General features: G+C 73.1%; 113 protein-coding genes and 1 pseudogene (2 of these 114 cut by a window edge). 92 read left to right on the top strand and 22 right to left on the bottom strand.

Annotation, left to right across the window (positions count from 1 at the left end; genetic code table 11):
* The 7 genes from IE98_RS0103120 to IE98_RS0103090 all read left to right on the top strand — a co-directional run.
* Positions 1-1480: the 3' end of an AAA domain-containing protein gene (locus IE98_RS0103120; protein WP_030263603.1), read on the top strand. It extends 3629 nt beyond the left edge of the window; 1480 of the gene's 5109 nt are visible here — the last part of the coding sequence; the start codon falls outside the window, past its left edge; it ends in the stop codon at positions 1478-1480.
* Positions 1481-1696: 216 nt separating this feature from the next.
* Entirely contained in the window at positions 1697-3112 is a 1416-nt protein-coding gene (locus tag IE98_RS0103115; protein ID WP_052390055.1) for a hypothetical protein, read from the top strand.
* Positions 3109-3618 carry a hypothetical protein gene (locus tag IE98_RS0103110; protein ID WP_234443384.1) on the top strand — a complete coding sequence of 170 codons (510 nt, stop codon included), beginning with the start codon at positions 3109-3111 and terminating at the stop codon, positions 3616-3618. The genes IE98_RS0103115 and IE98_RS0103110 overlap by 4 nt, the downstream gene beginning before the upstream one ends.
* 46 nt (positions 3619-3664) lie before the next feature.
* A complete protein-coding gene (locus IE98_RS0103105; RefSeq protein ID WP_030263596.1) occupies positions 3665-4321 on the top strand; it encodes a vWA domain-containing protein in 657 nt (218 codons plus the stop codon).
* 17 nt (positions 4322-4338) lie between these two features.
* Positions 4339-5622 (top strand): PP2C family serine/threonine-protein phosphatase, encoded by a 1284-nt coding sequence (locus tag IE98_RS0103100; RefSeq protein WP_052390054.1) that lies wholly within the window; start codon positions 4339-4341, stop codon positions 5620-5622.
* On the top strand, positions 5619-6596 hold the full coding sequence (locus IE98_RS0103095) for a hypothetical protein (protein ID WP_234443383.1): 978 nt from the start codon (positions 5619-5621) through the stop codon (positions 6594-6596). Before IE98_RS0103100 ends, IE98_RS0103095 begins: the two co-directional genes overlap by 4 nt.
* Before the next feature lie 76 nt (positions 6597-6672).
* Positions 6673-7416: an SIR2 family NAD-dependent protein deacylase gene (locus IE98_RS0103090; protein ID WP_030263578.1), complete on the top strand. Its 744-nt coding sequence runs from the start codon at positions 6673-6675 to the stop codon at positions 7414-7416.
* A gap of 11 nt (positions 7417-7427) precedes the next feature.
* On the opposite strand, the gene IE98_RS0103085 is transcribed toward IE98_RS0103090, so the two are convergent.
* Positions 7428-8642 (bottom strand): hypothetical protein, encoded by a 1215-nt coding sequence (locus IE98_RS0103085; protein WP_030263575.1) that lies wholly within the window; start codon positions 8640-8642, stop codon positions 7428-7430.
* 184 nt (positions 8643-8826) lie between these two features.
* On the opposite strand from IE98_RS0103085, the gene IE98_RS0103080 reads away from it, so the two are divergent.
* On the top strand, positions 8827-10038 hold the full coding sequence (locus IE98_RS0103080) for a cytochrome P450 (RefSeq protein ID WP_030263573.1): 1212 nt from the start codon (positions 8827-8829) through the stop codon (positions 10036-10038).
* A complete protein-coding gene (locus tag IE98_RS0103075) occupies positions 10035-11054 on the top strand; it encodes an ADP-ribosylglycohydrolase family protein (protein WP_030263570.1) in 1020 nt (339 codons plus the stop codon). The genes IE98_RS0103080 and IE98_RS0103075 overlap by 4 nt, the downstream gene beginning before the upstream one ends.
* A gap of 7 nt (positions 11055-11061) precedes the next feature.
* On the opposite strand, the gene IE98_RS0103070 is transcribed toward IE98_RS0103075, so the two are convergent.
* Genes IE98_RS0103070 through IE98_RS0103060 form a run of 3 tightly spaced genes read right to left on the bottom strand, consistent with a single transcriptional unit; the run spans position 11062 to position 14295 of the window.
* Positions 11062-11781 carry a VWA domain-containing protein gene (locus IE98_RS0103070; protein ID WP_030263567.1) on the bottom strand — a complete coding sequence of 240 codons (720 nt, stop codon included), beginning with the start codon at positions 11779-11781 and terminating at the stop codon, positions 11062-11064.
* A 4-nt stretch (positions 11782-11785) separates the two neighbouring features.
* Positions 11786-12955 carry an ADP-ribosylglycohydrolase family protein gene (locus IE98_RS41935; protein WP_043173341.1) on the bottom strand — a complete coding sequence of 390 codons (1170 nt, stop codon included), beginning with the start codon at positions 12953-12955 and terminating at the stop codon, positions 11786-11788.
* 29 nt (positions 12956-12984) lie between these two features.
* The gene (locus tag IE98_RS0103060; protein WP_420706158.1) at positions 12985-14295 is read right to left on the bottom strand and encodes a DUF2786 domain-containing protein; all 1311 of its coding nucleotides are present in this window, start codon (positions 14293-14295) and stop codon (positions 12985-12987) included.
* Between the two features lie 222 nt (positions 14296-14517).
* Between IE98_RS0103060 and IE98_RS0103055 the strand changes: the two genes are divergently transcribed.
* The 7 genes from IE98_RS0103055 to IE98_RS0103025 all read left to right on the top strand — a co-directional run bounded on the left by IE98_RS0103055 (position 14518) and on the right by IE98_RS0103025 (position 23921).
* On the top strand, positions 14518-15078 hold the full coding sequence (locus IE98_RS0103055; protein ID WP_234443382.1) for a DUF1707 and DUF4190 domain-containing protein: 561 nt from the start codon (positions 14518-14520) through the stop codon (positions 15076-15078).
* Between the two features lie 410 nt (positions 15079-15488).
* A complete protein-coding gene (gene rpsL, locus IE98_RS0103050; protein ID WP_014144289.1) occupies positions 15489-15860 on the top strand; it encodes a 30S ribosomal protein S12 in 372 nt (123 codons plus the stop codon).
* 2 nt (positions 15861-15862) lie between these two features.
* Complete coding sequence (rpsG, locus tag IE98_RS0103045; protein WP_030263556.1) at positions 15863-16333, top strand: 30S ribosomal protein S7; 471 nt, start codon at positions 15863-15865, stop codon at positions 16331-16333.
* Positions 16334-16372: 39 nt separating this feature from the next.
* Entirely contained in the window at positions 16373-18478 is a 2106-nt protein-coding gene (gene fusA, locus IE98_RS0103040; protein WP_030263554.1) for an elongation factor G, read from the top strand.
* 223 nt (positions 18479-18701) lie between these two features.
* The gene (gene tuf, locus IE98_RS0103035) at positions 18702-19895 is read left to right on the top strand and encodes an elongation factor Tu (RefSeq protein ID WP_030263551.1); all 1194 of its coding nucleotides are present in this window, start codon (positions 18702-18704) and stop codon (positions 19893-19895) included.
* 340 nt (positions 19896-20235) lie between these two features.
* Positions 20236-22233 carry a hypothetical protein gene (locus IE98_RS0103030; protein ID WP_030263549.1) on the top strand — a complete coding sequence of 666 codons (1998 nt, stop codon included), beginning with the start codon at positions 20236-20238 and terminating at the stop codon, positions 22231-22233.
* A gap of 488 nt (positions 22234-22721) precedes the next feature.
* Positions 22722-23921, top strand: a complete 1200-nt coding sequence (locus tag IE98_RS0103025; protein ID WP_052390053.1) for an acyltransferase family protein — start codon at positions 22722-22724, stop codon at positions 23919-23921.
* 65 nt (positions 23922-23986) lie between these two features.
* On the opposite strand, the gene IE98_RS0103020 is transcribed toward IE98_RS0103025, so the two are convergent.
* The 4 genes from IE98_RS0103020 to rfbA all read right to left on the bottom strand — a co-directional run bounded on the left by IE98_RS0103020 (position 23987) and on the right by rfbA (position 27479).
* Positions 23987-24934, bottom strand: a complete 948-nt coding sequence (locus IE98_RS0103020; RefSeq protein WP_030263544.1) for an NAD-dependent epimerase/dehydratase family protein — start codon at positions 24932-24934, stop codon at positions 23987-23989.
* Positions 24935-24977: 43 nt separating this feature from the next.
* A complete protein-coding gene (locus tag IE98_RS0103015) occupies positions 24978-25877 on the bottom strand; it encodes a glycosyltransferase family 2 protein (RefSeq protein WP_030263542.1) in 900 nt (299 codons plus the stop codon).
* Positions 25878-26007: 130 nt separating this feature from the next.
* Positions 26008-26607: a dTDP-4-dehydrorhamnose 3,5-epimerase gene (rfbC, locus tag IE98_RS0103010; RefSeq protein WP_030263540.1), complete on the bottom strand. Its 600-nt coding sequence runs from the start codon at positions 26605-26607 to the stop codon at positions 26008-26010.
* A complete protein-coding gene (gene rfbA / locus IE98_RS0103005) occupies positions 26604-27479 on the bottom strand; it encodes a glucose-1-phosphate thymidylyltransferase RfbA (protein ID WP_030263538.1) in 876 nt (291 codons plus the stop codon). The genes rfbC and rfbA overlap by 4 nt, the downstream gene beginning before the upstream one ends.
* 83 nt (positions 27480-27562) lie before the next feature.
* On the opposite strand from rfbA, the gene rfbB reads away from it, so the two are divergent.
* Both rfbB and IE98_RS0102995 read left to right on the top strand, forming a co-directional pair.
* Complete coding sequence (gene rfbB / locus IE98_RS0103000; RefSeq protein WP_030263537.1) at positions 27563-28540, top strand: dTDP-glucose 4,6-dehydratase; 978 nt, start codon at positions 27563-27565, stop codon at positions 28538-28540.
* Positions 28533-29885 carry a lipopolysaccharide biosynthesis protein gene (locus IE98_RS0102995; protein ID WP_052390052.1) on the top strand — a complete coding sequence of 451 codons (1353 nt, stop codon included), beginning with the start codon at positions 28533-28535 and terminating at the stop codon, positions 29883-29885. Before rfbB ends, IE98_RS0102995 begins: the two co-directional genes overlap by 8 nt.
* Positions 29886-29987: 102 nt before the next feature.
* Here IE98_RS0102995 and IE98_RS0102990 read toward each other — a convergent pair whose 3' ends face one another.
* On the bottom strand, positions 29988-31298 hold the full coding sequence (locus IE98_RS0102990) for an acyltransferase family protein (RefSeq protein WP_052390051.1): 1311 nt from the start codon (positions 31296-31298) through the stop codon (positions 29988-29990).
* A gap of 184 nt (positions 31299-31482) precedes the next feature.
* Between IE98_RS0102990 and IE98_RS0102985 the strand changes: the two genes are divergently transcribed.
* From IE98_RS0102985 to truA, 34 genes are all read left to right on the top strand, one after another.
* Positions 31483-31884, top strand: coding sequence for a DUF2304 domain-containing protein (locus IE98_RS0102985; protein ID WP_078660735.1), 402 nt, complete (start codon positions 31483-31485; stop codon positions 31882-31884).
* Complete coding sequence (locus tag IE98_RS0102980; protein ID WP_052390050.1) at positions 31881-32657, top strand: glycosyltransferase family 2 protein; 777 nt, start codon at positions 31881-31883, stop codon at positions 32655-32657. Before IE98_RS0102985 ends, IE98_RS0102980 begins: the two co-directional genes overlap by 4 nt.
* Positions 32658-33198: 541 nt before the next feature.
* Positions 33199-33507: a 30S ribosomal protein S10 gene (gene rpsJ, locus IE98_RS0102975; protein ID WP_012785157.1), complete on the top strand. Its 309-nt coding sequence runs from the start codon at positions 33199-33201 to the stop codon at positions 33505-33507.
* A 14-nt stretch (positions 33508-33521) separates the two neighbouring features.
* Positions 33522-34169 carry a 50S ribosomal protein L3 gene (rplC, locus tag IE98_RS0102970; RefSeq protein WP_030263524.1) on the top strand — a complete coding sequence of 216 codons (648 nt, stop codon included), beginning with the start codon at positions 33522-33524 and terminating at the stop codon, positions 34167-34169.
* A gap of 5 nt (positions 34170-34174) precedes the next feature.
* Positions 34175-34852 (top strand): 50S ribosomal protein L4, encoded by a 678-nt coding sequence (gene rplD, locus IE98_RS0102965; RefSeq protein ID WP_030263521.1) that lies wholly within the window; start codon positions 34175-34177, stop codon positions 34850-34852.
* Complete coding sequence (rplW, locus tag IE98_RS0102960; protein WP_030263514.1) at positions 34852-35175, top strand: 50S ribosomal protein L23; 324 nt, start codon at positions 34852-34854, stop codon at positions 35173-35175. The genes rplD and rplW overlap by 1 nt, the downstream gene beginning before the upstream one ends.
* Positions 35176-35211: 36 nt before the next feature.
* Entirely contained in the window at positions 35212-36048 is an 837-nt protein-coding gene (gene rplB, locus IE98_RS0102955) for a 50S ribosomal protein L2 (RefSeq protein WP_030263511.1), read from the top strand.
* A gap of 11 nt (positions 36049-36059) precedes the next feature.
* Positions 36060-36341, top strand: coding sequence for a 30S ribosomal protein S19 (gene rpsS, locus IE98_RS0102950; RefSeq protein ID WP_014136283.1), 282 nt, complete (start codon positions 36060-36062; stop codon positions 36339-36341).
* Between the two features lie 66 nt (positions 36342-36407).
* Positions 36408-36755: a 50S ribosomal protein L22 gene (gene rplV / locus IE98_RS0102945; RefSeq protein ID WP_030263499.1), complete on the top strand. Its 348-nt coding sequence runs from the start codon at positions 36408-36410 to the stop codon at positions 36753-36755.
* Positions 36755-37579: a 30S ribosomal protein S3 gene (gene rpsC / locus IE98_RS0102940; protein WP_030263494.1), complete on the top strand. Its 825-nt coding sequence runs from the start codon at positions 36755-36757 to the stop codon at positions 37577-37579. Before rplV ends, rpsC begins: the two co-directional genes overlap by 1 nt.
* Before the next feature lie 4 nt (positions 37580-37583).
* Entirely contained in the window at positions 37584-38003 is a 420-nt protein-coding gene (gene rplP / locus IE98_RS0102935; protein ID WP_030232476.1) for a 50S ribosomal protein L16, read from the top strand.
* Entirely contained in the window at positions 38003-38227 is a 225-nt protein-coding gene (gene rpmC, locus IE98_RS0102930; protein ID WP_030263491.1) for a 50S ribosomal protein L29, read from the top strand. Before rplP ends, rpmC begins: the two co-directional genes overlap by 1 nt.
* Positions 38227-38499 (top strand): 30S ribosomal protein S17, encoded by a 273-nt coding sequence (gene rpsQ / locus IE98_RS0102925; protein ID WP_014136278.1) that lies wholly within the window; start codon positions 38227-38229, stop codon positions 38497-38499. Before rpmC ends, rpsQ begins: the two co-directional genes overlap by 1 nt.
* A gap of 114 nt (positions 38500-38613) precedes the next feature.
* Complete coding sequence (rplN, locus tag IE98_RS0102920) at positions 38614-38985, top strand: 50S ribosomal protein L14 (protein ID WP_030263487.1); 372 nt, start codon at positions 38614-38616, stop codon at positions 38983-38985.
* A gap of 16 nt (positions 38986-39001) precedes the next feature.
* On the top strand, positions 39002-39313 hold the full coding sequence (gene rplX, locus IE98_RS0102915) for a 50S ribosomal protein L24 (RefSeq protein ID WP_030263484.1): 312 nt from the start codon (positions 39002-39004) through the stop codon (positions 39311-39313).
* Positions 39313-39882: a 50S ribosomal protein L5 gene (rplE, locus tag IE98_RS0102910; RefSeq protein ID WP_030263480.1), complete on the top strand. Its 570-nt coding sequence runs from the start codon at positions 39313-39315 to the stop codon at positions 39880-39882. The genes rplX and rplE overlap by 1 nt, the downstream gene beginning before the upstream one ends.
* Before the next feature lie 3 nt (positions 39883-39885).
* Positions 39886-40071 (top strand): type Z 30S ribosomal protein S14, encoded by a 186-nt coding sequence (locus IE98_RS0102905; protein ID WP_030263476.1) that lies wholly within the window; start codon positions 39886-39888, stop codon positions 40069-40071.
* A 263-nt stretch (positions 40072-40334) separates the two neighbouring features.
* Entirely contained in the window at positions 40335-40742 is a 408-nt protein-coding gene (rpsH, locus tag IE98_RS0102900) for a 30S ribosomal protein S8 (protein WP_030263474.1), read from the top strand.
* 22 nt (positions 40743-40764) lie between these two features.
* The gene (rplF, locus tag IE98_RS0102895; RefSeq protein ID WP_030263472.1) at positions 40765-41304 is read left to right on the top strand and encodes a 50S ribosomal protein L6; all 540 of its coding nucleotides are present in this window, start codon (positions 40765-40767) and stop codon (positions 41302-41304) included.
* A 3-nt stretch (positions 41305-41307) separates the two neighbouring features.
* A complete protein-coding gene (gene rplR / locus IE98_RS0102890) occupies positions 41308-41691 on the top strand; it encodes a 50S ribosomal protein L18 (protein WP_030263465.1) in 384 nt (127 codons plus the stop codon).
* Positions 41692-41739: 48 nt separating this feature from the next.
* Positions 41740-42360: a 30S ribosomal protein S5 gene (gene rpsE, locus IE98_RS0102885; RefSeq protein ID WP_030263463.1), complete on the top strand. Its 621-nt coding sequence runs from the start codon at positions 41740-41742 to the stop codon at positions 42358-42360.
* A complete protein-coding gene (gene rpmD, locus IE98_RS0102880; protein ID WP_014136270.1) occupies positions 42360-42542 on the top strand; it encodes a 50S ribosomal protein L30 in 183 nt (60 codons plus the stop codon). The genes rpsE and rpmD overlap by 1 nt, the downstream gene beginning before the upstream one ends.
* 1 nt (position 42543) lies before the next feature.
* The gene (rplO, locus tag IE98_RS0102875) at positions 42544-42996 is read left to right on the top strand and encodes a 50S ribosomal protein L15 (RefSeq protein ID WP_030263460.1); all 453 of its coding nucleotides are present in this window, start codon (positions 42544-42546) and stop codon (positions 42994-42996) included.
* Between the two features lie 327 nt (positions 42997-43323).
* Positions 43324-44634, top strand: coding sequence for a preprotein translocase subunit SecY (gene secY, locus IE98_RS0102870; protein ID WP_030263457.1), 1311 nt, complete (start codon positions 43324-43326; stop codon positions 44632-44634).
* On the top strand, positions 44634-45293 hold the full coding sequence (locus IE98_RS0102865; RefSeq protein WP_030263454.1) for an adenylate kinase: 660 nt from the start codon (positions 44634-44636) through the stop codon (positions 45291-45293). Before secY ends, IE98_RS0102865 begins: the two co-directional genes overlap by 1 nt.
* Positions 45294-45420: 127 nt before the next feature.
* The gene (gene map / locus IE98_RS0102860; RefSeq protein WP_030263452.1) at positions 45421-46257 is read left to right on the top strand and encodes a type I methionyl aminopeptidase; all 837 of its coding nucleotides are present in this window, start codon (positions 45421-45423) and stop codon (positions 46255-46257) included.
* 97 nt (positions 46258-46354) lie between these two features.
* On the top strand, positions 46355-46783 hold the full coding sequence (gene mscL, locus IE98_RS0102855) for a large conductance mechanosensitive channel protein MscL (protein ID WP_030263450.1): 429 nt from the start codon (positions 46355-46357) through the stop codon (positions 46781-46783).
* Between the two features lie 244 nt (positions 46784-47027).
* Positions 47028-47249 carry a translation initiation factor IF-1 gene (gene infA, locus IE98_RS0102850; protein ID WP_003956442.1) on the top strand — a complete coding sequence of 74 codons (222 nt, stop codon included), beginning with the start codon at positions 47028-47030 and terminating at the stop codon, positions 47247-47249.
* Between the two features lie 36 nt (positions 47250-47285).
* Positions 47286-47399: a 50S ribosomal protein L36 gene (gene rpmJ / locus IE98_RS0102845; RefSeq protein ID WP_003956441.1), complete on the top strand. Its 114-nt coding sequence runs from the start codon at positions 47286-47288 to the stop codon at positions 47397-47399.
* Between the two features lie 176 nt (positions 47400-47575).
* Positions 47576-47956: a 30S ribosomal protein S13 gene (rpsM, locus tag IE98_RS0102840; protein WP_030263448.1), complete on the top strand. Its 381-nt coding sequence runs from the start codon at positions 47576-47578 to the stop codon at positions 47954-47956.
* Positions 47957-48028: 72 nt separating this feature from the next.
* Complete coding sequence (gene rpsK / locus IE98_RS0102835; RefSeq protein WP_014136257.1) at positions 48029-48436, top strand: 30S ribosomal protein S11; 408 nt, start codon at positions 48029-48031, stop codon at positions 48434-48436.
* 144 nt (positions 48437-48580) lie between these two features.
* Entirely contained in the window at positions 48581-49603 is a 1023-nt protein-coding gene (locus IE98_RS0102830; RefSeq protein WP_030263446.1) for a DNA-directed RNA polymerase subunit alpha, read from the top strand.
* 126 nt (positions 49604-49729) lie between these two features.
* Positions 49730-50215 (top strand): 50S ribosomal protein L17, encoded by a 486-nt coding sequence (gene rplQ, locus IE98_RS0102825; RefSeq protein WP_030263442.1) that lies wholly within the window; start codon positions 49730-49732, stop codon positions 50213-50215.
* Positions 50216-50307: 92 nt separating this feature from the next.
* Positions 50308-51207 carry a tRNA pseudouridine(38-40) synthase TruA gene (gene truA / locus IE98_RS0102820; protein WP_052390049.1) on the top strand — a complete coding sequence of 300 codons (900 nt, stop codon included), beginning with the start codon at positions 50308-50310 and terminating at the stop codon, positions 51205-51207.
* Between the two features lie 22 nt (positions 51208-51229).
* Here the strand turns inward: truA and IE98_RS0102815 are convergent, their stop codons facing one another.
* On the bottom strand, positions 51230-52225 hold the full coding sequence (locus IE98_RS0102815; protein WP_052390048.1) for a hypothetical protein: 996 nt from the start codon (positions 52223-52225) through the stop codon (positions 51230-51232).
* Positions 52226-52331: 106 nt separating this feature from the next.
* Here IE98_RS0102815 and IE98_RS0102810 point away from each other — a divergent pair, with 106 nt between their 5' ends.
* The 4 genes from IE98_RS0102810 to glmM all read left to right on the top strand — a co-directional run bounded on the left by IE98_RS0102810 (position 52332) and on the right by glmM (position 56722).
* A complete protein-coding gene (locus IE98_RS0102810) occupies positions 52332-53990 on the top strand; it encodes an ABC-F family ATP-binding cassette domain-containing protein (RefSeq protein WP_030263434.1) in 1659 nt (552 codons plus the stop codon).
* 209 nt (positions 53991-54199) lie between these two features.
* A complete protein-coding gene (gene rplM, locus IE98_RS0102805; RefSeq protein ID WP_030263432.1) occupies positions 54200-54643 on the top strand; it encodes a 50S ribosomal protein L13 in 444 nt (147 codons plus the stop codon).
* Positions 54644-54691: 48 nt separating this feature from the next.
* Positions 54692-55195: a 30S ribosomal protein S9 gene (gene rpsI / locus IE98_RS0102800; RefSeq protein ID WP_030263428.1), complete on the top strand. Its 504-nt coding sequence runs from the start codon at positions 54692-54694 to the stop codon at positions 55193-55195.
* A gap of 159 nt (positions 55196-55354) precedes the next feature.
* Entirely contained in the window at positions 55355-56722 is a 1368-nt protein-coding gene (gene glmM, locus IE98_RS0102795) for a phosphoglucosamine mutase (protein WP_030263425.1), read from the top strand.
* Between the two features lie 49 nt (positions 56723-56771).
* Here glmM and coaA read toward each other — a convergent pair whose 3' ends face one another.
* Positions 56772-57764: a type I pantothenate kinase gene (gene coaA, locus IE98_RS0102790; RefSeq protein WP_030263424.1), complete on the bottom strand. Its 993-nt coding sequence runs from the start codon at positions 57762-57764 to the stop codon at positions 56772-56774.
* A 122-nt stretch (positions 57765-57886) separates the two neighbouring features.
* Here coaA and glmS point away from each other — a divergent pair, with 122 nt between their 5' ends.
* Entirely contained in the window at positions 57887-59743 is a 1857-nt protein-coding gene (glmS, locus tag IE98_RS0102785) for a glutamine--fructose-6-phosphate transaminase (isomerizing) (RefSeq protein WP_078660741.1), read from the top strand.
* A 39-nt stretch (positions 59744-59782) separates the two neighbouring features.
* On the opposite strand, the gene IE98_RS0102780 is transcribed toward glmS, so the two are convergent.
* Positions 59783-60331 carry a Uma2 family endonuclease gene (locus IE98_RS0102780; RefSeq protein ID WP_030263421.1) on the bottom strand — a complete coding sequence of 183 codons (549 nt, stop codon included), beginning with the start codon at positions 60329-60331 and terminating at the stop codon, positions 59783-59785.
* A 151-nt stretch (positions 60332-60482) separates the two neighbouring features.
* Here IE98_RS0102780 and IE98_RS0102775 point away from each other — a divergent pair, with 151 nt between their 5' ends.
* From IE98_RS0102775 to IE98_RS48860, 6 genes are all read left to right on the top strand, one after another.
* Complete coding sequence (locus IE98_RS0102775; RefSeq protein WP_030263419.1) at positions 60483-60851, top strand: holo-ACP synthase; 369 nt, start codon at positions 60483-60485, stop codon at positions 60849-60851.
* A 43-nt stretch (positions 60852-60894) separates the two neighbouring features.
* Positions 60895-62352 (top strand): bifunctional ADP-dependent NAD(P)H-hydrate dehydratase/NAD(P)H-hydrate epimerase, encoded by a 1458-nt coding sequence (locus tag IE98_RS0102770; protein WP_030263416.1) that lies wholly within the window; start codon positions 60895-60897, stop codon positions 62350-62352.
* Between the two features lie 143 nt (positions 62353-62495).
* A complete protein-coding gene (gene alr / locus IE98_RS0102765; protein WP_030263413.1) occupies positions 62496-63686 on the top strand; it encodes an alanine racemase in 1191 nt (396 codons plus the stop codon).
* On the top strand, positions 63686-65044 hold the full coding sequence (locus IE98_RS41930) for an alpha/beta fold hydrolase (protein ID WP_043173301.1): 1359 nt from the start codon (positions 63686-63688) through the stop codon (positions 65042-65044). Before alr ends, IE98_RS41930 begins: the two co-directional genes overlap by 1 nt.
* A 41-nt stretch (positions 65045-65085) precedes the next feature.
* Positions 65086-65592, top strand: coding sequence for a tRNA (adenosine(37)-N6)-threonylcarbamoyltransferase complex ATPase subunit type 1 TsaE (gene tsaE / locus IE98_RS0102755; RefSeq protein WP_030263408.1), 507 nt, complete (start codon positions 65086-65088; stop codon positions 65590-65592).
* A gap of 269 nt (positions 65593-65861) precedes the next feature.
* The gene (locus IE98_RS48860; protein ID WP_030263397.1) at positions 65862-66059 is read left to right on the top strand and encodes a hypothetical protein; all 198 of its coding nucleotides are present in this window, start codon (positions 65862-65864) and stop codon (positions 66057-66059) included.
* Positions 66060-66114: 55 nt separating this feature from the next.
* Here IE98_RS48860 and IE98_RS0102745 read toward each other — a convergent pair whose 3' ends face one another.
* Positions 66115-66675, bottom strand: coding sequence for a hypothetical protein (locus IE98_RS0102745; RefSeq protein WP_043173299.1), 561 nt, complete (start codon positions 66673-66675; stop codon positions 66115-66117).
* Between the two features lie 179 nt (positions 66676-66854).
* Between IE98_RS0102745 and tsaB the strand changes: the two genes are divergently transcribed.
* The 5 genes from tsaB (at position 66855) to IE98_RS0102720 (ending at position 70284) form a co-directional block, all read left to right on the top strand.
* Entirely contained in the window at positions 66855-67508 is a 654-nt protein-coding gene (gene tsaB, locus IE98_RS0102740) for a tRNA (adenosine(37)-N6)-threonylcarbamoyltransferase complex dimerization subunit type 1 TsaB (protein WP_030263391.1), read from the top strand.
* 31 nt (positions 67509-67539) lie between these two features.
* Positions 67540-68031: a ribosomal protein S18-alanine N-acetyltransferase gene (rimI, locus tag IE98_RS0102735; RefSeq protein WP_043173298.1), complete on the top strand. Its 492-nt coding sequence runs from the start codon at positions 67540-67542 to the stop codon at positions 68029-68031.
* Complete coding sequence (gene tsaD, locus IE98_RS0102730; protein ID WP_030263385.1) at positions 68024-69103, top strand: tRNA (adenosine(37)-N6)-threonylcarbamoyltransferase complex transferase subunit TsaD; 1080 nt, start codon at positions 68024-68026, stop codon at positions 69101-69103. Before rimI ends, tsaD begins: the two co-directional genes overlap by 8 nt.
* Positions 69100-69357 carry a hypothetical protein gene (locus IE98_RS0102725; RefSeq protein ID WP_030263382.1) on the top strand — a complete coding sequence of 86 codons (258 nt, stop codon included), beginning with the start codon at positions 69100-69102 and terminating at the stop codon, positions 69355-69357. Before tsaD ends, IE98_RS0102725 begins: the two co-directional genes overlap by 4 nt.
* Before the next feature lie 63 nt (positions 69358-69420).
* The gene (locus IE98_RS0102720) at positions 69421-70284 is read left to right on the top strand and encodes a polysaccharide deacetylase family protein (protein WP_234443381.1); all 864 of its coding nucleotides are present in this window, start codon (positions 69421-69423) and stop codon (positions 70282-70284) included.
* Here IE98_RS0102720 and IE98_RS0102715 read toward each other — a convergent pair.
* A complete protein-coding gene (locus IE98_RS0102715; RefSeq protein ID WP_030263377.1) occupies positions 70266-71435 on the bottom strand; it encodes a class I SAM-dependent methyltransferase in 1170 nt (389 codons plus the stop codon). The genes IE98_RS0102720 and IE98_RS0102715 overlap by 19 nt on opposite strands.
* Positions 71436-71503: 68 nt before the next feature.
* Entirely contained in the window at positions 71504-71806 is a 303-nt protein-coding gene (locus IE98_RS0102710; protein WP_030263375.1) for a hypothetical protein, read from the bottom strand.
* A gap of 248 nt (positions 71807-72054) precedes the next feature.
* Between IE98_RS0102710 and groES the strand changes: the two genes are divergently transcribed.
* The 3 genes from groES to IE98_RS0102695 all read left to right on the top strand — a co-directional run bounded on the left by groES (position 72055) and on the right by IE98_RS0102695 (position 75205).
* A complete protein-coding gene (gene groES / locus IE98_RS0102705) occupies positions 72055-72360 on the top strand; it encodes a co-chaperone GroES (protein ID WP_014136232.1) in 306 nt (101 codons plus the stop codon).
* Positions 72361-72452: 92 nt separating this feature from the next.
* On the top strand, positions 72453-74084 hold the full coding sequence (gene groL, locus IE98_RS0102700) for a chaperonin GroEL (protein ID WP_030263373.1): 1632 nt from the start codon (positions 72453-72455) through the stop codon (positions 74082-74084).
* Positions 74085-74203: 119 nt separating this feature from the next.
* Entirely contained in the window at positions 74204-75205 is a 1002-nt protein-coding gene (locus IE98_RS0102695; RefSeq protein ID WP_030263369.1) for a LysR family transcriptional regulator, read from the top strand.
* 109 nt (positions 75206-75314) lie between these two features.
* Here the strand turns inward: IE98_RS0102695 and IE98_RS0102685 are convergent, their stop codons facing one another.
* Positions 75315-75644, bottom strand: a complete 330-nt coding sequence (locus tag IE98_RS0102685; protein WP_030263366.1) for a WhiB family transcriptional regulator — start codon at positions 75642-75644, stop codon at positions 75315-75317.
* Positions 75645-76223: 579 nt separating this feature from the next.
* On the opposite strand from IE98_RS0102685, the gene IE98_RS0102680 reads away from it, so the two are divergent.
* From IE98_RS0102680 to IE98_RS52470, 12 genes and pseudogenes are all read left to right on the top strand, one after another.
* Positions 76224-76835 carry a response regulator transcription factor gene (locus IE98_RS0102680; protein WP_014136228.1) on the top strand — a complete coding sequence of 204 codons (612 nt, stop codon included), beginning with the start codon at positions 76224-76226 and terminating at the stop codon, positions 76833-76835.
* A gap of 249 nt (positions 76836-77084) precedes the next feature.
* Positions 77085-77777 carry an RNA polymerase sigma factor ShbA gene (gene shbA / locus IE98_RS0102675; protein WP_078660734.1) on the top strand — a complete coding sequence of 231 codons (693 nt, stop codon included), beginning with the start codon at positions 77085-77087 and terminating at the stop codon, positions 77775-77777.
* A 280-nt stretch (positions 77778-78057) separates the two neighbouring features.
* A complete protein-coding gene (gene guaB / locus IE98_RS0102670; protein ID WP_030263361.1) occupies positions 78058-79560 on the top strand; it encodes an IMP dehydrogenase in 1503 nt (500 codons plus the stop codon).
* Between the two features lie 170 nt (positions 79561-79730).
* Positions 79731-80855 carry a GuaB3 family IMP dehydrogenase-related protein gene (locus IE98_RS0102665; protein ID WP_030263359.1) on the top strand — a complete coding sequence of 375 codons (1125 nt, stop codon included), beginning with the start codon at positions 79731-79733 and terminating at the stop codon, positions 80853-80855.
* A 360-nt stretch (positions 80856-81215) separates the two neighbouring features.
* Positions 81216-83165 carry a serine/threonine-protein kinase gene (locus IE98_RS0102660; RefSeq protein WP_030263356.1) on the top strand — a complete coding sequence of 650 codons (1950 nt, stop codon included), beginning with the start codon at positions 81216-81218 and terminating at the stop codon, positions 83163-83165.
* Positions 83166-83514: 349 nt separating this feature from the next.
* Positions 83515-84600, top strand: coding sequence for a hypothetical protein (locus IE98_RS0102650; protein ID WP_030263350.1), 1086 nt, complete (start codon positions 83515-83517; stop codon positions 84598-84600).
* Between the two features lie 143 nt (positions 84601-84743).
* Complete coding sequence (locus tag IE98_RS47665) at positions 84744-86489, top strand: serine/threonine-protein kinase (protein WP_052390047.1); 1746 nt, start codon at positions 84744-84746, stop codon at positions 86487-86489.
* Between the two features lie 88 nt (positions 86490-86577).
* Positions 86578-88212, top strand: a complete 1635-nt coding sequence (locus IE98_RS0102640) for a succinic semialdehyde dehydrogenase (protein WP_030263345.1) — start codon at positions 86578-86580, stop codon at positions 88210-88212.
* Positions 88213-88269: 57 nt separating this feature from the next.
* Positions 88270-90054 (top strand): GMC oxidoreductase, encoded by a 1785-nt coding sequence (locus tag IE98_RS0102635; RefSeq protein WP_030263339.1) that lies wholly within the window; start codon positions 88270-88272, stop codon positions 90052-90054.
* Positions 90055-91034: 980 nt separating this feature from the next.
* Positions 91035-92630: a glutamine-hydrolyzing GMP synthase gene (guaA, locus tag IE98_RS0102630; protein ID WP_030263337.1), complete on the top strand. Its 1596-nt coding sequence runs from the start codon at positions 91035-91037 to the stop codon at positions 92628-92630.
* A gap of 171 nt (positions 92631-92801) precedes the next feature.
* Positions 92802-93302: pseudogene (locus tag IE98_RS52475) on the top strand (DoxX family protein); the annotation flags it as partial.
* A 228-nt stretch (positions 93303-93530) separates the two neighbouring features.
* Positions 93531-93836: a Rieske (2Fe-2S) protein gene (locus IE98_RS52470; protein ID WP_234443391.1), complete on the top strand. Its 306-nt coding sequence runs from the start codon at positions 93531-93533 to the stop codon at positions 93834-93836.
* Positions 93837-93866: 30 nt separating this feature from the next.
* Here the strand turns inward: IE98_RS52470 and IE98_RS0102620 are convergent, their stop codons facing one another.
* A complete protein-coding gene (locus IE98_RS0102620) occupies positions 93867-94091 on the bottom strand; it encodes a hypothetical protein (RefSeq protein WP_030263332.1) in 225 nt (74 codons plus the stop codon).
* A complete protein-coding gene (locus tag IE98_RS41925; RefSeq protein ID WP_043173295.1) occupies positions 94088-95623 on the bottom strand; it encodes a PspC domain-containing protein in 1536 nt (511 codons plus the stop codon). Before IE98_RS41925 ends, IE98_RS0102620 begins: the two co-directional genes overlap by 4 nt.
* Positions 95624-95755: 132 nt before the next feature.
* Here IE98_RS41925 and IE98_RS0102610 point away from each other — a divergent pair, with 132 nt between their 5' ends.
* The 5 genes from IE98_RS0102610 to pcrA all read left to right on the top strand — a co-directional run bounded on the left by IE98_RS0102610 (position 95756) and on the right by pcrA (position 103915).
* A complete protein-coding gene (locus IE98_RS0102610; RefSeq protein ID WP_030263326.1) occupies positions 95756-97204 on the top strand; it encodes an ATP-binding protein in 1449 nt (482 codons plus the stop codon).
* Positions 97197-97883, top strand: a complete 687-nt coding sequence (locus IE98_RS0102605; RefSeq protein ID WP_030263323.1) for a LuxR C-terminal-related transcriptional regulator — start codon at positions 97197-97199, stop codon at positions 97881-97883. The genes IE98_RS0102610 and IE98_RS0102605 overlap by 8 nt, the downstream gene beginning before the upstream one ends.
* A 497-nt stretch (positions 97884-98380) precedes the next feature.
* Positions 98381-99898, top strand: coding sequence for a glycosyltransferase family 39 protein (locus IE98_RS0102600; RefSeq protein WP_052390046.1), 1518 nt, complete (start codon positions 98381-98383; stop codon positions 99896-99898).
* A gap of 144 nt (positions 99899-100042) precedes the next feature.
* A complete protein-coding gene (locus IE98_RS0102595; RefSeq protein ID WP_030263317.1) occupies positions 100043-101221 on the top strand; it encodes a glycosyltransferase family 39 protein in 1179 nt (392 codons plus the stop codon).
* Between the two features lie 105 nt (positions 101222-101326).
* Complete coding sequence (gene pcrA, locus IE98_RS0102590) at positions 101327-103915, top strand: DNA helicase PcrA (protein ID WP_030263314.1); 2589 nt, start codon at positions 101327-101329, stop codon at positions 103913-103915.
* Between the two features lie 43 nt (positions 103916-103958).
* On the opposite strand, the gene IE98_RS0102585 is transcribed toward pcrA, so the two are convergent.
* Both IE98_RS0102585 and IE98_RS0102575 read right to left on the bottom strand, forming a co-directional pair.
* Positions 103959-104753 (bottom strand): M23 family metallopeptidase, encoded by a 795-nt coding sequence (locus tag IE98_RS0102585; RefSeq protein ID WP_052390044.1) that lies wholly within the window; start codon positions 104751-104753, stop codon positions 103959-103961.
* An 87-nt stretch (positions 104754-104840) separates the two neighbouring features.
* Complete coding sequence (locus IE98_RS0102575) at positions 104841-105629, bottom strand: esterase/lipase family protein (RefSeq protein WP_043173294.1); 789 nt, start codon at positions 105627-105629, stop codon at positions 104841-104843.
* Between the two features lie 243 nt (positions 105630-105872).
* On the opposite strand from IE98_RS0102575, the gene IE98_RS0102570 reads away from it, so the two are divergent.
* Entirely contained in the window at positions 105873-106280 is a 408-nt protein-coding gene (locus IE98_RS0102570) for a cobalamin B12-binding domain-containing protein (protein WP_030263306.1), read from the top strand.
* A gap of 70 nt (positions 106281-106350) precedes the next feature.
* On the opposite strand, the gene IE98_RS0102565 is transcribed toward IE98_RS0102570, so the two are convergent.
* Together IE98_RS0102565 and IE98_RS0102560 are read right to left on the bottom strand one after the other, a co-directional pair.
* On the bottom strand, positions 106351-107955 hold the full coding sequence (locus IE98_RS0102565; protein WP_030263303.1) for a DUF5691 domain-containing protein: 1605 nt from the start codon (positions 107953-107955) through the stop codon (positions 106351-106353).
* A 61-nt stretch (positions 107956-108016) separates the two neighbouring features.
* On the bottom strand, positions 108017-109336 hold the full coding sequence (locus IE98_RS0102560) for an SWIM zinc finger family protein (protein WP_030263300.1): 1320 nt from the start codon (positions 109334-109336) through the stop codon (positions 108017-108019).
* A 280-nt stretch (positions 109337-109616) separates the two neighbouring features.
* Between IE98_RS0102560 and IE98_RS0102555 the strand changes: the two genes are divergently transcribed.
* The 3 genes from IE98_RS0102555 to IE98_RS0102545 all read left to right on the top strand — a co-directional run.
* On the top strand, positions 109617-110723 hold the full coding sequence (locus IE98_RS0102555) for an ATP-binding protein (RefSeq protein WP_030263297.1): 1107 nt from the start codon (positions 109617-109619) through the stop codon (positions 110721-110723).
* A gap of 56 nt (positions 110724-110779) precedes the next feature.
* Positions 110780-113128: a DUF5682 family protein gene (locus tag IE98_RS0102550; RefSeq protein WP_030263295.1), complete on the top strand. Its 2349-nt coding sequence runs from the start codon at positions 110780-110782 to the stop codon at positions 113126-113128.
* A 209-nt stretch (positions 113129-113337) separates the two neighbouring features.
* On the top strand, positions 113338-113830 hold the beginning of the coding sequence (locus tag IE98_RS0102545) for a VWA domain-containing protein (protein WP_030263293.1). Its footprint extends 692 nt past the window's final position; 493 of the gene's 1185 nt are visible here — the first part of the coding sequence; it begins with the start codon at positions 113338-113340; its stop codon lies off the right edge, out of view.

The raw sequence follows: 113830 nt of genomic DNA, 5'->3' as shown, positions 1-113830 counted from the left end.
GGCCGAGCGGCTGGTGGCCGAGGTCGTCCGCTGCTGCGCCGACCCCGCCTACCAGGGGCGCAGCATGGGCGTCATCACCATGCTCGGCAGCGGCCAGCAGCACCTCATCGAGGACCTGCTCACCGAACGGCTGCCGTTGGAGGAGCGCCAGCAGCGCCGGATCCGGGTCGGCGACGCGGAGGACTTCCAGGGCGACGAGCGCGACGTGGTGTTCATCGGGCTGGTGGTCAGCCTGGCCGGCGAGGACGGCCCGCGCCGCCCGGGGCCGTTCTCCAGCGAGGCGATGCAGCAGCGGCTGAACGTCGCCGCCTCCCGCGCCCGCGACCAGGTGTGGCTGTTCCACAGCGTGGCCGCCACCGACCTCGGCGCGAACGACCTGCGCCGCCGCTACCTGGAGTACTGCACCCGGCCGGTCGAGGAACAGGACGGCACGGGACCGGACGACGTCCTGCCCGACGTCCGGCACGAGGCCTTCGACAGCCTCTTCGAGCAGCGGGTCTACCTCGCGCTGCGGGGCCGCCGCTACCGCGTCCGCCCGCAGTACCCGGTCGGCCGCTACCGGATCGACCTGGTGGTGGAGGGCGGCACCCGCCGGCTCGCGGTGGAGTGCGACGGCGACGCGTTCCACAACGAGGAGAACGCGGACGCCGACGCCGCCCGGCAGCGCGAACTCGAACGCGTGGGCTGGACGTTCGTCCGGATCCGGGGCAGCCGCTTCTTCCTCGACCCGGAGCGGGCGCTGCTCCCGCTGTGGGAGGAGCTCGACCGGCTCGGCATCACCCCGGGCCCGGACGCCGCGGCGCAGACGCCCGCCGACGCCGTCCCCGACACCGACCCCGCCGCTGCGGCGTCCGCTTCGGCCGTTCCCGCGGTGCGGGCTGCCGCGGTCCGGGCTCCCGCGCCGGAGCCCGCCACGAGGCCTGCGGCGCCTGCGGCGCTGCCCACGGCGGTGCCCGTCGCACCGACCGTCGCACCGCCCGTGCCGGTGCCCGCTCCGCGGCGGGGCGAGGCCGGCGGGCGGCCGTCCTTCCCCGTCACCGCGGTCTCGGTCAACTCCTACCGCCGGGCGCAGCGCGAGCTGAACTTCCTGCAGGACCGGCTCGGTGCGCCGGACGACGCCGGGCCCGCGGTGGACGCGGCCGCGCTCGCCGCCCGCCGGGCCGGCCGGGAGCAGGCCCGGCGGCGGGACGAGGCCCGGCGGGACTTCCTGAGGGCCTACCTGGACGAGGTCACGCCCGACCCGCGGCTGTCCGGGGTCGGCCTGGTCGTGCCCGGCTCCCTGGTCGGCGTCGAGCACGAGGGCAGCCCGGAGACCGTCCTCTACACCGTCTCGGCGATGCCGAGTGCGGAGGCGCAGCAGGTGTCGCCGGGGACGGACCTCGCCCGGATGCTGCTCTGGAGCGAGGTGGGCGAGCACTTCGCGTACACCCTCGGGCGCGACGGGCAGGAGCAGGCGGTGGTGCGGTTCATCGAGGATTGACCGGGCCGTGTCAGGCTGCATATCGAACTGCATTGCAATTGCCCGGAGTTGGGCGTGCCGCCGGAGCGGCTGCGCTACGCTCGCGGCGCGAGGTGGGGGCGCCGAATCGACGAGCGGTCCAGTGCGTGTCTCCCTGCCGCCATGACTCCTGCCGCAGCCGGCCCGGGCGATGCCCCGGGCTGCGCGCACGACGGCAGCAGCGAGAGGAACCGTGCCATGGCCCCGCGTGGGCTCCTTGATCACGTCGCGATCGCGGCCGAACTGCGCGTGCTCGCCGGACAGCCGCAACTGGCGGGCCGAAGGGCCGAGTTGGACGAACTGGCGGCGGCGCTCGACGGCCGCGGCGATCCCGGGCCGTGGGCCGAACTGGACCTGCTGCACACCTTCGTCCGGCCGGAGAGCGTGCTGCCCGACGGCCGCCCGGAGGCCAGGTTCTGGTCACTGGTCGAGGTCGGCATCGGTGCGCTGGTGTTCGTGCCGCTGCTGGTGACCTGGTTCGGCCTGATGCGCGCCACCAGCGCGTACCAGGCGCTGATCGGCAGCGACCCGCGGCAGGCCGGCCGGCCCTTCCTCCAGCTGTGGCAGACCGGCTTCGACGGGCGGCTCGGCTCCTGGGCCACCTTCGGGCACGTCGCGGCCGGCGCCAGCGCGGTCATCGGCCTGCTGCTGGTGCTCTCGGTGGTGCACGGCCTCAAGCGCAGCGGCGCCGAACGCCGCGAGGCCGAGTCCGCCCGCGCGGCGGACGCTGTCCTCGGCGGCCTCACCCCGCTGCTGACCCGCGCCCAGGTCGCCCTCCACGAGTACCGGCGGGCCTCGCCGCAGCGCTTCGCCGCCGAACTCACCGGTGCCGCACAGACCCTGGAACGCCTCGGCGAGCAGGCGGTGCGGGCCCAGCGGGAGCTCGGCAGCGCGACGGAGACCGCACGGGACGCCGTCGCGGCCGCCCGGGAACAGCTCGCCGACGTCGGCGCGGCGGTGTCCCCGCTGCAGGCCGCGGTCGGCGGGGTGGAGCGGGCGGCCGGCCGGGTCGAGCAGGCGGTGGCCGCGGGGGCGGAGCGGGTGGCGGAGACCGTCCGCGACGGCGCGGCCGCCACCGACGGGCAGGTCGACCGCAGCGGCCGGCGGATGGCCGAGGCGGCCGACGCCGTCCGCGACTCCGCCGATGCCGTCGGCGCCGAACTGGCCGACGCGGGCAGCCGGGTCGAGGAGGCCGTCCGCGACCTGGTGGCGGCGCAGCGGGGCTTCGCCACGGGCGCCGAGATCGCCGCCGACGTGAGCGGCCGGGTGCTGGAACGCCTCGACGACCTCACCCGCCGCGTCGCCGACCTGGGCGAACAGGTCGCCCGGGCGTCCTCGGCGGCCCTCGCGGCCGCCCGGCACGCCGACGACACCGCCCGCCGTGCGGAAGACGCCGCCCGACAGGCGGACGACAGCGCCAGACAGGCGGACGACACCACCCGCCGGGCGGCCGAGCGGCTCCGGGAGCAGGCGTCCGCCGCAGCCTCAGCCGCGGCCCCGCCGTCCGCCGAGCCCTCCGCCGGTGGCGCCAGGGAGCACCCCGCCGCCCCCGCCGGGGCCAGCACCTCCCTGCTCGACGCGGAACCGCTGACGCTCCGCAAGGGCGCGCGGTGACCCGCCGGCCCCGTCCCGCGCGGGTCCGCGCCGGCCTGGGCATGGCGGGCTGGCTGTTCGCCGACATGCTCCTGGTCCTGGCCCTGGTGGCGATGGGCGACCAGGGCGATCCGGTCGCCGCCGAGCGGGCCGTCCACCCGTCCCTCCCGGCGAGCCCGCACCCCGGTGCGAGCACGGGCGGCCCGGCGAGCCCGTCCCCGACCGGCAACGGACCGCGCGGGGTCGAGCACGACCCGGTGACCGTCCGGGTGTCCGGCGACGAGGCGGCGGCCACCGAGCAGATCCGGGCGGCCACCGAGGCGTACCGCGGCCGGCAGGCCGCCGTCGTGCTCACCTTCGGCAGCAACCGCGACCCCGGGCTCGGCCAGGCGTACGCGCACACCGTCAACGGACTGCTGCCGCAGGCGCGTCCGGAGATGTTCGCGGCGACCACCACCAGGGACTTCATCTCGCTGGAGGACAACCCCCGGCACGCGTCCCTGGAGATCTACTTCTACACCCGGTGAGCCCTCCGGCTCCCGCTCCCTCCCTCGACCCTGGAGACACAGCGCAGTGCAGATCCTGCCCTTCTACCTGGTGTGCGACGAGTCCGGCTCGATGGCCGGCAGCATCGACGTGCTGAACGAGGCGCTCGTCGCGCTGCACCACGAGATCAGCACCAACCCGACGATCTCCGACAAGACCCGCTTCGCGCTGATCGGCTTCTCCGACGACGCCTCCGAGCTGCAGCAGCTGGTCGACCTCGGGGACGTCAGCGACCTGCCGAAGCTGGCGGCGGGCGGATTCACCTCGTTCGGCAGCGCCTTCCGGACGCTCCGGTCGGCGATCGAGCGGGACGTCCCCGCGCTCAAGGCCGAGGGCCACGACGTGTACCGCCCGGTGGTGTTCTTCCTCTCCGACGGCGTCCCCACCGACGGCGACTGGGAGACCGCCCACGAGGCACTGCTCGCCTCCGCGTACCGGCCGCACGTCATCGCGTTCGGCATCGGCACGGCGGACCGGGGCGTGATCGGCCACGTCGCCACCTTCAAGGCCTTCATGCAGCAGGACGACAGCGTGAAGCCCGCCGAGGCGCTCAAGGAGTTCGCCGGCAGCCTCACCCGCTCGATCGTCCGCTCCGCGAGCGGTGCCCGGGCGGGCGAGGCCATGAGCCTGCAGGTCGACGACCACGTGCCCGGCTTCACCAGCGTCTCCCTCGACAAGCTGTGAACGGGGACGGGCAGCCGATGAACGAGGAGCACGCCGGCCCGGCCGACTCCGTCCACCTGGCCGAGCACGGCGCCGTCCCCGCGGGGGAGTGGCACTTCGTGCAGCCGCGCGCGGTGCAGTGGACCGATTCGCCGGAGCAGCCCGCGACGGGCGCACCGTCCTGGCAGCAGCAGCAGCAGCAACAGCAGCAGCAACAGCAGGGCCGGCAGTACGCGGACTACGGGACCTACGCGGACTACACGGCCGGGTACCCGGCCGAATCCCCGGTGCCGTTCTGGGAGCCGACCGGGGCCCCGGCGGCGCCCGAGGCCGGGTTCCCGCCGCCGGTGTCCGGCCGGCGGCAGTCCGCGGCGGTGGAGGAGACCGTGCCCATCGCCGTCCTGCCGCCGGAGGCGGACCTCCCCGCACGGCGGCCCGCGCCCGGCCCCGCCGCGCACACCGGTGCCCGGCCGCCCGCCTACCTGGCGGAGCCGGGCGAACTGACCGAGGTGGGCTCGGACCTGTTCGCCGCGATGGTCCCGGACACCGTCGTCGACGGCGGCACCGTCGGCGCCGCCGTCGTCCGGGCGGCCTCCGTCCGCGGGGACGCCCACCGCTACGCGAAGGAGTGCCGGCAGGACTCGGTGCTGCTCGTCCGGGTGGGCGGGCTCGCCGTGCTGGCGGTCGCCGACGGCGTCGGATCGGCCCGGTACTCGCACCGCGGTTCGGCCGGCGCGTGCCGGCTGCTCGTCAGCTGCCTGATCACCCAGGCCGAACGGCTGACCGCGGCGCTGCTCGCCGGCGACCGCCACGCCTTCACCAGCTGCGCCGGCGTCGTCATGGGCCGGGTGGCCGCACGGCTGCAGGAGGAGGCCGACAAGCAGGACCACGCCCCGGCCGACTACGCCACCACGCTCCGGGCGCTGCTGGTGCCCACCGACCCGCAGCACCCCGTCCGCGGCTACCTCGGCGTCGGCGACGGCGGACTGTTCCGGCTGCGCGGCGGCCAGTGGGCCCCGCTGGAGCGGTCCGCCGACGAGAGCGCCGTGTTCGACACCGGCACCGACGCGCTTCCGGTGAACTTCGGGGCCCCGGCCGCCGAGCTGATCACCGACGGACTGCCGGGCGACCTGCTGGTGATGTGCACCGACGGCCTCTCCAACCCGCTCGTCAAGGAGCCGGGCGTGGCGGACTTCCTGGCCCGGCAGTGGGGCGCCGGCCAGGCGCCCGGACTCGCCGACTTCCTCTGGCAGACCCAGATCAGGGCCCGCAGCTACGACGACGACCGCACCGTGGTCTGCCTCTGGGAGGGCACCCGGTGAGCGGAGCACTGGCCGCCGCCGTCGCCGACGGCCACGACGTCGACCTGGCCGACCTCCCGCTCGACGGGATCGTCGGCTCCGGCGGCCAGGGCCGGATCCACCGGCTCGGCGGCGGCTCCGACCTGCTGTACAAGGAGTACCTCGAACCGGCCCGGGTGCAGGCGGCCGCCCTGGCCGAGCTGGTGCGACTGCGCCACGGGCTCGACGGGACGGACCGCGGGACACTGGACGCCCGCTCGGCCTGGCCGCTCGCCCGCGTACTGACGGGCGGCCGGTGCACCGGATTCCTGATGCGCACCGCCCCGGACAGCATGCGCTGGCGGACGGGGGCGGGCAGCCGCAAGCTGATCGAGCTGCAGTACCTGCTGCACGCCGAGCGGCCCGCGACCGCCGGCGTGGTGCGACCGACGCCGGGCCAGCGGCTGGTCCTCCTCCGGGCGGTCGTGGACCTGCTCGCCGGCCTCCACCGGCACGGCCTGGTCGTCGGGGACCTCTCGCAGGCCAACGTCCTGTGGACGGTGGTGCCCGAACCCGCGGTCTTCCTGATCGACTGCGACGGCATCCGGCGGGCCGGCGCCCGGCCGGTGCTGGAACAGGCCGAGACCCCGGACTGGGGCGACCCGCTCTCCCCGTTCGGCAGCGACGCCACGGTGGACAGCGACCGCTACAAGGCGGCGCTGGTGGTCGGCCGGGTCCTGGCGCAGCAGGCCTACCTCGCCCCGGGGAGCCCGCTGGTGCCGCTGCCCGGCGTGCTGGACGACCGGCAGGACACCGCCGTGCGGCGGCTCTGGGGCGAGGCCGCCGGGCCGTACGGCACCCGGCCCGACCTGCGCGCCTGGGCGGCGGCGCTGGGCGATCGGGACGTCATCCCGGTGCCCCGGCTGCGTCCGCCGCCACCGCGGCCCGTCGACCCCTCGCTGTTCGGCAACCGGCGCGCGCCCCGCGACACCGTCCGCCTCCCGCCCACGAACTGACGCACCCGCACGGCACGGCCGGGCCCGACCGCTAATCGGTGGCGGCCGAGCCCGGCCGCCGCGTACCGTCCCGGCCATGAACGCCAAGCGGCCCCTGATCGCCGTCCTCACCGGCGCGGGCATCTCCACCGACTCCGGCATCCCCGACTACCGCGGCCCGAACGGCCTGTGGCAGCGGGACCCGAAGGCGCAGGAGCTGGTCACCATCGGCCCGTACCTCGCGGACCCGGACGTCCGCCGGCGTTCCTGGCAGCTGCGGCGGGAGGTCGGCGCCGTCGCCGCCGAACCCAACGCCGGCCACCTCGCCCTCGTCGAACTGGAGCGCTCCGGGCTGCCGATGCGTGTCCTCACGCAGAACGTCGACGGCCTGCACCGGCGCTCGGGACTGCCCGAGCGCAAGGTGCTCGAACTCCACGGCACCGCGGAGCGGGTGCAGTGCGTCCGCTGCCGGGTGCGCACCCCGATGGCCGAGGCGCTCGCCCGGGTCGAGGCCGGCGAGCCCGACCCCGCCTGCCTCGCCTGCGGCGGGGTGCTCAAGCCGTGCACCGTGATGTTCGGCGAGACCCTCGACGAGCAGGTGCTCGCCGACGCCGCGGCGATCGCCAAGGCCTGCGACCTGTTCCTGGCCGTCGGCACCCTGCTGCAGGTCCACCCGGCGGCCGGGCTCGCCCGGATCGCGGTCGAGCACGGCGCCGAGCTGATCGTCGTCAACGCCGACCCGACCCCCTACGACGACGAGGCCGCCGAAGTGATCCGCGAACCCATCTCGCAGGCCCTCCCGCAGCTCGTCCGCCGGATCGTCGCCGACAGCCGGGCCTGACCGGCGGCCCGTCAGAGCCAGGCGACCAGCACGGGCGCACCCCGGTCCGTCCCCGGCAGCACCGTGCGGCCGGTCTCCGGGCGGACCGGCGCCCGGGTCGGCAGCGCGGCGACCGCGACGGGACGGGCACCCGGAGCGAGGTCCAGCCGGTACAGCACCGTCTCCTCGTACCGGCCGCCCAGGTAGGCGAGGGACCGCCCGTCGGGCGAGAGGACGGCCCCGGTCGGCCGGGAACCGCCGGCGGGCAGCAGCTGCTCCGCCCGCTCGACGGCGGTGAAGTCCGCGCTGAGGACCACCTGCTGGAGGTTGTCCTCGGTGGCGCAGAGCAGGGTGCGCCCGTCCAGCCAGAGCCGCGGGGTGCACCACGGCACCTGCTCGGAACCGGGCAGGGCGGCCCCGCGGTCGCCCCCGCCGATCCGCACGGGCTCGACGTACCGGGCCCCGTACGGGGAGGCGGGCGCGTCCCGCCGCCAGAGCACCGCACCGCCGTCGGCGAACCCGGCGGCGACCGCACCGCCCGGTGCGACGACGACCTCGTCCGCCTTGGTCTCCAACGGCCGGGCGGGCCAGAGCCGGTCGCCGTCCAGCGCGAAGTCGGGCCCGGGCACGGCGCCCCGGTCGGCCGGCCGGGCGGCGCCCGCCGCCAGGTCGTGCGAGGCGGCCCGGCCGTCGGCCGTCGCGTACCAGAGCGCGGAGCCGCCGGCGCCGAAGAACGCCCCGCGCCCGTCCGGCACGGTGCCCGGCTCGGCGGACGTGGTCCGGCCGTCCAGCACGGCGAACGCGGCCGCCGCCCGCCCCGAACCGCCCGGCCCCGGCACCGTCCCCGCCAGCAGGGTGAAGTCCGCGTTGAACAGCTGCCGGTCCGCTGCGGCCGCGGTGTAGCGCTGCGGCCGACACAGACCCGGCGCGGTCGCACCGTCGGGCAGCACGGCGGCCCGCTCGTCGGCCACCCTGCCGTCGGCCGCACCCACGGCCTGCACGGTCACCAGGTCCGCCTTGGCATCGGCCGCGGTCGGCGACGCGACGCCCCACCGGTCGCACCACGCGACCACCAGCCGCCCCGGCGCGGCGATCGAACCGCCGATGCCCGGCGCCACCGGCGCCGGCGCACTGCTCGCGGCGGCGGACGGCGCCGCCCCATCGTCCGCGCGGCAGCCCGGAACGGCCGCCAGCAGGACGGCGACCGGCAGGACGGCAAGCCCCCGGCGCCGGAATCGACGGTGCATCAAATCCCCTCCGCCACGCTCCGGGCCGTCCGAGGACCCCCACCCGCGCGTGATCGTTCCGTGTGCGGCGGCACGCTACCAGCCCCGCCCCGGCGGCCGGCCCGCACACCCCGCAGCGCCGCCCCGGCCCCGGCCCGACGGCGCCCGTAGCATGGGCCGTCCCCGAGGAAGAGGGAGACGGACGATGGCAAGCGGTGGCTTCGACCCCTGGTCGGCGGAATTCGTCGCGCATCCCTACGACGCGTACGCCGAACTCCGCGCCGAGGCACCGGTCAGCCGGTACGAACCCAGCGACCAGTGGCTGGTCGCCCGGTACGCCGACGTCTCCGCCCTGCTGCGCGACCGCCGGCTCGGCCGCACCTACACCCACCGCTACACCCACGCCGAGTTCGGCCGGCCCGAGCCCGACCCCGCGCACGAGCCCTTCCACACCCTCAACGACAACGGCCTGCTCGACCTGGAGGCCCCCGACCACACCCGCATCCGCCGCCTGGTCGCCAAGGCCTTCACCCCGCGCCGGGTCGAGTCGCTGCGCCCCACCGTCGCCCGGCTCGCCGACGGGCTCGTCACCGGCCTGCTCGCCGACGGCGGCGGCGACCTGATCGCGAAGGTCGCCGAGCCGCTGCCGGTCGCCGTCATCGCCGAGATGCTCGGCGTCCCGGAGGGCGACCGGCACCTGCTGCGGCCGTGGTCCGCCGACATCACCGGCATGTTCGAGCTCAACCCGGACGAGGGGACCGCGCGGCGAGCCGTCCGCGCCAGCACCGAGTTCTCCGACTACCTGCGCGACCTGATCCGCCGGCGCCGCACCGCCCCCGGCGACGACCTGATCAGCGCCCTCGCCCTGGTCGCCGACGAGGGGGAGGTGCTCAGCGAGCAGGAGGTCGTCTCCACCTGCGTGCTGCTGCTCAACGCCGGGCACGAGGCCACCGTCAACACCACCGGCAACGGCTGGTGGGCGCTCTTCCGCAACCCCGGCGAACTCGCCCGGCTCCGTGCCTCGGTGGACGAACTGCTGCCCACCGCCGTCGAGGAACTGATGCGCTGGGACACCCCGCTGCAGATGTTCGAACGCTGGGTGCTGGAGGACATCGAGGTCGGCGGGGTGTGGATCCCGCGCGGCTCCGAGGTCGCCCTGCTCTTCGGCTCCGCCAACCGCGACCCCGAGCGCTTCGCCGACCCCGACCGGCTCGACCTCGGCCGCACCGACAACCCGCACATCACCTTCGGCGCCGGAATCCATTTCTGTCTCGGCGCCCCGCTCGCCAGACTGGAGCTCAACGAGTCCTTCGGCGCACTGCTCCGCCGGGCACCCGGCCTGCGCCTCGTCCGCGAGCCCGCCTGGCGGCCCGGCTACGTGATCCGCGGACTCGAAGAACTGCTGGTCGAGGTCTGACACCACTGGAGGGGGCCGTGGGAGCGGCGACGGGGGCACTGCTGGGGCTGGCGATCGGCGACGCCATGGGACACCCCACCGAGTTCGACACCATGGCGGGCATCACCGCCGGCTGCCCCGACTGGCGCCGGCTCCCGCTGCCCGACCCGGCCCGGGTCACCGACGACACCCAGATGACCCTCGCCCTCGGCCGCGCCCTGCGCACCGCCCTGGAGCGCGGACCGCTCACCCCGCTGCGCCTGGAGCGGCCGCTGCGCGAGGAGTTCGTCGACTGGTGGCGCTCCCCGGAGAACACCCGCGCGCCCGGCCGCACCTGCATGCGCTCCTGCTGGCGGCTCAGCCAGGACGGCCGCCGCTGGCAGGAGGCGAGCGACGTCGGCTCCAAGGGCTGCGGCGCCAACATGAGGGTCGCCCCGCTCGGCCTCGTCCGCGAGCTGACGCCGGCCCAGCTCTCCGGCGCCGCCCAGCTGCAGTCCGGCCTCACCCACGGCCACCCCACCGCGCTCGCCGCCAGCGTGCTCACCGCGCACACCGTGCGGCTGCTCGCCGACGGCACCGCCCCCGCCGACCTCCCGGGACTGCTGCGCGCGTACGCCACCGGGCAGCGCGGCCGCTACGACGCGTTCTGGCTCGGCGACCTCGTCGCCCACTCCCAGGACCCGTCGGCGGAGGCCTTCGCCACCCGCGGCTGGGACGAGTGCCTGTTCGTCCTCGACCGGCTGGACGCCGCGCTCGCCCGGCCCTCCCTCGACACCGACCCGTGCGATATCACCGGCGCGGGCTGGATCGCCGAGGAGGCCTTCGCCACCGGCCTGCTGTGCTTCCTGCTGCTGCCCGACGAACCGGTCGCCGCCGTCCGCCGGGCCGCCTTCTCCTCCGGCGACTCCGACTCCATCGCCTGCCTCACCGGCGCCTTCGCCGGCGCCCGGCACGGCAGCGCCGCCTGGCCCGCCGAGTGGGCCGAGCGCATCGAGTACCGCGATGAACTCCTCGCGCTCGGCGCGCTCTGGGACTGACGCCCGCTCAGCCGGCCGTGATCCCCGCGGCCCGGGCCGCCGCCAGCCACTCCGGGAAGCCGTCCAGCAACCGGTCGTAGAGCTCGGCGTCGGAGACGGCGCCGGGATCACGGCCGGCCGGGAAGAAGCCCGCGTTGTCGACCGGCCGCGCCGCGGGCACCGGGAGCTCGTCCAGCCGGTGCAGGAAGGCGAACTCCCGGTCGGCCGGGTCGCCGAAGCCCACGAACTGCCAGTACATCGGCAGTTCGGCGGCCAGGCAGAGCAGCTCCCGGGCAGCGCCGCGGGAGGTCGGGCCGCCGTCCGTCTGGAACACCACCAGGGCCGGCGCGTCCGCCCCGGACAGCTGGTGGTGCCGGATCACCGCCTTCATCGCCAGGTGGTAGTTGGTGCGGCCCATGTGCCCGAGCCCGTCGTGCAGGGCGTCGATCCGGCCGCGGTGGTCGTCGAGCGTGAGCTCGGCGACCCCGTCCACCTCGGTGGAGAAGAACACCACCGGCACCCGCCCGTCGTCGTCCAGGTGCGCGGAGAGCGCCAGCACCTGCTCGGCGAAGCGCTGCACGGCACCGGACCGGTAGAACGGCCGCATCGACCCGGACCGGTCCAGCACCAGGTACACCGCGGCCCGCGCCCCGCGCAGCCCGGACTTCTCCAGGCTGACCCGCGCCGACGCGTAGTGGCCGACCAGCCCCGGCGCGGCCGCCGCCACCTTCTCCAGGCTCAGGCCCACCGGCTCAGTCCCTGGTCCGGAAGCGCTGCCGGCCCGCCGGCGGCGCCGGAGGAGCAGCAGCCGGGGGAGTGACAGCCGGGGGAGCAACAGGAGCGGAGAAGGCGGGAGCGGCCGGAGCCGGGGGAGCGGCCGGCGCCTCCTCCGGCGGCAGCAGCGGGTACCGGTCCGCCAGCCCCGCCCGGTCGCCGTCCGCGAAGGCCGCCACCAGGTCGTCCGCGACCTGCAGCACCACGTCCAGGCCCTCCACCTCGGCCGTCCAGTCCGCCGGCAGCCCGGCCGTCCCGTACACCGCGCCGACCAGGTTGCCGCAGACCGCACCGGTGGAGTCGCTGTCCCCGGAGTGGTTCGCCGCCAGCACCAGCGCCTCCCGGGCGTCCGCCCCCGCCAGTGCCGCGTACACCGCGATCGCCAGGCACTCCTCGGCGATCCAGCCGAGCCCGACCTGCTCCACCCGCTCCGGGCACGCCGGGCCGAGTCCGGCCACCCGCACCGCGCGCCGCAGCGCGGCCACCGTCTCCTCGCCGCCCGGGTACACCGCGGTCTGCTCGACCACCTCCTCGACCGCCCGCCGCAGCTCCGTCCCGTGCACCAGCCGCTCGACCAGCGCCGCGAAGGCCCCCGCGGCCAGGTACCCCGTCGGGTGTCCGTGCGTCAGCTGCGCGCAGTCCGCCGCCAGTTCGAAGGCCCGCCGGACACCCAGCCCGGCCAGCCCGAACGGCGCCGAGCGCATCACCGTGCCGCAGCCCTTCGACTGCGCGTTCACCTCGCCGTGCAGCCCGTACGCCACCGGCGGCAGGTAGCCGTACCCGGCGATCCCGCTGGTGCAGGCCGTCCCCGGCGCCCGCGAGGCGTACAGGAACTCCTGGGCGAGCAGCCAGCCGTCCGGGCGGCGCTCCGGACGGGGCAGCCGCTGGGTCAGCATCCAGCGCCGGTAAGCCCGGTGGACGTCCTCGCGGGTGCCGCCGCGCAGCAGGCCCTCGGCGGTGAACAGCGTCATCTGGGTGTCGTCGGTCACCTCGCCGTGCCGGCCGCCCGCCGCCGGCGAACGCAGCCCGTCCGGGCCGAAACGGTCCCGGATGTCGTCCAGCCGCTGGAACTCCACCGGCCAGCCCAGCGCGTCGCCGAGCGCCCCGCCCACCAGCGAGCCGCGCACCCGGTCCCGGTACTCCACCATCGTCTCCCCCTCCGCGGCCGCTCCGGCCGTCAGTCCTCGATCGCCCCGGCGCGCCCGTGCAGTGCCGCCCGGTCCGCGGCGGCCCGGCCGGCCGCCCACCCCTCGCCGTCGCTGACCCGCACCCGCTGCGAGACCAGCTTCGGGAACATCCGCCCCACCGTGTCGTCCACCGCCTGCTCGCGCGCCGCCAGCACCGGCAGCAGCCGCTCGTCCGGCGCCAGCTGCTCCGAGGTGCCGTCCTCGCGCAGGTGCCGGCCGGCCGCCGCGTCCGCGGTCGCCCGCTCGGTCGCCTCGGTGAGCCGCTCCCGGATCCGCGCAGCATAGGAGATCAGGAAGGACTGCCGGAACGCCTTCGTCCGCGGCGCGCCGTCCTGGTGCCGGCGGCTGCCCGCCCGGTGCATCGCCGCGGTGCCCTGCACCAGCAGCGAGGTGTACAGCAGCTCCACCGCGTCCAGGTCCGCGTCGAACCCGATCACCGTGCAGAAGCCGAACTCCTTCGCCCACACCACCCGGCACCGGTTCGCCGCCGCCACCGCGTCCAGCAGCATCGCCTTCGGACTCTCGTACGGCTGGTCGACCCCGATCCGCAGCGCCGCCGGCGCGTTGCCCGCCGGGCCGCCCGCCGACAGCAGCGCCTCGTCGATCGAGTGCTGCGCCATCAGCTGCTGCGCCTTGGCGGTCAGCGCCTCCGCCTCCTCGGGGAACTCCGTCGACTCGGCCTTCGCCAGCAGCGCCCGGATCCGCCCGAGCATCCGCGGCTCGCCCGCCGCCGGCCGCACCGCCGCCGGGTCGAAGGCCCGACCGCCGCCGTGCTGCCCGGGCACCGGCCCGACCGGCGCGATCGGCGGCAGCAGCGACCAGGCCCGCAGCAGCTCCAGCGCGGCCGTCGCCAGCGCGAACCGGTCCAGCCGGTGCCGGCCGGCGAACTCCGGCAGGTACGCCTCGTCCGACCCCCACCACACCTCGGCCGGCAGCTCGCGCAGCTGCTCCTGCCAGCGCCGGTCCAGCGCGGCCGCCGGGTGCCGCCGGCCCTCCGCCGCGATCAGGTCGACCGCCAGCGCCAAGTGCACCGGCCCCAGCTCGCGCCGCACCACCCGCACCAGGTCGGCGGGCCGCCACCCGGCCGTCCAGCACCGGCCGACCGCGCGCTCGGCGAACGCCAGCAGCGCCCGCCCCACCTCCGGCCACTGCTCCGCGGAGGCGGCCAGCAGCGAGGCGCCGCCGTCCAGCGCGTGCTCCAGGGTCTCCGGCGGCGCCGCCACGACCTGCTGCACCGCCGAGGCCAGCAGCCCCTCGACGGCGGAGTCCTGCCCGGCCCTGCCGCTGCGCCTGCCCACGATGCCTCTTCCGTCCGCGTCCGCCGTTCCGGCCACGACCGGCCGGCCCCGTCCATGATGCAGGAGCGGATCCGGCGGCGGACCCGGCCGCCGGCGGGGGCGCCCGCCGCCGCGACGTGATTCGGTCCGAGCGGTGGGCAACTACTCGGGGCCGCCGCTCGTCCTGCATTCTGTAGGGGCAGCACGCGCATCCGACGCGCGACGGGGTGTCAGGGAGGTGGCCGCATGGCCGTTGAGCCGTGGAGGCATCCGCAGCAGCCGTACGGCCCGCCGCCGCAGCCCTGGCAGCCGGCGGCCACCCCGCAGGCGGCGATGCGGGCCGCCCACGCGGACCGCGAGCGGACGGTCGACGTGCTGAAGGCCGCCTACGCCGAGGGCCGGCTGACGGCGGAGGAGTACTCGCAGCGCTTCGACCACGTGCACCGCGCACAGACGTACGGTCAGCTCGCGCACCTGGTCGCCGACCTGCCGTCCGGGCCGATGGTGGCGCCGATGGGCGCGGCCGTGCCGGTCGTCCCGCCGACCTTCATGCCGCCGCCGGTGCCGTACGCGCCGCCGCGCACCAACGGCATGGCGATCGCCTCGATGGTGCTCGGCCTGCTCTGCCTGCCGACCTTCGGCGCGCTGGGCATCCCGGCCGTGGTGACCGGGCACATCGCGAAGTCGCAGCTGCGCGCGGGCCGCGAGGAGGGCGACGGCATGGCGACCGCCGGCCTGGTGATCGGCTGGTTGTCGGTGGCGGGCTGGGCGATGATGATGCTGCTGGCCGTGGTGTCCTCGGGCTGACCCGGCACCCCCCGTTCCGTCCCGCCGGTCGGGACGGCGGCCGAGCCGGGTGGCGACCCCGGCGGATGTGTGGTAGGACGGCGGGACCGTTCCCGCACCGTTCCGGTTGTCCCAGGCTCGCCCGGGTGAGCAGCGGCGTTGCATTTGTTTTGACCGCCGCCGATGCGCTAGGTACGCTCTGTTTCGTGCCTGGGGTGTCCCCGGGTCCTTGTGCGTGCCAGTTGACCGGCAGCCGTAGCAGAGCGCTGATCCCGCTCTCGCCGTGCGAGCGCCGTCGCTGTCCATCAGCTCATGGGATTCCGCGATTCCTCCGCCGGGAGACTCGACACACCCGACCGCGTGGGTCGGTGGGTCGAGGGGCGCCGCAGGTTAGTTTTACGCAGCCTTGGCACACAGAAAACGGAGAAACGGTGCCTACGATCCAGCAGCTGGTCCGAAAGGGCCGGCAGGACAAGGTCGAGAAGAACAAGACGCCCGCCCTGAAGGGTTCGCCCCAGCGTCGCGGCGTCTGCACGCGTGTGTACACGACCACCCCGAAGAAGCCGAACTCGGCTCTGCGTAAGGTCGCCCGTGTGCGCCTCACCAGCGGGATCGAGGTCACCGCCTACATCCCGGGCGAGGGCCACAACCTGCAGGAGCACTCCATCGTGCTGGTCCGCGGTGGCCGTGTGAAGGACCTTCCTGGTGTCCGCTACAAGATCATCCGCGGCTCCCTCGACACCCAGGGTGTCAAGAACCGCAAGCAGGCTCGCAGCCGCTACGGCGCCAAGAAGGAGAAGTAAGAATGCCTCGTAAGGGCCCCGCCCCGAAGCGCCCGGTCATCATCGACCCGGTTTACGGCTCCCCGCTGGTGACCTCGCTGGTCAACAAGATCCTGCTGCACGGCAAGCGCTCCACCGCCGAGCGGATCGTGTACGGCGCCCTCGAGGGTGTCCGCGAGAAGACCGGCGCCGACCCGGTGGTCGCGCTCAAGCGCGCCCTGGAGAACGTCAAGCCGACCCTCGAGGTCAAGTCCCGCCGTGTCGGTGGCGCGACCTACCAGGTGCCGGTCGAGGTCAAGCCGGGCCGTGCCAACACCCTGGCGCTGCGCTGGCTCGTCGGTTACTCCCGCGCCCGCCGCGAGAAGACCATGACCGAGCGTCTGCTCAACGAGATCCTCGACGCCAGCAACGGCCTCGGCGCGTCCGTGAAGCGTCGCGAGGACACCCACAAGATGGCCGAGTCCAACAAGGCCTTCGCGCACTACCGCTGGTAGTCCGAACCCCGTCACTAGACAGAGAGAGAACGAGCCACCATGGCTGCAACCTCCCTTGACCTCGCCAAGGTCCGCAACATCGGGATCATGGCGCACATCGACGCGGGCAAGACCACCACCACCGAGCGGATCCTGTTCTACACCGGTGTCTCGTACAAGATCGGTGAGGTCCACGACGGCGCTGCCACGATGGACTGGATGGAGCAGGAGCAGGAGCGCGGCATCACCATCACGTCGGCCGCGACGACCTGTCACTGGACGCTCGACGGCGTCGACAACACCATCAACATCATCGACACCCCGGGCCACGTCGACTTCACCGTCGAGGTGGAGCGTTCGCTGCGCGTGCTCGACGGTGGCGTGACGGTGTTCGACGGCGTCGCCGGCGTCGAGCCCCAGTCCGAGACCGTGTGGCGGCAGGCTGACCGCTACGGCGTCCCGCGCATCTGCTTCATCAACAAGCTGGACCGCACGGGTGCCGACTTCTACTTCTGCGTGCAGACCATCGTGGACCGCCTCGGCGCGACCCCGCTGGTCATGCAGCTGCCGATCGGCGCCGAGTCCGACTTCGTCGGTGTCGTCGACCTGGTGAAGATGAAGGCCCTGGTCTGGTCGCCGGACGCCCCCAAGGGCGAGATGTACGAGACCGTCGACATCCCGGCCGACCTCGCCGACAAGGCCGAGGAGTACCGCGAGGCCCTGCTCGACACCGTGTCGAACGTCAGCGACGAGGTGATGGAGCTCGCCCTGGAGGGCGAGGACATCCCCGAGGAGCTGCTGATCGCCGCGATCCGCAAGGGCACGCTGAACTCGGACTTCACCCCGATCTTCTGCGGCTCGGCGTTCAAGAACAAGGGCGTTCAGCCCCTGCTCGACGCGGTTGTGAAGTACCTGCCGTCGCCCCTCGACATCGAGGGCATCGAGGGCACCAAGCCGAACAACCCCGAAGAGAAGATCGTCCGCCAGGCCTCGGACGACGAGCCGCTGGCCGCCCTGGCGTTCAAGATCATGTCTGACCCGCACCTGGGCAAGCTCACCTTCGTCCGCGTGTACTCCGGCCGCCTGGAGTCCGGCACCTCGGTGCTGAACTCCGTCAAGGGCAAGAAGGAGCGCATCGGCAAGATCTACCGCATGCACGCGAACAAGCGTGAGGAGATCGACTCGGTGGGCGCCGGCGACATCATCGCCGTCATGGGCCTCAAGCAGACCACCACCGGTGAGACGCTGTCCGACGAGAAGCAGCCGGTCATCCTGGAGTCCATGGACTTCCCGGCCCCGGTCATCCGCGTCGCGATCGAGCCCAAGTCCAAGGGTGACCAGGAGAAGCTGGGTGTCGCCATCCAGCGTCTCGCCGAGGAGGACCCGTCCTTCCAGGTCAACACGGACGAGGAGACCGGCCAGACCATCATCGCGGGCATGGGCGAGCTGCACCTCGAGGTGCTCGTCGACCGCATGCGCCGTGAGTTCAAGGTCGAGGCCAACGTCGGCAAGCCGCAGGTCGCGTACCGCGAGACGATCCGCAAGGCCGTCGAGCGCATCGACTACACGCACAAGAAGCAGACCGGTGGTTCGGGTCAGTTCGCGAAGATCCAGATCGCGATCGAGCCGCTGGAGTCGGGCGAGGGCTACGAGTTCGTCAACAAGGTCACCGGTGGCCGCGTGCCGAAGGAGTACATCCCCTCGGTCGACGCCGGTTGCCAGGAGGCCATGGAGTTCGGTGTCCTCGCCGGCTACCCGCTCCAGGGCGTTCGCGTGACCCTGCTCGACGGTGCGTCGCACGACGTCGACTCGTCCGAGCTCGCGTTCAAGATCGCCGGTTCGATGGCCTTCAAGGAAGGCGCCAGGAAGGCCGGTCCGGCCCTCCTGGAGCCGATGATGGCCGTCGAGGTCACCACGCCCGAGGACTACATGGGCGACGTGATCGGCGACATCAACTCCCGCCGTGGCCAGATCCGGGCCATGGAGGAGCGTCACGGTGCGCGCGTCGTCAAGGCGCTCGTGCCGCTCTCCGAGATGTTCGGCTACGTCGGTGACCTGCGCAGCAAGACCTCTGGTCGCGCAAGCTACTCGATGCAGTTCGACTCGTACGCCGAGGTTCCGCGGAACGTGGCGGACGACATCATCGCCAAGGCCAAGGGCGAGTAAGGCCGGCTCCGCCGGTCGAGGGTTCGGCCCGTTATTCGGGACGAATCAGACCCCTTAGGCTAGAAGGAGGTAACCCGGGGCGAATCCCCACGGATTCCCCCGGGCCCTCCCGGCACCCCACCCCGCGGGACGGCATGGAGCGCTACCAGCGCCCCGTTCCCAATCCCGATCAAAGACCAACTGACGTCGTACGGCGTACAGAACTGTCCTCAGGAGGACTGCAGTGGCGAAGGCGAAGTTCGAGCGGACGAAGCCCCACGTCAACATCGGCACCATCGGTCACATCGACCACGGTAAGACCACGCTGACCGCGGCGATCACCAAGGTGCTGCACGACGCGTACCCGGACATCAACCCCTTCACGCCGTTCGACCAGATCGACAAGGCGCCGGAGGAGCGGCAGCGCGGTATCACCATCTCGATCGCGCACGTCGAGTACCAGACCGAGGCGCGTCACTACGCCCACGTTGACTGCCCGGGTCACGCTGACTACATCAAGAACATGATCACCGGTGCGGCCCAGATGGACGGTGCGATCCTCGTCGTCGCCGCCACCGACGGCCCGATGCCGCAGACCAAGGAGCACGTCCTCCTGGCCCGCCAGGTCGGCGTCCCCTACATCGTCGTCGCCCTGAACAAGGCCGACATGGTGGACGACGAGGAGATCCTGGAGCTCGTCGAGCTCGAGGTCCGTGAGCTCCTCTCCGAGTACGAGTTCCCGGGCGACGACCTGCCGGTCGTGCGCGTCTCGGCGCTCAAGGCGCTCGAGGGCGACAAGGAGTGGGGCGAGAAGCTCCTCGGCCTCATGCACGCCGTCGACGAGTCGATCCCGACCCCGGCCCGTGCCACCGAGCTGCCGTTCCTGATGCCGATCGAGGACGTCTTCACGATCACCGGTCGTGGCACCGTCGTCACCGGCCGCATCGAGCGCGGTGTCCTCAAGGTCAACGAGACCGTCGACATCATCGGCATCAAGACCACCAAGACCACCACCACGGTCACCGGTATCGAGATGTTCCGCAAGCTGCTCGACGAGGGCCAGGCCGGTGAGAACGTCGGTCTGCTCCTCCGTGGCATCAAGCGCGAGGACGTCGAGCGCGGCCAGGTCATCATCAAGCCGGGTTCGGTCACGCCGCACACCGACTTCGAGGCCCAGGCCTACATCCTGTCGAAGGACGAGGGTGGCCGTCACACCCCGTTCTTCAACAACTACCGCCCGCAGTTCTACTTCCGTACCACGGACGTGACCGGCGTCGTGACCCTCCCCGAGGGCACCGAGATGGTCATGCCGGGCGACAACACCGCCATGACCGTCGCGCTGATCCAGCCCGTCGCCATGGAGGAGGGCCTCAAGTTCGCCATCCGTGAGGGTGGCCGCACCGTCGGCGCCGGCCAGGTCACCAAGATCGTCAAGTGACGATCCGACCCCTGGTCTGCCGTAGGCAGGCATAGCTCCACGAGCTGAACCCCGTACCTTCGTCTCCGGAGGAAGGTACGGGGTTTTCGTGTCTCCGGAGGCATCGCGTACTCTGTTGCCCCGGAATCCCGCATTGTGTGATCAGCCCAATATCGTGCGGGTCGCCGTGCGGCGAGGGGACCGCATTCGCGCGAGGACGACCCGTGCAGAGCTCCGGGTCGGTCCCGCGCGTTCCCGGTCCGCAGGGTGCGGGCCCACGTGTCCGACCTGAAGAGGGGAAGCGGAAGGAATGACTGCTCAGCTCGCGGAGCCGAGGGAGAGGTCGGGCGGACCGAACCCGGTGAGCCCCGAGCAGCCGCGCAGGTCGATCCGCTGGGGACTGCCGGCCGGACTGCTGGCCGCCTCGTGGTTGCTTCCCGTGCTCCTCCACGCCGTCCGGCTGGACGTCGTGCTGCTGCCGGTGATCGTCCTGGCCATCGCCTCCGTCCTCAGGGTCGGCGGCGGACTGCTCGACCGGCTCGTCGTCGCCGGACTGCTGTTCGCCGGGTCGCTGATGACGCTCGGCCTGGTGGCCTCCTTCTCGCCCTGGGGTCTCCACCCGGTACCGGCGGCCGGGGTGCTGCTGACCGCGGTGTCCCTGGCGACCGTGCTCGGGCGGCGGCGCCCGTCGCTTCCCCTGAGGGGCCGGCCGACCGACCTGGTGATCCTCGGCGCGGGTGCCGTGATGTGGCATTACGTCCACCGTCCGGTGGCCGGGAAGTCGGCATTCGAGCGCCTTTCGGAAATCCTCACGGCCGAGGACCGAATCGCCCATTTCTCGATTTTCGACACGCTCCACCGGGTGGGCGGCTACGCGTTCATCAACCAGTCGCAGGCGCGCCCGTCGCTCTCCCCGCCCACCGAGGTGGCGTATCCGCAGGGCTCGCACTTCCTGTGGACGTGGATCGACGTCTTCCGCCGGTCGTCGGTCGAACTCGGCTCGCCCGCCGAGGCGTACAGCCGCTACTTCACCTACATCCTGCTGTCCTACGTCCTGCTCTGCATGGCCCTGGTCTGGGCCGCCCGCTGGGTGGGCGGCCCGCGGCTGCGGGGCTGGCGCGCCGCCGCGGTGTGCGGCAGCGTGGCGGCGTTCCTGGTGACCAGCACCCTCGCCTGGCTGATCCCCGCCGGCTTCGACTCGGAGATCATCGGCCTCCTCTTCCTGGTGCTGATCGCGGCGCTGGTCATCCGCCCGGCCATGGGCACCGCCGAGTACGCCCTGGTGTCGGTGGCCGGCCTCGTCACCGTCGCCTACTGCTACAACCCCTACGCCGGATTCGTCGGCCTCTTCCTGATCGCCGGCGCGATCGTGCACCGCCGCCGGCAGCGGAAGTCGCGGAGGTTCCTGTACGCCGTCCAGATCCTCGGCGGCGCGATCGCGGTGATCCCCAGCGCCGTCACCGTGCTGTCGCACTTCGACGTGGGCAACCAGGCGATGGCCGGCGGCGCGAAGATCCCGCTGGACCGCTCCACGATCATCGGCCTCGGCGCACTCGTCGTGGTGGCCGCCCTGTACGCGCGCAACCGCAGGGTCGGCGCGGTGCAGATGGTCCTCGCGGTCGTCCTGGGCAGCGGACTGGTGATCGGCCTCTTCGGCGCCTGGCAGAAGCTGACCATCGGGGCGCCGTCCTACTACTTCGAGAAGATGGTCACCGCCGGCCTGTGCCTCGCGCTGATCTCGGTCGGCTCGATCGCCCTGCTCTTCCGCCCGGTGGCCGGGCGCTCCGCCCGCCGGTTCGGGCTGGGCAGCGAGGCCCTGATGTCCGTGACCGCCGTGGTGGCGGCGCTGAGCCTGTTCGGCGGCGTCCAGTGGGGGGCGCCCGCGGCCGAGGGTCAGACCTCCGGCTTCCAGAAGAGCGATCTGCTCAACTGGGCCAAGGGCAAGATGAGCGGCACGATCGGCCCCGGCCCGGCCGTCTTCGCCGAGCGCGACATCCACCGCGTCCAGGCACCGGTCATCACCCTGTACTCCAACAACGCCTACGCGAACTGGCGCACGTCGTTCTTCGCCGAGAGCCTGCTCCACGACTCCCACGTGATGCCGGCGTACGCGAACCTCCTGAAGGTGCAGATCGGGGGCTCGCTCCGGGCGGAGCACCCGGAGGAGGACACTCCCGCGAAGGCCGCCGAGCGCGAGCAGTCCTACCGGGACTCCCTGGAGAACCTGAAGAAGGTCGTGGCCGACTGCCCGAGCACGCCGACCATCCTGGTCGGCGACGAGGCCGCGAGCACGCGTCTGCGCCGGGACCTCGCCGCTGCCGACGTGCGGGCCACGGTGCTCTACGCCCCGCTGGGCTGACGGGACGCCGGTCCCGGGCACGGACGGTGCCGACCGCAGCGGTCGGCACCGTCCGGATGCGGCGGGGGCGGCACCGGTGACGGTCCTGCTGTCGGCCGCCGACGCCCCCCGGGCCCGCGGTGGCGCCAGATTCCAGCCCCGGCGCTCGTGACCGTCCTCACACCATCGGTTCACCCGATTTCCTTCACAGGGCCGCGTCCGGGGCGCCGACGATCACTGCAGCGCGGAACCGATCACTCCGAATCCTTCGCTGTCCGGCCGCGCCGCAGGTTGCGACGGGTGTCGACCGAATCCGTCTCCACAACCCCGCGCGGGTGGCCCGGCCCGTGCGGTGCCGGGGGCGCGGGTGCCGGCCTCCGGCCAGTCCCCGCACGGGACCGCCCTGTCTGTGGAGGCCGATTGGATTGTCTGTAGAGTCAGGTCGGCGCTCGCCGTCATCACCCCGCGGGCGGTCGTCGATCCAGGCTGCCTCTCCGAAAGTCTTCACCATGCCCGCTGCCCTCGCTCTGAAGCCGAGCCGGTTCGGTCCCCGCTCAGCACCGAAGGAGGGGACGGAAAGCCCGGCACCCCGTCCCGCCGTCCGCGCCAGCAGGCTCTACGCGCTGGACGGGATGCGGCTCTTCGCGGCCCTGAGCGTGCTCTCGTTCCACTGGACCGCGTACGTCGGGATCTCCGGCATCTGGCAGGGAGTCACGCCGCGCGAGGTCATCCCCCTGGTCAACCGGGCCGCCGCCTACGGCTGGATGGGCGTCGAGCTCTTCTTCGTCATCAGCGGCTTCGTGATCTGCATGAGCTGCTGGGGCAAGCGGCCCGGTGAGTTCTTCTCGTCCCGGGTGGTGCGGCTCTACCCGGCCTACTGGGCGGGCGTGGTGCTCACCAGCAGCGTGATCCTCCTCCTGCCGCACCTGGCCCGCAGGCGCGCCGGCAGCGGGCTCACCCTGCGGACGGTGCTCGGCAACCTGACGATGCTCCAGTCCCCGCTGGGCCTGCGCCCGGTGGACGGCGTCTACTGGACCCTCTGGGTCGAGATGAGGTTCTACCTGCTCTTCGCCGTCGTGGTGGCGATGGGGCTGACCTACCGCAAGGTCGTGGCCTTCTGCGGCATCTGGACGATCGTGGCGGTGGTCGCCGGTCAGGTCGACAACCAGCTGCTCGACACCGTGGCGATGCCCCAGGAGTCCCCGCTCTTCATCGCCGGCATGGCGATGTTCCTGATGTACCGCTTCGGCCAGGACCTGCTGCTGTGGGGCATCGTCGGATTCTCCTGGCTGCTCGCGCTGGTCCGCATCCCCGCGATCAGGGCGGTCTACGTCGAGGCCCTCGGCCACCCGCTGTCCTGGTCGGTGACGGCCGTCCTCATGACGGCCGCGTTCGCGCTGGTGCTGGCGGCCGCGCTGGGCGCGCTGGACTGGGTGCGCTGGCGGTGGCTCACCGTGGCTGGCGCGTTGACCTACCCGCTGTACCTGATCCACCAGGAGATCGGCTGGACGATCATCCACTGGTCGCTGAAGCACGGCCTCGGCGTCCGGTCCGCCCTGCTGGTCGCCCTGGTGACCGTGCTGACGACGGCGTGGCTGATCCACCGGTTCGTCGAGCGGCCCCTCGCGGGCCGGCTCAAGAAGGGGCTGCAGCACTCCATGACGAGGCTGCGCGCGGCCTCCGACACCCCCGCCGCCCCGCAGGGCTGACGTCCGTACGACGGTGCCCCGGCAGTCCGCAGGGACTGCCGGGGCACCGTTGCGACCGGATGCGGTCAGACCGTCTTCAGCTGCGCGTGCCAGAGCGACTCGACGGAGTCCCGCAGGCTCCGCCGCGGGGTCCAGCCGAGCTCCGCCGCCGCCGCGGCCACGTCCAGCTGCTGCCACTCCCGTTCGGGGCCGGTGCCGTCCGGGGCCGGCACCTCGGTCACCGCGACGGGGACGCCGCTCACCTCGATCAGGAGGTCGACCAGCTGCCGCGCCGGGGCTGCCGCGCCCGTCCCGATGTTCAGCACGGTACGGGGCGTCCTGGTGGCCGCGGCGGCCACCACGGCGTCCACCGTGTCGTCCAGGTCCACGAAGTCGCGCTGGGCGGTGAGCGGCTGCAGCGACAGCTCGGCCACCGTGCCCGCGGCGTGGGCCGCGGCGAGCTTGGCACCCATCACCCCGAGCAGGCTGTGCCCGGGCTGGCCGGCGCCGGTCACGTTCCCGAGGCGGAGCACGACGGCGTCGAGGCCCTCGCGACCGACCGCGTCGACGACCCGCTCGGTCGCCGCGAGCTTCAGCCGGCCGTAGGCCATCACCGGGGCCGGGACGTCGTCCTCGTGCTGGCTGGTGCCGACCGGCACCAGGCCGTACTCGTGGACGGTGCCGAGGTGCACCAGCCGGGCCGGGGCGGCCGTCGAGCCGATCGCCTCGACGAGCCGGTCCACCAGGACGACGTTGGCGACGTGCATCTGCTCGTCGTCGAGCCCCCACATGCCGCCGGCCGCGTTCACGACGACGTCGACGCGCTCGCGCTCCAGCAGCGCGGCCAGCTCGGACGCGGGGGACGCCGTCAGGTCGAAGGGGACGAAGCGGCCGGCCACCGGCACGGCGGAGGGCTTGCGGGCCAGCGTGAGGACCTCGCTCCCCGTCGCCTCGAACCGTGCGGTGACGGCCCGGCCTATGAACCCGGTGCCGCCGAGGACGGCGACGCGCGGCGGGGTGTGCGGGGTGCTCATGGCGGAGCGCTCCTTGAGGAGAGGGGGACCGGGTGCCGAGGGGTCAGCGGACCCGGCTGGTGGCGGAGGCGTTCCGCAGCAGGGTCCGGGCACCGTCCCACTGGCGGTTGCGCACGGCACCCGGTACCAGCGTGAGGGCGTGGATCCTGGCGGAGATGTGGCTGCGCGCGGCCTTCGCGGCCCGCGGCCAGCCGTGCGCGTCCAGCCGGTCGGCGACGTCGAGGAAGTAACGGCGGGCCTCGGTGAACCGCGTGCCGCTGAAGGCGGACTTCGAGGAGATGCTGACCGTGTGCCGGCGGTACTGGAAGCACAGCGTGTCGCTGACCGCCATCCGCTCGCCGGCCTGGAGCAGGTCGACGATCAGCGCGAGGTCCTGGATGATCTCCAGGTTGTCGCGGAAGCCCATCGAGCGGACGGCGTCGGTGCGCCAGCAGATCGACGGGAAGTACAGCCAGTTCCCGCGCAGCAGGCTGACGGCGAGCTCCTCGCCGCCCATCAGCTCCAGGCCGCGGGTCCGCGGCGCGTACAGCCGCCGCTTGGCCTCGTCCACCAGCGTGCGGCTGACCGCGCCGTCGCTGCCGATGACCTCGACGCCCGGCTGGATCATGGCCACGCCGGGGTGGGCCGCGAGCACGCCGCGGATCGTCTCGATGTAGGTGGGCAGCATGATGTCGTCGGTGCCCATGAACACGAGGTACTCGTGCTCGGCGAGGCCGAGGCACTTGCGGTAGTTGCCGGTGACGCCGAGGTTCTGCTCGTTGCGCATGTACCGGACCCGCGGATCGCCGAGGGCGGCGAACCACTCCGGCACGCCCGGCTCGCGCCCGTCGTCGACGACCGTCAGCCGCCAGTCCCGGTCGGTCTGCGCCAGGACACTGCGCACCGCGGCCTGCATCAGTGCCACGTCGCCGTAGTAGGGGAGCAGGACATCCAGAGTGGTCATGGCGGGTATCCGGTGGTTGGGGGCGGCTGCCCCGGTACGGAGCACGGCCACGGACGTGGCGGCCACATCATATGACCGACGTGCCGGTCGTTCGGGCGGGCGCCGTCCGGGACGGCACCCGCCCGGCGCTTCAGACCGAGCGGAGCCCGGCGGTGTACGCCCGGCAGGCCTCGTAGTCCGGCAGCAGACCGGAGGCCTCCGCCTCGGCCAGCGAGGGAGCGGCCTCGTCGCGCGCGGACAGCTGCGGCTCGGCGGTGCCCCAGTCGATGGCGAGGTCCGGGTCCAGCGGGTGCACGGTGTGCTCGCCGGTCGGGTTGTAGGTCTCGGAGCAGACGTACGAGAGCGTGGCGTCGTCCGTCAGTGCGCAGAAGCCGTGGCCGAGGCCCTCCGGGATGTACACGGCCCGGCGGTCCACGTCGTCCAGCCGGACGGACTCCCACCGGCCGAAGGTCGGCGAACCGACCCGCAGGTCCACCACCACGTCGAGCACCGCACCGCGCACGCACGTGACGTACTTGGCCTGGCCGGGCGGCACGTCGGCGAAGTGGACGCCCCGCACCACGCCGCGGGAGGACACCGAGAGGTTCGCCTGGGCCAGCCGCAGCGGGTGGCCGACCACCTCGGAGAGCCGGTCGAAGCGGTACCACTCCATGAACAGCCCGCGCGGATCGCCGTGCTGCTGCGGAGTCATCTCGAACGCGCCGGCGATCGACAGCTCGCGGAACTTCATCGGTTGCCCTCCTCGACGAGCAGGTCCAGCAGGTACTCCCCGTACCCGCTCTTGCGGAGCGGCTCGGCCAGCTCGCGCAGCTGCGCCGAGTCGATCAGGCCGGCGCGCCAGACCGCCTCCTCGATGCAGCCGATCTTGAATCCCTGGCGCTCCTCGATCACCCGGACGAACTCGGAGGCCTGCACCATCGACACGAACGTGCCGGTGTCCAGCCAGGCCGTACCGCGGTCCAGCACGGTGACCTGCAGCTCGCCGTTGCGCAGGTAGGCCTCGTTGACCGCCGTTATCTCCAACTCGCCCCGGGCGCTCGGCTCCAGGTTCTCGGCGATCTTGACGACCCGGTTGTCGTAGAAGTACAGGCCGGGCACGGCGTACCGGGACTTCGGGTGCTCGGGCTTCTCCTCGATGGAGATGACCTGGCCCCCGCCGTCGAACTCCACCACGCCGTACGCGCGCGGATCGGCCACCGGGTAGGCGAACACCCGCCCGCCGGCCGGCTCGGTGTGCTGGGCGAGCCGGGTGCCCAGACCGCTGCCGTGGAAGATGTTGTCGCCCAGGATCAGCGCGACCGGCTCGTCCCCGATGAAGTCGGCGCCGAGCACGAAGGCCTGGGCGATCCCCTCGGGACGCTCCTGGACCGCGTACTCCAGGCGCAGGCCGAGCTGGGAACCGTCGCCGAGCAGGCGCTGGAACTGCTCCTGGTCCTGCGGGGTCGTGATGATCAGGATCTCGCTGATGCCCGCCATCACCAACGTGGACAGCGGGTAGTAGACCATCGGCTTGTCGAACACGGGGAGCAACTGCTTCGACACCGCCCGGGTCAGCGGCCACAGGCGCGATCCGGTACCGCCCGCCAAGAGAATTCCACGCATGACGGGCAGCTTATGCGAGGCCCCCGGCGGGATCGTGGGGCAGGGCCGGTCTTCGAACAGGTCTGGGTAGACTGCGCCCTACTATGCGCATCCTCGTCACCGGCGGCGCCGGCTTCATCGGATCCGAGTTCGTCCGCTCCCTGCTGGGCGCCGACGGGTCGGCCCAGGTCACCGTCCTCGACAAGCTCACCTACTCGGGCGTCGAGGCCAACCTCGCGCCGGTCGCCGGCCACCCCGGCTACCGGTTCGTCCGGGGTGACATTTGCGACACCGAGGTCGTCGAGCAGGTGATGCCTGGCCACGACGTGGTCGTCCACTTCGCCGCCGAGTCGCACGTCGACCGGTCGATCGAGGGTGCCGGGCCGTTCGTCCTGACCAACGTCGTCGGCACGCAGGTGCTGCTCGACGCCGCCCGCAAGCACGGCGTCGGCCGCTTCGTGCACGTCTCCACCGACGAGGTGTACGGCTCGATCGCCGAGGGCTCCTGGACGGAGGAGTGGCCGCTGGCCCCCAACTCCCCGTACTCCGCCTCGAAGGCGGGCTCGGACCTGCTGGCGCTGGCCTACCACCGCACCCACGGCATGGACGTCGTGGTCACCCGGTGCTCGAACAACTACGGCCACTACCAGTTCCCCGAGAAGGTCATCCCGCTGTTCACCACCAACCTGCTCGACGGCAGGAAGGTCCCGCTCTACGGGAACGGCGGCAACATCCGCGACTGGCTGCACGTCTCCGACCACTGCCGCGGCATCGAGCTCGCCATGCGCAAGGGCCGGCCCGGCGAGGTCTACAACATCGGCGGCGGCACCGAGCTCACCAACAAGGAGCTCACCGGCCTCCTCCTGGAGGCCGCCGGGGCCGACTGGGACATGGTCGAGCGCGTGGCCGACCGCAAGGGCCACGACCTGCGCTACTCGCTCGACATCAGCAAGATCAGCGAGGAGCTCGGCTACACCCCGCAGGTGCGCTTCGAGGACGGCCTCGCCGCCACGATCGCCTGGTACCGCGACAACCGCGACTGGTGGGAGCCGCTGAAGAGCAAGGCCGCGCTGCGTGGCTGACCGGGCGGGCGGCCGCGCGAACCCGCTGGCCCGACTGTTCGACGCGCTGCCGCCCGGCACCCGGCTGGTGCTGGGCGGCACCGTCGTCCTCGGCGTCTCCTCGTACATCTACCTCGCCCTGGCCGGCCACACGCTGGATCCCACCTCCCTCGCCGGCGTCTCCGTGCTCTGGACGGTCGTCATGTCCGTCGGGTACGGCCTCTTCTCGCCGGTTGAACTGGAACTGAACCGCCTGGTCGCCGCCCGCAACGTCGGCGGCCAGGGCCCGCACGGGGCCCTGCGGCGGACGGCCCTGCTCACCGGCGCGGTGCTGGTGGCCGTCCTCGCGCTGCTCGCCGCGGCGGCCCGGCCGATCGCCGACCGCCTCTTCCACGGCGACCTCACCCTGGTGGCCGGCCTCGGCGGCGCCCTCGTCGGGCTCGCCGTCAGCTCGCTCACCCGCGGCGCCCTCGCCGGCCTCGGCAACTTCAAGGCCTACGGCTCCCAACTGGCCGTCGACGGCGGCCTGCGGATCGTCCTCGCGGCCGCCCTGCCGGCGCTCGGCCTGCACTCGGTGCTGGCGTTCGCCCTGATCCTCGTGGTCTCCCCGCTGGCGGCCTCCCTGATCGGGCTGCGCTCGACCCTGCGCGACCGCCGACCCGGCCCCGCCGTGCCCTGGCCGGCGCTCACCCGCGGTCTCGGCCTGCTCGCCGCCTCGACCCTGCTCGCCCAGCTCATGGTCAACGCGGCCGTGGTCAGCGTCCAACTGCTGTCGCCCGCCTCGACCGCGCTCGTCGCGGCCCTGCTGAACGCCGTGGTCATCGCCCGCGTCCCGCTCTTCGCGTACGCGGCGATCCAGGCCTCCCTGGTCTCCGCCCTGTCGGGGGCCGCCGCCTCCGGCCGGCACGCGGAGTTCCGCAAGGTGCTGGTGCGCACCGTCGCCGTCGTCTGCGCGATGTGCCTCGCCGGCGGGGTGCCGGCCGTCCTCCTCGGACCGTGGATCATCCGGACGATGTTCAACGCCCAGGACGTCCTGGGCGCGGCCGACTTCCTCTGGCTGGTCCTCGGGACCCTCTGCTACATGGTCGCGACCGTCGTCGGCCAGGCCCTCATGGCGCTCTCCCGCCACCAGCGGCAGCTCGTCGCCTGGGCGGTCGGCACCGCCGTGCTCGCCGCGGTCACGCTGCTCCCCGGCGACGTCGGCACCCGCGCCGAACTCGGCTACCTCGCCGGGGCGGCGGTCACCGCGGCCCTCATGCTCCGGTCCCTCTTCCGCTCCCAGCGCGCCGCACGGGCCGACGACGCCGGGGCCGGCGATAGCGCGGCCGAGTCGCCCGTCCGGGTCGACCCGCTGCCGGCCCCCTGACCCGTCGGCCCCGCCCGGCCGGACGTCCTCCGACAGCACAACAGCGCCGCCCGGGACGGGCAGTCCGTCCCGGGCGGCGCCGTCGCGTCCGCGGGGTTCCGGTCAGGCACGCTCCGCGGCCGGTCCGGCCGCCGGCTTCACCAGACGGACCGACAGGCGCCGGCCCAGCCGCTGCGCCGGCTGCTCGACCAGCCGGAACGTCACGTGGCTGACCGCGGCCACCGCGCAGCAGAAGACGACGCCCAGCCCGATCTTCGCCGGCACCGACATCGACGCGACCCCGGCCGGACCGACCAGCCACAGCAGGACGCACAGCAGCACCGCGTGGACGAGGTAGACCGAGTAGCTGATCTGGCCCAGCCAGGTGAACGGCCGCGGGATCCGGCGGTTCCTCAGCGCCATGCCGGCCGCGAACAGGCCCCAGGTGGCGGCCATCGCGGTGAGCCACTGCCACTGGAAGGTCGGTGCGGTGTGCGACGACTCTCCGTGCCACGTCCCGACGTACAGCAGCGCGGCCATCACGACGACGGCCGCGACGACGACCTTCGCCCGGCCGATCTGCCGCTGCTCGGCCCGGTAGACCGCCGTGCCGGCGAACATCGTGGCCAGCACCGCCATGCTGTACCAGCCCGGCAGCCGGCTGTTGGTGAGGACGAGCACCATGGCCGTGCCGCCGAGCACCAGCGCGCCCACGACCGCGAGCGCACGACGGCCGCTCACCATGCAGGCGAGCCCGACCAGCATCAGCACCGCCGACCCGAGGACGACGGCGCGGGTGCCGTCGAGCGTCCGGGAGAAGAGCAGCACCGGGAAGGCGCTGACCGCCACCACCGGGACCAGCGAGAAGCCGATCGCGATCTCCGCCGACCTGCGGTGCAGGCCGAGCACGAACAGCGACGCGACCAGCAGGTAGAAGACCATCTCGTAGGAGAGCGTCCACATGACGAAGACGGCGCCGCCCACACCCTGGAAGTCGTGCAGCATCGTCAGGTTCGCCAGGGCCGCGACGGCGGGGTGGTGCGCCGGGAACGGCATGATCGGCGGCAGCGAGGTGTACGCGCCGAGCAGCTGCACGACGACTCCGGCCGCGACGACCGCGGCGCACAGCGGGTAGATCCGGAAGAACCGGCTGATCCAGAACTCCCGGACGCTGCCCCGCCGTTCCAGCGACGCGGGAATGATGTAACCGCTGACCAGGAAGAACAGGAAGACGCCGAACGAACCGAGGTCGAAGCGCGCGGCGATCCGCGTGAACGCTTCCGGCATCATGTTCTGCACGTAGTGACCGATGGCGATGGTCAACGCGGCTATGCCGCGGAGCAGATCGAGCCAACCCAGGCGGCCCGAGGAGGCCGGGCCCGCCGCGCGCGAGGGCTCGGCGCCCCGCACCCGGGCCGGAGAGATGAGAGACATCCGCAGAGGCTAACCCACGCCCTCCCCTTCCGTACCGGCCGGGAGAGCCTTTCGTTCGCGGCCGCCGGACCCCGTCCGCAGCGGTGTCCGGGACCCTCCGGGGGAGCCCGAACCTCACTGCAGGGGTGTTCGATCGGCCCGCTACGATGGCCTCCGCCCCTGCGGCTGAAAGGCGCCCCCCGTCGTGCATCTCACTGTCATTACGTCGATCACCGGTGTACTGGTGCTCGTCTGCATCCTGGAGCTGCTGCGACGCCAGCAACTGCGGGAGAAGTACGCGGCCATATGGCTCGGCATCGGCGTGGTCGTGGGGCCGCTGGGCTTCGTGCCCCACCTGCTGGACTCGACCGCCCGGCGCCTCGGGATCGCCTCCGGCGTGAGCCTCGTGCTCTTCGCCGGCTTCGTCCTCGTCCTGCTGGTCTGCCTGCACCTCAGCTGGGAGGCGAGCCGCCTGGAGGCGGAGACCAGGACCCTCTCCGAGGAGGTCGCGCTGCTGCGCGCCTACCTCGTCGAGCACCACGACTATCCCGCGGTGGAGCGAGAGCCCCGGACCGCAGAAGCGATCGACACCGAGGGGCGCGCATGATCGGCGGACGCCGGGTCCTCATCATCCTGCCGGCCTGGAACGAGGCCGAGGGACTGCCCAACGTCCTGAAGGAGATCCAGGACCTGCTCCCGGGCGTCGACACCCTCGTCGTCGACGACGGCTCCACCGACCGGACGGCGGCCGTCGCCGCCGCGGCCGGCTCGGCGGTCGCCCGGCTCCCGTACAACCTGGGCGTCGGCGGCGCGATGCGCCTCGGCTACCGGTACGCCTACCTGCACGGCTACGACGTCGCGATACAGGTGGACTCCGACGGCCAGCACGACCCCGCCTACGTGCCCGTCCTGCTGGAGAAGCTGGGCGAGGCCGACCTGGTCGTCGGCGCGCGCTTCGACGGCGAGGGCGACTACCGGGTCCGCGGCCCCCGGAAGTGGGCCATGGGCCTGCTCTCCGTGGTGCTCTCGCGGATCACCGGCACCCGGCTCACCGACACCACGTCGGGCTTCCGCGCCTGCAACCGCCGCCTGATCGAGTTCTTCGCCAAGTGGTACCCGGTCGAGTACCTCGGCGACACGGTCGAGAGCATGGTCGGTGCCGCGCGCTGCGGCTTCACCGTCCGCCAGGTGCCGGTCGCCATGCGGGAGCGGACCACCGGCCGCCCCAGCGCCTCGCCGGTCAAGGCCATGGTCTACCTCTCGCGCGCCGGTCTCGTCCTGCTGCTCTCGATGATCCGCAGGATGCCCGCGGACCTGCGCGAGATAGCCCGGCGGCCGGCCCCCGCGAACGAGCCGGCCGAGCTCACCGCACGGGTCTGACCGTCCGCCCCGGAGCCGTCCCGCGGTGCGGCGCCGTCCCGCGCGGACGCCCCGCGCATCGGCGGGCGACGGTCGCTCCGGACCCCTCGATTGGCGTTTCGGCTGCTCCGTGTGGCAGTATGTCCAAGTTGCTCGGTTGAGTGCCGATGCTGCGCGCCTCCCGCCGGGAGGACCGGAAGCGAGTCCCACGTACTCGTCGTTCCCGTGATGGCCGTTCATGCGTTCGCGTTCACCGCTCCTGCGGTGGGCGTGTGGGCGCAGTGGTGTGTAAGCGACACCGCGGCAGCTGCGGGGCGGACGTACGGGAATCTTCCGGGAAGCGTGGGCGGGGCCTCGACCCGGCGCCTGGTGGGTGCAAGACCTCACCGATCGAGAGCGGGAACCGAAGAGGGCGACCTCTTTGGTTTTTTGCAAGCGGTAGGGCGACACGCCCGACCGCGGGGGTCGGAGAGGGTAACCATCCGGAGGCGCCGCCGGACCAGTCCAGCAGGACGGGTCAGGTCGCAGAAGCAACAGACCACAGAAGGACTACTGAGTAGCCATGGCGGGACAGAAGATCCGCATCCGGCTCAAGGCCTACGACCACGAGGTCATCGACTCCTCGGCGAAGAAGATCGTCGAGACGGTGATTCGTACTGGTGCGCAGGTCGCGGGCCCGGTGCCGCTGCCCACTGAGAAGAACGTGTACTGCGTCATCCGCTCGCCGCACAAGTACAAGGACTCGCGCGAGCACTTCGAGATGCGTACTCACAAGCGTCTGATCGACATCCTCGACCCCACGCCGAAGACGGTTGACTCGCTCATGCGTCTCGACCTGCCGGCCGGCGTCGACATCGAGATCAAGCTCTGAGAGGCGCACCGAAGATGGCTAAGCAGATTAAGGGCATCCTGGGCGAGAAGCTCGGCATGACCCAGGTCTGGGACGAGAACAACCGGATCGTTCCGGTGACCGTCGTCAAGGCCGGGCCGAATGTCGTGACCCAGGTCCACACCGCCGACAGCCCGGCCGGCTACGACGCCGTCCAGATCGGCTTCGGCGAGATCGACCCCCGCAAGGTGAACAAGCCCCTCGCGGGTCACTTCGCCAAGGCCGGTGTCACCCCGCGCCGCCACCTGGTCGAGCTCCGTACCTCGGACGCGTCCGAGTACACCCTGGGCCAGGAGATCACCGCCGAGCTGTTCGAGGCGGGTGTCAAGGTCGACGTGACCGGCACCTCCAAGGGCAAGGGCTTCGCCGGTGTCATGAAGCGTCACAACTTCAAGGGCCTCGGCGCCGGTCACGGCACCCAGCGCAAGCACCGCTCGCCCGGTTCCATCGGTGGCTGCGCCACCCCGGGCCGCGTGTTCAAGGGCCTGCGCATGGCGGGTCGGATGGGCCACGAGCGTGTGACCACCCAGAACCTGACCGTGCACGCGGTCGACGCGGAGAAGGGCCTGCTGCTCATCAAGGGCGCCGTCCCGGGCCCGAACGGCGGCCTCGTCCTCGTCCGCACCGCGGCGAAGGGGCTGTGAAGGATATGACCACCATTGACATCCTGTCGCCGGCCGGCGACAAGGCCGGCAGCATCGAGCTGCCCGCCGAGATCTTCGACGCCAAGGTCAGCGTTCCGCTGATGCACCAGGTCGTCGTCGCGCAGCTCGCCGCTGCCCGCCAGGGCACGCACAAGGTGAAGCGCCGCGGCGAGGTCCGTGGTGGCGGCCGCAAGCCGTACCGCCAGAAGGGCACCGGCCGCGCCCGTCAGGGCTCGACCCGTGCGCCGCAGTTCGCCGGCGGTGGCGTCGTGCACGGCCCCGTGCCGCGCGACTACTCGCAGCGGACCCCGAAGAAGATGATCGCCGCCGCGCTCCGCGGTGCGCTCACCGACCGGGCCCGCCACGAGCGCATCCACGTGATCACCGCGGTGACCGCGACCGATGCGCCGTCGACCAAGGCCGCCAAGAGCCTGTTCGGCAAGATCTCCGAGCGCAAGAACGTCCTCCTGGTCGTCGAGCGCGAGGACGAGCTGGGCCTCAAGTCCGCTCGCAACCTGCCGAACGTGCACATCCTGGACGCCGGCCAGCTGAACACCTACGACGTGCTCGTCTCCGACGATGTGGTCTTCACCCAGGCCGCCTTCGAGCGTTTCGTGGCCGGTCCGGTCGCGTCCGCCAAGGCTGTTGCTGCTGAGGGCGAGCTCGAAGGGAGCGCCGCCTGATGGCTGCCGAGATCACGAGCAAGACGTACACGGACCCCCGTGACGTCCTGGTCAAGCCGGTCATCTCCGAGAAGAGCTACTCGCTCCTCGACGAGAACAAGTACACGTTCGTCGTGTCGCCGGACGCCAACAAGACCCAGATCAAGCAGGCCGTCGAGGCGGTCTTCTCGGTCAAGGTCGAGGCCGTCAACACGCTCAACCGTCAGGGCAAGCGCAAGCGCTCCAAGACGGGCTTTGGCAAGCGCAAGGACACCAAGCGCGCCATCGTGACGCTGGCCGAGGGCAACCGCATCGACATCTTCGGTGGTCCGGTCTCCGCCTGACGGAGAACGTGATCGTCGTTAAGGACGAGGACGAAAATGGGTATCCGCAAGTACAAGCCGACTACGCCGGGCCGCCGCGGCTCCAGCGTGGCCGACTTCGTCGAAATCACGCGGTCCACGCCGGAGAAGTCGCTGGTTCGCCCGCTGCACAGCAAGGGCGGCCGTAACAACGCCGGTCGTGTCACCGCCCGCCACCAGGGTGGCGGTCACAAGCGCGCCTACCGCGTGATCGACTTCCGTCGTCACGACAAGGACGGCGTGCCGGCCAAGGTCGCTCACATCGAGTACGACCCCAACCGCACCGCGCGCATCGCGCTCCTGCACTACGCGGACGGCGAGAAGCGCTACATCATCGCCCCCCGCGGCGTCGCGCAGGGTGACCGGATCGAGAACGGCCCCGGGGCCGACATCAAGCCGGGCAACAACCTGCCGCTGCGCAACATCCCGGTCGGTACCACCATCCACGCGGTGGAGCTGCGTCCCGGTGGCGGTGCCAAGATGGCCCGCTCCGCCGGTTCCGGCATCCAGCTGCTCGCCCGTGAGGGCCGCATGGCGCACCTGCGCATGCCCTCCGGTGAGATCCGTCTGGTTGACGCGCGCTGCCGCGCGACCGTCGGCGAGGTCGGCAACGCCGAGCAGTCGAACATCAACTGGGGCAAGGCCGGCCGTATGCGCTGGAAGGGCGTCCGCCCGACCGTGCGTGGTGTCGCCATGAACCCGATCGACCACCCGCACGGTGGTGGTGAGGGTAAGACCTCCGGTGGTCGCCACCCGGTCTCGCCGTGGGGCAAGCCCGAGGGCCGTACCCGTCGCCCGAACAAGGCGTCGGACAAGCTCATCGTGCGCCGCCGCAAGACCAACAAGAAGCGCTAGGAGCAGGTCAGATGCCGCGCAGTCTCAAGAAGGGCCCCTTCATCGACGACCACCTTCAGAAGAAGGTGGACGTGCAGAACGAGGCGGGCACGCAGAACGTCATCAAGACCTGGTCCCGTCGTTCCGTGATCTCCCCGGCCATGCTCGGCCACACGATCGCGGTTCACGATGGCCGCAAGCACGTCCCGGTGTTCGTCACCGAGTCGATGGTCGGCCACAAGCTCGGCGAGTTCGCTCCCACGCGCACCTTCAAGGGGCACGTGAAGGAAGACCGCAAGTCGAAGCGTCGCTAGTCGCTCCGCGGGCTTGAGCTCAGCGCCAGACAGACTTAAGTGACTTACTCCATTAAGGGGACAACCATGGAAGCCAGGGCCCAGGCGCGGTACATCCGCGTCACGCCCATGAAGGCCCGCCGCGTGGTGGACCTCATCCGCGGCCTTCCGGCCACGGAGGCCCAGGCCGTCCTGCGTTTCGCTCCGCAGGCAGCCACCGTGCCGGTCGGCAAGGTGCTCGACAGCGCCATCGCCAACGCCGCGCACAACTACAACCACTCCAACACGGACGACCTCTACATCTCCGAGGCGTACGTTGACGAGGGCCCGACCCTGAAGCGGTTCCGTCCGCGCGCCCAGGGCCGTGCCTACCGGATCCGCAAGCGGACCAGCCACATCACCGTGGTCGTCAGCAGCAAGGAAGGGACCCGGTAATGGGCCAGAAGGTTAACCCGCACGGGTTCCGCCTCGGCATCAGCACGGACTTCAAGTCCCGCTGGTACGCCGACAAGCTGTACAAGGACTACGTCAAGGAAGACGTTGCCATTCGTCGCATGATGACGAAGGGCATGGAGCGCGCCGGCATCTCCAAGGTCGAGATCGAGCGCACCCGCGACCGCGTCCGCGTGGACATCCACACCGCTCGCCCCGGCATCGTCATCGGTCGCCGCGGCACCGAGGCCGACCGCATCCGCGGCGACCTCGAGAAGCTGACCGGCAAGCAGGTCCAGCTGAACATCCTCGAGGTCAAGAACCCCGAGCTGGACGCCCAGCTCGTGGCTCAGGGCGTCGCGGAGCAGCTGTCCTCCCGCGTCTCCTTCCGTCGTGCCATGCGCAAGTCGATGCAGGGCACCATGAAGTCCGGCGCCAAGGGCATCAAGGTCCAGTGCTCCGGTCGTCTCGGCGGCGCCGAGATGAGCCGTTCGGAGTTCTACCGCGAGGGTCGCGTGCCGCTGCACACCCTCCGGGCGAACGTCGACTACGGCTTCTTCGAGGCCAAGACCACCTTCGGCCGCATCGGCGTGAAGGTCTGGATCTACAAGGGCGACGTCAAGAACATCGCCGAGGTCCGCGCTGAGAACGCCGCTGCCCGCTCGGGCAACCGCCCGGCCCGTCCCGAGGGCGGTCGTCCCGCCCGCGGTGGCGAGCGTCGTGGTGGCGAGCGCGGTGGCCGCGGCCGTCGTCCCGCCGCTGCCGAGGCCCCCGCGGCCCCGGCCGCCGAGGCGCCCGCCGCCGAGAACACCGGAACGGAGGCCTGACCCCATGCTGATCCCTCGTAGGGTCAAGCACCGCAAGCAGCACCACCCCAAGCGTCGGGGTGCTGCGAAGGGCGGCACCGAGCTGGCGTTCGGCCAGTTCGGCATCCAGGCCGTGACCCCGGCCTACGTGACGAACCGTCAGATCGAGTCCGCTCGTATCGCGATCACCCGTCACATCCGCCGTGGCGGCAAGGTCTGGATCAACATCTACCCGGACCGCCCGCTCACCAAGAAGCCGGCCGAGACCCGCATGGGTTCCGGTAAGGGTTCGCCGGAGTGGTGGATCGCGAACGTGCACCCGGGTCGGGTCATGTTCGAGCTGTCGTACCCGAACGAGAAGGTTGCTCGCGAGGCGCTCACCCGCGCCGCGCACAAGCTGCCGATGAAGTGCCGGATCGTCCGGCGCGAGGACGGTGAGAGCTGATGTCGGCCGCTACCAAGGCTGCTGAGCTTCGTCAGCTGGACAACGAGGGCCTCGTTGCCAAGCTGCGTGAGGCCAAGGAGGAGCTGTTCAACCTCCGCTTCCAGGCGGCGACCGGGCAGCTCGACAACCACGGCCGGCTGAAGCTGGTCCGTAAGGACATCGCGCGGATCTACACCCTGATGCGCGAGCGCGAGCTGGGCATCGAGACGGTGGAGAACGCCTGATGACTGAGAACACCAACGAGACGCGCGGTTTCCGCAAGACCCGTGAGGGTCTCGTCGTCAGCGACAAGATGGACAAGACCGTCGTCGTCGCCGTCGAGGACCGCGTCAAGCACGCGCTGTACGGCAAGGTCATCCGCCGTACGAACAAGCTGAAGGCGCACGACGAGCAGAACGCGTGCGGTGTCGGCGACCGTGTCCTCCTCATGGAGACCCGGCCGCTGTCCGCGACGAAGCGCTGGCGCGTCGTCGAGATCCTCGAGAAGGCCAAGTAACGAAGCCGATGAGGTACGGCCGTATGTGCACCGGGTTCTCGCAGGCCCCTGCGGGAGCTGCCGGTGTGAGCAGCGGCCGGCCCGTCGACTCTCGTTGACGATCAGGAGAAAGCTGTGATCCAGCAGGAGTCGCGACTGCGCGTCGCCGACAACACGGGTGCCAAGGAGATTCTCTGCATCCGCGTTCTCGGTGGCTCCGGTCGCCGCTACGCCGGTATCGGGGACGTCATCGTCGCCACCGTCAAGGACGCGATCCCCGGCGGTTCGGTGAAGAAGGGTGACGTCGTCAAGTGCGTCATCGTCCGCACCGTGAAGGAGCGCCGTCGTCCGGACGGTTCCTACATCCGGTTCGACGAGAACGCCGCCGTCGTTCTGAAGAACACCGACGGTGACCCCCGTGGTACCCGCATCTTCGGCCCCGTGGGCCGCGAGCTGCGCGACAAGAAGTTCATGAAGATCATCTCGCTGGCGCCGGAGGTGCTCTAATCTCATGGCGAACAGCATGAAGATCAAGAAGGGTGACCTGGTCCAGGTCATCACGGGCAAGGACAAGGGCAAGCAGGGCAAGGTCATCCAGGCCATGCCCGCCGAGAACAAGGTCCTCGTCGAGGGTGTCAACCGGGTCAAGAAGCACACCAAGCCGGGCCCCGGCACCCAGGGCGGCATCGTGACCGTCGAGGCGCCGGTGCACGTCTCCAACGTCCAGCTGGTCGTGGAGAAGGACGGCAAGAAGGTCGTCACCCGGGTCGGTTACCGCTTCGACGACCAGGGCAACAAGATCCGCGTTGCCAAGCGGACCGGTGAGGACATCTGATGTCTGAGACGACTGTTGAGAAGGTGGCCCCCCGCCTCAAGGAGCGTTACAACTCCGAGGTCAAGGGCCAGCTGCAGGAGCAGTTCTCGTACGAGAACGTCATGCTGATCCCCGGCCTGGTCAAGGTCGTGGTCAACATGGGTGTCGGCGAGGCCGCCCGTGACAGCAAGCTGATCGAGGGCGCGATCAAGGACCTGACCGCGATCACCGGTCAGAAGCCGGCCGTGACCAAGGCCCGTAAGTCGATCGCGCAGTTCAAGCTGCGCGAGGGCCAGCCGATCGGCGCCCACGTCACCCTCCGTGGTGACCGCATGTGGGAGTTCGTGGACCGTCTGGTGTCGCTGGCGCTGCCGCGCATCCGCGACTTCCGCGGCCTCTCCCCCAAGCAGTTCGACGGCCGTGGCAACTACACCTTCGGTCTCACCGAGCAGGTCATGTTCCACGAGATCGACCAGGACAAGGTCGACCGTCAGCGCGGTATGGACATCACCGTCGTGACCACCGCTCAGACCGACGATGAGGGCCGGGCGCTCCTGCGCGCTCTGGGCTTCCCGTTCAAGGAGGCGTGAGCCATGGCGAAGAAGGCCCTTATCGCAAAGGCCGAGCGTAAGCCGAAGTTCGGTGTCCGGGCGTACACCCGGTGCCAGCGCTGCGGTCGTCCGCACTCGGTGTACCGCAAGTTCGGCCTGTGCCGTGTCTGCCTCCGTGAGATGGCGCACCGCGGCGAGCTGCCGGGCGTGACCAAGAGCTCCTGGTAGTCCAGGCGCCCTAGGCACACCACTGCGAAGCAGCGTGCCCGACTCCACCGCCTTTTGGGCTTCCGCGAGGATTCCCGTAAGGTGGTGGGGTCGGGCCCCTGCCGCGGCATCTCCACAGGTGCCCGCGGCTCTCTTGTGAGGGCTCGCACCCATGTCTTACTACGTCGCAGGTCCCCTGCGCTTGTGCCCCTTTCGCACTCCCCGGAGTGCGCGGAGGGGGACCTGGTGCGGAGAAACCACGGCGGGAGAGGCCTGAGGCCACCATGACCATGACCGACCCGATCGCAGACATGCTCACTCGTCTGCGCAACGCGAACTCGGCGTACCACGACTCCGTCGTGATGCCGTCGAGCAAGATCAAGGCGCACGTCGCCGAGATCCTGCAGCAGGAGGGTTACATCTCCTCCTACAAGGTTGAGGACCCGACCGAGGGCGAGGTCGGCAAGAAGCTGACCATCGAGCTCAAGTTCGGCCCCAACCGTGAGCGCTCCATCGCCGGCATCAAGCGCATCAGCAAGCCGGGTCTGCGCGTTTACGCAAAGTCCACCAACCTGCCGAAGGTGCTCGGCGGCCTGGGCGTGGCGATCATCTCCACGTCTTCCGGTCTCCTCACCGACAAGCAGGCCGCCAAGAAGGGCGTAGGCGGAGAAGTTCTCGCCTACGTCTGGTAATTCGGGAAACGGAGGTACAGCAATGTCGCGTATTGGACGGCTGCCCATCCCGGTTCCCGCCGGCGTGGACGTCACCATCGATGGCCAGGCGGTCTCGGTGAAGGGCCCCAAGGGCTCCCTCACCCACGTCGTCGCCGCGCCGATCGAGATCAGCAAGGGCGAGGACGGCACTCTGGTCGTCTCCCGCCCGAACGACGAGCGTCAGTCGAAGGCCCTCCACGGCCTGTCGCGGACGCTGGTGGCGAACATGATCACCGGCGTGACCGCGGGCTACCGCAAGTCGCTGGAGATCAGCGGTGTTGGTTACCGAGTCGCCGCGAAGGGCTCCGCCATGGAGTTCTCGCTCGGCTACAGCCACCCGATCCTGGTCGAGGCCCCGGAGGGCATCTCCTTCGTGGTCGAGTCGCCCACCAAGTTCCACGTGGACGGCACTGACAAGCAGAAGGTCGGCGAGGTCGCTGCCAAGATCCGCAAGCTGCGCAAGCCCGACCCGTACAAGGCCAAGGGCGTCAAGTACGCGGGCGAGGTCATCCGCCGCAAGGTCGGAAAGAGTGGTAAGTAAGCGATGAGCGTCTCTGTCAAGATCGGCAAGGGCAACGCCTACAAGAACGCCGCCCGCAAGCGCCGCGCCATCCGCGTTCGCAAGCGCGTCACCGGCACCGAGGTGCGTCCGCGCCTCGTCGTGACCCGCTCGAACCGCCACATGGTCGCCCAGGTCATCGACGACGCCAAGGGTCACACCCTGGCGTCGGCGTCCACCCTCGACGTGTCCATCCGCGGCACCGAGGGCGACAAGACCGAGCTGGCCAAGAAGGTCGGAAGCCTGGTCGCCGAGCGCGCCAAGGCCGCCGGCGTCGAGACGGTCGTCTTCGACCGTGCGGGCAACCGGTACGCCGGCCGCATCGCCGCCCTGGCGGACGCGGCCCGCGAGGCCGGGCTCGACTTCTAAGCCGCTCGTCGACTCTGTCGACGGACGTAAACGAGAGAGGTAATTCCAATGGCTGGACCCCAGCGCCGCGGTAGCGGCGCCGGCGGCGGCACCGGCGGCGAGCGGCGTGACCGTAAGCGTGACGACCGGGGCAACGCCCCCGCCGTCGAGAAGACCGCTTACGTCGAGCGCGTCGTCGCGATCAACCGTGTCGCCAAGGTTGTCAAGGGTGGTCGTCGCTTCAGCTTCACCGCGCTGGTCGTGGTGGGCGACGGTGACGGCACCGTGGGTGTCGGTTACGGCAAGGCGAAGGAGGTTCCGGCCGCCATCGCCAAGGGTGTTGAGGAGGCCAAGAAGAACTTCTTCAAGGTCCCCCGTATCCAGGGCACCATCCCGCACCCCATCCAGGGCGAGAAGGCCGCCGGCGTCGTGCTGCTGAAGCCGGCGTCCCCCGGTACCGGCGTCATCGCCGGTGGCCCGGTGCGTGCCGTCCTCGAGTGCGCCGGCGTTCACGACATCCTGTCGAAGTCGCTCGGCTCGGACAACGCGATCAACATCGTGCACGCCACCGTGGTCGCTCTGAAGGGCCTCGTGCGCCCCGAGGAGATCGCCGCCCGTCGTGGCCTGCCGCTGGAGGACGTGGCTCCCGCCGCTCTGCTGCGGGCCCGCGCGGCTGGGGTGAGCGCCTGATGGCTCGCCTGAAGGTCACGCAGACCAAGTCCTACATCGGTAGCAAGCAGAACCACCGTGACACCCTGCGCTCGCTCGGCCTCAAGCGGCTGAACGACACCGTGGTGAAGGAGGACCGCCCGGAGATCCGCGGCATGGTCCACACCGTTCGTCACCTCGTCACGGTCGAGGAGGTGGACTGACATGGGCGACTCGCCGATCAAGATCCACAACCTGCGGCCCGCCCCCGGCGCCAAGACCGAGAAGACCCGTGTGGGTCGCGGTGAGGGTTCCAAGGGCAAGACCGCCGGTCGTGGTACCAAGGGCACCAAGGCCCGTTACCAGGTTCCGCAGCGCTTCGAGGGTGGCCAGATGCCCCTCCACATGCGCCTGCCGAAGCTGAAGGGCTTCAAGAACCCGGCCCACAAGCAGTTCCAGGTCGTGAACCTGGACAAGCTGGCCGAGCTCTACCCGCAGGGTGGCGAGGTCACCGTGGCCGACCTGGTCGCCAAGGGTGCCGTTCGCAAGAACGAGCTCGTCAAGGTCCTCGGCCAGGGCGAGGTCTCGGTCGCGCTGCAGGTGACGGTCGACGCCGTCTCCGGCTCGGCCGCCGAGAAGATCGCCGCCGCCGGCGGCTCCGTCACCGAGCTCCTCTGAACTCGTTGACTTAAGTGGGCCCGTACCTCTCTCGGGAGGTGCGGGCCCACTGCTTTTTCCGCCGTTCGTCCGCCGACCCGCCGGGTCGGCGCGGATCTGACGTGTGCTCAACACCGGCCAAAACCGGGCATCCCGGCCGGTCGGCCGGTACCGGCGCCGGGACTCGCTTCTCCACCGTTGCCGCACACTGTTAGAGTCCGTTGGGTTCCCTTGTAGGCTGCGGGTCAGGCGTGCCTGTGCAGTCGTCCGGCAGCCGACAAGAGCCCCACACCCCCCCATCAGGACCGACCCTCCCGCCCTCGACGCGCGGGAGGCGCAGGAGGCACCGTGCTCAGTGCGTTCGCGCGGGCGTTCCAGACGCCCGACCTGCGCAAGAAGCTGCTGTTCACGCTGGGCATCATGGTGCTGTTCCGGCTGGGCGCACACGTCCCGATCCCGGGCGTCAACTTCGTCGCCGTCAACCAGTGCATCAAGGACACCTCGTCCAGTGGCATTTTCGGCCTGGTGAACCTGTTCAGCGGCAATGCGCTGCTGCAGCTGACGATCTTCGCGCTCGGCATCATGCCGTACATCACGGCCAGCATCATCCTCCAGCTCCTCACCGTCGTGATCCCGCGGCTCGAGGCGCTGAAGAAGGAGGGCCAGGCCGGTACGGCGAAGATCACGCAGTACACCCGCTACCTGACCATCGCGCTCGCCGTGCTCCAGGGCACCGGCATCGTCGCGACGGCCTCCAGCGGTGCGCTGTTCTCCGGCTGCTCGGTGGCGAACCAGGTCGTGCCGGACACCAGCGTCTTCCGGGTGGCCGTGATGGTCATCACCATGACCGCCGGCACCACGGTGATCATGTGGCTCGGTGAGCTCATCACCGACCGCGGCATCGGCAACGGCATGTCGATCCTGATCTTCACCTCCATCGCGGCCGGCTTCCCCGGCTCGATGTGGGCGATCAAGCAGTCCGGCAAGATCGGCGGCGGCTGGGTCGAGTTCTTCAGCGTCATCGCGATCGGCATCGTGGTCGTCTGCCTGGTCATCTTCGTCGAGCAGGCCCAGCGCCGGATCCCGGTGCAGTACGCCAAGCGCATGATCGGCCGCCGCGCCTTCGGCGGCACGTCGACCTACATCCCGCTGAAGGTCAACCAGGCGGGCGTGATCCCCGTGATCTTCGCCTCGTCGCTGCTCTACATCCCGGCGCTGGTGGTGCAGCTCACCAACAGCAAGGCCGGATGGGCGAACTGGATCAGTGGCCACTTCGTCAAGGGCGACCACCCGATCTACATGGCGACCTACTTCGTCCTGATTGTCTTCTTCGCGTTCTTCTACGTGGCCATCTCCTTCAACCCCGAAGAAGTTGCGGACAACATGAAGAAGTATGGTGGGTTCATCCCGGGCATCCGGGCGGGCCGACCGACGGCCGAGTACCTGAACTACGTGCTCACCCGCATCACGTGGCCGGGATCGTTCTACCTGGGCCTTATCGCGCTGATCCCGATGATCGCCCTGGTTGCCTTCAACGCGAACCAGAACTTCCCGTTCGGCGGCACCAGTGTGCTCATCGTCGTCGGCGTCGGACTCGAAACTGTGAAGCAGATCGAGAGCCAGCTCCAGCAGCGCAATTACGAAGGGTTCCTCCGCTGATGCGTATCGTCCTCGTCGGACCTCCCGGGGCCGGGAAGGGTACTCAGGCGCACGTGCTCGCCAAGACCCTGTCCATCCCGCACATCTCCACTGGCGACCTGTTCCGCGCCAACATCAGCCAGGGCACCCCGCTGGGGCTCGAGGCCAAGGCGTACATGGACGCGGGCCGTCTGGTGCCGGACGAGGTCACCATCGGCATGGCCAAGGACCGGATGCTGCAGCCGGACGCCGCCAACGGCTTCCTGCTCGACGGCTTCCCGCGGAACCTGGGCCAGGCCAAGGCCCTGGACGAGATCCTCGCCGAGCAGGGCATCGTGCTCGACGGCGTGCTCGACCTGGAGGTCCCCGAGGACGAGGTCGTCAAGCGCATCGCCGGCCGCCGGCTGTGCCGCAACGACGGCAGCCACGTATTCCACGTGGTGTACAACCCCCCGAAGTCCGACGACGCCTGCGACGAGTGCGGCGGCGAGCTGTACCAGCGCTCGGACGACACCGAGGAGGCCGTGCGGGTCCGCCTGGAGGAGTACCACTCCAAGACGGAGCCGATCATCGGCTACTACGCCGACCAGGGCCTCCTGGTCACCATCTCCGCCCTCGGCAAGGTGGGCGAGGTGACCGAGCGCGCGATCGGCGCTCTGGAGCAGAAGAAGTCCGCCTGAGACGGCCCGCAACGGCCGGGAGCCCCTTCACGGGGCCTCCCGGCCGTTGCGGCGTCGTACGGTGGTAACGAGTGCACGGCCGCCCGGCAAGGACCGGGCGGCGTCCGACAGTGGAAGGCGTGACCAGATGGTGGAGATCAAGACCCCCGAGCAGATCGCGAAGATGCGGGCGGCCGGGCTGGTCGTCGCCGAGGCGCTCAAGGCCTGCCGGGAGGCGGTCGCCCCGGGCATCACCACCCAGGAGCTGAACGACATCGCGGACAAGGTCATCACCGACCACGGCGCGACGTCCAACTTCCGCGCCCACCACGGCGGCCTCTGGTTCCCCGGTGTGATCTGCGCCTCGGTCAACGACGAGATCGTCCACGGCATCCCGGGGGAGCGGGTGCTGCAGGAGGGCGACCTGATCTCCATCGACTGCGGCGCCATCCTCGACGGCTGGCACGGCGACGCGGCGATCACCGTCGCGGTCGGGGAGACCGCGGCGGAGCACCTCCAGCTGAGCCGGGTCACCGAGGGCTCGATGTGGGCCGGCATCGCCCAGATGAAGAAGGGCAACCGGCTGGTCGACGTCTCCCGCGCGATCGAGTCCTTCATCCGCCGCCAGCCGCTGCCCCCCAAGGGCAAGTGGGGCATCGTCGAGGGCTACGGCGGCCACGGCATCGGCACCGCGATGCACATGGAGCCGCACGTGCTGAACTACGTGGCCGGCCGCGGCAAGGGCCCGAAGCTGATCCCGGGCACCGTGCTGGCGATCGAGCCGATGGTGACCCTCGGCACCCCGCACTCCGCCGTGCTGGAGGACGACTGGACGGTCGTCACCACCGACAAGAGCTGGGCCTCGCACTGGGAGCACTCGGTGGCCGTCACCGAGCAGGGCCCGCTGGTGCTCACCGCCTTCGACGGCGGCCGGGCGGAGCTGGCGAAGCTCGGCGTCACCGCGGCCCCGGACCCGCTGGCCTGACCCGCACGCACAGGAGCGAAGGACCCGGAGGTTTCGCCCTCCGGGTCCTTCGCCCTATTTTTGTCTGCTGACAGTCGTACGAGGAGAAGAGGGAACAGTGCTCAAGGGCTTCCGTGACTTCATGATGCGCGGGAACGTCGTCGACATGGCCGTCGGTGTGGTCATCGGTGCGGCGTTCACCGCCGTCGTGACCGGCTTCGTCACGGCGTTCCTCACCCCGCTGGTGGGCGTGGTGGTCGGTGCCGCGGGCGACTTCGCCAGCTACAAGGCGACGGTCGGCGGGGTGACCTTCCCGTACGGGCAGTTCCTCAACGTCCTGATCGCCTTCGTGCTGACCGCCGCCGTGCTGTACTTCTGCGTCGTGCTGCCGGTGACCAAGGCCACCGCCCGCTACATGCCGAAGAAGCCGAAGACCCCGAAGCGCCCCTGCCCCGAGTGCCTGACCGACATCCCCGAGGCCGCCCGCCGCTGCGCCGCCTGCACGGCGGTCGTCCAGCCGGTCGTCCCGGTGCCCGCGCAGTACTGAGGGCGGCAGCGCCTGAGGACGGCGGTCCGAGGGCGGCAGCACGGAGGGTGACCGGCCGGGCCGTTTTGGCGTCCGCTTGGAGCCTGTCGTAGACTGATGCGTCGGCTCACTCGTAGCGTGCTTCGGCACGCCCTCTTCCCGACCTGCGGCCCGCAAGGGCATGCCAGCAGGGTTGGGGTGGACCCAGGCTCGCACGAGCGTGCCGCATGCGGTAGCCGGCCCCGGAAGGTGGATCTCGCAGTTCATGGCAAAGAAGCAAGGCGCCATTGAGATCGAGGGCACCGTGATCGAGTCTCTTCCGAACGCCATGTTCAAGGTCGAGCTGCAGAACGGTCACAAGGTCCTCGCGCACATCAGCGGCAAGATGCGGATGCACTACATCCGTATCCTCCCGGACGACCGGGTCGTGGTGGAGCTGAGCCCCTACGACCTGACGCGTGGTCGGATCGTCTACCGCTACAAGTAAGCAAACCGTCAGATCTAGACCCGGAGAACCTGAAGCATGAAGGTCAAGCCGAGCGTCAAGAAGATCTGCGACAAGTGCAAGGTGATCCGCCGCCACGGCCGGGTCATGGTGATCTGCGACAACCTGCGCCACAAGCAGCGCCAGGGCTGATCTCTCCAGCATTTCTCGTAGTACTTCGCGCGACGCGCACAACGTCATACGCGGGCTGCCCGATCCGACCCTTCGAGGGACGGACTGCCACCCCCGGTCAGAGGCCGGGGCTCCCTCGCCGAGAGGCGACGGAGTAGGCGGCACGCAAGACCTCTGAAGAACCACAGGAGCCATGAATGGCACGCCTCGCCGGCGTTGATCTCCCCCGCGAGAAGCGGATCGAGATCGCCCTCACGTACGTGTACGGCATCGGCCGCACCCGCGCCCAGCAGACCCTCGCCGAGACCGGTGTGAGCCCCGACGTCCGGGTTCGCGACATCTCCGAGGAAGACCTCATCAAGCTGCGCGAGTACATCGACGCCAACTACAAGGTGGAGGGTGACCTCCGCCGTGAGGTCGCCGCCGACATCCGCCGCAAGGTCGAGATCGGCTGCTACGAGGGCCTGCGCCACCGTCGCGGTCTGCCCGTCCGCGGCCAGCGCACCCACACCAACGCGCGTACCCGCAAGGGCCCGCGTCGCGCGATTGCTGGCAAGAAGAAGCCGGGCAAGAAGTAGTCCGTCCCGTAACCGGACATCCCTCCGGCCCGCGGGTTAGCGGACCGACCACCTCATCAGGAGAACAGACTTATGCCCCCCAAGGGTCGTCAGGCTGCCGGCGCGAAGAAGATCCGCCGCAAGGAGAAGAAGAACGTCGCTCACGGGCACGCCCACATCAAGAGCACGTTCAACAACACCATCGTTTCGATCACCGACCCCTCGGGCAACGTGATCTCCTGGGCCTCTGCCGGCCACGTCGGCTTCAAGGGCTCGCGCAAGTCCACCCCGTTCGCCGCGCAGATGGCCGCCGAGGCCGCCGCGCGTCGTGCGCAGGAGCACGGCATGCGCAAGGTCGACGTCTTCGTCAAGGGTCCGGGCTCCGGCCGTGAGACCGCGATCCGCTCCCTCCAGGCCACCGGCCTCGAGGTCGGCTCGATCCAGGACGTCACCCCCACCCCGCACAACGGCTGCCGTCCGCCGAAGCGCCGCCGCGTCTGACGCTGCGCGCTCACGCGCCCCGGCGGCCCCGCACGGGTCCGCAGTAGTACGTGCGTCGGCCTCCCGCCTGGTGCGGGAGGCCGTACGCTTGAGTCCATCGGCATCAAATAGTGGGTGCCGAAGACAACTGGAGGAACACCTCTCATGCTGATCGCTCAGCGTCCCTCGCTGACCGAAGAGGTCGTCGACGAATTCCGCTCGCGGTTCGTGATCGAGCCGCTGGAGCCGGGCTTCGGCTACACCCTCGGCAACTCGCTCCGCCGCACCCTCCTCTCCTCGATCCCCGGTGCCGCTGTCACCAGCATCCGGATCGACGGCGTCCTGCACGAGTTCACCACCGTGCCGGGCGTCAAGGAGGACGTGACCGACCTCATCCTCAACATCAAGCAGCTGGTCGTCTCCTCGGAGCACGACGAGCCGGTCGTGATGTACCTGCGCAAGCAGGGCCCGGGTGTGGTCACCGCCGCCGACATCGCCCCGCCGGCGGGTGTCGAGGTGCACAACCCCGAGCTCGTCCTCGCCACGCTCAACGGCAAGGGCAAGCTGGAGATGGAGCTGACCGTCGAGCGCGGTCGCGGCTACGTCTCCGCCGTCCAGAACAAGGCCTCCGGCCAGGAGATCGGCCGCATCCCGGTCGACTCGATCTACAGCCCCGTGCTGAAGGTCACCTACAAGGTCGAGGCCACCCGTGTCGAGCAGCGGACCGACTTCGACAAGCTCATCGTCGACGTCGAGACCAAGCCCGCCATGCGTCCCCGCGACGCCATGGCCTCGGCCGGCAAGACCCTGGTGGAGCTGTTCGGCCTCGCCCGCGAGCTGAACATCGACGCCGAGGGCATCGACATGGGCCCGTCCCCGACGGACGCCGCCCTGGCCGCCGACCTGGCGCTGCCGATCGAGGAGCTGGAGCTCACCGTCCGCTCCTACAACTGCCTCAAGCGCGAGGGCATCCACACCGTGGGTGAGCTCGTCGCCCGCTCGGAGGCCGACCTGCTCGACATCCGCAACTTCGGTGCGAAGTCGATCGACGAGGTCAAGGCGAAGCTGGCCGGCATGGGCCTGGCCCTCAAGGACAGCCCGCCCGGGTTCGACCCGACCGCCGCCGCCGACGCCTTCGGCGCCGACGACCTGGACGACCAGGGCTACGCGGAGACCGAGCAGTACTAAGAATTCGGGACGGGGGCGGCCCTTCGCGGGCCGCCCCCGCCACCGTGCAAGTCGTACGGGCACAGTGCCCGTGCGCCCGCTGCGGTACCTGGTACGGCCGCAGTCGGAGATACGAGGAGTCATTCCATGCCGCGTCCCACCAAGGGTGCCCGCCTCGGCGGCGGCCCGCACCACGAGCCCCTGCTGCTCGCCGGTCTGGCCCGTGAGCTGTTCCAGTACGGCCGCATCACCACCACCGAGGCCAAGGCCCGCCGCCTGCGCCCGCTGGCGGAGAAGCTGATCACCAAGGCGAAGAAGGGCGACATCCACAACCGTCGCCTGGTGCGCAAGACCATCACCGACATCTCGGTGCTGCACACCCTCTTCACCGAGATCGCGCCGCGCTTCGAGAACCGCCCCGGCGGTTACACCCGCATCACCAAGATCGGCACCCGTCGCGGCGACAACGCCCCGATGGCCGTGATCGAGCTGGTCGAGGGCGAGATCGCCACCAAGGCCACCGTCGCCGAGGCCGAGGCCGCTGCCAAGCGCGCGGTCAAGGAGGCCGAGGAGGCCAAGGTCGAGGAGACCAAGGCCGACGAGGCCGAGGCCGCGGAGACCACCGAGGCCTGACGCCCCCAAGGTGTCACTCGGGCCCGCCCTCCCCATCCGTGGGGAGGGCGGGCCCGAGCACTTCCCGCAGGCAGCCCTCCCAGGAGAACAACGTGGCCAACGACTGTGCCGAGCAGCCCCCCGTCAAGGACGGCCCGGCCGAGGGCTTCCGCCGGATCCGGCTCGACCTCGCCTACCAGGGCGCGGACTTCTCCGGCTGGGCCCGTCAGCGCGGCCGCCGCACCGTCCAGGAGGAGATCGAGAACGCCCTGCAGATCGTCACCCGCAGCGCCATCGGCTTCCCGCTGACCGTGGCCGGCCGCACCGACGCCGGCGTGCACGCCCGCGGCCAGGTCGCCCACGTCGACCTCCCCGAGCAGCTGTGGGCCGAGCACGGCGAGAAGCTGCTCCGCCGCCTCGCCGGCCGCCTCCCGGCCGACGTCCGGGTCTACCGGGTGTCCGAGGCCCCGCACGGCTTCGACGCCCGCTTCGCGGCGATCTGGCGCCGCTACGCCTACCGGGTCGCCGACCACCCCGGCGGCGTCGACCCGCTGCTGCGCGGCCACGTCCTGTGGCACGACCGCCCGCTCGACGTCGAGAGAATGAACGAGGCCGCCCGGCTGCTGCTCGGCGAGCACGACTTCGCCGCGTACTGCAAGAAGCGCGAGGGCGCCACCACCATCCGCACCCTGCTCGAACTCCACTGGGAGCGGGTGCCGATCGACACCTACGCCGCCCAGGAGGGCAGCCTCGCCGTCGCGACCGTGCGCGCCGACGCCTTCTGCCACAACATGGTCCGCTCGCTGGTCGGCGCGATGCTGCTGGTCGGCGACGGCCACCGGCCGGTGGACTTCCCCGGCCAGGTGCTCGCCGGCCGGGTCCGCAACTCCGCCGTCAACGTCGTCCGCCCGTACGGCCTGACCCTGGAGGAGGTCGGCTACCCCGCCGACGCCGACCTCGCCGAGCGCAACCGGCTCGCCCGCCGGATGCGCACCCTGCCCGGCCAGGACTGACCGGGCAGGGCCGCCGGCCGGCTCAGTTGAACTTGGCCATTCCGGTACGCCCGCGCTCCAGCAGGGTCTCGTAGACCGAGCCGGAGATGTCCCGGGCGGCCTGGATGGCGACCTTGTCGCCGGCCGCCACCGCCGAGCCGTCGTCCGGCCCCGCGATCGTGTAGTAGGCGTACCGGCCCAGCGACGACTGGGTGGTGGCGCACTTCACACCCGACTTGCAGAAGTCCTTCGCCCGGTCCTTCACCAGCGGCGCGACGTTGCCCTTGGTGCCGGACTTGGCCTTGGTGGCGCGCGCGGCGCTGGCGAAGGTCGCGATGCCCACGGTGATCTGCACGTGGCTGTCGTTGACGTACGTCGCCCGGTAGACGTTGTAGCAGCCGAGCGCCGACACGGTCTGCTCCAGGCCGTTGACCGGCGCCACCTTGCAGCCCTTGTCCAGCTCCGTCCCGAGCAGCGTGTACAGGCGGCCCTGGACGGACAGCGTGGGCGCCGGGTACAGCACGTTCACCGTGACCGGGGACTTGTCCAGCCGTGCGTCGCTGAGCAGTTCCAGCGGGGTGGTCGGCGGCGCCAGGCTCGCCGACGGCGAGGCGTCGGACGCGGAGGCCGACGGCGAGGCCTGGTCGGACGACCCGGTGCCGGCGTCGTTGCCGGACATCAGCACCGCGGTCGTCACCGCGGCGGCCACGGCGGCGGCGGCGAGCACGCTCCCGCCGATCACGAACAGCCGCTTGCGCTTGCGCTGGGCCTGCTCGTTCCGGTCGGCCATCTGCTGCCAGTCCGGTTCGGCAGGGCCGGCGGCGTTCGGGTAGCCGTAGCCGCCCACGCCCTGCGGGTAGCCGTACGAGAAGCCGGGCTGGCCCGGGTCCTGCGGCGGCGGGTAGCCGTAGGCGGGTTGCCGGGCGAGGTGCGGGGGGAACGCGGCATCGGGTACCGCGCCCTGGGAGGGAGGCGCAGCAGGGTTCTGCGGCTGCTGCTGTCCGCCGGATTCGGGTGTGGTCTCCGAGCCATCGTTCATGTGCGCGAAGACTAGGGCATGGGCCGTGCGGCGCAACGGGCGAGGGCCCGGTTCGGGGCCGAAAAGGGTTTTGGCCCCGGCCTCGGCGTGCAGCACAATCCGACCCATGGGACACGTCGAGATTTCGCACCTTGAGTACTACCTGCCGGACGGGCGGGTGCTGTTCGCCGACGCGTCCTTCCGGGTCGGGGAGGGCGCCGCGGTCGCCCTGGTCGGGGCCAACGGCGCCGGCAAGACCACCCTGCTGCGCATGATCGCCGGCGACGTCCAGCCGCACGGCGGCACCGTCACGGTCAGCGGCGGCCTCGGCGTGATGCGCCAGTTCGTCGGCACCACCGGCCGCGAGGACCAGCGCGAGACCCCCGGCGCGCTGGCCGCCGACGCGTCCGTCCGCGACCTGCTGGTCTCCGTGGCCCCCGAGCGGATCGCCACCGCCGCCCGTGCCGTCGACGCCGCCGAGTTCGCCATGCTCGCCCAGGACGACGAGAAGACCCAGATGCGCTACGCCCAGGCGCTCGCCGACTGGGCCGACGCCGACGGCTACGACTACGAGACCGTCTGGGACGTCTGCACCACCGCGGCCCTCGGCATGCCCTTCGACCGCGCCCAGTTCCGCGGCCTGAACACCCTCTCCGGCGGCGAGCAGAAGCGGCTCGTGCTGGAGGCGCTGCTGCGCGGCCCCGAGGAGGTCCTGCTCCTCGACGAGCCGGACAACTACCTCGACGTGCCCGGCAAGCGCTGGCTGGAGGAGGCGATCAAGGCCACCGGCAAGACCGTGCTCTTCATCTCGCACGACCGCGAGCTGCTCTCCCGCACCGCCGAGAAGATCATCAGCGTCGAGTCCGGCGCGGCCGGCAGCAGCGTCTGGGTGCACGGCGGCGGCTTCGACTCCTTCCACGACGCCCGCCAGGCCCGCTTCGAGCGCTTCGAGGAGCTCCGCCGCCGCTGGGACGAGGAGCACGCCAAGCTCAAGAAGCTCGTCGTCACCCTCCGCCAGGCCGCCGCGGTCAGCCACGAGATGGCCTCCCGGTACGCCGCCGCGCAGACCCGGCTCAAGAAGTTCGAGGACGCCGGCCCGCCGGAGGCGCCGCCGCGCGAGCAGTCGATCAGCATGCGCCTCAAGGGCGGCCGCACCGGCGTGCGCGCCTTCACCATGGAGGGCCTGGAGCTCAGCGGCCTGATGAAGCCCTTCGACCTGGAGGTCTTCTACGGCGAGCGGGTCGGGGTGCTCGGCTCCAACGGCTCCGGCAAGTCGCACTTCCTGCGGATGCTGGCGGGCGACGCCACGGTGAAGCACGAGGGCAGCTGGAAGCTCGGCGCCCGCGTGGTGCCCGGCCACTTCCGCCAGACCCACGCCCACCCGGAGCTGTTCGGCCGGACGATCCGCACCATCCTGGAGGAGGAGCACGCCCTCGGCCGCGGTGCCGCGATGTCCGCGCTGCGCCGGTACGAGCTCGACCGCCAGGAGGAGCAGAGGTTCGAGTCGCTCTCCGGCGGGCAGCAGGCCCGGCTGATGATCCTCAAGCTGGAGCTGTCCGGTGTGACGGCGCTGCTGCTCGACGAGCCGACCGACAACCTGGACCTGGAGAGCGCCGAGGCGCTGCAGCAGGGCCTGGAGGCGTTCGACGGCACCGTGCTGTGCGTCACCCACGACCGCTGGTTCGCCCGCACCTTCGACCGCTTCCTGGTGTTCGGCTCGGACGGCCGGGTGTACGAGTCGCCGGAGCCGGTCTGGGACGAGACCCGTGTGGTGCGTGACCGCTGAGGCGTTTTGACCCCCCGCGGGGCGCCCGGTAAGCTGGCCACTTGTTGTGCGTATTGGCTCGCTCTATCTCACGTGAGAGGTCGGTACGCCGGAGACATCTGGCTGATGATCAGCGGCTCCCCTTGAATTGCGTCCAAGGTGGGTCGGGCTGGTCTCTTCGTCCGGTGCTCCTGTCAGGACCCACTCACTGAAAAGCGAAGGCTACGACCGTGCGTACGTACAGCCCCAAGCCCGGCGACGTCCAGCGTCAGTGGCACGTCATCGACGCGACCGACGTCGTGCTCGGCCGCCTGGCCTCCCAGGCCGCCAACCTCCTGCGGGGCAAGCACAAGGCGATCTACGCGCCGCACGTTGACACTGGTGACTTCGTCATCATCATCAACGCCGACAAGGTGCACCTGTCGGGCAACAAGAAGACCCAGAAGATGGCGTACCGCCACAGCGGCTTCCCGGGCGGTCTCCGCTCGGTGCGCTACGACGACCTCCTGGACAAGAACCCGGAGAAGGCCGTCGAGAAGGCCATCAAGGGCATGATCCCGAAGAACAGCCTCGGCCGTCAGATGCTCTCGAAGCTCAAGGTCTACTCGGGCGACCAGCACCCGCACGCTGCCCAGCAGCCGGTGCCGTTCGAGATCACCCAGGTCGCGCAGTAATTCCGGCCGCCAGACCCCATCACTGAGTAGCGAGAGCTGAGGAACACCGTGGCCGAGACTGCCATCGAGAACACCCTCGAGGTCGACTTCGACGAGAACGTCGAGGAGTACACCTCGGAGACCGAGTACACCACCGAGTCGCTGGCCGGCCGCTTCGGCGAGGCCACCCCCGGCGCCGGCCTCGGCCGCCGCAAGGAGGCGATCGCCCGCGTGCGCATCGTCCCGGGCACCGGCCAGTGGAAGATCAACGGTCGCACCCTGGAGAACTACTTCCCCAACAAGGTGCACCAGCAGACCGTCAACGAGCCGTTCAAGCTCCTCGAGCTCGACGGCCGCTACGACGTCGTGGCCCGCATCGCGGGTGGCGGTGTCTCCGGTCAGGCCTACGCGCTGCGCCTCGGCGTGGCCCGCGCCCTCAACGAGGCGGACGTGGACAACAACCGCGGCGCCCTCAAGAAGGCCGGCTTCCTGACCCGTGACGCCCGCGCCGTCGAGCGCAAGAAGGCCGGTCTCAAGAAGGCCCGCAAGGCGCCGCAGTACAGCAAGCGCTAATTGCACCCCGGGGGTGCGTGCCGCTCCGGTGGTGCGCACCCCCGGTGCAACCCGTACGCCCCGGAGTACCTCGTGTACTCCGGGGCGTCGTGCTCTCCCGCCCGGTGCGGACGGCGGGAGGGTGAAGAGACAACGAGCAGGGCGAAAAGGACGGGAACAGTGGGACGACTCTTCGGTACGGACGGTGTGCGCGGTGTGGCCAACGAGGGCCTGACCGCCGAACTGGCTCTCGGCCTGTCGGTCGCTGCGGCGCACGTGCTCGGTGACGCCGGCGCCTTCGAGGGGCACCGGCCGGTGGCCGTGGTCGGCCGCGACCCGCGGGCCTCCGGAGAGTTCCTGGAGGCCGCCGTCATCGCGGGCCTGGCCAGCGCCGGCGTGGACGTGCTGCGGGTCGGCGTGCTGCCCACCCCGGCGGTGGCCTACCTCACCGGCTCCCTCGGCGCGGACTTCGGCGTCATGCTGTCCGCCAGCCACAACGCCATGCCCGACAACGGCATCAAGTTCCTCGCCCGCGGCGGCCACAAGCTGGACGACGCCATCGAGGACGCCATCGAGGAGCACTACCGCCGCTACGGCGTCGGCGGCAGCGAGGACTGGAAGCGCCCCACCGGCGCCGCCGTCGGCCGCGTCCGCCGTTACACCGAGGGCTTCGACAAGTACGTCGCCCACCTCGTCGCCGTCCTCCCGAACCGGCTCGACGGCGTCCGCGTGGTGATCGACGGCGCCCACGGCGCCGCCGCCCGCGTGGCCCCCGAGGCCTTCGCCCGGGCCGGCGCCGAGGTCGTCTACACCCTGGGCGCCGAGCCCGACGGTCTCAACATCAACGACGGCGTCGGCTCGACCCACCTCGACAAGCTCCGCGTCGCCATGAAGGAGCACCGCGCCGACCTCGGCATCGCCCTCGACGGCGACGCCGACCGCTGCCTGGCCGCCGACGCGGACGGCAACGAGGTCGACGGCGACCAGATCATCGCGATCCTGGCCGTCGCCATGAAGGAGGCCGGCACGCTGCGCCGCAACACCGCGGTCGCCACCGTGATGTCCAACCTGGGCTTCAAGCTGGCCATGGAGCGCGAGGGCATCGACCTGGTGGAGACCGCGGTCGGCGACCGCTACGTGCTGGAGGCGATGAAGCAGCACGGCTTCGCCCTCGGCGGCGAGCAGTCCGGCCACGTCATCCTGCTCGACCACGCCACCACCGGCGACGGCACCCTCACCGGCCTGATGCTGGGCGCGCGGCTCGCCGCCACCAAGCAGCCGCTGGCCGACCTCGCCACCGTGATGACCCGGCTGCCGCAGGTCCTGATCAACGTCAAGGGCGTCGACAAGGGCCGGGTCGACACCTGCGCCGAGCTGACCGCCGCCGTCGCCGGGGCCGAGGCCGAACTGGGCAGCACCGGCCGGGTGCTGCTGCGGCCGTCCGGCACCGAGCCGCTCGTCCGGGTCATGGTCGAGGCCGCGGACGAGGCGCAGGCGAAGGCCGTCGCCGAGCGCCTCGCCGACGTGGTGAAGACCCACCTGGGCTGACACGGCCCGGCGGAACCACGAGGGGCCGGCGCTCCGTCAGGAACGGCCGTCAGAGCTTGCGGAGCCGGGCGCGGCGCACCTTGTGGTCCTGGCCCTTCTGCAGGATCAGGGTGGCCCGGCCGCGGGTGGGCAGCACGTTCTCCAGCAGGTTCGGCTTGTTGATGGTGCGCCAGACCTGTCGGCCGTAGTCCATCGCCTCCTCCTCCGGCACCTCGGTGAAGCGGCGGAAGTAGGAGTTCGGGTCCTGGAAGGCCGTCTCGCGGAGCTTGCGGAACCGGTCCAGGTACCAGCGCTCGATGTCGTCGGTGCGCGCGTCGACGTAGATCGAGAAGTCGAAGTAGTCGGCGACGGCCAGCCGGGTGCGGCCGTCGGTGCCGGGCAGGGCGGGCTGGAGGACGTTCAGGCCCTCGACGATGAGGATGTCCGGGCGTTCCACCGTCAGCCGCTCGTCCGGCACGATGTCGTACACCAGGTGCGAGTAGACCGGGGCGGTGACCCGCTCCTTGCCGGCCTTCACGTCGGCGACGAACCGCATCAGCGCCCGCCGGTCGTACGACTCGGGGAAGCCCTTGCGGGCCATCAGGCCGCGCCGGCGCAGCTCCGCGTTGGGCAGCAGGAAGCCGTCGGTGGTGACCAGTTCGACCCGGGGGTGCTCGGGCCAGCGGGCCAGCAGGGCCTGCAGCAGCCGGGCGGTCGTCGACTTGCCGACCGCGACCGAGCCGGCCACGCCGATGATGAACGGGGTCCGGGTGCGCTCGGTGTCCGGGGTGTCCAGGAAGGTGCCCAGGGTGCCGCGGAGCTCGTGCGTCGCGTGGATGTAGAGGTTCAGGAGCCGGGACAGCGGCAGGTAGACGTCCCTGACCTCGTCCAGGTCCAGTGCGGTGCCCAGGCCGCGCAGCCGCTCGACCTCGTCGGCGGTCAGGGGCATCGGGGTGCGCTCGCGCAGCGCGCTCCACTCGGCCCGGTCCAGATCCACGTACGGGGAGGGGGTGGGCGCCTGGGCGGCGCCCCTCGTACAGAGTTCGGTCAGCACATCCCCCATTGTGGTCCGTTCCGGGGCGGCGGGATGCTGTGGCATCGGTCACGCGCGGTGTCCGCAAGGCGTGACCGGGGTGAGTGGTGAGCGTGACCTGGGTGAACGAAACGCCGCATATGCTGGCACGCATGTGCGGAATCGTTGGATATGTGGGGTCCCAGTCGGCCCTCGACGTAGTGATCGCAGGCCTGCAGCGGCTGGAGTACCGGGGGTACGACTCCGCCGGTGTGGCCGTGCAGACCCAGGGGCTCGACGGGCAGTGGAGCCTCGCCACCGACAAGCGGGCCGGCAAGCTCGCCAACCTCCAGAAGTCCCTTGCCGAGTCCCCCCTGCCGGCCGGCACCACCGGTATCGGCCACACCCGGTGGGCCACCCACGGCGGCCCGACGGACGCCAATGCCCACCCCCACCTCGACGACGACCGCAAGGTCGCCGTCGTCCACAACGGCATCATCGAGAACTTCGCGGTGCTGCGGGCCGAGATCGCCGAGCGCGGCCACACCCTGCGCTCCGAGACCGACACCGAGGTCGTCGCCCACCTGCTCGGCGAGGCCTACCAGGGCGACCTCGCCGAGGCCATGCGGGCGGTCTGCCGCCAGCTGGACGGCGCCTTCACCCTCGTCGCCACCCACGCCGACGCCCCCGACGTGGTGGTCGGCGCCCGCCGCAACTCCCCGCTGGTCGTCGGCCGCGGCGAGGGCGAGAACTTCCTCGCCTCCGACGTCGCCGCCTTCATCGCGCACACCCGCGAGGCGATCGAGCTCGGCCAGGACCAGGTGGTCGAGCTGCGCCGCGAGGGCGTCACGGTGACCGACTTCCACGGCAACCCGGCCGAGGTCCGCGAGTACCACGTGGACTGGGACGCCTCCGCCGCCGAGAAGGGCGGCTACGACTACTTCATGCTCAAGGAGATCGCCGAGCAGCCGAAGGCCGTCGCCGACACCCTCCTCGGCCGGATCGGCACCGACGGCCGACTGACCCTCGACGAGCTGCGCATCTCCGACCAGGTGCTGCGAGAGGTCGACAAGGTCGTCATCGTGGCCTGCGGCACCGCCTTCCACGCCGGCATGATCGCCAAGTACGCGATCGAGCACTGGACCCGCATCCCCTGCGAGGTCGAGGTCGCCTCGGAGTTCCGCTACCGCGACCCGATCTTGGACGACCGCACCCTGGTCATCGCCATCTCGCAGTCCGGCGAGACCATGGACACCCTGATGGCGCTGCGGCACGCCCGCGAGCAGGGCGCCAAGGTGCTGGCGATCTGCAACACCAACGGCTCGACCATCCCGCGCGAGTCCGACGCGGTGCTGTACACGCACGCCGGCCCGGAGGTCGCGGTCGCCTCGACCAAGGCGTTCCTGACCCAGCTGGTCGCCTGCTACCTGGTCGCGCTGTACCTCGGCCAGGTCCGCGGCACCAAGTGGGGCGACGAGATCTTCACCATCATCCGCGAGCTCGGCGACGCGCCGAAGCAGGTGGAGCAGGTGCTGGAGACCATGGAGCCCGTCCGCGAGCTGGCCCGTTCGCTGGCCGACGCCCGCTCGGTGCTCTTCCTCGGCCGCCACGTGGGCTTCCCGGTCGCCCTGGAGGGCGCGCTGAAGCTCAAGGAGCTGGCGTACATGCACGCCGAGGGCTTCGCCGCCGGCGAGCTCAAGCACGGCCCGATCGCCCTGATCGAGGAGGGCCTGCCGGTCGTCGTGGTCGTCCCGTCGCCGCGCGGCCGGTCGATCCTGCACGACAAGATCGTCTCCAACATCCAGGAGATCCGCGCCCGCGGCGCCCGCACCATCGTCATCGCCGAGGAGGGCGACGAGGCCGTCGTCCCGTACGCGGACCACCTGATCCGCATCCCGGCGACCCCGACGCTGCTGCAGCCGCTGGTCTCCACCGTGCCGCTGCAGGTCTTCGCCTGCGAGCTGGCCACCGCCAAGGGCCACGAGGTCGACCAGCCGCGCAACCTGGCGAAGTCGGTCACCGTCGAGTAGCCGGACCCGCTCCGCCCGGAGCCCCTGCGGTGGCGTGCGCTACCGCAGGGGCTCCGTGTCGAGCGCGAACGAGAACGGGGCGGGCAGGTCGAGGGGCTTGCCGAAGGCCGCCTGGGTGTGGACGGTGTAGTCCCCGTCCGCGGGGTCGGTGAACAGGGTGGCCCGGCCCTCGTCGCGGTCGATCAGCAGGTAGCAGGGGATGCCTGCGGCGGCGTAGCCGAGGCGTTTGGCCTCGCGGTCCCTCCGAGGGTGGGTCGAGGTGACCTCCAGGACAAGCGCCACACCGACAGGTTCCGTCCACGGACCCTGGTCGCGGAACGTGCCGACCGGCGCCACGGCGGCGTCCGGAACGAATCTGCCGTGGGGCGTGATCAGCCCGCGTCCGCCACTGACGTACAGCTCCTCCACGGCGTGCCGGGCGACAGCCCGGGCGAATCGCGCGACGGCGTCCTCGTGGTCCCCGTCCGGTGGCGGTGTCACGACGATCTCCCCTTCGATGAGCTCGGCCTTGAAGCCCGGCGGGGTTTCCAGCTCCAGGAACGCCCGGAGCAGGTCGTCCGCAGGCAGCGGGTGCTCGACAGCCGGCATGGCAACCATGGCCCTTCTCCCTCCTGCCGATCGGCGCCGGGGCACACGGTAGGCGTACGGATCGGTACCGGAGGGGGCTCGAAGCGGTTCTCACTCGAAAGTGTGCCGTACAGTCCCCGGCAACGGCCGGAGTCGGAGAAGGAGTCCACGGGTGATCATCGGGGTCGGGATCGACGTCGCGGAGATCGCGCGGTTCGGGGAGTCGCTGGAGCGCACCCCGCACCTCGCGGACCGGCTCTTCACCGAGGCCGAGCTGACGCTGCCCTCCGGGGCACGGCGGGGCACCGCCTCGCTCGCCGCCCGGTTCGCCGCCAAGGAGGCGCTGGCCAAGGCGCTGGGCGCACCCCCCGGGCTGCGCTGGACGGACGCCGAGGTGCACACCGAGGACTCCGGCCGGCCGGTGCTCAAGGTCACCGGCACGGTCGCCGAGCGGGCCGCCGCCCTCGGCGTCCGGTCGTGGCACGTGTCGCTGAGCCACGACGCGGGCGTAGCGTCGGCGGTGGTGATCGCCGAGGGCTAGCGCGACAGGCCCCGGGACGCCCCAACGCCACGGGAGGCCGCCGATGCGCCGCGCACACACCGTCGAACAGGTCCGGTCCGCCGAGGCCGACCTGATGGCCCGCCTGCCGGAGGGCACGCTGATGCAGCGCGCCGCCGCCGGCCTCGCCGCGACCTGCGCACGGCTGCTGCCGCGGGTCTACGGCAGCCGGGTGCTGGTGCTGGCGGGCAGCGGCGACAACGGTGGTGACGCCCTGTACGCCGGAGCGCGGCTGGCCCGCCGCGGCGCCCGGGTGTCCGCGGTGCTGCTCTCGCCGGAGAAGGCGCACGCCGCCGGCCTCGCCGCGCTGATCGCGGCCGGCGGCCGGGTGACGGCCGATCAGGGCGAGTTCGAGCGGGCCGACCTGGTGCTGGACGGCATCGTGGGGATCGGCGGCCGCGGCGGGCTGCGGCCGGAGGCACAGCCGTACGCGGCGCTGCCCCGGCGCGGGCGGGTGGTCGCGGTGGACGTGCCGAGCGGCGTCGACCCGGACACCGGCGCGGTGCCCGGGGTGGCCCTGCGGGCGGACGTGACGGTCTGCTTCGGCACCTACAAGCCCGGGCTGCTGATCGATCCCGGCGCCTCGTACGCGGGCGTGCTGCAGCTGGTCGGGATCGGCCTGGAGCTGCCGCCGGCGCCGGTCTCCGTGCTGCAGCACGCGGACGCGGCGGCACTGCTGCCGCTGCCCGGCACGGAGAGCGACAAGTACCGGCGCGGGGTGGTCGGCGTCGCCGCGGGCTCGGCGCGCTACCCGGGGGCGGCGGTGCTGGCCGTGGCCGGGGCGCTGCGCGGCGGGGCGGGCGCCGTCCGCTACGCGGGGACGGCCGCGGCCGAGGTGGTGCGCCGCTTCCCGGAGGCGCTGGTGACCGCGGGCGGACCCGCTGAGGCCGGCCGGGTGCAGGCCTGGGTGGTCGGCCCCGGCTCCGGCGAGGGCGTGCGGGAGCTGCTGCCCGAGGTGCTGGCGGCGGACGTGCCGGTGCTGGTCGACGCGGACGGGCTGACCGAGCTCGCCCGGCTCGGTCCGGCCGCGCTGGCGGACCGCACCGCGCCCACCCTGCTCACCCCGCACACCGGCGAGGCGGCCCGGCTGCTCGCCGGCGCGGAGGGCGGGGCGCCGCCCGCCGCGGACGGCCTCGCGGCGGCCCGGCTGGCCACCGCGCGCAGGCTCGCCGCGGCCTACCGGGCGACGGTGCTGCTCAAGGGCTCCACCACGGTGGTCGCCGAGCCGGACGGCACCGTCCGGGTGAATCCGACCGGCACCTCCTGGCTCGCCACGGCGGGCAGCGGGGACGTGCTGTCCGGCCTCGCGGGCTCGCTCCTGGCGTCCGGCCTCGGCCCGCTGGACGCCGGATCGGTCGCCGCCCACCTGCACGGGCTGGCCGGCCGGACGGCCGCCGCGGGCGCCCCGGCCGCCGCGCTGGACATCGCGGAGGCGCTGCCGGAGGCGTGGCGGACGGTGCGCTCGGCGGCCGCCGGACGCTGACACCGGCCGCGCCGCCCGAACGGCGGGAGGGTACCGTTCCGCGGAACCGAATGCTCCGTTTCGCGCGTCTCCCACTGACGACCGCCGGGCCCGGCCGGGGTCGTGAGCCGGGCAGCGGCGCCGGTCTGGGAGACTGATACGCGATGACAACTGCGAACACGACCGGAACTCCCGCCCTCACCCACGGGGTCCGCGCCGAGGCGGCCGTCGACCTGGCCGCCCTGCGGGAGAACCTCGCCGCGCTGGGGGCACGCACCGATGCCGCGCTGATGGCCGTGGTCAAGGCGGACGCCTACGGCCACGGCGCGCTGCCGTGCGCCCGTGAGGCGGTCGCCGCGGGCGTGCGCTGGCTGGGCACCGCCACCCCCGAGGAGGCGCTCGCCCTGCGCGCCGCGGGCATCCGCCCCGAGCAGGCCCGGATCCTGTGCTGGCTGTGGACGCCCGGCGGCCCCTGGGCCCAGGCGCTCCGCTCCCACGTGGACGTCTCCGTCAGCGGCCGCTGGGCGCTCGACGAACTGCTCGCCGCCGTCCGCGAGACCGGCGTGCCCGGCCGCGTCCACCTCAAGGCCGACACCGGCCTCGGCCGCAACGGCTGCCAGCCGCACGACTGGCCCGAGCTGGTCGCCGCCGCCCTGCGCGCCCAGGCCGAGGGCCTGATCGAGGTCGTCGGCCTCTGGTCCCACTTCGCCGCCGCGGACGAGCCCGGCCACCCCTCCGTCCAGGCCCAGCTCGACGGCTTCGCCGCCGCCGTCGCGCACGCCGAGGCCCGGGGCGTCCGGCCCGAGGTCCGGCACCTGGCGAACTCGCCGGCCACCCTGCTGCTGCCGCAGTCGCACTACGACCTCGTCCGGCCCGGCCTCGCCATGTACGGCCTCTCCCCGGTGCCGGACATCGGCGCCCCCGCGGACTTCGGGCTGCGCCCCGTGATGTCGCTCACGGCCAGGCTCGCCCTGGTCAAGACCGTCCCGGGCGGCCACGGGGTCAGCTACGGCCACCACTACACGACACCGGGCGACACCACCCTCGGCCTCGTCCCGGTCGGCTACGCGGACGGCATCCCGCGGCACGCCTCCAACACCGGCCCCGTCCAGATCGCCGGCAAGTGGCGCACCGTCGCCGGCCGGGTCGCGATGGACCAGTTCGTCGTCGACCTCGGCGGCGACACCCCGCCGGTCGGCGAGGAGGTCCTGCTCTTCGGCAGCGGCGAGCGCGGCGAGCCCACCGCCGAGGACTGGGGCCGCGCGTGCGGCACCCTCTCGTACGAGATCGTCACCCGGATCGGCTCCCGGGTGCCGCGCCGCTACGTGGGCGCGGGGGACGGGACGGCCCCCTGATGGCGGAGGGCGCCGACGGGAATCCGGTCGCCGCGGTGGCCAGGGCCGCCGGGGCGGCCTCCGGCGGCGTGAGCCGGGCGGGCCTGATCGGCATATCGCTCGGCGTGGTCGCGGCTGGCGCCGCCGCCGGCGTCGCCATCGAGCGCCTCACCGTCGGCCGCTCGATGCGCCGCCGCGCCCGCGAGGAGCTCGACGCCGCCGCCCCGTACGGCTCGCTGCGCGGCCGCCCGTGCACCGTCGCCGCCCCGGACGGCACCGAGCTGTACGTCGAACTCGACGGCACCGGCTGGGACGAGGCGGTGCCCGGCCCGGCCGGCCGGCCCGAGCAGCCCGAGGACGAGGGCCAGCGCCGCCGTGCCTGGTTCACCCGGCGGCGCGGGACCACCGGCGTCGACCGCACCGGTCTGCCCGGACTGCTCGGCGGCACCGGCGCCCTGGCCCGCGCCGGCCGGCCCGCCGGACCGGCGCCCTCGGACACCCCGACGCCGCTGACCGTCGTCTTCTGCCACGGCTACTGCCTCAACCAGGACAGCTGGCACTTCCAGCGCGCCGCCTTCCGCGAGGGACTGCGGCTGGTCTTCTGGGACCAGCGCAGCCACGGCCGCTCCGAACGCTCCCGCTCCTACCTGGCCGGCGAGCCGGCCTCCATCGACCAGCTCGGCGGCGACCTCAAGGCCGTCCTCGACGCGGTCGTCCCGGAGGGCCCGATCGTGCTGATCGGCCACTCCATGGGCGGCATGACCGTCATGGCCCTCGCCGACCAGCACCCGGAACTGTTCCGCGAACGGGTCGCCGGCGTCGGCCTGGTCGGCACCCTGGCCGGCGACTGGAACTCCGTCACCCTCGGCCTGCCCGCGGCCGGCGCCCGCCTGCTGCGCAAGCTCGCCCCCGCCACCGTCAAGCTGCTCGGCCGCCAGGTCGAAATCGTCGAGGCCACCCGCCGGATCGGCGCCGACGTCGCCGCGGTCTTCTACCGCCGCTTCTCCTTCGGCTCCAAGGACGTCGACCCGCAGGTCGTCCGGTTCGCCGAACAGCTCCTCGACGCCACCCCGATCGACGTGGTCGCCGAGTTCTACCCGGCGTTCGGCCTGCACGACAAGAAGGCCGCGCTGGCCGCCCTCGACGGCATCCCCGTCCTCGTCCTGGCCGGCACGGAGGACCTGCTCACCCCGCCCGCGCACAGCGAGGAGATCGCCCGCACGCTGCCCGGCGCCGAGCTGGTCGTGCTGCCCGAGACCGGCCACCTGCTGATGCTGGAGCGGCCCGACGAGGTCGACCTGCACCTGACCGGGCTGCTGCAGCGGGCCGCCGGCCACGCCGGCGTCCCCGCCCCGCCCGGCCCGGGGCCCCACCACTGACCGCGGCCCCCGCCGCCACCCGGAAGGACACCGACACCCCCATGGGCAACCAGCTCAGCCTCACCGTCGCCACCCCCGAGCGGATGGGCCGACTCGGGAAGGGCCTCGCCGCGCTGCTGCGCCCCGGCGACCTGGTACTGCTGCACGGGGAGCTCGGCGCCGGCAAGACGACCCTCACCCGCGGCCTCGGCGAGGGCCTCGGCGTGCGCGGCGCGGTCACCTCGCCGACCTTCGTGATCGCCCGGGTCCACCCGCCGCTCGGCGGCGGCCCGGCCCTCGTCCACGTCGACGCCTACCGGCTCGGCGGCGGCCTGGACGAGATGGAGGACCTCGACCTGGACGTGTCGCTGCCCGAGTCGGTGGTCGTCGTCGAGTGGGGCGAGGGCAAGGTCGAGCAGCTCAGCGAGGACCGCCTGGAGGTCCGGATCCACCGGGCGATCGGCGGCGCCGCGGAGGAGGCCGACGACCTCGACCCGCGCCGGGTCACCGTCACCGGCCTCGGCGGCCGCTGGGACGGCGTCGACCTCGCCGTCCTCGACCGGGACTGATCCCGCCGCGCCCGCCCGGCCGTCCCCCGAGGGCTGCCCGTTCCGCGGGGGTGGCTCCCGCGACGGCCCGGCGGAGCCGTGATGCCCGAGGCCGCGCACTCCCCGCGCCGCTCGTGGTGCGCCGGTGGCCTTCGACGACACATCCCCGGGGTGGCGGAGCCGCGGCCCGACACTTCCCGACACGGTGTCGGGAAGGTGTTGCGGCCCGGCCCGCCCTCGTGATGGGATGGGAACTGCGGTTAGGTCTGCCTAACTAGGGAGGCGCCCCGATGGCGAGCACCACCCCCGCTGCGGCACCCACGCCGCAGGACCGTTCCGACGACACCCCGGCCCGGGCCGGCGAGGTCCCGATGCGCGCCCTGCTGGCCTCCTGCGCGTCCGCCGCCGCCGTCTCCACCCCGCCCGCGCGCCCGCGGCCCACGGCGCAGGAGCACCCGGAACCCGCCGCGCCACCGCGCGCGGCCTGACGCACCGCCCGGCCACGCCCGCCCGGGCAGCGGTCGGCGCCACCCGGCGCCGGCGCTACTCCGCGACGAACACCCTCGTCCCGGTCGGCGCGAAGTCCCACAGCACCTGCCCGTCCGCCCGGGACGAGCGGATCCCGCCCGTGCGCAGGGTCCCCGTCGGCGGCGCCGTCGAGCCGTCCACCGCCGCGCCGAAGCCGAACACCACGGTGCCCTGGTCGGTGAACCGCACCACGTGCTCGATCTGCCGGCCGTCGGTGCCCTTCCCGGCCGCCGTCCGGCTGTACACGCTGTAGCTGCCCGGCGTCGGCTCCGCCGAGCCCGGCGTCACCGCGAACGAGGCCTGCACCTGCTGGTCCTTGCGCGGATCGACCAGCCACACCCGGTGCTGCGACACCGAGTACACCACCCGGTAGCCCGTGCCCGACGAGGCGGGCAGCGCCGGCATCGACGCGGCCGGGGCGGGTGCGCTCGGCGACGGCTCGGCGGACACCCCGGCCGACGCCCGGGCCGCCTCGGCCCGCGCCTGCGCACCGTCCGCCTGGACGGCCAGCAGCGCCACCACCGCCACGGCCCCCGCCGTCAGCCCCGCGACCACCACGCCCGGAACCGTCCTCACCACGCACGCTCCCACCGCTCGCTGCCCGTGTCCGCCCCATCGTGCCAGGTCCGCACCCACCCGAAGGTGCGATCCGATGGTGTGTTCCCCACCCCCGCCCCCGCGCCGCGGCACCGGCGGAGCCGTCCGCCCCGCACCGCCGGGGCGGCGGGCCCGGCCGACCCTCTAACCTTGGTGCCGTGCTGCTGCTCGCGTTCGACACCGCAACCCCCGCCGTCACCGCCGCCGTCCACGACGGCACGGCCGTCCTCGCCGAGTCCTACGAGGTCGACGCCAGACGGCACGGCGAGCTGCTCCTGCCCACCATCGGCGACGTGCTGCGCGCCGCCGGCGTCGACAAGCGCGAGCTCACCGCGATCGCCGTCGGCGTGGGCCCCGGCCCGTACACCGGCCTGCGGGTGGGCCTGGTCACCGCCGCCGCCCTCGGCCACGCGCTCGGCCTGCCCGTGCACGGCGTCTGCACCCTCGACGCGATCGCCCACCAGGCCCGCCGCGAGGGGCTGACCGGCCCGTTCACCGCGGCCACCGACGCCCGCCGCAAGGAGGTCTACTGGGCCTCCTACGACGAGGACGGCACCCGCACCGACGGCCCCGGCGTGGACCGCCCCGGCGACCTCACCCCGCCGCAGCGCTCGGTCGGCGCCGGCGCCCTGCTCTACCCCGAGACCTTCCCCGGTGCGACCGGCCCCGAGCACGTCTCGGCCGGCGCCCTCGCCGACTACGCCGCCACCGAACTCGCCGCCGGCCGCGAACTGCTGCCCAACGCCCCGCTCTACCTGCGACGCCCCGACGCCCAGGTCCCGGCCGGGTACAAGGCGGTGCTCCCCGCATGACCCGCCGGCCCGCCGCGGAGAGGGGCGCCGGATGGACGTGATCCTCCGCCCGATGCGGTGGTGGGACATCGAGCCCGTCATGGACCTCGAACTGCGGCTGTTCCCCGAGGACGCCTGGTCGCCCGCCATGTACTGGTCCGAGCTGGCCGAGGCCCACCCCGGCGGTACCCGCCACTACACCGTCGCCACCACCGAGGACGGCCGCATCGTCGGCTACGCCGGCCTGATGGCCGTCGGCACCGAGGGCGACGTCCAGACCATCGCCGTCGACGAGCGCCTGCAGGGCGCCGGCCTCGGCACCGCGCTGCTCACCGACCTCGTCGAGGAGTCCGCCCGCCGCGGCTGCGCCGAACTGCTGCTGGAGGTCCGGGTCGACAACCTGCGCGCCCAGCGGCTGTACGAGCGGTTCGGCTTCCAACCGGTCGGCGTCCGCCGCGGCTACTACCAGCCCGCGAACGTCGACGCGCTCGTCATGCGACTCGACCACCCCCCGCACGATTCGAAGGACCCGAAGAATGGCTGACGAACCGCTCGTCCTCGGCATCGAGACCTCCTGCGACGAGACCGGCGTCGGCATCGTCCACGGCACCACGCTGCTCGCCGACGCGGTCGCCTCCAGCGTCAACGACCACGCCCGCTACGGCGGCGTCGTCCCCGAGATCGCCAGCCGGGCGCACCTGGAGGCGATGGTCCCGACCATCCAGCGCGCCCTCGACACCGCCGGGATCAAGGCCACCGACCTCGACGGCATCGCCGTCACCGCCGGCCCCGGCCTCGCCGGCGCCCTGCTGGTCGGCGTCTCCGCCGCCAAGGCCTACGCCTGGGCCCTCGACAAGCCGCTGTACGGCGTCAACCACCTCGCCTCGCACATCTGCGTCGACCAGCTGGAGCACGGCCGGCTGCCCGAGCCGACCATGGCCCTGCTGGTCTCCGGCGGCCACTCCTCGCTGCTGCTCTCCTCCGACATCACCAGCGACGTCCGCCCGCTCGGCGCCACCATCGACGACGCGGCCGGCGAGGCCTTCGACAAGGTCGCCCGGGTGCTCGGCCTCGGCTTCCCCGGCGGCCCGCACGTCGACCGCACCGCCCGCGACGGCGACGGGAAGGCCATCGCCTTCCCGCGCGGCCTCAGCGCCTCGAACGACCCCGCCTACGACTTCTCCTTCTCCGGCCTGAAGACCGCCGTCGCCCGCTGGGTCGAGGCGAGGCGCCGCGCCGGCGAGGAGGTCCCGATCGCCGACGTCGCCGCGTCCTTCCAGGAGGCCGTCACCGACGTGCTCACCCGCAAGGCCGTCCGCGCCTGCAAGGACAACGGCGTCGACCACCTCATGATCGGCGGCGGCGTCGCCGCCAACTCCCGGCTGCGCGAGATGGCCCAGCAGCGCTGCGACCGGGCCGGCATCGTGCTCCGGGTGCCCCGCCCGGGCCTGTGCACCGACAACGGCGCCATGGTCGCCGCGCTCGGCTCCGAGATGGTCCGCCGGGGCCGCACCCCGTCCGCCTTCGACCTGTCCGCGGACTCCTCGCTGCCGGTCACCGAGGTGCACGTCCCGCACACCGAGTTCCACGCCCACGCGCACGAGTCGCTGCGGTGACCCGCGCCCTCATGTGGGAGGCCCGCGCCGCCGAGGGGCGGGCCGCCGACCTGGAGCGCTGGGTGCGCGAGGAGGTACTGCCCGGCCTGCGCACCGCGGCCCCCGAACGCCTCGAACTGCTCACCGCCGACGGCGACCGGGTGCTGCTCATCACCTGGTGGACGGGCGAGCCCGGACGGCTCCCCGATCCGCCGGACGGGTTGACCGCGCGACCCGTCCACCGCTGGTCGTTCACCCGCGCGCACGTCGAGTAGCGTGCCCTCCTGAGAGATCGCTGACCCGGCGCACACCGCCGGGCCGGGTGGGGGGAGCGCACGTTGACGAAGAGGTCCATGTCCTGTGCCGCGGGGGCGGCCGTCCTGCTGGCGGCACTCACCGCCTGCGGCAGCGGCGCACCGCAGCGCGGCGCCCAGGCGCCGCCCGCCCGGCCCGGCGCCTCCGCGGCCGGCACCACCGCCGCGGCCGCGCCCGCCGCACAGGACCGCACGGCCGCCTGGTCCAAGTGGGGCCTCAAGCCGCTGCCCGCGGCCCCGGCCGCCCCCGCCGACAAGCCGATTAAGCTCGCCGCCACCGGGCCCGTCCCGGTCTTCAGCGAGGTGCCGACCGGCGACAAGGTCGTCTTCATCACCATCGACGACGGCGCCGAGAAGGACCCGAAGTTCGTCGAGATGGCCACCGACCTCAAGGTGCCCTTCTCGATGTTCCTGACCCGCGACATCGTGAGCGGCGACTACGGCTACTTCAAGCCGCTGCAGGCCCTCGGCAACCACATCCACAACCACTCCGTGGACCACCCCGCGATGAGCCGGCTCTCGCCCGAACGCCAGAAGTCCGAGGTCTGCGACGCCCAGACCGCGCTCACCCGCGAGTACGGCACCGCGCCGCTGCTGTTCCGCCCGCCGTACGGCGACGGCGCGCACACCCCGGCCCTGGGCGCCGCCGTCCGCGCCTGCGGCCCGCGCGCCGTAGTGCTCTGGCGCGAGTCCATGCAGATCCACGACATGCAGTACCAGGCCGCCGACAAGAAGCTCCGTCCCGGCGACATCGTCCTCGCCCACTTCCGCGGCCCCAAGGACCTCAAGGGCGAGACGATGACCAAGATGTTCGGCGAACTGCTCGCCCGGATCCAGGAGCAGGGCTTCGCCGTCGGCCGCCTGGAGGACTACGTCGCGGCCGGCTGACCCAGCATCATCAGCGGGCCGTCGTCCGTCCGGCTGAGGATCACCGTCACCTCGTGCGGGCCGCTCGGCTTCAACTGCCGGCGCAGCTCCTCCGGGGTGACGGAGATCCCGCGCTTCTTGATCACCACCGTCCCGGCCCCGCGCTCGCGCAGCAGCGCCCTCAGCCGCTTCACGTTGTACGGCTGCACCTCGCCGATCTCGTACGCGTGGGCGAAGGCGGTCGGCACCAGCTCGTCCGCCGTCACGTACGCGATCTGCGGGTCGACCAGCCGGCCGCCCACGCTGCGCGCCACGTCCGCGACCAGGCCGGCCCGGATCACCGCGCCGTCGGGCTCGTACAGGTAGCGGCCGACCGGCCCGGCCTCGGCCCGGTCGCCGGTGCCCGACAGGCTGCCGCCGCCCGGCAGCACCGTCGCCCGGTACGGCGCCGCCGCCCCGGTGCCGAACCAGATCACCGCCTCCTTCACCTCGCCGTGGTCGGAGACCCACTCCGCCTCCGCGTCCTGCGGCACCAGCTCGTGCGGGATCCCGGGGGCGACCTTCAGTGCCCCGAACGGCGTCCGCCGCGCCGCCTCCAGCGCCCAGGACAGCGGCGGCGAGTACGCCTCCGGGTCGAAGACCCGACCGCGCGCCGTCCGCCGCGCGGGATCGGTGAACACCGCGTCGAAGCCGTCGGTGTCCACCTCCAGCACGTCCGCGCAGCGCACCTCCACCAGCCCGGCGAGACCGAGGGCCGCCGCGTTGGCCTCGGCCACCGCGCAGGTCAGCGGGTCCCGGTCCACCGCCAGCACCGACACGCCGGCCCGGGCCAGCGCGACCGCGTCCCCGCCGATGCCGCAGCACAGGTCCGCCAGCCGCCGCACGCCCAGGCCCGCGAACCGGGCCGCCCGCCACTCGGCGACGCTGCGCCGGGTCGCCTGTTCGACGCCGTTCGGCGTGAAGTACATGACGTCGGCGTCGTCGCCGAACTTGGCCCGGGCCCGCTGCCGCAGCCGGGCCTGCTCGAACGCGGCCCGCACCAGCTCGGCCGGGTGGTCCCGGCGCAGCCGGGTGGCCAGCGCCAGCTCGCGGTCGGGGGTGAACTCCCGCAGCTCGGCGAGCAGCGCCCGCCCCTCGTCGGTCAGCAGCGCCCGGAACGATTCGATCTCCACCCGGCCATTCTCCCCCGGGCGGCCACGGCCCCTCCCTGCCTCCGCGGAGGCCCGGCGGCCGGCGGCCGTCAGCGGCCGACGACGGTCAGCGCACCCGCGACCAGCAGCGGCCCGGCGGTCACCACAGCCACCGGTGCGATCCGGTAGCCCCGGCGCGCCGTCACCGCGACGGTGACCACCGGCAGGGTCACGGCGGCCGCCACCAGACCGAGGCAGGCCGCCACCACACCGGCGCCGCTGTCCGGGGTGGCCAGGGCGAACACCAGGACGATCGAGGCGTACACCGCGCCGGTGCCGAGCGCCGTCTCGACGGCGAGCAGCCAGGAGGTGTGCAGGAGGTCCCGGGTGACGGAGGGTCGGTTCGCGGTCATGCCGCCATCGTCCCGTCCGGCGCCGGCGTCGCACATGAGTACGGCTACTCACCCGTACCCGGGACACCGGGCGACTCTCGTTGGCACTCTGGTTGACTGAGTGCTAACGGCGGCCTATGGTCGTTCCTGGCACTCCCCCCGGGGGAGTGCCAATGCGACGGAGCGAGCCTGACCCCCGCGACGGCAGGCCTGCGGACATCGCCCTTCCCTGTTAGACAACCCCGTAATCTCCGAAGGGGAGCTCGGACGTGACCACCAGCAGCAAGGTTGCCATCAAGCCGCTCGAGGACCGCATCGTGGTCCAGCCGCTCGACGCCGAGACCACCACGGCCTCCGGCCTGGTTATCCCGGACACCGCCAAGGAGAAGCCCCAGGAGGGCGTCGTCCTGGCCGTCGGCCCGGGCCGCTTCGAGGACGGCCAGCGCCTGCCGCTCGACGTCGCCGTCGGTGACATCGTCCTGTACTCCAAGTACGGCGGCACCGAGGTCAAGTACCAGGGCGAGGAGTACCTCGTCCTCTCGGCCCGCGACGTTCTCGCCATCATCGAGAAGTAAGCCGTAACGGCCCGCCCCGGAACCGAGTCAGCACTGACCCGGGCCGGGGCGTGCTTGTTGGTCCATCCGTAAGACCCTGAGGAAACGGGAACATGGCGAAGATCCTGCAGTTCGACGAGGACGCCCGCCGCTCGCTGGAGCGCGGTGTCAACAAGCTGGCCGACACGGTCAAGGTGACCATCGGCCCCAAGGGCCGCAACGTCGTCATCGACAAGAAGTTCGGCGCCCCCACCATCACCAACGACGGTGTGACCATCGCCCGCGAGGTCGAGCTCGACGACCCGTACGAGAACCTGGGCGCGCAGCTGGTCAAGGAGGTCGCCACCAAGACCAACGACGTCGCGGGCGACGGCACCACCACCGCCACCGTGCTCGCCCAGGCCCTGGTCAACGAGGGCCTGCGCAACGTCGCCGCCGGCGCCGGCCCGGCCGCCCTGAAGAAGGGCATCGACAAGGCCGTCGCCGCCGTCTCCGAGCACCTGCTCTCGGTGGCCCGCGAGATCGAGGGCAAGGACGACGTCGCCGCCGTCGCGTCCCTCTCCGCCCAGGACACCCAGGTCGGCGAGCTCATCGCCGAGGCGATCGACAAGGTCGGCAAGGACGGTGTCATCACCGTCGAGGAGTCCAACACCTTCGGCGTCGAGCTCGAGTTCACCGAGGGCATGCAGTTCGACAAGGGCTACCTGTCGCCGTACTTCGTCACCGACGCGGAGCGCCAGGAGGCGGTCCTCGAGGACCCGTACATCCTGATCAACCAGGGCAAGATCTCCTCCATCCAGGAGCTCCTGCCGCTGCTGGAGAAGATCCTGCAGGGCGGCTCCCGCCCGCTGCTGATCATCGCCGAGGACGTCGACGGCGAGGCGCTGTCCACCCTGGTGGTCAACAAGATCCGCGGCACCTTCAACGCGGTGGCCGTCAAGGCCCCCGGCTTCGGCGACCGCCGCAAGGCGATCCTCGGCGACATCGCCGTCCTCACCGGCGCGACCGTCATCTCCGAGGAGGTCGGCCTCAAGCTCGACCAGGCCGGCCTGGACGTGCTCGGCACCGCCCGCCGCATCACCGTCACCAAGGACGAGACCATCCTCGTCGACGGTGCCGGCGACTCCGAGGCCGTGGCCGGCCGCGTCGGCCAGATCAAGGCCGAGATCGCCTCCACCGACTCCGACTGGGACCGCGAGAAGCTGCAGGAGCGCCTGGCCAAGCTGGCCGGCGGCGTCTGCGTCATCAAGGTCGGTGCCGCCACCGAGGTGGAGCTGAAGGAGCGCAAGCACCGCCTGGAGGACGCCATCTCGGCGACCCGCGCCGCGGTCGAGGAGGGCATCGTCGCCGGTGGCGGCGCCTCCCTCGTGCACGCCGCCAAGGTCCTCGACGGCGGCCTCGGCCTGTCCGGCGACGAGGCCACCGGTGTCGCGGTCGTCCGCAAGGCGCTCGCCGAGCCGCTGCGCTGGATCGCCCAGAACGCCGGCCTGGAGGGCTACGTCATCACCTCCAAGGTCGCCGACCTGGAGACCGGCCACGGCTACAACGCCGCCACCGGCGAGTACGGCGACCTGGTGAAGGCCGGCGTCATCGACCCGGTCAAGGTCACCCGCTCGGCCCTGGAGAACGCCGCCTCCATCGCCTCCCTGCTCCTCACCACCGAGACCCTCGTGGTGGAGAAGAAGGAGGAGGAGGCCGACAACGGTCACGGCCACTCGCACGGCGGCCACGGCCACTCCCACTGACGCGGAGCCGCTCCCCGGAGGCCCGGCCTCCCGCCCACCACGGGCGGGAGGCCGGGCCTCCGGCGTTCCCGTGATCCGTTCGCTTCCGGTGGGCTCAAAGGGTGGCTTATAACTGAGCCATGATCGAGGCCCGCCACCTCCGAGTGCTCCGCGCAGTCGCCCGCACCGGTTCCTTCTCCGCCGCCGCGCGCGAGCTGGGCTGCACCCAGCCCGCCGTGAGCCAGCAGATGAAGGCCCTGGAGAAGTCGGTGGCCACCCCGCTGGTGGTCCGCTCCGGCAAGGGCATGCAGCTCAGCGAGGCCGGCGAGGTGCTGCTGAAGCACGCCTCCGGCATCCTGGCCGGCCTGTCCGCCGCCGAGGAGGAGGTCGCGGCGATCGCCGGCCTGCGCTCGGGCCGGGTGCGCCTGGTGTCCTTCCCGACGGCGAGCTCCACGCTGGTGCCGAAGGCGGTGGCCCAGGTTCGGGCGGCGAGCCCCGGCATGCGCGTGTCGCTGGTGGAGGCGGAGCCGCCGGAGTCCCCGGCGATGCTGCGGGCGGGGGAGTGCGAGGTGGCGCTGGCGTTCCGCTACCCGGACTCGCAGGGCGGCGCCCCGGCGGTGTCGTCCCCGCACGCCTCGGCCCGCGAGGCCCGGGCCGAGGCGGCGCTGGAGGCCGCGGCGTCCGCGGCCGCGACCGACTGGTCCGATCTGGTGGTGCAGCCGCTGCTCGACGACCCGATGGTGGTCCTGGTGCCGGCCGGCCACCGGCTGGCGGACCGCGACGGCGGCCCGGTGGGCGTGGGCGAGCTGGCGGACGAGCAGTGGATCGCGGGCTGCCCGCAGTGCCGCGGCCACCTGGTGGAGCTCTGCGAGGGCGCCGGCTTCCAGCCCAGGATCGACTTCGCGACCGACGACTACCCCGCCGTGGTGGGACTGGTGGCGGCCGGACTGGGGGTGGCGGTGCTGCCCGGCATGGCCCTGGACGCGGTGCGCCGCGAGGGCGTCGCGGTGGTGCCGCTGGAGACCGCCGCGGGCGAGCCGGTGCGGCGCGAGGTGGTCGCGCTGACCCTGCCGGACCTCGCGGCGGTGCCCGCGGTGGGGCTGATGCTCGATCAGCTGGTGGCGGCGGCCGCCGCCCGCTGACCGTCTGCCGTCCGCCGACCGGTCGGCGGCCGTCCGTCCTGGTCGCCGCCGAAACGTTTCTTCTCGGCCGGTCCGGCCGGATCCCGCTGCGCCGAGCCCTGGCCGCGGATCACTGCCGGACGTTCGCCGGCATCGCCAGCGGCACCTCGGCCAGCTGCCTGTTCCGCGAGCGGCCCAGCAGTTCCTCGCGCTCGTCCTCGGTCAGTCCGCCCCACACACCGTAGGGCTCCCGTACGGCCAGCGCGTGCGCCGCGCACTCGGCCCGGACGGGGCACCGCATGCAGACCTCCTTGGCACTGGCCTCGCGCGAGCTCCGCGCGGCCCCGCGCTCACCCTCGGGGTGGAAGAAGAGAGAACTGTCCACGCCGCGGCAGGCGGCGGAGAGCTGCCAGTCCCAGAGGTCTGCGTTGGGGCCGGGGAGGCGGGAGAAATCTGCCATGGCTCATTCCCTTCAAGGACTCAGGACTCGGGCTCGGATCGACGCGGTTGCAAAAAGGTCTCGGGGCCCGCCCGCTGCGGCGAGGCTGCTCGGGGCCGGTACGGACACCTGGAAATATGACTTACGGCTCCCAACAGGACAAGTCACCCACACACCGACACAACAGTCAATGACCGTATAGAAGCTATAAAAACGGACAAACGGGGCATGGTGGTGGTCAGGCTCCGCGTGGCAATCGGGTGGCAGTGCGCCGGCCCTCCCGGGGTGCGGGCCCGGGACACCGGGCGTACGCGCCGCGCGGACCGCGCATCCGCTGCACGAATCTGCGGCGTTGCACCGCGAGGTGGCCGATCCGTGATGGGTCGGCCACGTACAGTGGTGGGTGTGGCCGCGAAGGCCGTAACTCATTCGAGTGACGGTCGTTGGATGTACGGAGGCGGTTAGCAAGCGCCGGACGTCGGGAACGATCGCCGTGGCATCGGCGATCAGAACGGGGTCCGTCGCCAGACGGCCGTGTCGGAGAGGTTTCGTACCAGCCAGGAGGCTCAACGTGACGCGGATCAGCTGCGGAGGACGGTCATGACATCCGTACTCGTCTGCGACGATTCCCCGCTCGCCCGGGAGGCGCTTCGCCGAGCGGTCGCGACCGTGCCCGGCGTCGACCGGGTGACCACTGCGACGAACGGTGAGGAGGTCCTCCGCCGCTGGGTGGCCGACCGCTCCGATCTCGTTCTGATGGACGTCCGGATGCCCGGCCTCGGCGGGGTGGAGACGGTCCGGCGGCTGCTGTCCGCGGACCCGGGCGCCCGCATCATCATGCTCACCGTCGCCGAGGACCTGGACGGCGTGGCGCTCGCCGTCGCCGCCGGCGCCCGCGGCTACCTGCACAAGGACGCCTCGCGCGCCGAGCTGCGGGCCACCGTCACCCAGGCGCTCGCCGACCCGACGTGGCGACTCGCGCCGCGCCGGCTGCGCAGCCCCGACATGGGGGCGGCGCCGACGCTGACGGCCCGTGAGATCCAGGTGCTGGAGGGCATGAGCCACGGCCGGAGCAACGCGGAGATCGGCCGCGAGCTCTTCCTCTCCGAGGACACGGTCAAGACGCACGCCCGGCGCCTGTTCAAGAAGCTCGGCGCGTCGGACCGCGCGCACGCCGTGGCGCTCGGCTTCCGCTGGGGCCTCGTCCGCTGACGGGGCGGCCGCTTCGCGGCTCCCCGGGCCCGGACGTGTGACGTCGTGGTCCCGAGGCTGCACCATGGAGGAGTGGAGCACCTCGGGAACCAGCGGACGGGTACTGCGGAGACGAGTGCAACCGCAGCAGGAACGACGGGCACAGGGGCGGGAGGCGGTGCGGTGGGTACGTCGATCACGCATAACGTTCCGATGCACAACTCCGGACGCGGTGCCGCGTTCTCCGGAGCGACCAGGCACCATGGACCGATGCGTGACGACGAGGCCTCCGCCCCCGGCGAGGCCCGGCCCGACCCGGCCCAGCCCGGCGGTCCGGGCGACGCGTCGTACGCGGACGCCGGTGCGCCGCGCCGGCCCGTGCTCGGCAGCGGCGCGTCCCCCCAGCTGAACGAGGTCGTCGCGGCCGCCGTCGCCGGCGAGGGCCCGGCCGTCGACGCCCTGCTCGCCTATGTCCACCCGCTCGCGCTGCGCTACTGCCGGGGCCGGCTCGTCCGGCTGCCCGGCGGCGCCCGGCACCACGTGGACGACGTGGTGCAGGAGGTCTGCGTGGCGGTGCTCTGCGCACTGCCGCGCTACCGCGACGAGGGGCGGCCGTTCGAGGCCTTCGTCTACGGCATCGCCGCGCACAAGATCGCCGACCTGCAGCGGGCGGCGATGCGCGGCCCCGGTTCCACCGTGATCCCGCCCGACGACCTGCCGGAGACCCCGGACGAGTCGCTCGGCCCGGAGGAGCGTGCGCTGCTCAGCAGCGACGCGGCCTGGATCAAGGAGCTGCTCTCCAACCTGCCGGCCCGCCAGCGCGAACTCGTGCTGCTGCGGGTGGCCGCCGGGCTGTCCGCCGAGGAGACCGGCGAGGTGCTCGGCATGTCCCCGGGCGCCGTCCGGGTGGCCCAGCACCGGGCCCTCAGCAGACTTCGGGCGCTCGCGGAAGAGTCCTCCTGACTTCTGCGTTGTCAAGGAGAGCGCCAACCGACACTCCGGACACCAGTACCATGAGGTATCGGCGCCTGGGCAGGTCGCCAAAGTTTCGTGGGTGCGACCGGGGTTCCCTTGGAGGAACCTCCGAGCATTGCGGCGTCTTGGCGGTCCGCCCGTGCCGGTGCGCGCGGGTGTGGTGACGGTCCGACCGCAGGCCGACGCCGCGCCCTCCTGAGACCAACGCTCCGGGAACCCTCAGCCGGGAGCGATCAGATCAACGGCCGCCACGGAAGGTCCCCACACAATGTCTTACAACGCCGCAGGCGTACCCGAGAAGTTCGCGATGCTCGGGCTCACGTACGACGACGTCCTGCTGCTGCCCGGGGCCTCCGAGGTGCTGCCGAACCAGGTCGACACCTCCTCGCGGGTCTCCCGCAACGTCCGGGTGAACATCCCGCTGCTGTCGGCGGCGATGGACAAGGTCACCGAGTCCCGGATGGCCATCGCCATGGCCCGCCAGGGCGGCGTCGGCGTGCTGCACCGCAACCTGTCGATCGAGGACCAGGTCGGCCAGGTCGACCTGGTCAAGCGCTCCGAGTCCGGCATGGTCGCCGACCCGATCACCGTCGGCCCGGAGGCCACCCTCGCCGAGGCTGACGCGCTCTGCGCCCGGTTCCGGATCAGCGGCGTGCCGGTGGCCGACCCCGAGGGCCGCCTGCTCGGCATCGTCACCAACCGCGACATGGCCTTCGAGTCGGACCGCACCCGCCAGGTCCGCGAGATCATGACCCCGATGCCGCTGATCACCGGCAAGGTCGGCATCTCCGGCGAGGACGCCATGGCGCTGCTCCGCCGCCACAAGATCGAGAAGCTGCCGCTGGTCGACGGGGACGGCCGGATCAAGGGCCTCATCACGGTCAAGGACTTCGTCAAGGCCGAGCAGTACCCGAACGCCGCCAAGGACGCCGAGGGCCGTCTGCTCGTCGGCGCCGCGGTCGGTGCCTCCGCCGAGGCCTTCGACCGCGCCCAGGCCCTGGTCGGCGCCGGCGTCGACTTCCTGGTCGTCGACACCTCGCACGGCCACAGCCACAACGCGCTCGCCTGGATCGCCAAGATCCGGTCGGCCGTCCAGGTCGACGTCATCGGCGGCAACGTCGCCACCCGGGACGGCGCCCAGGCGCTGATCGACGCCGGCGTGGACGGCGTCAAGGTCGGCGTCGGTCCCGGCTCCATCTGCACCACCCGCGTCGTCGCCGGCATCGGCGTCCCGCAGATCACCGCCATCTACGAGGCGGCCCTCGCCTGCCGCGCGGCCGGCGTGCCGGTCATCGGCGACGGCGGCCTGCAGTACTCCGGCGACATCGGCAAGGCGCTCGCCGCCGGAGCCGACACCGTGATGCTCGGCTCGCTGCTGGCCGGCTGCGAGGAGTCGCCCGGCGAGCTGCAGTTCATCAACGGCAAGCAGTACAAGTCCTACCGCGGCATGGGCTCGCTCGGCGCCATGCAGTCCCGCGGCCAGGGCCGCTCCTACTCCAAGGACCGCTACTTCCAGGCCGAGGTGGCCTCGGACGACAAGCTCGTGCCCGAGGGCATCGAGGGCCAGGTGCCCTACCGCGGCCCGCTGTCGGCGGTGCTGCACCAGCTGGTCGGCGGCCTGCGGCAGACCATGGGCTACGTCGGCGCGGCCACCGTCGCCGAGATGGAGAGCAAGGGCCGGTTCGTCCGGATCACCGCGGCCGGCCTCAAGGAGAGCCACCCGCACGACATCCAGATGACCGTCGAGGCGCCGAACTACAGCAGCCGCTGAGCGACCGGGCACGACCGCACCCCGAGGGGCGCGTGGGGATCCCTCCCCGCGCGCCCCTCGCGCGTGCCCGTGTCGCGGACGGTGGCGGCGGCCGTCGGGGCAGGTGCGGGATACTGGGGGGCGGCCGGGGTGACCCGGCCGGCAGATGCACAGCAGCAGAAGGGCTCGAAGTGACTGAGATCGAGATCGGGCGAGGCAAGCGCGGCCGCCGGGCGTACGCCTTCGACGACATCGCCGTCGTCCCCAGCCGCCGTACGCGGGACCCGAAGGAGGTCTCGATCGCCTGGCAGATCGACGCCTACCGCTTCGAGCTGCCCTTCCTGGCGGCCCCCATGGACAGCGTGGTCTCGCCGCAGCAGGCCATCGCCATCGGCAAGCTCGGCGGCCTCGGCGTGCTCAACCTCGAAGGCCTCTGGACCCGCTACGAGGACCCGCAGCCGCTGCTGGAGGAGATCGCCGGCATCTCCGACGAGGCCGACGCCACCCGCCGCCTGCAGGAGATCTACGCCGAGCCGATCAAGGCCGAGCTGATCGGGCAGCGGATCAAGGAGGTCCGTGACTCCGGCGTCGTCACCGCCGCCGCCCTCTCGCCGCAGCGCACCGCCGAGTTCTCCAAGGCCGTCGTCGACGCCGGCGTGGACGTCTTCGTGATCCGCGGCACCACCGTCTCCGCCGAGCACGTCTCCTCGGCCGCCGAGCCGCTCAACCTCAAGCAGTTCATCTACGAGCTCGACGTGCCGGTCATCGTCGGCGGCTGCGCCACCTACACCGCGGCGCTGCACCTGATGCGCACCGGCGCGGCCGGCGTGCTGGTCGGCTTCGGCGGTGGCGCCGCCCACACCACCCGCAACGTGCTGGGCATCCAGGTGCCCATGGCCACCGCGGTCGCCGACGTGGCCGCCGCCCGCCGCGACTACATGGACGAGTCCGGCGGCCGCTACGTGCACGTCATCGCGGACGGCGGCGTCGGCTACAGCGGCGACATCGCCAAGGCCGTCGCCTGCGGTGCGGACGCCGTGATGATCGGTGCCGCGCTGGCCCGCGCCACAGACGCGCCCGGCAAGGGCCACCACTGGGGCATGGAGGCCGTGCACGACGACGTGCCGCGCGGCAAGAAGGTCGACCTGGGTACCGTGGGCACCATCGCGGAGATCCTCACCGGCCCGTCGCACACCCCCGACGGCACCATGAACCTCTTCGGTGCGCTGCGCCGGGCCATGGCCACCACCGGCTACTCGGAGCTCAAGGAGTTCCAGCGGGTCGAGGTCACCGTCAACCCGGCGCTGCACGGCTGATCCGCCGCTGCTGCTGCTGCCCCCGGAGCCCCCGTCCGTCCGCGGTCGGGGGCTCCGGCGTGCCGGTGGCGGGGCGTCAGCACGGCACCCGCGTGGAGTGATCGTGCGCCACCGTGGGAGAATTCGTGAACGTGTGCGAGCCGGTGGGACGATCGATCCGCCCACGCCAGTGCTTTTTCGGCCACGAACGGGACGCCGGCCGGCCGCGGACCGTCCGAAGGCCGTGGGGCCGATTGGTCCCGGGCCGAAGCGACAGGGGATGATGGGCACTTGGCGTTCTGAGCCCCGGGTGCCGCCGCCCGTTGCGGCCCGACGCGCCGTCATGACCACACGGCCAGCAACACATGGGGGAGCGCACCGATGACGCAGCCGCAGGAGCCCACCGGCCGTCTGCTCGCCGGCCGGTACCGCTTGAGCGACGTCCTCGGCCGTGGCGGAATGGGCACGGTCTGGCGGGCCGAGGACGAGATGCTCGGCCGGGTCGTCGCGGTCAAGGAACTGCGGATGACCGACGCCGTCGACGAGGACGAGAAGCACCGCCTGATCGTCCGGACGCTGCGCGAGGCGAAGGCCACCGCGCGGATCCGGCACACCGCCGCCGTCACCGTCTTCGACGTGGTCGAGGAGGACGAGCGGCCCTGGATCGTCATGGAGCTGGTCGAGTCCCGCTCCCTCGCCGACGTCATCAAGGACGACGGCCCGCTGGAGCCCGCCCGCGCCGCCGCGATCGCCCTCGACGTGCTGGGCGTGCTGTGCGCCGCCCACGAGCACGGCATCCTGCACCGCGACGTCAAGCCGTCCAACGTGCTGATCGGCGACGACGGACGGGTGGTGCTCACCGACTTCGGCATCGCGAGCGTCGAGGGCGACAGCTCCGTCACCTCCACCGGCATGCTGGTCGGTGCCCCCTCGTACATCTCGCCGGAGCGGGCCAAGGGCCGCAAGCCCGGCCCGCCGGCCGACCTGTGGTCGCTCGGCGGCACGCTCTACTCGATGGTCGAGGGCAAGCCCCCGTACGACCGGGGATCGGCGCTCGCCACGCTCACCGCCGTGATGACCGAGGACCTCGCCCCGCCGCTCAACGCCGGCCCGCTGCGGCCGGTCATCGAGGGGCTGCTGGAGAAGGACCCGGACCGGCGCCTGGACGCCTCGGCGACCCGCGCCCAGCTGCGGCGGATCGTCGCCGAGTCCACCGCCCGGGCCGAGGCCACCACGCAGCAGGCCGTCCCGGTGGCCGGCGGCGGCCGCACCGCCGCCGCACCGGCGGCCGCCGCGGCCGCAGCCGCCGTGGCCGGCACCGCGAAGAAGCCCGCCACGCCCGCGTCCGCACCGGCCGGGAAGCCCGCCGGCACGCCCGCCGCCGACCGGTCCGCCCCGCCGCAGCGCGGCGGGGTCGGCACCGTCCGGGTCGGCAGCCGCTCGGCCGAGGCGATACCCCCCGCGGCCGCCGTGCCCGCGGCCGCCGTGCCCGCGGCCGCCGCCCGGCTGCTGCCGCCCGCCCCGCCCACCGAGGCCCTGCCGGTCGTGCCCCGGGAGCGGCGCAACCCGCGCATCGCGCTGCTGGCCGGCGGCGCGCTGCTGCTGGTGCTCGTTCTGGTCGGCGTGATCGCGCTGCTGAACAACGGCGGCGGGGACGGCGAGCGAGCCGGCAAGCACGGCGGGAAGTCCGCCGACTCCGCGGCCTCGGCCGCGGCGCCCGTCCTCGGGACCGGTGGCTCGCCGGCGGCCGGTACGGGCGCGTCCCCCGCCGCGTCGGCGTCCCCCGGCGCGGGCGCCTCCGCCGCCCCGAGCACCCCGCCCTCGAACACCCCCGCCCCCGGCGACGCGGCGCCCGGCACGCCCGCGCCCGGCGGCAAGGACGGCGCCGTCCCCGCCGGCTACCGGACCGTCCACGACGCCTCCGGCTTCTCGATCGTGCTGCCAGAGTGGATGGCCGACGCGGGCAGGGCCTACGACGCGACCAGCCGCAACTTCGAGGGCAACGGGCTGAAGCTGATGGTCGACTGGACGGTCGGCGCCAACGACAGCGCCCTCGCCGACTGGCAGGACAGCGAGCGCTCGCAGCACTGGGCCAACTACCAGCGCATCCAGCTGAAGGCGATCACCTACCGGGAGTGGACCAACGCCGCCGACTGGGAGTGGACCAGCGGCAGCAGCACCACCTCCCACTCGCTCAACCGGGGCTTCGTCACCGGCAACGGCAAGTACGGCTACGCCCTCTACTGGACGACCGCCGACGCGGACTGGAACTCGGCGGCCAACACGGCGGCCCGCAGCATCGGCTTCGCCACCTTCCAGCCCGCGCCCTGACCCGGACCGCCCCGACCGCCCGGGCGAACCCCTCGTCGCTCCGGCCGCCCCGAGCCGGCCGGCGCAACCGGCACCGGCGGCCCGCCGTCCTTGAGGAGGAGCAGCCGACGGCCGGTCAGCACCGGCGCACCCCTGCGGACGTGGACCGGGCGCCGCCCGGCCGTCGACGCCACCGGCTCCCCGCCGGGCACCGCGGCGGCCCCGGCGGTGCGCACGGCGGCGTTCCCGGCGCCCCGCCCGTCGCCGCCGCCGAGCACGTCGAAGGCCACATCGATCGGATCCGTCCGGTCGGTGCCGCGATCCCGGCCCCGCGGCGACGTACCCTGGCCGGGGCGAGAGGAAGTCGGACATGCGAGCGGCCCCCGGTCAGCTGGTGGCCGGACGGTACCGGGTGACGGACCGTCCGACGGGAGCCGGCCTGCCCGCGCAGGACGTGCACACGGGCGCGCCGGTCCTGCTGCACGCCCTCGACCTGCCGGAACTGCTCGTCCCGGGCGGGGCGGACGACGACCTGTACGAGGACGCCGACGCCCGCCGCGGCGACCGGATCGCCGGCCCCGTCGCCGCACTGGCCGACCGGGTGCCGCGCCACCCGCGGCTGCTCGTCGAGACCGGCGCGGCCGCCGAGGGCGACCTGCTGTGGGTGGCGGCCGAACGGCTGGCCGGCGCGCCGCTCGCCGAACTCGCCGACGGCGGCCCGGTGCCGCCGTACCGGGTCGCCGAACTGGCCGCGGACCTCGCCGGCGCGCTGCGCGCCCTGCACGGCGCCGGCCTGGTGCACGGCCACGTCACCGCCGACGCGGTGCTGGTCTGCGAGGACGGCGCGGCGATGCTCGGCGGGCTGCTCCTCGGCGCCGCCCGGGAGGCGGTCTGCCTCCAGCTCGCCGGGTCCGTCCCGCGCCGCCGGTACGAGGCCCGCGCCGACCTGTTCGGCCCCCGGGCCGAGCACTGGCCCGCCGACGCAGGCCCGCCCGGCGACTGCTGGGCGCTCGGCGTGCTGCTCTACCGGCTGCTCACCGGCCACGGGCCCTACCCCGAGGACGACCTGCCGACGCTGCTCGCCGCCGTCCGCGACGGCCGGCGCTACCCCGCCGACGGCTGCGGTCCGCTGCGCGGCCTGGTCGAGGAGCTCCTCGACCTCGGTCCGACCGCCCGGCCCACCGCCGAGGACGTCCAGCGGCGGGTGCGCGCCGTGCTCGCCGGCGCACCCGAGCCGTTCGGCCCCGGTGAGGAGGAGCCGCCGCTGCTGCCGGTGGTGCGGCCGGCCGGGCCGGTGGTGCCGCACCCGCGCGGGCGTCGGCACGGCGAGCGGCACCTGCCGGTGCCCCGCGGCCCCTCCCGGGTGCCGCCCGCGCTGCTCGGCCCGCTGCTGGTCGGCGGGGTCCTGCTGGCGCTGGTCGCGGCCCTCGCCGCGGTCGTCCTGACGGCGGGCTGACCGTACCGGGTGCGCGGGGGTGCATTTCGGGCCCCGGCGCAACGCGGCCCGGTGTGGTTGAGAAGATGTCCGTGCGGTGAGTCTGCGGTGCACCGATACCTCCGTCACGGTGACGGTGGACTGAGGATGGGGGAACGGTCGCCATGGGCGTGCAGGACCGGTCGTCGGAAGGCATGGACACCGGCCGGGTACTCGCCGGACGGTACGTCCTGGGGGACCGGCTCGGCCGCGGCGGCATGGGCACCGTCTGGCGGGCCCGCGACGAGATGCTCGACCGCGAGGTCGCGGTCAAGGAGCTGACCGTCAACCACCTCCCCGAGGAGGAGCTGGAGATCCTGCAGTCCCGCATGAAGCGGGAGGCCAGGGCCGCCGCCAGGATCAAGCACCCCGGCGTCATCACCATCCACGACGTGCTGGAGGACGACGGCCGCCCCTGGATCGTCATGGAGCTGGTCGACGGCCGGTCGCTGGCGGACGTGATCAGCCAGGACGGCACCCTCGCACCGCGGGAGGCCGCCGAGGTCGGCCTGCAGGTGCTGGCCGCGCTGCACCGCGGCCACCAGCTCGGCGTGCTGCACCGCGACGTCAAGCCCGCCAACGTGCTGCTGGAGAAGGGCACCGGCCGGGTCGTCCTGCTCGACTTCGGCATCGCCACCTTCGAGGGCTCCACCGAACTCACCCGCCCCGGCGACCTGGTCGGCTCGCCGGACTACCTCGCGCCCGAGCGGGCCCAGGGCGAGCGCCCCGGCCCCGCCTCCGACCTGTGGGGCCTCGGCGCGACCCTGTACGCCGCGGTGGAGGGCGAGTCGCCCTTCCGCCGCACCTCCCCGCTCACCACGCTGGCCGCGGTGGTCGGCGACCCGCTGCCGGAACCCCGCCGGGCTGGTGCACTGGGCCCGGTGCTGGCCGCCCTGATGGCCAAGGACGCGGCCGAGCGGCCCACCGCCGACGAGGCCGCCCGGATGCTGCGCGAGGTCACCGCCGGGCACACCCTCGGCATGAAGGCCCGCCCGGCCGCCTCGGCGCACCGGGTGCCGACCCAGCAGGTGCCGGTGGTCGACCGCACCGACAAGCCCGCGCGCACCGCCGCGCACCCGCCGACCGCGCCCACCCTGCCCGTCCCCGAGCCCGCACCGCACGGCCCGCTGCCGCAGGCCCCGGCCCCGCAGGCCCCGGCCCCGACCGCGCACCAGCCGGCCGCGCCCGCCACCGAGCCGCTGCCCGCCGTTCCGGCCGCGCCCGCCCGCCCGCGCCGGCTGCGCCCGCTGCTGCTGGCCGGCCTGGCCCTGCTGCTGGCCGCCGCGGCCGTCACCGCGTACGTGGTGCAGGCGCAGTCCGACCCCGGTGGCGGCGAGGAGCCGGACCCCACCGCCAGCGGCACCGCGCCGATCACCGTGCCGACCACCCGCCCGTCCGACACCCCCGGCCCCGCGCCCAGCGGCTACAGCTGGAAGCAGGACCCGGCCGGCTTCCGCTTCCCGATGCCGGCCGCCGTCGGCGGCAAGGCGTGGGTGCGCACCACCGACAACAACGAGATCTACTACAGCCCCGACAACAAGGTGCACTACCTGCAGTTCGCCGTGACGGTCGGTCAGCCGCTCACTCCGCTCCAGCACTTCCAGCAGATGGAGGAGAGCATCACCAAGAACCGTCCGGCCTACCGCCGCGAGAACCTCACCGGGATCAAGGTGAACGGCCAGGAGGCGGCGGTCTGGGAGTTCAGCTACCAGTCGCTGGACGGCACCGGCCGGCGCCACCTCAAGGAGGTGGAGTTCCGCACCGAGGACGGCACCTCCTACGACGTGCTGGTCGCCTCCCCGGAGAAGGACTGGCAGGACGCGCTGCGCCGCTTCACCGTCGTGCTGAACAACTTCTCCGTGGAGGGCTGAGCCCCCACCGGGCGTGTCCGCGCCGTCACGGGAATTGGGTGTTACCGGCGGGTACACATCCGGGCCGCGAACGCCTAGGCTGCGCCGTATGACGGACACCACGGCAGACGCACAGGCCCCGGCCACCGACGAGGCCGGACGCAACCCCGCGGCCCCCGGCGGCGCCCGCACGGTCGCCTCGGCCGTCACGCCCGCCCTCGTCGAACGGCTCGCCCGCGGCATCACCGCCGGCGAGGACGCCGAGCGGGCGGTGACCGCGGCCCCGCTCACCGGCGAGCCGCTGGCGAGCCTGCCGCAGTCCACCCCGGCCGACGTCGAGGAGGCCTACCGCCGGGCCCGCCGCGCCCAGCAGGGCTGGGCCGCCCTGCCCGTCCGCCGCCGCGCCGCCGTCCTGCTGCGCTTCCACGACCTGCTGCTCGCCCGGCAGGACGAGGTGCTCGACCTGATCCAGGCCGAGACCGGCAAGACCCGCCTGCACGCCTTCGAAGAGGTGCTGGCCGCGGCCTCCGCCGCCCGGCACTACGGCCGCAAGGCCGCCTCCTACCTGCGCGACCGCCGCCGCGGCGGCGCTCTGCCGGTGCTCACCCACACCCTGGAGGGCCGCCGCCCCAAGGGCGTGATCGGGCAGATCTCGCCCTGGAACTACCCGCTGGAGCTGTCCGTCAGCGACGCGCTGCCCGCCTTCGCGGCCGGCAACGCCGTGGTCAACAAGCCGGACACGCAGACCGCGCTCACCGCGCTGTGGGCCCGCGAGCTGCTCGTCGAGGCCGGCCTGCCCGCCGACGTCTGGCAGATCGTGGTCGGCGACGGCCCGGTGGTCGGCCCGGCCGTGGTCGAGCACGCCGACTACGTCTCCTTCACCGGCTCCACCCGCACCGGCCGGCAGGTCGCCCAGCAGGCCGCCGGCCGCCTGGTCGGCGCCTCCCTCGAACTCGGCGGCAAGAACGCCCTGCTCGTCCTCGCCGACGCCGACCTGGAGCGCGCCGCCGAGGGCGCCGTGCGGGCCTGCTTCTCCTCCGCCGGCCAGCTGTGCATCTCCATCGAGCGGCTGCTGGTGCACCGCTCGGTCGCCGACGAGTTCCTCGCCCGCTTCACCGCCCGGACGAAGGCGCTGCGCCTCGGCGGCGGCCTCGCGTACGGCGCGGACATGGGTTCGCTGGTCTCCGACCGGCAGCTGGAGACCGTCACCCGGCATGTCGACGAGGCCGTCAAGGCCGGCGCCACCGTGCTGGCCGGCGGCCGCCCCCGCCCCGACCTCGGCCCGCTCTTCTACGAGCCCACCGTCCTCGAGGGCGTCACCCCCGGCATGGCGGTCTGCAACGAGGAGACCTTCGGCCCGGTCGTCTCCGTCTACCGCTTCGACACCGAGGACGAGGCCGTCGGGATCGCCAACTCGACCCCCTACGGCCTGAACTCCAGCGTGTGGACGAAGGACGCCCGGCGCGGCCGCGCCGTCGCCGCCCGGCTGCACACCGGCACCGTCAACGTCAACGAGGCGTACGCGGCGGCGTACGGCTCGGTGGCCTCCCCGATGGGCGGCATGGGCGACTCCGGCCTGGGCCGGCGGCACGGCGCCGAGGGCATCCTGCGCTTCACCGAGGCGCAGACCGTCGCCACCCAGCGGCTGCTGCCGATCGGCCCCTCGCACGGGCTGGACGACGAGCGCTTCGCGGCGCTGCTGACCACCGGGCTCCGGGCGATGAAGGCCCTCGGCTTCCGGTAGGCCCCGCACCCGGGCGCCCGCGCGCACCACCCCCACCCTCGAAGGAGCAGCGGCACCATGGCGGACAACGGCGGATTCGACTACGACGTGGTGGTGATCGGCTCGGGCTTCGGCGGCTCGGTCGCCGCCCTGCGCCTCACCGAGAAGGGCTACCGGGTCGCCGTCCTGGAGGCCGGCCGCCGCTGGTCGGCGGACAGCCTGCCGAAGAACTCCTGGGACCTGCGCAACTACCTGTGGGCGCCCGCCCTCGGCCTGTACGGCATCCAGCGCATCCACCTGCTGAGCAACGTGCTGGTGCTGGCCGGCGCGGGCGTCGGCGGCGGCTCGCTCAACTACGCCAACACGCTGTACGTGCCGCCGAAGGCCTTCTTCGAGGACCGCCAGTGGGGCGGCATCACCGACTGGCAGGAGGAGCTCGCCCCGTACTACGACCAGGCCCAGCGGATGCTCGGCGTGCGGCTCAACCCGACGGTGACCGCCGCCGACACCCATCTGAAGGCCACCGCCGAGCGGATGGGCGTCGGCGACACCTTCCACCTCGCCCCGGTCGGCGTGTTCTTCGGCGACGGCAAGGACGCGGACGGCACGGCGAAGGGCGCGCCCGGCACCGAGGTCCCCGACCCGTACTTCGGCGGTGCGGGCCCGGCCCGCCGCGCCTGCACCGAGTGCGGAGAGTGCATGACCGGCTGCCGGCACGGCGCCAAGAACATGCTGATCGAGAACTACCTCTACCTGGCCGAGCAGGCCGGCGCCGAGGTGCGGCCGCTGACCACCGTGACCGGCCTCACCGAGGAGGCGGACGGCGGCTACGCGGTCACCACCGTCCCCACCGACCGGCGCCGTAAGGGCCCGCGCACGGTGCTGAGGGCCCGCCAGGTGGTGGTCGCGGCCGGCACCTACGGCACCCAGACGCTGCTGCACACCATGCGCGACACCGGCGCCCTGCCGAGGATCTCCGCCAAGCTGGGCTTCCTCACCCGCACCAACTCGGAGTCGCTGGTCGGCGCGCTGACCGACAACCGCCGCTACCGCCGCAAGACGGGGGCGCCCAGGGCCGACTTCAGCCGCGGCGTGGCGATCACGTCCTCGATCCACCCGAACGGGAACACCCACATCGAGCCCGTCCGCTACGGCAAGGGCTCGAACGCGATGGGCCTGATGACCATCCTGCAGTTCCCGCACCGCCGCTCCAACCTGCTCTCGTACCTGGCCACCACGGTGCGGCACCCGGTGCTGTCGGCCCGGAACCTCTCCAAGTACCGCTGGTCGGAGCGGACGATCATCGGCCTGGTCATGCAGTCGCTGGACAACTCGCTGACCACCTTCCGCAAGCCCAGGGGCATCGGCCGGGGCCTGCTCACCGCGCAGCAGGGCCACGGCGCGCCCAACCCGGAGCACATCCCCGAGGGCGAGGAGGCGGCGCGGATCCTCGCCGACGAGATCAACGGCTTCGCCGGCACCAACGTGGGCGAGCTGATGCGGATGCCGATGACGGCGCACTTCCTCGGCGGCTGCCCGATCGGCGAGGACGCCGAGCGCGGCGTCATCGACCCCTACCACCGGCTGTACGGGCACCCGGGCGTCCACGTGGTGGACGGCGCCGCCGTCTCCGCCAACCTCGGCGTCAACCCGTCGCTGACCATCACCGCGCAGGCCGAGCGGGCGATGTCGCTCTGGCCGAACAAGGGTGAGGCGGACCCGCGGCCCGCGCAGGGCGAGGGCTACCGCCGGGTCGCCGCGGTCGGGCCGAAGCAGCCGGCCGTGCCCGCGGGGGCGTTCGGTGCGCTGCGGCTGCCGCTGCTGCCCGTGCCGGTGGTGCCCGCCCGCGAGCCGCAGGACTGAGCCCGCCGCCGCGCCGGGGCGGTGCCCCGGGCCGGCGGCGGGCAGGGCAAAGGGCCCCGCGGGGGAACGGGGCCCTTTGTCGTTCAGCACGCGGCGTCAGGGCTGCGCCGGGTGCTGGGGTGACGGCACCGGGGGAAGTGCGCCGTCGTTCGGAATGGTTCGGAGGCGGCGGGTCGCCCGGTGGTGTACGGGCCCCGTCGCGTGCACGGGCCCGGGTCGGCCCTCACGGAGCGTGAGGTGATAACCGTTGTCGCCACCGGCCCGCGGACGCCCCGCGCAGCCGGTCCGCGCCGCCCTCGCCGGGCGGTCGGCCAACCCCCACAACCAGCATCGTGATGGACGGCGGCCGTACTGTGCAACCGGTTCGGCGCAGTTCGGCACAGTCCGTTTCCCGGTGGAGATCCCTCCGTTCACGACGCGGCGCGGGCGGTGCGGGCCCGGCCGGCCGGGGACGCGGCCGCCGGTGTCGACTACCCAGCGTAGTAGTCGCAAGCAGGGGCGCACGGGGGAGTGCGCGGGGCGGCCGAAGGGTGGGACGGGGGCGGCCGAGGAGTGGTACGGGCCCGTGGGCCGGGGCCCGGGCGTGCGGTGCGGCCGGGGGGCGGGGAGGCCGGCGCCGGCCTCCCCGCCCCGACGGCCCGTCCGGTCGCGGCCGGGGTCGCTGTCCCCTGCTGCCCGGTCGCCGCACCCCCGCACGGTCCCACGGCGGGCATCCGCCCGCCACGCACGGGAGTGGACCGGATGTCGGATCCACGCGTGGTCCTGCCGACCGTCCTGACCGCCCGGACCTGGTGGGCCAGGTGCGGTCGTCACGGTCAAGCGGTGCAACGATCCGCCGCGGCCGGCGGTCACGGCCCGGTGGCCCGGCAAGCGGGTGAACGCTGCGGCGGCGGCCGGGACGCGGCCGGGCGGTCCGAGCGTTCGAGCCGCCCCGGTAGACTCGGCTGCAGACCCTCCCCACACCCGCCGGAAGGCCGTCCGTGTCCTCTGCTTCCCCGGACCAGTCCGCAACCGAGAACGACACCGTCCTGGTCGTCGACTTCGGTGCCCAGTACGCCCAGCTCATCGCCCGTCGGGTGCGTGAGGCCCGGGTCTACAGCGAGATCGTGCCGAGCACCATGCCGGTCGCCGAGATGCTCGCCAAGAACCCGAAGGCGATCATCCTCTCCGGCGGGCCGTCCTCGGTCTACGAGGAGGGCGCGCCCCGGCTCGACCGGGCGCTCTTCGAGGCCGGCGTGCCGATCTTCGGCATGTGCTACGGCTTCCAGCTGATGGCGATCACCCTCGGCGGCACCGTCGACAACACCGGTGCCCGCGAGTACGGCCGCACCCCGCTGGCCGTCAGCCGCACCGGCTCCACCCTGTTCGAGGGCGTCCCGGCGCAGCACTCGGTGTGGATGTCGCACGGCGACGCGTGCTCCGCCGCGCCCGAGGGCTTCACCGTGACCGCCTCCACCGACGTGGTCCCGGTCGCCGCCTTCGAGAACGACGACCTGAAGCTGTACGGCGTCCAGTACCACCCCGAGGTGCTGCACTCCGACCACGGCCAGCAGATCCTGGAGCACTTCCTCTACCGCGGCGCCGGCATCGCGCCGACCTGGACGACCCACAACGTGGTCGACGAGCAGGTCGCGCTGATCCGCGAGCAGGTCGGCGACAGGCGCGCCATCTGCGGCCTGTCCGGCGGTGTGGACTCCGCGGTCGCCGCAGCCCTGGTCAACAAGGCCATCGGCGACCGGCTGACCTGCGTCTACGTCGACCACGGCCTGATGCGCAAGGGCGAGACCGAGCAGGTCGAGAAGGACTTCGTGGCCGCCACCGGCGTCCAGCTGAAGGTCGTCGACGCCAAGGAGCGCTTCCTGACCGCGCTGGCCGGCGTCAGCGACCCGGAGCAGAAGCGCAAGATCATCGGCCGGGAGTTCATCCGCGTCTTCGAGCAGGCGCAGGCCGAGATCGTCGCCGAGGCCGGCGAGCACGGCGAGTCGGTGGAGTTCCTCGTCCAGGGCACCCTGTACCCGGACGTGGTGGAGTCCGGCGGCGGCACCGGCACCGCGAACATCAAGTCGCACCACAACGTCGGCGGCCTGCCGGAGGACCTCCAGTTCCAGCTGGTGGAGCCGCTGCGCAAGCTGTTCAAGGACGAGGTCCGGATGGTCGGCCAGGAGCTCGGCCTGCCCGAGGAGATCGTCCAGCGCCAGCCCTTCCCCGGTCCGGGCCTCGGCATCCGGATCGTCGGCGAGGTCACCGAGGAGCGTCTGGACCTGCTCCGCGAGGCCGACGCGATCGCCCGCGAGGAGCTCACCGCGGCCGGCCTGGACAAGCAGATCTGGCAGTGCCCGGTGGTGCTGCTCGCCGACGTCCGCTCGGTCGGCGTCCAGGGCGACGGCCGCACCTACGGCCACCCGATCGTGCTGCGCCCGGTCTCGTCCGAGGACGCCATGACCGCCGACTGGTCGCGCCTGCCCTACGACGTGCTGGCGAAGATCTCGACCCGGATCACCAACGAGGTCCGCGACGTGAACCGCGTGGTGCTGGACGTCACCAGCAAGCCGCCGGGCACCATCGAGTGGGAGTGATCCCGCCGGCCGATCGCACGGCCGATTGAACGACCGCGCCGCCGCTTCCGTACCAGGAAGTGGCGGCGCGGCTGTGTGCGCCACCGGACCTGCGACAGAACACGCACAGCAACGGGCAGAATCGGACCGGACCTGTCAGCAGTTGACAGGCCGTGAGGGAAGGGCGACGGCATGACCGGGGCGCACGACGGACACACCCCCTCCCGGCGCGAGGCGTGGAAGCGCACCGCCACCCAGTACGCGACCCTGCCGCTGCGGCTCTTCCTCGGCGTCACCTTCGTCTACGCGGCCTTCGACAAGCTCTCCGACTCGCACTACCTGGCCGGCGCCGGCGACGCCGCCTCCTTCGTCTCGCAGACCCAGGCCGCCAAGGACGGCAGCCCGATCGGCTGGGCCCTCGGACCGGCCCTGCACGCACCGACCTTCTTCGCCCTGCTGATCGCCTTCGGCGAGCTCGCCGTCGGCCTCGGCACGCTCTTCGGGCTCTGGGGCCGGCTCGCCGCGGCCGGCGGCGCCGTGATCAACCTGACCCTCTTCCTCACGGTCAGCTGGAACGTCTCGCCGTACTACCTCGGCAACGACCTCGCCTACCTGATGGCCTGGACGCCGCTGGTGCTGGCCGGCACCCCGTACCTCTCGGTCGACGGCTACCTCGCCCGCCGCGCCGAACGCGACCGGCTGCGCGGCCTGCCCGAGGGAGCCGTCCGCAGACGGTCCCTGCTCGACGGCGGGATCGCCGCCGTCGCCCTCGGCGGCGCCGGGCTGCTCTCCGGCTCGCTCACCGCGACCTTCGGCCGCGACCGCAAGGCCGTCGCCGCCCCGGCCACCTCCGGCACGGCGGGCGCCCAGGGCGACCCGGCGCCCGGGTCCACCAACCCCGCGCCCGCGACCGGCGACAAGGTGACCGTGGCCGCCGCCAGTGTCCCGGTCGGCGGCTCCGCACAGGTCAAGGACCCGACCAGCGGCGACGCGATCTACATCGTGCAGCCCACCGCCGGCCAGTACTGCGGCTTCTCCGCGATCTGCACCCACTCCGGCTGCACGGTCGACGCACCGCGCGACGGCAAGATGTACTGCCCCTGCCACGGCTCCCGCTTCGACGCGAAGACCGGCGCGGTGGTCAACGGACCGGCCACCAAGCCGCTGCCGAAGTACACCGTCACCAAGAACGGCGGCGACCTGGAGCTCGGCGGCCGGCAGAGCTGAGGGCCGGCCGCCGGGACCCGAGGAGCGCCGTCAGCGCTCCTCGGGCGGCGGCAGTTCGCCGCCCCGCCCGCGCCTGGCCACCGCGGCCACCGCCCCGGCCAGCCCCGCCGTCCCGAGCCCGATCAGCGTCAGCGGGATGACGATCCGTCCGTTGACCGTGCGGTCGTTGAGCGACGCCACCAGGTACACCGCGGCGACCACGGTGAACAGCAGCCCCGAGATCAGCGAGAACAGGTCGAGCCGGTGCTTCCTCATGACTGGACCACCTTGATGTCTCCGAGCCCGACCGTCAGCGTGAGGTCGAGCTTCCCGCGGGAGGCCGTCCCGGCCGGCGGGTGCAGCGTGTACGTGTGGTTGTTGTTGGTGCCGGACAGGTGCTCCCCGTTCGGCAGCCGGATGTCCCCGGCCAGGTTGTGCACGGTCAGCTCGACGTCCGCGTCCTTCGGCAGCAGCACCTTCAGATCACCCGCGCCGACCCGCACCGCACTCGTCAGCGAGGCGCCCGCCGGGTCCAGCCCGGTCAGGTCGAGGGTGGCGTCGCCCGCCCCCAGGTCGTAGTGCTCCTGCAGGCCCGCCGCCGTCGCGGGCGCCCACAGTCGGTCGCCCACCCCGGCGTGCAGCGCCGCGTTCGACCCGCCCGCCGCCGCCAGCACCAGCGTCAGCAGCAGCGCCGGGACGGCCAGCCCGCGGGCCCGCCCGTACCGGGCGCCGACCAGCATCACCACACCGGTCGCCAGCAGCGCCGCCGCCAGCACCGTCGCGATGTGCACCGGCTGCCCCTGCCGGTCGGTCAGCCACCAGGCCAGCGCCCCCGCGCCGAGCGCCAGCAGCACCCCGACCCCGCCGAGGCCCGAACCGCCGTGCCGGACCACCCCGGTCGGCCGCGGCACCGCCGGCGGCACCGGCGCCTCGGCGGCCCCCACCGCACCCGAGGGCCCCGCTGACCCCGACTTGCGCAGGGGATCGCCCTCCGGCAGGTCCGTCCGCTTCCACCAGGCCTGCGCCGGCACCCCCGGCGGCGTCTGCGAGCCGTACGGATTGCGCTCCGGGTGCCGCGGGTCCCACAGGTAGCCGCTCGGCCCTGGCGGGGGCGTGTCCTGCGGCACCCGGCCCGCCGCGCGGTCCCGGGCGTGCTGCGCCGCGAACTCCTCGCGGGCCGCCCGAAGCCGCTCGTGCATCTCCGCCTTGCGGGCCCGCCACTCCGTCCGGAAGTCCTGGTGGAAGCGGTGCTGCCAGGTCTTCCAGTCCAGCTCCTCGACCGGCTCCTCCAGCCGGTCGTACGGGCCGTCCGCCGTCGCCGGCGCGGCCTCGCCGCGGGCCCGGCGGCGGCGCTCCGGGTCGTACCGGACCGCCAGGAACACCAGGCCGCCGAGCAGCAGCAGCGGGAAGAGCTGCCCGCCGTCGCCCATGGACGAGAAGAACACCCCGGTGCCGATCACCGTCAGCAGCACCGCGCCGATCGACTGCCCGTCGACCCGGCCGGTCAGCACCCGCTGCAGCTCGGTGCGGCCCGGCCGGCCGTCGACCGGCTCGCGCGGCACGATCAGCCACGCCAGCCCGTACAGGAAGAGACCGAGGCCGCCCGACAGGCACAGCACCGCGACGACCACCCGGAACACCACCGGGTCGATGTCCAGGTGGCGGCCGAGACCGCCGCACACGCCGGCCACCACCCGGTGCTGCCCGCTGCGGGCCAGCGGCGGGCGCTGCGCACCCTGCGGGACGTCCTCCGGCGGTGCGGCGGCGGTGCCGTCGGCCTGCCCGGCCGTGCTCTGCTCGTCGGTCATGGCACCATCCTGGTGGCTGCGGGGCCCGCGCCCAACCGCCTGCGGCCCCGGACGGACCCTGATCTGTCCCTGAGGGACTTCCGGGGCCGACCCTGATGCACCAGTACCGCTTGACATGAGACCGTCTGTGGCGTGGCAGCACCCGGCAGCGAGACCCAACAGCCCGAACCCGACGCCCCACCCGCCCCCGGTGGCCAGGTCGAGCCGTACCGCCGGCTCTACCGGAGCCCGCACGGACGGATGCTCGGCGGCGTCGCGCACGGCCTGGCCGTCCACCTCGGGCTGCCCGTCAGCTGGGTCCGCGGCGCCTTCGTCCTCCTCTTCTTCGCCCAGGGCATCGGCGCGCTGCTGTACGCGGCCTTCTGGTTCGTGGTGCCGATCGGCATCGGCGAGCCCGCCCCCGGTGCACCCACCCGGTGGGCCTACGTGGACGGCGCCTTCGTCCGCGTCGACGCCGGCACCCGCCCCTCCGGCGGCCCGGTCAAGGGCGGCCGGCGCGGCCTCGGCCGGCTGCGCGACCTGCTCCAGCGCACCTTCCACGGCCTGCCCGCCGACGCCCCCGGTCCCGGCGACCACACCCTTGGCGCCCCCGGCACGGCCGGCCGCACCGGCGGCGGCCTCGGCCAGCTGATCGCCCTGCTGATGCTGGTCGTCGGCGTGATCGCGCTGCTCAACGCGCTGCACATCCAGACCGCCAAGCCCTACGTCTGGCCACTGCTCACCATCGGCGTCGGCGTCGCCCTGGTCTGGCGGCAGGCCGACGACTCCCGCTGGCAGCGCTGGTTCGGCCTGGAGGAGGGGTCCAAGCAGCGCAGCGCGTTCGTCCGGGTCGCCGCCGGCGTGCTGCTGGTGGTGGCCGGCATCGTCGGCTTCCTGGTGCTGCAGGGCAGCGGCTCCACCCTGGCCTCGATCGTGGAGGCCTCGCTCGCGGTGCTCGCCGGCATGCTGGTGCTGGTCGGCCCGTACGCGCTGCGGATGTGGCAGGACCTCGGCGCCGAGCGCACCGCCCGCATCCGCGCCCAGGAGCGCGCCGAGATCGCCGCCCACGTGCACGACTCCGTCCTGCACACCCTCACCCTGATCCAGCGCCGGGCCGAGGACCCCAAGGAGGTGCTGCGCCTCGCCCGCGCCCAGGAGCGCGAGCTGCGGCTGTGGCTCTACCGCCCCGAGGCCGTCGCCGAGGCCGCGCCGGACACCCTCGCCGAGCACGTCCGGGCCGTCGTCGCCGAGGTCGAGGACCGGCACGGCGTCCCGGTCGAACTGGTCTGCGTCGGCGACTGCCCGATGGACGAGCGGATCTCGGCGCAGATGCAGGCCGCGAGGGAGGCGATGGTCAACGCGGCCAAGTACGGTGGCGGGGGACCGGTCCAGGTGTACGCCGAGGTGGAGGGGAGGACGGTGTCGGTGTTCGTGCGCGACCACGGCCCCGGCTTCGACCCCGACGCCGTGCCCGAGGACCGGATGGGCGTGCGGGAGTCGATCGTCGGCCGGATGCGGCGCAACGGCGGCACCGCCCGGGTGCGGCCGGCGGCGGGCGGCGGCACCGAGGTCGAGCTGGAGATGGAGAGGGCAGATGACTGACGCAGGGGGAAGCGCGCCGGAGCGCGTCGCGCGGGTCGTGCTGGTGGACGACCACCGGATGTTCCGCACCGGGGTGCGGGCCGAGATCGGCCGGACGGAGACGACCGGGATCGACGTGGTCGGCGAGGCCGACGACGTCGAGTCCGCGGTCCGGGTGGTCGCCGAGACCCGGCCGGACGTCGTGCTGCTCGACGTCCACCTGCCGGGCGGCGGCGGGGTCGAGGTGCTGCGCCGCTCGGCGCCGCTGATGGGCGAGCAGGGCGGGGTGCGCTTCCTCGCGCTCTCCGTCTCGGACGCCGCCGAGGACGTCATCGGCGTCATCCGCGGCGGGGCCCGCGGCTACGTCACCAAGACGATCACCGGCACCGACCTGGTCAACGCGATCTTCCGGATCGCCGACGGCGACGCGGTGTTCTCCCCGCGCCTCGCCGGGTTCGTCCTGGACGCCTTCGCGGCCACCGACACCCCGCCGGTCGACGAGGACCTCGACCGGCTCACCCAGCGCGAGCGCGAGGTGCTGCGGCTGATCGCCCGCGGCTACGCCTACAAGGAGATCGCCAAGCAGCTCTTCATCTCGGTGAAGACGGTGGAGAGCCACGTCTCCGCGGTGCTGCGCAAGCTCCAGCTCAGCAACCGGCACGAGCTGACCCGCTGGGCGACGGCCCGCCGACTGGTCTGACCCGGTCCCCGGCCCGGGTGACACTCGTCACCCCGGCCGGGCGGGGCGTTCCGGTGCCCCCGTGCCGCAGCGGGCGGGGGCACGACCGGGCCGTCCCGGTGCTCGCCGGTCCTCGCCGACCGGCGCAGCACCCGTGACCTCGCCCGGAGACGGCCGCACCCGCGGCCGGACCGGCGGGCCCGCAGTGCGGACGCCACCGGCCGCTCCGACGGTCCCGCGCCACCTCTGGCACCCCTGGCCGCACGCCAGTTCGCCCCCTGACGGCCATTCCGCACACCCGTGGCGACTATGCTGCCTTTGATCCGGCCGGGCCCGCCGGGGTCGATCGGGCGTGCGAACCGACCACGGTGCAGCGGGCCGACCACGGCCACCGGACGGCGGCCGCCGGTGCGCGTGCCGCCCGGACACGGCCGTTACGGCCGGGCGCCGACGCCGCGCGGGAGACCGCGGCGGACCGGCCCCGTCCCACCGACACATCCTCTGGAGAACCGACCGCCATGACCGCGAGCGTCGCTGACCGAGACCGCCACGCCGACCCGGCCAACGCCGGGTCCGCGGCGGGCCGGCCGACGGGGGGAGCCCGCGACCTTCTGACCAGGACCGTCTGGCTCTGGCCCGCGCTGCTGACGCTCGCCCTCGGCGTGCGCGGCAGTGCGCGACCGCAGCTGTGGCGCGACGAGCTGGCGACCTGGAGCGCGGCGACCCGCAGCACCGGCGAGATCTTCGACATGCTGCAGCACGTGGACGCCGTCTCCGGCGCCTACTACCTGCTGATGCACTACTGGATCGCCGCCTTCGGGGACGGCCCCGCCGTGTTCCGGCTGCCGTCGGCCCTCGCCCTGGCCGGGACGGCGGCGTTCACCACGCTCACCGCGCGCCGGCTGTTCGACACCCGTACCGCGCTGTTCGCCGGCGTGCTGTTCGCGACCGTCCCCTCCGTCTCCCGGTTCGCCCAGGAGGCCCGGGCCTACGGCTTCGTCCTGCTCGCCGTGTCCGCGGCGACCTGGCTGCTGCTGCGGGCCCTGGAACGGCCGACGGTGCTGCGCTGGCTGCCCTACGCGGTGTCCGTGGCCGCGGCCGGGCTGTTCCACATGGTGTCCCTGATGTTCCTGTCCGGACACCTGGTGGTCGTGTTCCTGCACTGGCGTCGGTCGCGCGACCGACGGCTGCTCCTGCGCTGGCCGGCCGCGGTCCTGGTCGGCCTGGTCCCGCTGGTCCCGCTGGTGCTGGCCGGCCGGCGGCAGGTGGGGCGGCAGATCTCCTGGCTGCACGAGCCGTCGCTGCAGACGTTCCACGACTACTGGCACAACCTCTTCGGCTCGCCGCTGGTCAGCATGTTCTTCCTGCTGCTCGTGGCGATACCCGCCGGGTGGTCCGCCCGCCGCAGGCCGGCCTTCGAGACCGGAGTCCTCGCCGCCCTGCCGATCCTGCTCAGCTGGGCCGCCTCGCACGGGTCGAGCGTGTACTTCTTCGAGCGCTACCAGCTCTACACCCTGCCGGCCTGGTGCGTGCTCGCGGCGGCCGGCCTCGGCTCGCTGCGGCCGCGGCTGCTGGGCGTGCTCGGCCTGGCCGTCGCCGTCGTCCTCGGCGTCCCGGACCAGCAGAAGCTCCGCACCGGCACCTCGCACGAGTGGACGGACGGCAAGCGCGCCGCCGCGGTCATCGCCGACGGGTACCGTCCCGGCGACGGCTTCGCACCCGTCCGCGGCAAGGACGAATGGCGCATGCTCGACTTCGAGATTGCGTATTATTTGCCGGGCAGCGTGCACCTGACGGACGTCCTGGTGTCCAGGACGGCGGTCGAGCGCGACGACCTCTTCGCCTCCGAGTGCACCCGGCCCGCCGACTGCCTCGGAACGAACCGTGTCTGGGTCGTCGTCCCCACGGACGGTCCGGACCTCCTGGGCCACTTCTCCGGGCCCCAGGCCGACGCGCTGCGCGCGTCCTACACCACGACGCAGGTGCAGTATGTTCGTGGTCTGACGGTGGCCCTGTTGGAGCGCAAGGCCCGCTGATCGTCATCGTGGGTTGACACTGAGTTTGCACAGAAGAGCCAGGGGGGCTGTCATCGTGGGGTGTCTCGATACCCGTCGTGGGCCGGGCACGCGGTGACCGCGCTGCGCACCGGTGCCGGTGCCACTTCGAAGCGTGGGGTGCCCGTGTCTGCCGAACCAGCCGTCCGAACCGCCCGGCCCGGGCGAACCGCCCGGGGCCCGCGGCTGGTGGGCGCGCTGCGGGAGGCCGCCCCCGCCCTGCTCGCCTTCACCGCCGTCCGGGTCCTCGGCGTCCTGCTCCTCGTGGTCTGGGGCTCCCGCCGCGGCACCCCGGGGCTGACCCGGCTCGGCACTCTGTGGGACGCGTTCTGGTACCAGGGGATCGCGGTGCACGGCTACGCCGGCACCGCGCCGGTGCCCGGCCCGCACGGGCTCTACGAGCCGTACGCGTTCTTCCCGGCCTACCCCGCCCTGATCGGGGCGGTGCACACCGTGCTGCCGGTGCCCGTCCACACCGCGGCCCTGCTGGTCGCGTGGACGGCCTCGCTGGCCGCGGCATGGGGGATCTTCGCCGTCGGCGCGCACCTCTACGGCCACCGGGTCGGCGTGGTCGCGGCCGTGCTGTGGGGCGTCACCCCGTACGCGGTGGTGGAGAGCGCCGCGTACTCGGAGCAGCTGTTCACCGCCTTCGCCGCCTGGACCTGCTACGCCGCCCTCACCCGGCGCTGGGTGTGGGCCGGTGTGCTGTGCCTGGCCGCCGGGCTGACCCGCCCGACCGGCATCGCCCTGGCGGGCGCGGTCTGCACGGCGGCGCTGTGGGAGCTCGTCCGCCGGCGCGGGGGCTGGCACACGGCGCTCGGCATGGTGATCGCGCCGCTCGGCTTCCTCGGCTTCCTCGCCTGGGTGGGCGTGGTGAAGGGCCGGTGGGACGGCTACTTCCGGGTGCAGGACGCCTGGCAGTCCCACTTCGACTTCGGACGCAGCACCTACCAGTCCCTGCGCGACCTGCTCACCCAGGCAGACCAGGTCTGGCTGACCCAGGTCGTGGTGGCCGCCGTGCTCGCCGGATCGGTCGTGCTGCTCGTGGTCTCGGTGCTCCAGCGGCAGCCGCTGGTGCTCGTCCTGTTCAGCGCCGCGATGCTCGTCCTCGCGCTCGGCGACGCCGCGTACTTCAACTCGCGGGCCCGCTTCCTGCTGCCCGCCTTCGGACTGCTGCTGCCGGTGGCCAACGGCCTGGTCCGGGTGCGCAGCCGCAGCTCGCTGGTCCTGTTGCTGGCCTCCGCGGCCCTGCTCTCGGCGGCGTACGGCGGCTACGTGGTCTTCGTCTACCCGGACGCGCCCTAGGCGTCGCCTTCGCCGGGCACGCGGAAGGTGCCTCGGGCCCCGGGGAGCTGCGGTTCCGGCGACCCGGGCCGGAGTGTCGGCGGCGGGTCATACACTCGGAATGCCATGACTAGCCTCTTTGACGACCTCCCGCTCCCCGGTTTCGAGAACCCCTCGTTCGGGTCGAGCCCCGCCCACGACGAGCCGCCGCTGGACGAGGAGCCCCCGTACGAGGAGGCCATCCCCGACGGCCTGTTCGAGACCGACCCCGCCGCCCAGGACGAGCGCGACGCGTACTACCGCAACGGCCACGCCCGCCCGGTGATCGACCCCGAGCAGCTGCTCGCCGGCATGAACGACCCGCAGCGCGAGGCCGTCCTGCACCACGGCTCGCCGCTGCTGATCGTCGCCGGCGCCGGCTCCGGCAAGACCCGGGTGCTCACCCACCGGATCGCGCACCTGCTCGGCGCCCGCGGCGTGCAGCCCGGCGAGATCCTGGCGATCACCTTCACCAACAAGGCCGCCGGCGAGATGCGCGAGCGCGTCGAGGAACTGGTCGGCCCGCGCGCCCGGGCCATGTGGGTCTCCACCTTCCACAGCGCCTGCGTGCGCATCCTGCGCCGCGAGTCGAAGCTGCTCGGCTTCACCTCGTCGTTCTCGATCTACGACTCGGCCGACTCGCAGCGGCTGATGTCCCTGGTCTGCCGGGACCTCGACCTCGACCCGAAGCAGTTCCCGCCGAAGTCCTTCACCGCCAAGGTCAGCAACCTCAAGAACGAGCTGATCGACGAGGAGACCTACGCCGACCGGGCCGCCAACCCGATGGAGAAGAAGCTGGCCGAGGCGTACACCCTCTACCAGCGGCGCCTGCGCGAGGCCAACGCGCTGGACTTCGACGACATCATCATGACCACGGTCAACCTGCTGCAGGCCTTCCCCGACGTCGCCGAGCACTACCGCCGGCGCTTCCGGCACATCCTGGTCGACGAGTACCAGGACACCAACCACGCCCAGTACACGCTGGTGCGCGAGCTCTCCGGCGGCGCCCTCTCCGACGCGCCCAAGCTCACCGCGGACGGCGACTTCGTCAACCCGACCGCGGCCCGGCTCGCCCAGATCTCCCCGGCCGAGCTCTGCGTGGTCGGCGACGCCGACCAGTCGATCTACGCCTTCCGCGGCGCGACGATCCGCAACATCCTCCAGTTCGAGGAGGACTACCCGAACGCCACGACGATCCTGCTGGAGCAGAACTACCGCTCCACGCAGACCATCCTCACCGCCGCCAACGCCGTCATCGAGCGCAACACCAACCGCCGCAAGAAGAACCTGTGGACGGCCGGCGACCAGGGCGAGCGGGTGGTCGGCTACGTCGCCGACGACGAGCACGGCGAGGCCCAGTTCATCGCCGACGAGATCGACCGCCTCACCGACAGGGACGAGGCCCGCCCCGGCGACGTCGCGATCTTCTACCGCACCAACGCGCAGTCCCGCGTCTTCGAAGAGGTCTTCATCCGGGTCGGCCTGCCGTACAAGGTCGTCGGCGGCGTCCGCTTCTACGAGCGCAAGGAGGTCCGGGACATCCTGGCCTACCTGCGCGTCCTCTCCAACCCCGAGGACACCGTCCCGCTGCGCCGGATCCTCAACGTGCCCAAGCGCGGCATCGGCGAGCGTGCCGAGGCGATGGTCGACGCGCTCGCCGCCCGCGAGCGGATCAGCTTCGCCCAGGCGCTGCAGCGGGTCGACGAGGCGTACGGGATGGCCGCGCGCTCGGCCAACGCGGTGAAGAAGTTCAACGCGATGATGGCGGGCCTGCGCCAGGTCGTGGAGTCCGGCGCCGGCCCCGCCGCCGTGCTGGAGGCGGTGCTGGAGGAGTCCGGCTACCTCGCCGAACTGCAGGCCTCCACCGACCCGCAGGACGAGACCCGGATCGAGAACCTCCAGGAGCTGGCCTCCGTCGCCCTGGAGTACGAGCAGGACCCGGGCGAGCGCCCGGAGGGCGAGGACGCCGAGGGCACCCCGCCGGTCGGCTCGCTCGCCGACTTCCTGGAGCGCGTCGCGCTGGTCGCCGACTCCGACCAGATCCCGGACGACGAGGAGGGCCAGGGCGTCATCACGATGATGACCCTGCACACCGCCAAGGGCCTGGAGTTCCCGGTGGTCTTCCTCACCGGCATGGAGGACGGGATCTTCCCGCACATGCGGGCCCTCAACCAGGTCAAGGAGCTGGAGGAGGAGCGCCGGCTGGCCTACGTCGGCCTGACCCGCGCCCGCCGGAGGCTCTACCTGACCCGCTCGGTGCTCCGCAGCGCCTGGGGCCAGCCCGCGTACAACCCGGCCTCCCGCTTCCTGGAGGAGATCCCGGACACCCTCGTCGACTGGAAGCGCACCGGTGCGGCGGCCGTGCCCGCGGCCCGCGGCTTCTCGCCCTCGTCCTCCGGAGGGTCCCGCTCGTACGGCTCGTCCGGCTCGTCCGGCGGTTCGGCCCGCTCGACGACGACGGCGCCGCAGCCGGGCTGGGCGAAGTCCGCACGGAAGGTGACCGAGCGCGAGGTGGTCGCGCTGGCCGTCGGCGACCGGGTCAGCCACGACTCCTTCGGCCTCGGGACCGTCGTCGCCACCCAGGGCGTCGGCGACAAGGCGCAGGCGACGATCGACTTCGGCAGCACCGGCCGCAAGCAGCTGCTGCTGCGCTACGCACCGGTCGAGAAGCTCTGACGGCCGGCCCGCGCCGAGCGCCCCGGGACCTCGCCCCGGGCGCTCAGCGCGGGTCGACCCCGTGGGCGAGCAGCCACGGCACCGGGTCGACCGGCGCCCGGCCACCGGGCCGCACCTCGAAGTGGAGGTGCGGCCCGGTGGCGTTCCCGGTCGACCCCGCCCAGCCGATCACCTCGCCGGCCCGGATGGGCCCGCCGGGCAGCCGGTAGCCGCGCAGGTGGCCGTACCAGGTCTCGGTGCCGTCCGCCGCGGTGACGACCGCCAGGTACCCGTAGGCGGCGCTCCAGCCGGTGGTGACCGTGCCGTCGGTCGCGGCGCGGACGGGCGTGCCGGCCGGCACCGGGAAGTCGATGCCGGTGTGCCGGGCCGCCCAGTGCGGACCGGCCTGGCCGAAGCCCGCGCTCAGCCCAGCCCGCTCGACCGGCAGCACGTACGGCGGCCGCGGCGCGGTGTCCTGGTCCTCGGGGCCGCCCGGCTGCGGCGGCTGCTGCGGTCGGGGGCGGCTGCGGGCGGCGAGCGCCGCTCGGGCCAGTTCGCGGTCGGCCCGGTCGGGGCCGGGCCGCTCCCCGGCGGGGCTGCGCGAGGGGAACGAGGGACCGGACGGCGCCGGGCCGGGCGGCCGGGTGCGGTCGGCGTGCACGGTCGCGGCCGCGACCCCGAAGACCCCGAGGGTGGCCGCGGACGGCAGGGCGACGGTGAGCACCGCCCGCCGGGTGGTGCTCGGCCGCGGACCGCGGTGCTGGCCGCGGGCCCGCTCGGCGCCGCCGGCCGGGCCGGGCAGCGGCCGGTGGATCGGGATACGGATCGGGATGCGGACGGGGGAGCGTCTGACCGTCATCGCTCCGCCTCCTCGGAATCGGGAGTGACCGGGAGAAAACAGTCGAGACTGTAGACCTTGATCACGATCCGGGAGGAAGTGCGCATCTCAGCACGCGTGGCGCTCCGTCAGGGGCCCTGCGGCCCAGGTCTCCAGGGCGGTCCGGACGGCGGCGACCGCCCGCGGGTGGGCCGGCAGCCCGACGTGGCCCGTGCCCGGCACGGCCACGTCGGTGACGGCCAGGTCGGGGTGGTCCAGCCGGGCTCCCCGGCGGGGCAGCACCACCTCGTCCAGCTCGGCGCGGACGGTCGTGAAGCGGCTGGTGCAGCGTGGGGCGGGCAGCCGCAGTTCGGCCAGCAGGTCGCTGCCGGGGCGCAGCTGACGGGTGATCGGGAAGGGGTTCGGCAGCAGCGCAGCCGTCGTCCCCTCGTGCGGGGTGGCCAGGGTGACCACCTCGGGTACGAGTTCGTGCCCGCCGAGGCGCTGCACGTAGTAGCGGGCGATCAGGCCGCCCAGGCTGTGGCCGACCAGGGCGACCGGACGGCCGCCGTGCGCCTGCACCGCCCACTCGACGTGCCGGGCGAGCAGCACCGCGGCGGCCCGCACGTCGCGGGTCAGCGGCGAGTGGTTGAGGGCGTGCAGGTGCGTCCAGCCGTGCCGGTGCAGCTCACGGCGGAGCGGGCCGAACACGGCCCGGTTGTCGACGAATCCGTGCAGCAGCAGCACGGGGTCGTGCCGGGGCGGCGCGGTGGGCGGCACCGGGCGGTCGGGGCACGGGCGGGGCCGTCGCTCCGGCGGGATTCCGGTGGGGTAGCGGACCAGGTGGTGCGCGAGCGCGGCGGCTTCCGCGCCCGCGCCGCGGACGGTGGCGGCCGTCCGCTGGAACGGGATCGTCATGCGGCTCTCCCCGGCAGGACGGCGCGGGGCCCCTGCGGCGGCCGACGCAGGGGAGACGGAAGAGCTGGTACCAGGGGTGGCTGACGGGCAGCCCTGTGATTTTCCCCGCCCGCCCGCAACCGAAAACCGCCCGCGGGTGCACACCGCGTTACGCTGCCCCCGAGGCCCGTCGGAGGCCGTTCGCACCGCGCCCGCGTCCGGGCGGGACCGCCAGGCCGCGGACGGCGAGTCCAGGAGGCAGTGATGGGTGTGTCGGGGCCGATCCGCGTGGTGGTCGCCAAGCCGGGGCTGGACGGCCACGACCGGGGCGCGAAGGTGATCGCACGCGCGCTGCGCGACGCCGGCATGGAGGTCGTCTACACCGGCCTGCACCAGACGCCGGAGCAGATCGTCGACACCGCGATCCAGGAGGACGCCGACGGCATCGGGCTGTCCATCCTCTCCGGCGCCCACCTGACGCTCTGCGCCCGCGTGCTGGAACTGCTGCGGGAACGCGGGGCCGAGGACATCACGGTCTTCTGCGGCGGGATCGTCCCCGACGGGGACATCGCCCGGCTCAAGGAGCTCGGTGTCGCGGACGTCTTCACCCCCGGCACCCCGACCGGGACGGTGGTCGACTGGGTCCGGGACAACCTCCGCCCCGCCGGCTGACCGCCCGCACGGCGCCCCGCGCCCGTCGCGCGCCCGCACGGCACGGAGCCGGCGGGCCGGGCGCGGCGGATCAGGGGGCGAGCTCGGCGAACATGGCCGCCCGCAGCCGGAGCGTCTCGGCGAGCCGGGTGAAGGTGTCGGACCAGGCCGTGTCGGGCGCGGCGTCGGCGGCGAGCGCCTCCACCGCGGGGGCGGCCTCCGGGGCGAGCGCCCGCTCCGTCATGCCGAGCACCCCGCTGTGGCTCCACGGGTAGGCGCCCGAGCCCGCCGCGCGCTCCAGCGCGGCGACGACCGCGGTGGAGAGCGGCGGCGTCCACGGGGTGGCGCAGGCGCCGAGCAGCTGGAAGGCGTCGCCGAGGCCGTGGACCCGGACGAACGCGGCCGTCCAGGCGGCCCGCTCCACCGGCGGCAGGACGGCCAGCAGCTTCGCCGGGGCACCCGCCGCCCGCTCGGCCGCGCCCGGCCGGGGTGCCGGACCGAGCAGCGCACGGGCCCACGCCTCGTCGTGCTGCCGGACGGCGGCGCGCGCCCACGCCTCCCGCAGGTCCGCCGACCAGTCGGTGCCGTCCGCCTCGCCGCCCTCCCTCGCCGGCAGCTGCAGCAGCTGCCGGGGCGTCAGGCCGGTGGCCTCCGTCCACAGCGCGAGCGGGGCGGCGGCCACGATCTCGCCCAGCCACCAGGAGCGCTGTCCGCGGCCGGTGGGCGACTTGAGCGGGACGCCGTCGCGCTGCATCGCGGCGTCGCACTCGGCGGGCGGGGTGACGGCGAGCAGGCCGTCGAGCGGGTGCACGCAGGCGCGGGCGCGCTCGGCCATCCGGGCGGCGAGGGCCGAGCCGGGCAGGGTGGAGAGCAGCTCGGCGGCGGTGGTGCGGACGTTCTTGCTGCGATCGCCGAGGGCGGCCTCCAGGAACTCCTCGTCCGCGGTGGACAGCCCGTCCTGCAGGGCGTCGAGGAACAGCAGGCGGTCCTCGGCCCGCTCGGTGCCCCAGGTGGAGCGCAGCAGGGCGAGGCCGGCCGCGGGTTCGCGGCGGCGCAGCCGGGTGAGGTGGGTGACCCGCTCGGCGAACAGGCCCTCCTGCCAGATCTGCTCACCGGCCGCCGGATCGAGCCGGGCGTCGGCGGCACCCGTCGTGCAGGGTGCGCCCGCGGTGCGGCCGACGAAGCGCCAGTCCGGGTTCCGGTCGGCCAGCCAGCGGCCGAGCGGGCCGGCCAGCGCCACCACGTCGGGGCGCAGCTCGCTGCGGGCGCGGGCGGTGTCCAGCAGGGCGGGCAGGTGCGCCGGCGGCAGCCGGTAGCCGTGCGCCCGGGCGGTGGCCAGCCACTGGGGAAGCAGCTCGGTCAGGTTGGCGAGGCTGGTGTCCGGGCCGCGGCCGCCGAGCAGGAAGCCCAGCCGGCGGGCGGCGGGCTCCGGCAGCTCCGGCCGAAGGTCCTCCTCGGCCGGGGCCGGCAGCGCCGGGGCGGGCAGCGGGCGGGCGCCGGCGCGGCGCCGCACGGTGGCGAGCGCGGCCAGGTCGAGCAGGGCCGTCGCCGGGTCGGTGCGGTCGACGGCACCGGCCACGGCGGCGGACGCGGCCGTGCCGCCCGGGCCGGGCAGCGGCCGGCGGTCGGTGCCGAGCAGCGCGGTGGTCCGCAGCTCGGACCAGCTGTCGCGGGTGGCGGTGGTCGGTGCCGTCACGGTCGGCCTCCCGTCGGACGGTTCTGGTGGGGGTGGCGGTCGGCGCCGGCCCGGGGCGCGGTCACCGGTCGAGGCCGATCGCGCGGCCGTCCGCGGACCAGGCGGTGACCGGGGCGTACCCGGCGTGCCCGTACTCGCCGAACAGCGTGACCGGGTGGCCCGCCGAGAGGGCGGCGAGCCGCCACAGCGCCTGCTCGGGCGTGGCGCCGCGCTTGAGCGGGACGGCGCTGCGGCCGTCCGTCAGCTGCCAGCCGTCGGGGCCGAGGACGGGCACCACCTCGGCCAGCACGGCGGGCCAGGCGTCCAGCCACGGGTCGTCGGCGACGGCCTCGCCGTAACCGGCGACCGCCTCGGCGGGGGAGACCCCGGCGGGCGGCCCGGCCGGGGCGGCCTCGGGCTCGCCGTAGCGGGTGCCGAGCACGGCCCGCAGCGGGCGGGCGCCGGGGTGGAAGGCCAGCTCGGCCTCCAGCACCCGCCCGGTCGGCAGGGCGGTCTCGGGGGCCCGGCCGGGGCTGCCGAAGGAGAGCAGCAGGGCCGGGCGGCCGGTCTTGGCGCCGCGCAGCCAGATCCGGCGCGTGGTCAGCCGGTCGTCGGCGGTGTCGCGGCTGCCGAGGACGTGCCAGCGGTCGCGGACCGTCGGGCCGGCCAGCACCTCGTCCGCGCCGGTGCTGAAACCGACCCGGGTGCGGACGGTCGCGGCGAGCGGCGCCGGGAGGTCGTCGACCCGGCCGTAGGCGCCCGCCAGCAGGTGCAGCAGGGCGTACTCCTCCAGCAGGGCGTCCGGCGGGGTGTGCGCGAGCTCGCGGGCGCGGGCGGCCAGGCCGGGCGCCTGCGCGTCGACCATCCGGGCCGCGACCTCCTCCCAGCCGCCGGGGGCGGTGCGGTCGGCGAGACCGCGGCGGACGCCGTCGGCGAGCCGCAGCCGGAGCTCCTGCGCGCCGGCGGCGACCCGGGCGGCGCGCTGCCCGGCCCGCCGGAGGGCCGCCGGGTCGTCCTTGGCGGCCTCCCTGCGCTCCTGCTGCCGGACGGCCTTCTGCCCGGCGGCGTCCCGGCGCTTGCCCAGCCACTCGGCGACCCACTCGGGCTGCGCCGCCGCCTCCGCGACCGCGGGGGAGCCGGCGCTCCACAGCAGCAGCAGGCCGAGCACGTGCTTGCACGGGAACTTCCGGCTGGGGCAGGTGCACGTGTACGCCGGCCCGGAGAGGTCGACGCAGGGGAAGTACGGGGTCTTCCCGCTGCCCTTGCACGAGCCCCACACCGCGCCGTCGCCCCAGCCCGCGTCCGACCAGGGCGCGGGCGCGGACAGCTTGCCGGCCGCCTTCAGCGACGCCTGGTCCGGCGCGAGCGACAGGACGTGTTCGTTGCTCCAGCGTTCCTCCATGCCGACGACGCTAGGACGGGCCACTGACAGTCGAGCCGGTCGAACTGACGGCCGGTCATCGCGGCGTCCCGGCTTGTCAGTGGGCTCGTGCATGGTGGTTCCAGCAAGCCGGAAGGGCGTGCGAGGGGCCCGCCCCGGCCCTGCCGCACCGCGTCCTGACGGCCCGTCCGCAGCCGTCCCGCACCCGCCCTGCACCTGCTCCGCAACCGCTCCGTAACCGCTCCGCACCGCCCGCACCCCTGCCACAGCCATGCCCGGCGGCCGTACCCAGGAGATGTCGATGACCACCGAGACGACCACCCGTACGAGTGAAGTCCTCCGCCTCCACGCCGAGGACGCCTTCGCCGCCGAACTCGCCGCGCTCGCCGCCGCCGACGACCGCCCCCGCCCGGCCCGCTGGCGGCTCTCGCCCTGGGCCGTCGCCACCTACCTGCTCGGCGGCACGCTGCCCGACGGCACCGTGGTCACCCCCAAGTACATCGGCCCGCGCCGGGTGGTCGAGGTCGCCGTCACCACGCTGGCCACCGACCGCGCCCTGCTGCTGCTCGGCGTGCCCGGCACCGCCAAGACCTGGGTCTCCGAGCACCTCGCCGCCGCCGTCAGCGGCGACTCGACCCTGCTCGTCCAGGGCACCGCCGGCACCCCCGAGGAGGCCGTCCGCTACGGCTGGAACTACGCCCGGCTGCTCACCGAGGGCCCCAGCCGGCAGGCCCTGGTGCCCTCCCCGGTGATGCGCGCGATGGCCGACGGCAAGATCGTCCGTGTCGAGGAGCTCACCCGCATCCCGGCCGACGTCCAGGACGGCCTGATCACCGTCCTCTCCGAGAAGACGCTGCCCGTCCCGGAGCTCGGCGACGAGACCCAGGCCGTCCGCGGCTTCAACCTGATCGCCACCGCCAACGACCGCGACCGCGGCGTCAACGAGCTCTCCTCCGCGCTGCGCCGCCGGTTCAACACCGTCGTGCTGCCGCTGCCCGCCACCCTCGACGAGGAGGTCGACATCGTCGGCCGCCGGGTCAACCAGCTCGGCCGCTCCCTCGACCTGCCCGAGCTGCCCACCGGTGCCGAGGAGATCCGCCGCGTCGTCACCGTCTTCCGCGAGCTGCGCTCCGGCGTCACCGCCGACGGCCGCACCAAGGTCAAGACGCCCAGCGGCACCCTCTCCACCGCCGAGGCGATCTCGGTGCTCACCAACGGACTCGCCCTCGCCGCCCACTTCGGCGACGGCATGCTCCGCGCCGGCGACGTCACCGCCGGCATCGTCGGCGCCGTCGTCCGCGACCCCGTCGCCGACCGCACGGTCTGGCACGAGTACGTCGAGGGCGTGCTCCGCGAGCGGGACGGCTGGAAGGACTTCTACCGCGCCGCCCGCGAGCACGCGCACTGACCCGGCCGCCGACGCCAGCCCACCGAGAGAACCGTCCGAGAGCGAGGTCCACGACCATGAGCGCAGAGGTCACCCTGCTCGGCGTCCGCCACCACGGGCCCGGCTCCGCCCGCGCGGTGGCCGCCGCGCTGGAGCAGCTGAAGCCCGACGCGGTGCTGATCGAGGGCCCGCCGGAGGCCGACGCGATCGCGGCGCTCGCCGCGGACGAGGAGATGCGGCCGCCGGTCGCCCTGCTCGCCCACGTCGTCGACGACCCGGCCCGGGCCGCCTTCTGGCCGTTCGCGGTGTTCTCCCCCGAGTGGGTGGCGCTGCGGTACGCCGCCGACCACGACGTGCCGGTCCGCTTCGTCGACCTGCCCGCGGCGCACACCTTCGCGCTCGCCGAAGCCCCGTCGGGCGTGCCGGGGGGCACGTCCGGCGAGGCGGCGGAGGCGGAGGACGGCATCGGCGACCCGATCGCCGCCCTCGCCGAGGCCGCCGGCCACGACGACCCCGAGCGCTGGTGGGAGGACGTCGTCGAGCACCGCGCACCCGACGGCGACGCCCTCGCCCCCTTCGCCGCGGTCGCCGAGGCCATGACCGCACTGCGCGGGACCGCCCCGGCCGGGCCGCGCGCCCGCCGCGACGACCTCCGCGAGGCGTACATGCGCCAGCGGATCCGCGCCGCCCGCCGGGCCGGCCACGAGCGGATCGCGGTGGTCTGCGGCGCCTGGCACGTCCCCGCCCTGCAGACCATGCCCACCGTCGCCCACGACCGCGCGCTGCTCTCCGGCCTGCCCAAGGTCAGGACGGAGATCACCTGGGTGCCCTGGACGCACCGCCGGCTCGCCCAGCACACCGGCTACGGCGCCGGCATCGACTCGCCCGGCTGGTACCACCACCTCTTCACCAGCCCCGACCGGCCGGTCACCCGCTGGATCGCCGGCATCGCCGACCTGCTCCGCGCCGAGGACCACCCGGTCTCCTCCGCGCACGTCATCGAGGCCGTCCGGCTCGCCGAGACGCTCGCCGTGCTCCGCGGGCGCCCGCTCGCCGGCCTCGGCGAGACCCTCGACGCCGTCCGCTCGGTGATGTGCGACGGCTCTGACGTCACCCTCGCCCTCGTCCACGACCGGCTGGTGGTCGGCGACGCCCTCGGCGAGGTCCCGGACGGCGCCCCCGCCGTCCCGCTCCAGCGCGACCTCGCCCGCCTGCAGCGCAGCCTGCGCCTCAAGCCGGAGGCCGCCGAACGCGAACTCGTCCTCGACCTGCGCAAGGACCTCGACGCCCACCGCTCCCGCCTGCTGCACCGGCTGCGGCTGCTCGGCATCGACTGGGGCCTGCCCGCCCGCTCCGCCGTCACCTCCACCGGCACCTTCCGGGAGACCTGGCGGCTGCACTGGGAGCCCGAGTACGCCGTCCGCGTCGTCGAGGCCGCGCACTGGGGCACCACCGTCGAGGACGCCGCCTGCGGCAGGGCGGCCCGGCAGGCCGCCGACGCCACCGACCTCGCCGACCTCACCGCCCTCGTCGAACAGTGCCTGCTCGGCGGCCTCACCGGCGCCCTGCCCGCCGTCATGCGGGCGCTCGCCGACCGGGCCGCCCTGGACACCGACGTGGCCCACCTCGCCGCCGCGCTGCCCGCCCTCGTCCGCGCCCTGCGCTACGGCGACGTCCGCGGCACGGACGCCACGGCCCTCGACGGCGTCGCCCGCGGCCTCGCCGAGCGGATCGGCGTCGGCCTGCCGCCCGCCTGCACCGGTATCGACGCGGACGGTGCCGCCGCGATGCGCGCCCACCTCGACGCCGTGCACACCGCCGTCGGCCTGCTGCCGCCCGCCCCCGGTGACGGCCCGGGCGACCACCCCGCCGAGCGGTGGGCCGCCGCCCTCCACTCGCTCGCCGCCCGCGAGCCCTCCGCCGGGCCCGCCACCGGCGTCCCCGGGTTGCTGCGCGGCCGCGCCGTCCGGCTGCTCCTCGACGAGGGCCGGCTCGACTCCGCGGAGGCCGGCCGCCGGATGGGCCTGGTGCTCTCCCCGGCCGGTGCCCCCGCCGACGCGGCCGGCTGGATCGAGGGCTTCCTGGCCGGCGGCGGCGCCCTGCTGCTGCACGACACCGCCCTGCTCGGGCTCCTCGACGACTGGCTCACCGGCGTCCCCGGCGACACCCTGATCGACCTGCTGCCGGTGCTGCGCCGCACCTTCTCCGGCCTGGAGGCGGGCGTGCGCCGCACCATCGGCGAGCGCGCCGCCGCCGGCCCGCTCGGCACCGGCGCGGTCGCGGCGGCCGCCCCGCCCGAGGAGCTCGACGAGCAGCGCGCGGACGCGGTCCTGCCCGTCCTCGCCCTCCTGCTCGGACTGCCCGAGCCCGCGGCGGCCCCGCTGCTGCCCCGGATCCCGCACCAGCCCACCGGCCGCAACACCTGACCGCCGCACCGGCCGACCGGCCCGGCACCCGACGCCGTGACCGGCCGCGGGCCCGGTGCGACGGCCGCCGGGATGTCAGTCCCGACTGGTTGCATGGCTGGTGAGACGGCGTCACCGCACCGCCCTCGGCGGCCCGGCCGGCCGCCCCGCCCCGGCCCGGCCGTCCGTACCCGTACCCGTACCCGTACCCGTACCCAGAGGAGCACCGCATGACCGTCACCCACGCTCCGTCGGACCAGGCCGCCGAGCGGCTGCGCCGCTGGCGGCTGGTGCTCGGCGGCGAGGCCGACGGCACCGGCCACCGCCCGTCCGGGCGGGACGCCGCGATGGACGGCGCGCTCGCCGCGCTCTACCGCGGGGCGGACGCCGAGGGCGGCCGCGGCGCGGCCCGCAGCGCCGGCCTCGGCGGTTCGGCGCCGCAGGTGGCCCGCTGGCTCGGCGACATCCGCGAGTACTTCCCGACCACGGTCGTCCAGCTGATGCAGCAGGACGCGATCTCCCGGCTGGGCCTGGACCGGCTGCTGCTGGAGCCGGAGATGCTGGAGGCGGTCGAGCCGGACGTCCACCTGGTCGGCACCCTGCTCTCGCTCAAGAACGCCCTGCCGGAGACCACCCGGGAGACGGCCCGCGCCGTGGTCGGCAAGGTGGTGGCCGACCTGGAGCGCCGCCTCGCCGACCGCACCCGGGCGACCCTCGGCGGCG

The organism is Streptomyces sp. NRRL B-24484 (assembly GCF_000717715.1).
GTDB lineage: Bacteria > Actinomycetota > Actinomycetes > Streptomycetales > Streptomycetaceae > Kitasatospora.
Note: the sequence above shows the minus strand (reverse complement) of the source record. Positions and strands in the feature narration are given on the sequence as shown.

Coding starts and splice junctions, on each gene's coding strand:
- guaB (WP_030263361.1), top strand. CDS start 78,058: ATGTCTTACAACGCCGCAGGCGTACCCGAGAAGTTCGCGATGCTCGGG.
- IE98_RS41930 (WP_043173301.1), top strand. CDS start 63,686: ATGGCGGAGGGCGCCGACGGGAATCCGGTCGCCGCGGTGGCCAGGGCC.
- IE98_RS41925 (WP_043173295.1), bottom strand. CDS start 95,623: ATGACCGACGAGCAGAGCACGGCCGGGCAGGCCGACGGCACCGCCGCC.
- IE98_RS41935 (WP_043173341.1), bottom strand. CDS start 12,955: ATGGTGGAGTACCGGGACCGGGTGCGCGGCTCGCTGGTGGGCGGGGCG.
- IE98_RS0103080 (WP_030263573.1), top strand. CDS start 8,827: ATGGCAAGCGGTGGCTTCGACCCCTGGTCGGCGGAATTCGTCGCGCAT.
- rplQ (WP_030263442.1), top strand. CDS start 49,730: ATGCCGCGTCCCACCAAGGGTGCCCGCCTCGGCGGCGGCCCGCACCAC.
- rpmJ (WP_003956441.1), top strand. CDS start 47,286: ATGAAGGTCAAGCCGAGCGTCAAGAAGATCTGCGACAAGTGCAAGGTG.
- IE98_RS0103020 (WP_030263544.1), bottom strand. CDS start 24,934: ATGAGCACCCCGCACACCCCGCCGCGCGTCGCCGTCCTCGGCGGCACC.
- rpmD (WP_014136270.1), top strand. CDS start 42,360: ATGGCTCGCCTGAAGGTCACGCAGACCAAGTCCTACATCGGTAGCAAG.
- IE98_RS0102830 (WP_030263446.1), top strand. CDS start 48,581: ATGCTGATCGCTCAGCGTCCCTCGCTGACCGAAGAGGTCGTCGACGAA.
- rpsG (WP_030263556.1), top strand. CDS start 15,863: ATGCCTCGTAAGGGCCCCGCCCCGAAGCGCCCGGTCATCATCGACCCG.
- IE98_RS0102815 (WP_052390048.1), bottom strand. CDS start 52,225: ATGAACGATGGCTCGGAGACCACACCCGAATCCGGCGGACAGCAGCAG.
- IE98_RS0102585 (WP_052390044.1), bottom strand. CDS start 104,753: ATGACGGTCAGACGCTCCCCCGTCCGCATCCCGATCCGTATCCCGATC.
- rfbB (WP_030263537.1), top strand. CDS start 27,563: ATGCGCATCCTCGTCACCGGCGGCGCCGGCTTCATCGGATCCGAGTTC.
- IE98_RS48860 (WP_030263397.1), top strand. CDS start 65,862: ATGGCGAGCACCACCCCCGCTGCGGCACCCACGCCGCAGGACCGTTCC.
- IE98_RS0102620 (WP_030263332.1), bottom strand. CDS start 94,091: ATGAGGAAGCACCGGCTCGACCTGTTCTCGCTGATCTCGGGGCTGCTG.
- IE98_RS0102685 (WP_030263366.1), bottom strand. CDS start 75,644: ATGGCAGATTTCTCCCGCCTCCCCGGCCCCAACGCAGACCTCTGGGAC.
- tsaD (WP_030263385.1), top strand. CDS start 68,024: ATGGCTGACGAACCGCTCGTCCTCGGCATCGAGACCTCCTGCGACGAG.
- infA (WP_003956442.1), top strand. CDS start 47,028: ATGGCAAAGAAGCAAGGCGCCATTGAGATCGAGGGCACCGTGATCGAG.
- IE98_RS0102635 (WP_030263339.1), top strand. CDS start 88,270: ATGGCGGACAACGGCGGATTCGACTACGACGTGGTGGTGATCGGCTCG.
- IE98_RS0102575 (WP_043173294.1), bottom strand. CDS start 105,629: ATGACGATCCCGTTCCAGCGGACGGCCGCCACCGTCCGCGGCGCGGGC.
- rplV (WP_030263499.1), top strand. CDS start 36,408: ATGGAAGCCAGGGCCCAGGCGCGGTACATCCGCGTCACGCCCATGAAG.
- IE98_RS0102770 (WP_030263416.1), top strand. CDS start 60,895: ATGCGCCGCGCACACACCGTCGAACAGGTCCGGTCCGCCGAGGCCGAC.
- IE98_RS0102695 (WP_030263369.1), top strand. CDS start 74,204: ATGATCGAGGCCCGCCACCTCCGAGTGCTCCGCGCAGTCGCCCGCACC.
- IE98_RS0102710 (WP_030263375.1), bottom strand. CDS start 71,806: ATGACCGCGAACCGACCCTCCGTCACCCGGGACCTCCTGCACACCTCC.
- rpsJ (WP_012785157.1), top strand. CDS start 33,199: ATGGCGGGACAGAAGATCCGCATCCGGCTCAAGGCCTACGACCACGAG.
- rimI (WP_043173298.1), top strand. CDS start 67,540: ATGGACGTGATCCTCCGCCCGATGCGGTGGTGGGACATCGAGCCCGTC.
- IE98_RS0102990 (WP_052390051.1), bottom strand. CDS start 31,298: ATGTCTCTCATCTCTCCGGCCCGGGTGCGGGGCGCCGAGCCCTCGCGC.
- IE98_RS0102780 (WP_030263421.1), bottom strand. CDS start 60,331: ATGCCGGCTGTCGAGCACCCGCTGCCTGCGGACGACCTGCTCCGGGCG.
- rfbA (WP_030263538.1), bottom strand. CDS start 27,479: ATGCGTGGAATTCTCTTGGCGGGCGGTACCGGATCGCGCCTGTGGCCG.
- IE98_RS0102905 (WP_030263476.1), top strand. CDS start 39,886: ATGGCGAAGAAGGCCCTTATCGCAAAGGCCGAGCGTAAGCCGAAGTTC.
- IE98_RS0102865 (WP_030263454.1), top strand. CDS start 44,634: ATGCGTATCGTCCTCGTCGGACCTCCCGGGGCCGGGAAGGGTACTCAG.
- coaA (WP_030263424.1), bottom strand. CDS start 57,764: ATGGGGGATGTGCTGACCGAACTCTGTACGAGGGGCGCCGCCCAGGCG.
- rplE (WP_030263480.1), top strand. CDS start 39,313: ATGTCTGAGACGACTGTTGAGAAGGTGGCCCCCCGCCTCAAGGAGCGT.
- rpsQ (WP_014136278.1), top strand. CDS start 38,227: ATGACTGAGAACACCAACGAGACGCGCGGTTTCCGCAAGACCCGTGAG.
- IE98_RS0103055 (WP_234443382.1), top strand. CDS start 14,518: ATGGCCGTTGAGCCGTGGAGGCATCCGCAGCAGCCGTACGGCCCGCCG.
- shbA (WP_078660734.1), top strand. CDS start 77,085: ATGCGTGACGACGAGGCCTCCGCCCCCGGCGAGGCCCGGCCCGACCCG.
- glmS (WP_078660741.1), top strand. CDS start 57,887: ATGTGCGGAATCGTTGGATATGTGGGGTCCCAGTCGGCCCTCGACGTA.
- fusA (WP_030263554.1), top strand. CDS start 16,373: ATGGCTGCAACCTCCCTTGACCTCGCCAAGGTCCGCAACATCGGGATC.
- rfbC (WP_030263540.1), bottom strand. CDS start 26,607: ATGAAGTTCCGCGAGCTGTCGATCGCCGGCGCGTTCGAGATGACTCCG.
- rplF (WP_030263472.1), top strand. CDS start 40,765: ATGTCGCGTATTGGACGGCTGCCCATCCCGGTTCCCGCCGGCGTGGAC.
- rpmC (WP_030263491.1), top strand. CDS start 38,003: ATGTCGGCCGCTACCAAGGCTGCTGAGCTTCGTCAGCTGGACAACGAG.
- IE98_RS0103115 (WP_052390055.1), top strand. CDS start 1,697: ATGGCCCCGCGTGGGCTCCTTGATCACGTCGCGATCGCGGCCGAACTG.
- tsaE (WP_030263408.1), top strand. CDS start 65,086: ATGGGCAACCAGCTCAGCCTCACCGTCGCCACCCCCGAGCGGATGGGC.
- IE98_RS0102810 (WP_030263434.1), top strand. CDS start 52,332: ATGGGACACGTCGAGATTTCGCACCTTGAGTACTACCTGCCGGACGGG.
- rplW (WP_030263514.1), top strand. CDS start 34,852: ATGGCTGCCGAGATCACGAGCAAGACGTACACGGACCCCCGTGACGTC.
- IE98_RS0102650 (WP_030263350.1), top strand. CDS start 83,515: ATGCGAGCGGCCCCCGGTCAGCTGGTGGCCGGACGGTACCGGGTGACG.
- IE98_RS0102680 (WP_014136228.1), top strand. CDS start 76,224: ATGACATCCGTACTCGTCTGCGACGATTCCCCGCTCGCCCGGGAGGCG.
- IE98_RS0102555 (WP_030263297.1), top strand. CDS start 109,617: ATGACCACCGAGACGACCACCCGTACGAGTGAAGTCCTCCGCCTCCAC.
- IE98_RS0103025 (WP_052390053.1), top strand. CDS start 22,722: ATGCCCGCTGCCCTCGCTCTGAAGCCGAGCCGGTTCGGTCCCCGCTCA.
- rplC (WP_030263524.1), top strand. CDS start 33,522: ATGGCTAAGCAGATTAAGGGCATCCTGGGCGAGAAGCTCGGCATGACC.
- rplX (WP_030263484.1), top strand. CDS start 39,002: ATGAAGATCAAGAAGGGTGACCTGGTCCAGGTCATCACGGGCAAGGAC.
- rplO (WP_030263460.1), top strand. CDS start 42,544: ATGGGCGACTCGCCGATCAAGATCCACAACCTGCGGCCCGCCCCCGGC.
- IE98_RS0103090 (WP_030263578.1), top strand. CDS start 6,673: ATGAACGCCAAGCGGCCCCTGATCGCCGTCCTCACCGGCGCGGGCATC.
- IE98_RS0102560 (WP_030263300.1), bottom strand. CDS start 109,336: ATGGAGGAACGCTGGAGCAACGAACACGTCCTGTCGCTCGCGCCGGAC.
- IE98_RS0102660 (WP_030263356.1), top strand. CDS start 81,216: ATGACGCAGCCGCAGGAGCCCACCGGCCGTCTGCTCGCCGGCCGGTAC.
- rpsS (WP_014136283.1), top strand. CDS start 36,060: ATGCCGCGCAGTCTCAAGAAGGGCCCCTTCATCGACGACCACCTTCAG.
- IE98_RS0102605 (WP_030263323.1), top strand. CDS start 97,197: ATGACTGACGCAGGGGGAAGCGCGCCGGAGCGCGTCGCGCGGGTCGTG.
- IE98_RS0103015 (WP_030263542.1), bottom strand. CDS start 25,877: ATGACCACTCTGGATGTCCTGCTCCCCTACTACGGCGACGTGGCACTG.
- groL (WP_030263373.1), top strand. CDS start 72,453: ATGGCGAAGATCCTGCAGTTCGACGAGGACGCCCGCCGCTCGCTGGAG.
- rpsK (WP_014136257.1), top strand. CDS start 48,029: ATGCCCCCCAAGGGTCGTCAGGCTGCCGGCGCGAAGAAGATCCGCCGC.
- IE98_RS0102600 (WP_052390046.1), top strand. CDS start 98,381: ATGACCGCGAGCGTCGCTGACCGAGACCGCCACGCCGACCCGGCCAAC.
- rplD (WP_030263521.1), top strand. CDS start 34,175: ATGACCACCATTGACATCCTGTCGCCGGCCGGCGACAAGGCCGGCAGC.
- map (WP_030263452.1), top strand. CDS start 45,421: ATGGTGGAGATCAAGACCCCCGAGCAGATCGCGAAGATGCGGGCGGCC.
- IE98_RS47665 (WP_052390047.1), top strand. CDS start 84,744: ATGGGCGTGCAGGACCGGTCGTCGGAAGGCATGGACACCGGCCGGGTA.
- pcrA (WP_030263314.1), top strand. CDS start 101,327: ATGACTAGCCTCTTTGACGACCTCCCGCTCCCCGGTTTCGAGAACCCC.
- alr (WP_030263413.1), top strand. CDS start 62,496: ATGACAACTGCGAACACGACCGGAACTCCCGCCCTCACCCACGGGGTC.
- rplR (WP_030263465.1), top strand. CDS start 41,308: ATGAGCGTCTCTGTCAAGATCGGCAAGGGCAACGCCTACAAGAACGCC.
- IE98_RS0102640 (WP_030263345.1), top strand. CDS start 86,578: ATGACGGACACCACGGCAGACGCACAGGCCCCGGCCACCGACGAGGCC.
- IE98_RS0102550 (WP_030263295.1), top strand. CDS start 110,780: ATGAGCGCAGAGGTCACCCTGCTCGGCGTCCGCCACCACGGGCCCGGC.
- rpsM (WP_030263448.1), top strand. CDS start 47,576: ATGGCACGCCTCGCCGGCGTTGATCTCCCCCGCGAGAAGCGGATCGAG.
- rpsC (WP_030263494.1), top strand. CDS start 36,755: ATGGGCCAGAAGGTTAACCCGCACGGGTTCCGCCTCGGCATCAGCACG.
- rpsE (WP_030263463.1), top strand. CDS start 41,740: ATGGCTGGACCCCAGCGCCGCGGTAGCGGCGCCGGCGGCGGCACCGGC.
- rplP (WP_030232476.1), top strand. CDS start 37,584: ATGCTGATCCCTCGTAGGGTCAAGCACCGCAAGCAGCACCACCCCAAG.
- IE98_RS0102980 (WP_052390050.1), top strand. CDS start 31,881: ATGATCGGCGGACGCCGGGTCCTCATCATCCTGCCGGCCTGGAACGAG.
- rplB (WP_030263511.1), top strand. CDS start 35,212: ATGGGTATCCGCAAGTACAAGCCGACTACGCCGGGCCGCCGCGGCTCC.
- IE98_RS0103100 (WP_052390054.1), top strand. CDS start 4,339: ATGAACGAGGAGCACGCCGGCCCGGCCGACTCCGTCCACCTGGCCGAG.
- IE98_RS0103085 (WP_030263575.1), bottom strand. CDS start 8,642: ATGCACCGTCGATTCCGGCGCCGGGGGCTTGCCGTCCTGCCGGTCGCC.
- IE98_RS0102570 (WP_030263306.1), top strand. CDS start 105,873: ATGGGTGTGTCGGGGCCGATCCGCGTGGTGGTCGCCAAGCCGGGGCTG.
- rpsH (WP_030263474.1), top strand. CDS start 40,335: ATGACCATGACCGACCCGATCGCAGACATGCTCACTCGTCTGCGCAAC.